Origin of the sequence: Paenibacillus sinopodophylli (assembly GCF_005930355.1) — a bacterium.
Lineage (GTDB): Bacteria > Bacillota > Bacilli > Paenibacillales > Paenibacillaceae > Pristimantibacillus > Pristimantibacillus sinopodophylli.
The window spans coordinates 57,672-173,014 of record NZ_VDBO01000009.1 but is presented as its reverse complement, the minus strand read 5'-3'; the positions used below and the strand labels follow the sequence as shown (position 1 = coordinate 173,014).

The following is a 115,343-nucleotide window of genomic DNA, read 5'->3' as shown; positions in this document are numbered from 1 at the left end:
CGTCAAATGCTGCAGCCGCTCAGGCTCCCAGCCTGGCATTGTAAGGGCGGAGTTGGCGTTAATCTCGTCAACTAACTGGAAGGGATCAGCGTTAGCAATCCGGCTGTTCTCATAGAATAACGCAGTTGCACCGTTGCCCATCGGTTTGTGTAGATCTGTTCGAAGCCAATCGAATATCGGCATGAAGTTGTAGCAGATGACTTTGACTCCGACGCTTCCAAGCTTCTCAATTGATCGTTTGTAATTCTCGATATACATGTCGCGGGAAGGCAGCCCAAGCTTAATATCTTCATGTACGTTAACGCTTTCAACAACGTCGATATGCAGGCCTGCTTGCTCAGCTTGCTGCTTAACCTCCATAATGCGGTCGATGGGCCATTCGTCTCCTGCTGGAACATCATGCAGCGACCAAACAATACCGTCTGTTCCAGGAATCTGTTTAATGTAGCTGAGGGGAACGGTATCATTGCCCTCACCGAACCATCTAAACGTCATTTTCATGCGAGTCGTGCCTCCTAATCGTTATTTGTAATAATTCGGGTATTTCTCCTTCAGAAGCGCTTGATCAGCGATGTTCAGGCTGAGGTGATCAGTTATTAATTGCTGCGCGCCTACGCCGTTCTGTGATTTTATTGCTTCAGCTATCTGGAGATGCTGCTCGTAGAGATGCTTCCAATCATGGTCGTCAACGAGCCTTAGCATGCGGCTTCGATTCAAATGCGCATTCATTTGCTGCATGATCTTCCATATATTCGTTTTGCCGCATCCATCGAACAATATTCGGTGGAAAGCTTCGTCAAGCTCGAACATGCTTTTGTCATCCTTGCTATCCAAGCAAATCTGCTGCTCGTGAAGATTTTGCTCAAGAGCAAGCAGGGAAGGCAATGGGAAATGGCTGCAAGCAAGCAGGATGATGGCTTTCTCGAGCTGCTCTCTCATAAACCGTGCTTCCTCTACAAGAGCGGTGTCGATTAAGGAGACGAAGGTTCCGCGCTGGGGCAGCACCTGCACGAGTCCCTCCTGAGCAAGCCGCAGGAAGCTTTCTCTGACAGGCGTGCGGCTGACCTTGAACAAAAGCGAGGTTTCGTTCTCTGAAAGCGGCGTGCCTGGAGGCAGCGAAAGCTTTAATATTTGTTCTCTGAGCTCCATATAAACAGCATCTCTAGTTGATAATGGCTGTGGACGGTTGTTGAAATTCATGCTCTCATTCCTTTCACATCATAACTACCATACTACCATACAAGTTAAGTCGTTTGAAAGTAGAAAGTGAAAAATGAAAGAAGGACAGCTTTGCAAGTAGATGATCTACTTGCAAAGCTGTCCTTCAATATGGTTCATAATGGTTATTTTGCGCTAATGGGCATGACTCCAAGTTGTTTCATGACCGCTAATAGGACAAGCAGGGAATCTTTCTCCCTCTTGCAGCTTATTTTTCTTGCCTGATTCTGAAAGGTAATACCCAGCATGCTTTACAATTTCTCCCGTTCGATAAGAAGTATCTGTACTACTCTTTGTCTGGCTCATAGTAACCAACACCTCCAGTTATTTGGCGGCGGATACATAATAGGGGGATATCCGCACATGATTATATACCCTTTATAAGTGTTGCTGAAACATCGAAGTAAGTGTGCATTCCTTTATTTCTCTATTGAGTGCTCCTTGTTTCCTTCTTTTCTTGTTTTCTCACGCTCATCCAGCGTCTTCAAATAACTAGACATGACGCGAGCAAGCTGATCGGATATTTCGACAAGGCTCATATGCGCAACATCCTCGAAGGTCGTCTCCAGAATGTGTGGATATTTGTAGGTGGTCTCAGGCTGATCAAGGCTTGTCACTGTAAAGGTATCATCGGGTTTGACGACAGCATCCTCAGCGCCTGCAACAAGCAGTACCGGGTATTTGGCTTCTGCAAGCACATGGCTTCGATCAGGACGCTGCATCATGCCCTCTAAGGTTGCGATAACAGCTTTGGCTTCCATTTCTTGCCCAACGCCAATCAGATCACTCACTTCATTACGCATTTCAGCGAGCTTCTCATCTGTAAACAAATGAGGGATGATGCCATAAAGGTATTTGGAAACACCTTTCTCACGGATGGCTTCGATATCCGCTATACGCTTCTCTTTCGTCGCTTCTGAATCCGGCAGAGCCGTGGAATGGATAAGTCCGAAGCCGCTAAGCCTCTCAGGATATTTTTCGGCAAAAGCAGCCGTTACATAGCCGCCTAATGAGTGACCGAACATGACGACCTTATCGAGATGAAGCGCTGCAAGGAGCGCTGCAATGTCATCGGCCATGAGATCCGTTGTATAGGTCCCGTCGGGAGCTGAAGATCCTCCGTGGCCGCGAAGGTCTGGTGTTATGACGCGATATTGATCGCTAAGCAGCGGACATATCTTTTGCCAATATCCCGATGAGCCGCAAAAGCCGTGGAGCAATACAACTGTTTTCTCATTATTACTTCCACATTCTTCATAGACGATATCGATGCCGTTAACGTGAATACGTTGCTTTTCCATCGACCATCACCAGCCTTTTCTTAAATCGATTTGTTTGGTGTAGTCTCTTAACCTCATACTCGGCATCTGAAACAGAAGAAAATAACACATATTTATTTCTTCATTAATAGCAGGTGTAGAGGAGGGAAAGTCGGAAATCCCTCTGTTTCAAAGGCCTTTGGGCTGGTTAATAACATGACAAGTTAACAAAAACTGAATCTAAAGGGAAGGATGATTCCAATGTTAGGATGGGCATTATTATTTTTCATCTTTGCAATCGTCGCTGGCATTTTCGGCTTTCTCGGAATTGCTTCCGCATTAGCGGGAATCGCCAAAATATTGTTCGTCGTGTTTATCGTACTCTTTATCGTATCTCTTATCGTGGGCCGAAGACGAGTCAGTTAACCCCGTCTCACGCTTGAAGAAGAACTCGTAATTATAACTATAATAATAGGAGGAATGAACATGAATAATCTATCCAATACAAAGGTGCACACTGTCAATAACGTCGTTGAGGTACAGGAACAAGTGTATAAATTCCAGGCCGAAGGTTACCAGAAGGATAAAATCTTTGTTCTGACTCACGACAAGGACAGGACGAAACGAATTGTGGACAATACGGATGCTGAGAAAATCGGTATCGCAGAGGAAGGCTTCGGGTCGGCTATCGCTAATATTTTCCGCTCTAATGGGGATGAGCTTCGTGCCAAGATGAGGTCACTTGGTATATCCGATCAAGAAGCACAACGTCTTGAACGCGAGCTGGATCAAGATAAAATTCTTGTTATCGCTTGGGGCGGTAAGGAATATTCGGGCGAGGAATTCGACCCTGCCGTTTATTACTACCCTCATTATGTGGTTTAAAAGCTAGAGCCGCTGCTTCGATGACGAAGAATAAGACCTACCCTCACGGGTAGGTCTTTATTGGTCATTTTTTCTACTAAAAGTTGACTCTTACTGCCGTTACGCTCAGAATATGAGTAGCAGGTAAGCGAGTTAAAGGAGCATACATATGAGTATTATAATCGTAGATGATAATGCTACAAATCAAATTATTATTAAGGCTATACTAAACAAAGAAGGCTATGAGGATTTAAAAATTGCTTCTTCGGCGATGGAGCTCTACGATATGCTGGATATAGATAGCACCTGTACGGCAGAGACAAGCGTCGATCTGATTCTTATGGACATGATGATGCCTGAAATCGACGGCTTGGAGGCATGTAAACGTATTTTACAGGTCGAGCGCTATAAGGATATTCCCATCATATTTGTTACGGCCCTTGGCGATTCGAACAAAATGGCAGAAGCGCTCGATGCTGGTGCAAGCGATTACGTCATGAAGCCGATCAATAAGATGGAGCTTCTGGCGCGTATTCGCTCGTCGCTGCGATTGAAGCGTGAGATTGATTGGCATAAGGAAAGAGATCGGCAGATCAAGACGAAACTGGAGCTTGCCAAAAAGGTGCAGCGGAATGTATTAAGCCAGCCTATAGATGATGATCAAATAAAAGTAAGCGCGGTCTACCAGCCGTCATCTGAGCTTGCTGGAGATTTCTACGCATGGTACCGAATTGACGAGAGTCGTTATGGCGTTATTTTGCTTGATATGATGGGACATGGGATTTCATCTTCGCTTGTGTGCATGTATATATCTTCGGTTCTCAAGGATACGATTACGCGTATTACCGAGCCAGATCTCGTCATGCATGAGCTTAATCGATATATGAACCAGCTGTATAAGAAGGAAGAGCTGCTTAATTATTATTTCACAGCTATTTATTTGGTTATTGATACCGATAAAAAAGTGATCGAATATGTGAATGCAGGCCACCCACCTGGCAAAGTACTAGTAGGCAGTGAGGTGAAGCTGCTGACAGAGGGCTGCTGTGCGATCGGATTATTTGATAGTATCGATATAACCAAAGGTGTTCTTTCGTACGATAAGTCTATGCAATTATTCCTTTATACAGACGGATTAAGTGAAGCGCTTGGTGCTGATGAAGAGACTAAGCTAGGTTTGCTCATTGAGCGCTTGCGCGGTGAGGAAGCATCAGAGCATACAGCAATCGTAAGCGAATTTATTGCAGAGTATAATAACGAGAGTCAGAAGGATGATATTTGCGTAGTCATGATTGATACGAAATAAAGATTGGTTGACGCAATAATGAATTGTCGTAAAAAATTTTAAAAAGCCTGTTTCAAACGCTCGAGAGTGGTTTATAAATAGATAAGTCAAGCAACAAGGATATTCCCGCATAGGAGGGAGACCATATGAAGAACTTTATTTTAATTGGCTGCTTGATTGGAGGGATTTTCGCTTACTCCGGAGAGCTGGCTCCAACCACTTCGATGCAATTGCGAACGATGGATTCCAGCTGTCTGGAGGCGAAAGCACCTGCTCAAGCAGTGAGCAAAATAGTGACAGCTTCTATGACTCCCATTACCGTAGCACATACGACCTATACCCAAGCACAAACCTTAATCCCTGAAGTGGTCAAGCCAAGCTTCAAGCTTCAAAGCGTAAACGGCATTACCCTCTATGATGACCCAAGCACGTTGGTCAAGAAGCTTGGAGAGCCTAAGAGAATTGCAGTGGACCCTTATTTCAAGGAAATGAGTACGTATGACTATCCGAATATGGCTATTGTGTTTAGCGATGGACTGCTCTATTCGTTAGAAATACCAGAGGGTGCAAGCGTCATTGTGATTGACGGTACTCAGATTGCTGCGACGGTTGAAGCGTTAGAAGAAGCATTGGGTCAACCCGATTATACAACAGAGGACGGAATTGTTTTTGAACGAGGCGAAGCATTGTTGAAGCTGTTTATCGATGTGGATTCGAACAAGCTGACGTCTATTCATTACTTTCATAGCTCCTCGATGTAAGCATTCGCTTGTACATCTTGTACAATGAACAGGAACTTGATAAGCTATTTATTAAACAAACGCGAGCGGAGTGAATGAAATGAAAGCAGAGCAATTTCAAGTGGTGCAGGAAGAGACGTTAGATCAGTTTATTCTACATGTTAGCGGTGAATTGGACTTATCCGTAGTTCCACAGCTTCGAACTGCTTTGGAGCCTGTGATGAATCGAACGGATAAAGCATTAATATTAAACCTCAAACAATTAAAATATATAGACAGTACCGGAATCGGCATTATCGTTTCGGTGCTGAAGCTGCGTGATGAGCTAAAGGCTCCTTTTTTTGTACGTGAAATACCGGCAGCCGTTAAACGGCTTTTTGATCTTACAGGTATTTCCAGATATCTAACAGAAGGGACAGAGGCTCAAGCATGAATGCCATCCGTTTACAAATACCGGCCCATGCAGACTATATCGATTTGGTCAGAATCTGTCTTTTTGGAATTGCATCAAAAATGAATTATGCGTATGAGGACATGGAGGATATGAAGGTCGCTGTCTCAGAAGCCTGCAATAATGCTGTTATTCATGGCTCCTACGATGCTGACGGCAACGTTATTGACATCAGCTTCGAGCCTGTGAATTCAGGCCTTACGATTAAAGTGAAAAACAATGGAACTTCGACACTTGTCGAGGAAGCGATAGAAAAGGCAGCTCCCCTGCCTGAGGTTGAGGTAAGTGGACTGAAGGTAGGAGGGCTCGGCATCTACTTGATGCAGGCACTGATGGACGAGGTAGAGGTGAATACTTCGGATAGCGGTACGGAGGTTGTTCTAACCAAATATTTGAATGTTGCGGCAGGGCATTAGATGATGCTCATTATTGCATGTGTACACAGAAGGGAAATGACGTATGGACGTCATTTCCTTTTTTGCGTACTTCGTCTCAATAGGGCGGAATGGATCGAGAGTGTTAAAGCTTGAGAAGCATTAATTTTTCCTGAATATTCGTTCGGATGCATTTATATCCTCATATTGGGTTTTGTGAGTGGAGATAATGGATTCCATATTGCCTAACGCTAAGAAGCCGTGTGGTGCCAAGCTCTCAAAAAACAAATCATGCACACGATTTTGCAAATGCGGGTCAAAATAAATAAGCACGTTGCGGCACAAAATAACGTGGAATTCATTAAAGGAACGATCCGTTGCCAAATTATGTTGAGCAAACGTCATGTTCTTCTTGATGTCTGAGTGGAACATGGCATGCTCGGAATCAGTTGTATAATAGGAGGAAAATTCCTTATTGCCGCCTGCATGCAAATAGTTTTTTGTAAAGGCCTGCATGCGTTTCAGCGGGAATTTTCCTAGCTTGGCACTATCGATAACATGTTCGTTCATATCCGTTGCATATATTTTGGTTTTATCTAGGAGTCCTTCCTCCAGTAGCAGGATAGCCATAGAATAAACCTCTTCCCCAGTGGCACAGCCAGCATGCCATATTCGAATTTCGGGCAGCCCACGAAGAAGAGGGACAATTTCGCTTCGGAAGGCGGCAAAAAAGCTGGGATCACGAAACATTTCGGTTACTTTGATCGAGAAATCATTCTGAAGCTTATCGATAAATCCAGGCTCATGCAGCACCTTCTCGAGCAGAGACGTAATCGTATTCAGACCTTCAAGGTTCATGCGGTGCTGAATACGCCTGCGGATAGAGGTTCGTAAGTAATTTCTGAAATCACAGCCATAGGCATGATAAATGCCATCTAAGAGCAAATTTATTTCGATTTGCTCAAGCTCGCTATACGATAATTCCTCTATGCTCTCTGAATCCTCACTCCAAGATTGACTCAATGTCCCACCTGCTTCGTCAGCCATACCCGCATCAGGGAGAAGAGCTGGTCCATATTTAGAGGCTTGCTAATGTAATCAGAAGCGCCGGCATCCAAACATTTCTCACGGTCGCTCTTCATAGCTTTGGCAGTCAACGCAATAATAGGAGTATGCTTATGGGTTGGATCCAGACGGATCGCCTTCATCGTTTCATAACCATCCATAATGGGCATCATAATATCCATCAGAATTAAATCAAAGTTTGTTCGCTTCTCGATTATTTCCAAACATTGCTTGCCGTTATTTGCTACGGTGACGTTCATACCTTTGTTCTCAAGCACCTTGACAAGCGCAAATATATTACGCGAATCATCCTCTACGAGCAGGATGTTTTTACCTTTGAACAACGGGCCTTCATAATCAGTGCTGTTCGTTACCGTATAATCGGCAACATCAGGTGCCGAGACAACGGCGGCTGCTTCAAGTGGACGCTCTGCTGTCGCTGCAATCTCTTGATTCAGGAAGACAAGCTGTTCTTTCTCCATGTCAGGGAGGCTTGGGACCAATAGTGTAAAGACGCTCCCTTTATGAAGTGTACTATCAATAATGATATGCCCGCGCAGCAGCTTCGTAAATTCATTGCAAATGGATAAGCCTAGACCTGTACCACCGTATTGACGGTTCGTCTCCCCGTCTACCTGCTGGAAGGCCTCGAATATTAGCTGCTGTTTATCTACAGGGATGCCTATTCCGGTATCAGCAACTGATATGGCTAGTACATGATCGCCGGTATGCTCGGGTATGTGCTTCTGAATGTCTTCAAGACTGGCGTTCTCAATCGTCAAACTTACCGAACCGTTTTTTGTGAATTTGAACGCATTAGAAAGTAGGTTTTTCAATATTTGCTGCAGCCGCTGTCCGTCGGTAAAGAGCAATTGCGGCACATCAGAGTCAAGCTGTATGTGGAATGTCAGGTTTTTAGTCTCAGCTACGGGGCTGAAGAGTAGATTCATATGCTCTGGTATTTCACTGACGTTCACTTCATCCATCGTCAATATAATCTTACCTGCCTCGACCTTGGATAGATCAAGAATATCATCGATTAGTGTTAACAAATCGTTGCCGGAGGTATGAATGACTTTGGCATAAGCGGCTTCTTCTGTGCTTAGCGTTTCATTCTCATTCTCGGCAAGCATCTGAGATAAAATGAGAATACTGTTCAAAGGTGTACGAAGTTCATGCGACATATTGGCAAGGAAGTTTGATTTGTACTGCGAGCTGCGACGGAGCTGCTCCGAGTACGTTTCGAGTTCCTCCTTCGCTTTCTCCAATTCCTTCGTTTTCTGCTCGGCGAACAGATTCTGCTCTTCCAAATGCTCGGTAGTCATACGCATTTCTTCCTGCTGCATCTGCAGCTCCTCGGACTGTGTTTGTAATTCCTCCGTTTGTGTTTGCAACTCTTCAGTCATCACTTGCGATTCGCTGAGCAGCCTCTCGACCTCCATGCGTCCTTGAACGCTGTTAATCGCAACGCCGAAATGGCTTTCAATCTGCTCAAGCAGCTTTAGATGCTGTGAGGTGAAGGATTCTACAGAAGCAAATTCCACCACTGCAGCTACTTTGCCTTCGAATTCGAAAGGAATAATTAGAATGCTTTTTGGTTCCATCTTGCCAAGTCCTGAAGTGAGATTGATCCGATGGCCTGGTGCTGTATTTAACAAAAAGGTCCTTTTCTCAAGTGCAGCTTGACCAATTAAGCCTTCACCAAGACGGAAGCTGCCATGACCTATTTCTTCGTCAGATGCAGCATAGGAGGCGCATTTTACAAGCCTCTGACTGTCTCCGTTACCAGTGCGGATATAGAACACACCGTATACTGCATTAAGTATAGGTGAAAGCTTAGTAAGGAATGAGCCTGCCAATGTTTCAACATCATTAATGCCTTGATTCATAGTGGCAACCTCTGCAACCTTTTCTTGTATCCAATATTGGTCGTTAAGATTTTCAAGCAGGTTGTTGGTTGCATCAGCAAGATCTTTAATCTCATCATGCGTATTAACTGTAATTCTTGTAGATAAGTCTCCTCCGGAGGAGGCTATTTCTGTAATGGTTTTCACAACGTCCTTAATCGTTTTGACGATTGTACCAGATACGAAGGACACGATAATGAACGAAATAATCGATACGATAATGAGCATCAAGTATAAGCTGATTATAAGAATGTCATTTCGGTTTTTTAGTTCGACAATATGATTTTTAGTGGCAGTTACTTCCTTTTGGCGAAGGTTTTCCAATTGAGCTCGGAGGTCATCAATTTGCTGCTTGCCTGTGTCCTCATTAAAGAAGTCTATGATGCCTTGCGTATTATTCGCTTTGCGCATGGCAATCGTCGGTTCTCCTGCTTCCGTAATCCAGTTCTGGATGGTCAGCTTGATTTCTTCCAAGCTTTTGATGGAAGACGGGTCATAAGATAAATACTGATAGAGAGCATTATAATTCGCTTCCCACTCCGATTTCCCGCGATTATAAGGATCCAGATAGTTATCAGTTCCCGTAATGACATAGCCGCGCTGGCTTGTCTCCATGCTTATTGCGTTGTATCTAATCATGGATATTAAATTATGAACTTCAATATCGCGAGTGGTAATTGTTTCAATCTCGCCCTGCAGGGATGATATTCGGCTGCTGACGATCAGAATGGAAACACCGACGAAACATATAATCAAGAAATAGCCGATTAGTATTTTCCAGCGAATATTTAATCGTAGATTGCGCAATTTGCTAGGCTCCTTTTAGATCATTCATTAGTTTTAGAGAGTTCCTATCATTATAACATGAATGACGTAAAGGACAATTTCATTCCGATATGCTCCAATATAGGAAAGTAAATTATTTCGCCGACTTTCTCTATTTTTTTATGCGAAACGTGTAGCTGCCAGAGGACGGCATCAACCGTTTACGCTTGCACCGGCACATTGCTTGTTTCAAACAGCTGGGGAGCGGGTAACTTATGAAAAAAGGAAGTGATGAGAATGGATATGGTTATGCAAATTAGTATTGCAGTGATTGCAATTGCTTTTCTAGTCCTTCTGTACTCTCTCATTCAAACACTGAAGGTATTGCGAGGTGCACTGGATGAGATGCGTCAGACGGTTGGCTCGCTCCGAGCAGAAGTTACACAAATCAGCGTTGAGGTAAAGGAGGCCATCCAAAACACGAATGCGATGACGTTGGATGTGAGAACAAAGCTTAGCTCACTCGACATATTGTTTGCTTCGGTGAACGATTTAGGACATGCGCTGCATTCGTTTACTGGAGCTGCGAAGGAATCAGCTGCAAGCGTCGTGGCTACAATTAAGGGGCATGAAAGGAAGCAGACGGACGAGCCTAGAATACTCAGTTCTATCTATGACGGAGTCATATCTACGATTAGAGTGTGGAATAAGGTTAAAAAAATATGAGCTACAAATAGGAATATACAAGAGAGGATAGAAGACACTATGAACTCATTCATCCATTTGACGATACCTGCAAGAGCAGAGTTTGTTGATATAGCAAGACTTACATTGTTTGGCATTGCGAATAAAGCAGGTTTCTCCTATGAGGAGATCGAAGATATGAAGGTAGCTGTCACGGAAGCGTGTACGAATGTGGTGCTTCATGCTTATAGCAATGCACAGCCCGGCATCATAGAGTTGAGCTTTGAGATTGAAGATAAAGGTATCTCCATTCGTATTAAGGATGAAGGAAGCAGCTTTAACTATGAACCGGCAGATACAAAGTCCGTTACGCTTCATAATAAGGAACTTAGCGATATAACGGCTGGAGGGCTTGGGCTGTTCATGATGCATGCATTAATGGACAAGGTTGAGGTATTCTCCGAGAGAGGTACAGAGGTCATTCTCACCAAGCTAATTGGTAGGAAAGAGGAGATGGCATGAACGCGAATTCATCCTTCCTGAATCCGAAAGAAACGATTGAAAAGATGAAAATATATCAAGAGACAAATTCCAATGATATTGCGACAGAATTGCTTCAGCACTATGAGCCGATCGTTAAGATGGCTGCCTCCAAAATGTCAAGGAGCAGACCAGATCTTTATGAAGACTTGTATCAGGTTGGCCAGCTGTCTATGCTGCGTTTGTTCAGGCAGTTCGACAGCTCGCGGGAAATTCCATTTGAAGGCTATGCGATGAAAAGTATCATCGGCCACCTGAAAAATTATTTGCGTGATAAATCTTGGTATATCCAGGTGCCAAGACGAATTAAAGAGAAGGGCCTGCTGATCCAGCAGGCTATTGACCACTTAACTGTGGAGCTCGGACATTCACCTAAAATGGAAGAAATCGCTGCCTATTTGAGCCTCTCGGTGGAAGAAACAATCGAGGTGCTCTCTTGCCGTGAATCTTATCATTATGTTTCACTTGATACTCCGTTATCAAACGAGGGGGATAGTGCGGCTACAATAGGCGATCTCATCGGCTCAGACAAAGACGATTATCAGAACGTTGATCATCGACTCGATCTGGAGGAAGCACTTGATCAACTGAAAACAGAGGAGAAGACGGTGCTCCTGCTCGCTTATCACAACGGCAAGTCACAGCGGGATATTGCAGACCAGCTAGGCGTGTCCCAAATGAGTGTTTCCCGTATCCAGAAGCGGGCGATTGAGAAGCTCAAGGTACTCCTGTCCGACCACCAGCCGGAATATGGTATGTAATGTTTTTATATCTTTTTTAACACAGAAAACACCCTCTCCACTTGGATGGAGAGGGTGTTTTCAATGTAATTATTGAGCAGGATCGGGAACCAATCCTTTCTCGATAACCTCTGCGTTCGTATCCATGTTCTTCATCTCTTCGCCGAGCTTAATCATTTCTTCCGAAGTAGGGGCCATTGAGTTTGTTGTTGTCTCAAGTTCGGCCTTCATATTATTTCCTCCCAGCGGCGGCAAGCTCTTCTTTTACTTCGTCCTTTTTGGTTGAGAGGTTGTCCATAATCGCTTGATTGGACTGTTTGGCATGATCGATCAAATCGCCAGCTTCGTCTTTAATCGTAACGGCCAAATCTTTCGTATTCTGTCCCACTGTAGCTGCCAAATCTTTTGTTGTATGGCCGACAGTCGTTGCAATATCCTTCGTTTTGTCACTGATCGCTTTGAACTTGTCCGCCAAATCCTCTCGAAGATCTGTGCCCGATTTCGGTGCGAACAGCAGAGCCGTAATAGCACCAATGGCACCTCCTACAATTGCTCCTACCAATACACCATTACTAGCGTTTTCTCGTGACATTTGTCATCTCTCCTCGATTTTTATTTGTCGATCAGGATGATCAACTTGTATGGATTTCTTAGTTATATATAAACGAAAGGATGACTTTTGAAACAAATAGAATAGGAAAGTATTGACAATAATCGATTATAGATGCTACGATTTGTTTCAAATTCATACTTATTTACTAGGAATAACGAGGTCTGGATACACATAACGCGCACAGAGCAGAAGAGAAATAATATGTATACCATACGGATAAAGGAGTTTTTTTATCGATTAATAAGAGAACCTAGCAAGTTCCTAAGCTGCAGATTGTATTCTTCTATCTATTATTTATGTAAAACTGTTAAATATTTGAGTCAAATAAACCGATAAAAAGGTTGCCTGCATATTTCTGACTTCGTAGAAACCTTCGAGAAATTAGAGAGATAGGGAGAGATATCATGTTTAAACGAGTGGAGAACGAGCTGGAGATGGCTATGTTTAACGGTATCTGGACGACAGTTTGGATGGAGAAAGGCTTTGAACTTGAGTTTTCTAACCATACTCTTGAGAGATTCATCGTAGTTACGGAAGAAGGGCATTATGTAGGAACGTCTGAAATTAAGCCATATTGCTTACATTCGAGCGTCATCAACGAAGTTTGGCCTTTTCAAACGAATCAAAAGGTTATTGAAGCAGGCAATGCGGTTGCAGAAATAGACAAAATGGCGCTGCTAAGCCCGTATCGAGGCCGTTATCTTTCAGATTTGCTCTCGTCGGCCGTTTATATTGCAGAGAAGTTGCAGCTGAAATATTTCGTTTCGCTGCTTGAACCGATATTTATGCGTGCGCTTCGCATTTCGTACCGAGTTCCTCTGGAAAAGGTGGGCGAGAAAATATTTTACAAGGGCGATGACGTTGTTCCCGTTCTATTCGATATGGAGCAGATGTACCGCAACAAAGAGCGCTATGATTGGCTTGTTTATCCCGGGGACAAACGGCTTGTCGCAAGTGCTACGGGAGGGGCAGGAAATAGCTAAACAGCTATGTCCCTGCAGCAAATAGTTTAATCAGAAAAGGCGGAAATGTCGTGAAAAAAGAACTAACAGAACTAGACAAGCGTAATCGATTGCTAATAAAAATCCTGTGGAGTCTGCTGGCTCTTGGGATCGCAACTGATCTTGCTATCGGGCTTGGGGCAAATATGGTTCTCTTGCTTACTGGAGTCGGTACATTTCTGTGCGGGGCAGCTACTGTTATGACATATCGAGGAATTTTGACTGCCTATATTAAGTACTTCGTTCCGTTTATTCTAACGATTATTGTAAGCTTGTTAATTCTATCTGATCCGAATCCCATTGTAAGTACTTATTTCCTGGTTTACGTGAATCTTGCCATTATTACGTTGTATGCCGACCATAAGCCTATCATTTTTACAGGGGTACTTGGAGCCGTATTAAGCACCTACTTATTTCTGGATCCGGAGCTTCAGCCTAAGCTATTCCCGAATGAATCTCTCGTGTATTTGTATTTGTACTTAATCTTTGCAACGGTTGCGCTCGCCTTCTCTGCCGGATTCAGCGGCAAGCTCCAGCGGCAAGTGACGGACCGGCAGCGTGAGGCATTGGCCTCCAAAGATATGGCAGAAGCACTGCTTGCCAAGCTTAATTCCTCCATTAAGGTATTATCGGAATTCAGCAGCAGTCAGCAGACTACAGTGCGCTCGACAGGGGAAATCTCCAAGGAGGTAACGGTAACGTTCTCCGAAATGTCGGCTGCGATAGAGAAGCAGACCGGAACCATTCTGACAATTAGCGAATCGTCACAGGTGATTGACGATTCAGTCAAGCAGCTTCTTACGGGTACGGAGCAATTGCAGCAATACTCGGCAGATAATGCATTACTGACCGTCCAAAACCGTGAGCAAATGGCTGCGTTGTCCAAAGAAGTAGAGAGCGTGCGCTTGATTATAACAGACACGGTCGAAATGATGACGAAGCTTAATGAGCAGAATGATCGGGTCAGCACGATTGTCAGCACGATTAGTGATATTGCCGAGCAGACGAATCTGCTTGCACTGAACGCTGCGATCGAAGCGGCTCGTGCAGGCGAGCATGGCCGCGGCTTCGCGGTCGTTTCCGGTGAGGTTAGAAAGCTTGCGGACAATTCGAGAATCGCAACGAAAGAAATAACAGATATTTTATCCGATATTCGGAATCAAATTAGCGCCGTGCATGAGCAGGTAGAGAGCGGACAAGCAGCAGTTACGACTAGCCGCGATGTATCGAAGCAGGTAGAGCAGCTTATTGACCGTATTAATGACAATACGGAGCTTGTGAAACGCCACTCCGATGTGGTGGGCAGCTCTGCTAATGAGCTTCATAGCCGTTACTCGAGCATGGCGGATGAAATGGTTAATATCGCTGCTACAACGGAGCAGAACATGGCTTCTGTGGAAGAGGTTCATGCGAGCATGGAGACGCAGGATATAAAAATCAATGCAATGGTCGAGGAATATGCACAGCTTGATCAATTACTGGTTGAGCTCAAGCAGCTTGCGGATAATAAAGCAGTGTAAACAGGAGGAGGAGTGCCAAGCAAAAGCGGGACTGCAGCAAGATCAAGCAGTCTTGCTTGTAACGCTGGCACTTTTTTTATTTGATTCTAAAAAAATGCTGCATAATTCGTTGGATAAGTGTTGACGAATGAAAAGCAACATGTTAAATTAAATTTATCCTATTGAATTAGTCGGAAATAAATATTGTTGCTTGTATGAGCCTTTATGGCATGATAACCGCTATAGGCTGTGCAAGTTGCGCCCACTAGATAACTGGAGGCGCATGCCAATCGAAGCTTCTTTCGTTTGACGTGCGTCTCCTTTATTTTCTACAGATTCAAAACAATACTTTGGAGAGGATGACTATTATGTCCCGAACGGTTGAGGTTGCAGATGAATGGTTGAATCGAATTAAGGAGCAGTTGGCAGGTGTACAGTATGGCGTGGTTCAAATCACGATTCATAATGGCCAAATCGTACAAATCGATCGGACCGAACGCAGCCGCTTTGATACAGAGAAATCCCCTTCTTCCGCAAAGCGACAAAGATCGTAAATAGCTATCAACCGGATAACCGGAGACATGCTTGGAGAGATGTCTCTTTTTTTTTGCCCAAAAACGATACTAAAATAGATATCAACCAGTAAAGTACGACTATTTACTGGTTTTTGTCATGGAGAAATAAAAGCATACATCATTATATCGACAGCTTTTCATGCGAAAACGGGATGTTAGTCATGTCGTTATTGCAAGTTAACGATATATCGTTTAGAATCTTATTCAATACGATATATCGTTAACGAAGGAGAGTATGTCATGCGAGATGAATGGCAGCTAGAGGAAAGATTGTTTTTACAACATGAGCATGGAAGAGACGCAAACGGCTCCGGGAGACGTTTTTTTAGCCGAGGCGGCGTGAAATATGCCTTGCTTGAGCTGTTGGAGCAAGAAAGCATGCATGGCTATCAAATGATGAAGGCGCTCGAGGAGCAATCCGGAGGCACCTATAAGCCGAGCGCCGGTTCAATCTACCCAACGCTTCAAATGCTGCGGGATCAAGGCTTGGTAGATTCCTCCAAACTGGAAGGAAAGAAAATTTTTGAAATTACAGATAGTGGACGTGTTTATTTGCAGGAGGAGAAGGAGAGCCCAACTGCACAGCCAGATCGGCACGAACGGCACTCTCGAAAGGATAACGGAGGTTCATGCGAGCATCATAAAGAATGTTCTCATAATCACCATAAAGGAGATTCATGCGGCCACCAAAAGCCGAATCGACGGCTAACGCCTGCAGGCAAGGAGCTGCTGCATTTGCTGAAGGCGGCGGAGCGGGCCGCTGTTAGTGACAGCAGAAAGGCATCTCAGCTGCGAAATATTCTTGATCAGCTGCGCTTGTCGCTTCGTCAAATTGCAGCTGATTCAGAGGATGACGGCTTATGAGCGATCATCACAGCCCTGCGTCAACCTTTAGACCGAATGCAGGCGTAAGAAAATTCGGAACGGGTGAGAAGGCGAAGCCTGCCAGCATTCTCAATATGTTCGTGAGGATCTACACGCACGCGCGGACACAACTCCCTTTGCTGATCGGTGCGGTTCTATGTGTCATAGCCATTTCGCTGCTTGAGTTTATTGTCCCGCAGCTAACGCGCTATACGATTGATCACATTATTCCTAATCACTTGTTCAATAAGCTTCTGCTCATCGGTGGCGGAGTGTTGGGTGCAGCTGTTGCGCTTGGCGCACTCCGTTATGCAAGCACATCGCTTATGGCCTCAGTTGGCCAAAGAGTGCTCTATAATCTTCGCAATGATTTATACCGTCATATGCAAAGCATGGATGTAGCCTTCTTTGACCGGAACCGAACTGGAGACCTAATGTCGCGCGTAACGAATGACGTGAGTATCCTTCAGCAGATGGTCTCCTCAAGTATGATGCAGTTATTTACCGACTTCTTCACGTTTACGGCAATTGCTGTTTATATGCTATGGATCGATTGGAAGCTAACACTAATGTTGCTTGCAACTTTTCCGTTCATGCTGCTCACAACTAAAATTTTTGGCAAAAGAATGCGTTCCTCGTTCCGCACCGTTCAAGAATCGGTAGCTGATGTCAGTGACCATCTTCAGAACACGTTGACCGGCATTCGGTTGATCAAAGCATTTACTACGGAGGAGTTCGAGTCGGAGCGTTTCGCTCAGCGAACTCAGAAAAACAGGGATGCGAATATTCAAGTAACCCGTATACGAGCTGCTTATGAGCCTATTATTGATTTTTTAAACTTTCTTGGTCTTGCAATTGTGCTTGTATTCGGAGCGTGGCTGGCGATGAAGGAGCAAATGACAGTCGGTACAATCGTTGCATTCATCGCGTATTTGCGCTTACTCCAAAATCCGATCCGACATTTCAGCCGCATTATGAATACGGTTCAGCAATCGGCAGCCGCATACGAGCGAATTATGGAGGTCATGAACACGAAAGCGGAAATTATCGAGAAACAATACGCGGCTGTTCTTCCTCCAGTGAGCGGTCATATTGTTTTCGATCATATTAGCTTTGCTTATTCCAGCGATTCAACACTGCTTGAAGACTTTCACTTGGAGCTCGAAGCCGGAAAAGTGACTGCGCTTGTCGGCTCATCGGGTTCGGGGAAAACAACAATTGCAAATCTTATTGCTAGATTCTATGATCCGCAGATTGGGGAAATAACGATTGACGGTTATTCAATCAAGGATATTACGTTAGCCTCGTTAAGGCAGCAAATCGGAATCGTATCGCAGGATATCATATTGTTCAACGGTACAATTGCTGAGAATATTCGCTATGGAAATTTGCATGCGACGGACCTTGAAGTGATGGCTGCGGCGGAAGCGGCGAATGCAGCAGGTTTCATTGATAGCTTCTCACATGGCTATGTTACGCAGATTGGAGAGAGGGGTGTAAAGCTGTCCGGCGGTCAGAAGCAGCGGCTTTCGATAGCGAGAGCCATTCTGAAAAATCCTCAGATTATCATTTTGGATGAAGCGACCGCCTCGCTCGATACGGAATCAGAGCAGCATATTCAAGATGCGTTGGCACAGCTATTGAAGGGGCGAACTTGCCTCGTTATTGCCCATCGGCTGTCCACTATTCAGAAAGCTGATTGTATTTATGTTCTGGAGAAAGGCCAAATCGTCGAGCATGGTACGCATGATGAGCTGCTTCGACTCGAAGGGCGCTACAATCAGCTGTATGAGCTTCAGTTTCCACAAACGGACAAAACGTAACACAAATCCTTCAATGTAGGAAGTGATTGTTTTTTGAAACCAAAACGAATACTGGCAGATTTTTTTCGGAAAACATGGCCGTTATACCTGTTCTCCTTAATCTTTCATTTCGTCTCTAATTTAATTAACGTTTTTTTCCCTAAGGTGTTGGGTCAGTTCACGGATAAGCTGCAAGGGAACGGGCTAACAAGCAATCTGATTGTTGATTACAGCTTAATGCTCCTGCTGATCGGGATTGGCCATGTGCTATTCAACGGAATAGCACTGTATCTGGTGATGTACGTGGGCAGAAAATTTGAATATCTAGTTCGCCAGGGTTTATTCAAGCATTTCACGGAAATGGGCGAGCGCTTCTACTCCAAGAACGGAGTCGGCAAGCTGCTTAGCTATTTCATGAATGATGTTACAGCTGTTCGCGAATCGATCTCCATGGGATTCAATGCAACGGCGAATGCGACAATGCTGCTGATCGCTTCGATTGTGATGATGATTCTGAGCGACATCCCATATTACTTAATCGTGGCGTCGGTATTGCCACTGCTGCTCATTCCAATCATCGTCGTGTATCTTGGCCCGATCATTCGAAGAAGATCAATGGCTGTGCAGGAAGCGCTAGGCACGATGACCGAGACAGCGGAAGAGCAATTCGGAGGCATACGGGTAACGAAGAAATTCGCAGTAGAATCGATTATGAATGAACGGTTCGGTAAAACAGTGGATCAAATTAAGCATTACCAGCTGAGACTGGTGCGAGTTTCTTCCTTCTTTCAAGCGCTGATTCCGTTTCTTGGCGCGATAGCGCTAGTCGTAGCACTTGCTTTCGGCGGTTATTTAACGATTACGAAGCAAATTTCACTTGGTAATTTCGTCGCTTTGACTCTTTATATACGAATGCTGATGAATCCTCTGCAGCAGATCGGCAATGTGATCAACACGATTCAGCGCTCGCGGGCTTCTCTAGAGCGATTGAACGGGCTGCTCTCGCAGCAGCCGGATATTGCCGAGCTTGAGAATGCCAAGGAAATGGATTTGACTGAAGCCAGCATTGCGATTCAAGGTCTGACGTTCGCCTATGAACAAGGCTCGAATCCCGTACTGAAGGATATTGATCTGAACGTCAAAGCTGGTACTACACTTGGTATTATTGGCCGCACGGGCAGCGGGAAATCAACTTTGATGAAGCTTCTGCTCCGGATGCTAGATCCGCCTCCAGGAGCCATTCGATATGGGCAGACCGACGTGAGAGAGCTGACACTGTCGAGCTTGCGCAGCCAACTTGCCTACGTCCCGCAGGACGGTTTCCTGTTCAGTACGACGATTAAAGAAAATATTGCTTTCTCGAATCGTGATCTGCCGCTTGAAGCAGTTGAGACTGCCGCGAGGCATGCTCAGATCTATGATAATATCGCGGATTTGCCGAATCGCTTCGACACGCGGCTCGGCGAACGTGGCTTGACCTTGTCAGGCGGACAGCGTCAGCGAACGAGTCTTGCAAGGGGCATGATTAAGGATGCCGAGATAATGATCTTGGATGACAGCGTCAGTGCGGTGGATGCCGTGACGGAGAAGGATATTATTGAAGCGATTCAAAGGCAGCGGCATGGGAAAACGACGATCATCATCGCGCATCGTATAAGCGCAATTAAGCATGCCGATGAAATTGTTGTGCTGGATGGCGGCGTTATCGTACAGCGGGGAACGCATGCCGAGTTGCTCGCGCAGCAAGGACTCTATGCAACGCTTCATGCGATACAGGAGGAGGGAAGCCAGCATGCGACCGGCACAAGCTATTCATAATTGGCAGTCAGATCAGAAGGGTGGTCCTAAGCTGCCGGAACAGAAGCCAGAATACGTATCGGCATTTCGGACATTATTCGGCTATGCTAAACCACATTTATGGGGATTTATCGCTGTAATCTGCTGTACGCTAATTGCCATTCTTTCAGATTTACTACAGCCTTTCTTGATGAAAATCGCGATTGACGACAATTTAATGTCCGGTAAAAATGACTATAAAGGTCTGCTCACGATCTGTGCCGTTTACTTAGGGCTATCGTTATCGAGTTTGCTCTTCACGTATTTGCAAGGAAATATATTGCAAAGTATTGGTCAAAGCATTGTATCGCGCATTCGCAAGCAGCTCTTCGGACATATTCTGAAGCAATCGATGCGTTATTTCGACCGAATGTCGAGCGGGAGTCTCATAATCCATGTGTCAAGCGATACCGAGGCACTCAACCAGTTTTTCAGTCAAGTACTGCTCAGCCTGTTTCGCGATGGCTTGACGCTGGTATTCATTATCGTGATGATGTTCCATTTGGATACCAAGCTTGCGCTGTACTGCTTGATCCTGCTTCCAATCATATGGGCAATTGCAATTGCATTCCGTTCCTTCATACGTACGACTTATCAGCTTGCAAGAACGAGATTGTCGCGAATGGTCGCTTTCGTAGCGGAAAACCTGTCAGGCATGAACTTGGTGCAGGTATTCCATCAGCAGAAGGAACAGGAGAAGCAGTTCAATGAACGCAACAGTCAGTACTTTCAGGCGAACCTTAGAGAAATTCGTACGAATGTCGTGTTTGGCCGGACGTTCGATATTTTGAGCAATTTATCGATTGCGCTCGTGACATGGATTGGCGGGAATGCCGTGCTGGGACATCAGTTGGAGTTCGGAGTGCTGTATGCATTCATTACGTACATCAGGCAGTTTTTCCAACCTATTAATACGATTACACAGCAATGGAATACTTTGCAGTCCGCGACAGTAGCCATTTCGAGAATTTGGAGCGTCTTCGCGAATAAGCCAGATGTAACGGATCGCGAGCTGGCGCATGTCGATCTTCGCAAAGAAGAGCAGGACGAAGATGAGAATGAGCGCCAAGCCTCTTTGTCCAATTTCAGCTTAGAGCAAGTAAAGGGCCGGATCGACTTCAACCGTATTTCCTTCTCTTACGAGGAGGGAATACCGATTATTCGCGATTTGGACCTGCATATTAATTCTGGTGAGCTTATTGGCGTGGTGGGGACGACAGGAGCAGGCAAAAGCTCGCTGATTAGTCTTCTATGCCGCTTCTACGATGTGAAGGAAGGCAGCATTCTAATTGATGAGACGGATGTGAGAGACATTCCGCAAGCAACGCTGCACAGGCTGGTTGGTTTGGTGCAGCAGGAGCCGTATCTCTATTCGGGCAGCATTATCGACAATATTAGAATGTTCGATCAATCGATATCCAGAGAAGAAGTAATAAAGGCCTGCAAATTTGTCGGAGCGGATACGATTATCAATAAGTTGAAGGAAGGCTATGACACGAGGCTGTCTGAACGTGGCAGCGGACTTTCGGCAGGTGAGCGTCAGCTCATATCCTTTGCGCGTATTATTGTGTTTAAGCCCAAGGTACTTATATTGGATGAGGCGAGCGCAAATTTGGACTCGCATACTGAGCAGTTGATCCAGCATGCGCTGCAGATCGTATCGCAGAATCGGACGACGATTGTCATCGCACATCGTCTGTCTACCATTATGCAGGCTGACCGCATTATCGTCATGAGCCATGGTGAAATTGTAGAGCAGGGCAACCATCAGGAGCTGCTTGAGCATGATGGGCATTACAAAGAGCTGTATGACCATTCGCAGGGCAATGTCGCGGTGTAGGCTGTTAAATTGAGTGAAGAGGGCGCTGGGTCGAACTGACGGTTCTTCACTCCTACTATTTAATAGAAGGAAGCAGATGAAGCAATGAATATTTTCTTTCATATCTTAATGACAAATGTGCTCCCGATGGTCATTATGATTGGCCTGGGCATTATGATACAGAGGGCGTTCAAGCTTGATATCAAAACGTTGTCCAAGCTTAATTTTTATTTGTTCTCTCCGGCCATTATGTTCGATTTGCTATATAAAACGGATATTTCCGTTTCGTTAATCGGCAAAATCATGTTCTTTTTTCTACTGTTTATGGTTGCTCAATATTTAATCGTTGAAGCGGTTATTCGGATGAGAGGTTACGCTCCAAGCATGAAGAGTGCAATGCGCAACAGCGTGCTTTTCTACAATAGCGCAAATTATGGCATTCCGTTGAATCAGCTTGCTTTTGCCGGAAACGAGAAGACGCTTGCCATCCAAGTGTTGATTATGATGGTGCAATCGCTCGTGCCCAATACGTACGGCATATACAACGTCAACGCGCATAAAGCAGATATGAGGGCGATATGGCGGACGATACTATCTATGCCGATCATTTATGTTATTCCGCTGGCCTTTATGTTAAGAGGCTTTGGGATTGAAATACCGCAGCCGCTGGCTACGCCGATCAGTTATCTCTCCTCTGCCTTTATCGGAACAGCACTTATTACATTAGGTGTCCAGCTTGGCAATATGGAGTGGAAGATCAAGAGATCATTACTTATTGATGTCAGTCTATCAGGTATGCTTCGGTTGATTGCCGGCCCATTGCTCGCTTGGCTGATCGTATGGTTAATGGGCTATGCGATGCCGATTGACAGGCTGACCGCAGCAGCGCTCATCGTTTCCTCCGCCGTACCTACCTCGCTAAGCAGCGTCCTGCTTGCAGTAGAGTTTGACAATGAGGCTGAATTCGCCTCGCAATCGGTATTTGTGTCTACAATTTTGAGTATTATTACGGTTACAGCGGTCATCTTCTTTCTGCAGCTGGATGTGGGCTGAATGCGAAGCCTATCTGACTAGTAAATCTAATCGGATAGGCTTATTTTTTATACTTGTACATCAACTAGAGCGAGAGTAAAATGGAAGAATATATAACTGTAAGCGGTTAATATGGAAATGTTTGATTGGAAACGGAGGGTTTCGCCGCTATGCTGCCTGTCACGCGTGATATGATTCATGCAAGCGCTTTAAAAAGAACGTTCGGGCGGGGAAATGCCGCGGTAACCGTATTGAAGGGCGTTGATTTAGCGATTCCAAGCGGCAGGCTGATCGCCTTCAAAGGAAGGTCAGGCTCCGGAAAAACGACACTTATTAACTTATTGAGCGCGCTGGATCGACCGACCGAAGGACAAATTAAGTTCGATGGCCGTGATTTGACGGCGATGTCGAATCAAGAGAGGGACACGGTGCGGCGCATGGAGATGGGACTTATTTTTCAATCCTTCGCACTGATTCCGCTTATGTCCGCTTATGAGAATGTAGAATTTATATTAAGAGTTTCCGGTATGCCGGCAAGCGGACGGAAGGAAGCGGCTATACAAGCACTGGAGCAGGTCGGCTTGAAATCACGCATGCATCATCGTCCCTTCGAGCTCTCTGGAGGTGAGCAGCAACGAACGGCAATAGCGAGAGCGATTGCCCATAAACCTAAGCTGCTGCTTGCCGATGAGCCGACAGCTGAGCTGGATACACGAACTGGACTGCAAATCATGAAAGTATTTCGTGATTTGGTAGAAACGGCAGGTATGACCATCATTATGACGACACATGATCCCGCCATTATGGAAATCGTTGACCATGTTTATGAATTGGAGGATGGACAAATTGTCGCAAAGGCTTAAACCGCTTTTAGGCTGGACCTTCGCGCTGCTTCTTGGCGCTTCTCTTACAGGCTGCTCACTGCTTCCTGCTGAGGAGGAGGCATTGAAACCTCCGCTCGTCAAACCTGCACAAGAAAATTACCGAACGGTAACGATAGAGAAGGGAACCATCACGCAAGAGATTAAAGGAAATGGAAGCCTCGAATCGACGAGCTCCGAAATTGCGCAATTTACAGGCCAAGGCGGGCGAATCGCAAAGATGATGGTTACTTCAGGTACGGAGGTGAGGAAGGGTGATGTGCTCGTTCAACTGAATGTAGATGGATTGGATATTCAGTTGAAGGAGCAGCAGCTATCTGTTGCAAGGGCGAAGCTCGCTTATAAGCAAGCTAAATTAGGTGAGGACAGCGATGCGATAGACATTGCTCAGCTCCAGATGGAGATTGAGGCTTTGAAGCTTGAACGGCTTATGGAAGCCTTCAACAGCAAGCAGCTGGTTGCGGGCATAGATGGGCAAGTTACCTTTGTAGAGGAGCTGAAGGAAGGTGATTTCGTAGAGGCTTATCAGACGCTTGTCATCGTTTCGGACCCTTCGAAGCTTCGTGTTGCGTTAAGGGTCGAATCAGCGGCGGAGATTACCGGCATAGATATCGGTTATCCGGCATTCGTCACCTTTGGCTCGCAAGAGGTACAGGGGAAAGTCGTGCAGACTCCTTCATCAGCACCTGCGACCATGAACGAGCAGTTGAAGGAGCGCTATTCCAAGACGTTGTTTATCGAGTTGGATGAAGTACCCAGCGATGCGCGAATTGGAGCGTTTACCGATGTCAAAATCATTTTGCAGCAGCGTGATGATGTATTAATTATTCCACGCAGCGGAGTGCGCAGCTTCCTTGGCAGAACATTCGTCAGAACGCTGGAGGATGGCAATAAAATTCGTGAAATTGACATTGAGACGGGCATTAAAGGCTCGACTGAAATGGAAGTTACGAAAGGTCTTGAGGAAGGCGCAATCGTTGTGCTGCAATAATGAAGCGAGTGCTACTGCTTGCGTATGTTCAAATATAAGATTTTATAAGTTTGTTAGCGTATAAAGGGCTTATACTTCACCGTCAAAGCTACTTCCGCGTCTTAATGGACGCCGAAGGCGTTTTTGCTTGAGCTGTTTAAGTGTGGGAGGTTTTGGAGTGGCTTTGTTTGTCATGATTATCCGTAAGATGGTGCAAAACAAGTGGCTGGTAGCAAGCTTGTTTCTCGGATTGCTCCTTTCTGTCGCACTCGTTAGCAGCATGCCAATTTATTCAGAAGCTATTCTATCGCGAATGCTGGTTAAGGACCTAGAGACCATGCAGACCAAGAGGAACATCTATCCAGGCAGCCATTATAGCAAATTGTTTTATACGAAAGAAACGCCTGAGCGTATGAATGAGATATACACAAAGGTAGATCGTTATATTCACGAGCAGGCGCAAGCTAGCTTCCAAATTCCAGTACAAGAGCTCGTTGTTGATATACAATCGAAGTCGATGAAAATTAGGCCGGAGAATGATCCAGATTCGGGTTCGAAAAAATCGCTTAAAACGATGACGCTTCGTTCCTTCTCCGGTCTTGATGAGCATATCAAGCTGATTGACGGTAGAATGCCTGCCGAGCAGCAGCCTGTTGACGGTGTTTATGAAGTACTCGTTACAGAGCGCGGGCTTATTCAGTTCAAAACGGTGCTGAATTCAGCATTTTTTGTCGATGACGATAAAATTGCCGGGGAAATAAAATTCAAGCCGGTTGGCGTGTTCCAAAAGACGCTGGATGATGATCCTTATTTCAGGGATACGGATTTGAGCGAGCTTAGCGGCAGCTTTATATTAAGCGACAAGGTCGCGAAGCAGCAGCTTATGGGAGAGGCGCGTCTGCCTGTTGCATCCGTGGGCTGGTTTTTCGTAATGGACTACTCGAAAATGGAGCTCTGGTTCGTTGATGATTTTGTTGGGACGACAAACAAAATTCGCAACGTATTGTTGAACAACGTGTCACTGTATCAAACGGTAACCGAAACGCCGGCACTAGATACGATTGCCAAGTATTTGGAACGTGCCGAGCAGTTGCGTACGCTCATGTGGTCGCTTAATGTTCCGGTGCTCATAATGCTTGGATTCTATATGTTCATGGTTTCCAATCTGATCGCCGATAGGCAGAAGAACGAAATTGCTGTGCTGCGCAGCAGAGGGGCGGCTCGCTGGCAGGTTGTTACCTCTTATGCGGTGGAAGGCTTGATTCTATGTAGTATCGCCTTCGCTATCGGACCGCTGCTAGGAGCTGCTTTGACCGAAATGCTTGGCGCATCTAACGGCTTTCTTGCATTCGTACAGCGTGTACGCCTGCCAATCAGATTGACGGAGGAAGCCTATCGTTATGGTGCTGTTTCATCTGCTGCATGCTTTGTTATTATGCTTATTCCGATCATTATGGCGACCCGAGTATCCATCGTTGGCCATAAGCAGCAGATGGCGAGAGTGTTGAAATCACCGCTGTGGCACAAAATGTTTCTAGACGTCATCGCGCTTGCGCTTGCGATTTATGGCTTGTACACATTCAAGAAAAGATTGGCCGATCTGCAGAGCTTGGGGCTGAATGCGGGGGACCTTAACATCGATCCGCTGCAGTTCGTTGTACCAGCACTGTTTATTATGGGGGCCGGCTTATTGCTGCTGCGCTTGTATCCATGGGTGCTTAGGCTCATCTATTGGTTAGGGAAGAAATGGTGGCCACCCTCTGTATATGCGACATTGATACAAGTAGGACGCTCGAGCACGCAATATCAGTTCCTAATGATCTTTCTAATTATGACGATTGCGACAGGCGTATTCAGCGCCTCTGCTGCAAGAACAATCAACAACAATACAGAGGACCGTATTCGTTATGGTAATGGAGCAGAGGTTATATTGACGTCACAGTGGGCGAACGACGCTCCGCCGCCTTCATCAATGGGCCAGCCGCAAGCAGAGACGCCTGCTGCGCAAGGACCAGTACATTACTTGGAGCCGGCGTTCGAGCCGTTCCGATTGATTAAAGGTGTAGAGCATGCTGCCAAAGTATTCAGGAAGGAGTCCGTCTTCAGCGTCAACGAAAGCACGGGATCTGCCATGCTTATCGGTATTGATACCGATGAATTCGGTGAGACGGCTTGGTTCCGCGACAGCTTGCTCGATTACCCGATTAACGATTATTTGAACTTGATTGCTTCTGATTCGCAAGCTGTGCTCATATCCAAGACGCTGGCAGAGCAGAAAGCGGTTAAGCCGGGGGATACGATCTGGGTAGGCTGGAGCGATGTGCCGCAGCAGCCGTTCAAAGTATACGGCATCATCGATTATTTTCCGACCTTTAACCCGAATCCAGCTATAGGCAGTGTGGATGTCAGCGATGCTGCAGCAAAGAACGAAGCACCGATGCTCATAGTCGGCCATTTGCCGCGTATTCAGGTACAGCTGGCGCTCGAGCCTTATGACGTTTGGCTCAAGCTGAATCCGGAGACGACTACCGCTGAATTCTATCAATCGCTTGAACAATCGAAGCTGCCGATTATGAACATCGTGAATACGAGAGAAGCGCTTGTGGCAGCTAAGAACGATCCGTTCTTGATGGCGCTTAACGGTATTTTGACACTCGGTTTTGTGCTCTCGATCCTTGTTAGCTTTATCGGGTTCTTATTGTACTGGGTACTATCTTTGCGAGGTAGAACGCTTCAGAATGGGATATTGAGAGCCATTGGATTATCGCTTAAACAGCTGATCGGCATGCTTGCAGTTGAACAATTGCTTACCTCTGGCGTTGCTGTTCTGATTGGCATTGCCGTAGGCAATATTGCAAGCCGATTGTATGTGCCGAACTTTCAGATTGCCTTCAATCCGAGCAGTCTCGTTCCGCCATTCAAGGTTATGTTCGACGCTGCGGATCTTATGCGCATTTATGTGCTCGTTGGCTTTATGCTGGTTGTGGGCCTTGGCATACTTGCTTACATGCTGTCGCGCCTGCGCATCCATCAAGCGATAAAGCTAGGGGAGGATTGACAGATGATTCATTGCGAAGGGCTTGTAAAAATTTATAAAACAGCCGATCTTGAGGTATTTGCTCTTCAAGGCCTTGACCTTCATATTGAGAATGGTGAGCTGATGGCGATTATAGGAAACAGTGGAAGCGGCAAATCCACACTATTGAACATGCTGGGCGGACTTGACCGCCCAACGGCGGGCAAGCTGATGGTTGACGGCAGGGACATGCTGAAGTTTAAGGAACGTGATTTCGTTCGTTACAAGCGCGAGAGCGTAGGATTCGTATGGCAAAATAATGCGAGAAATCTTATTCCCTATTTGACGGCGCTAGAGAATGTCGAGCTTCCAATTCTGCTCACAGGCAGTCGCAAACGATGGCGTGCTAAGGAGTTGCTCGATGCTGTTGGGCTTAGCCACCGGGCATCGAATAAGCTCTATGAGCTGTCGGGAGGTGAGCAGCAGCGAGTCGCAATCGCGATAGCGCTCGCGAATCACCCGAAGCTGCTGCTTGCCGATGAGCCAACGGGCTCTGTAGATTCGCGGATGGCTAATCAGATACTCGACTTGTTCCGCGAGCTCAACCGTACGATCGGTATTACCGTTGTTATCGTTACGCATGACCCAGAACTCGCGAAGAAGGTAGACCGGGTAGCTGCGATCAGGGATGGTAAAATTTCATCAGAGATGCTGCGTAAACGTTCATATGCCGAAGAGCTTGCGGCGCTGGAGGACGAGAGCACAGAAGAAGGGACGCATGTGGAATACGCTGTGCTGGACAAAGCAGGCCGCTTGCAGGTGCCAGCGAATTATTTGGAATCCATTGGCGTAAAAAACTCGAATAAATTACGAGTGGAGCTTGGAGATGGGAGAATCGTGCTGCTGCCTCCAGAGGAGAAAGCCGATTAAAGCTTAGAAGTGCTGGTTTAAGGTAATCATGACTTTGAATCAGCCTTTTTATATTTTTGAAGGGAATACAATATATTTGATTAAAGGACTGGGAATAGACGGAAATAAGTGGTATGATAAACAAGCATGTAACTGTAACAATAATATATACCGAATATAGAGGAGGAGTCCATATGTCGAGTGCAAAAAGCGAAGCATCGGTTGAATCGTTATTCAAGCCCTTTAAATCCCAAAATCTAGAGGTGGCTAATCGCATTGTGATGGCTCCAATGACAAGAGGTTACTCCCCAAACGGTGTGCCGACAGAGGATGTTGCCGCTTATTATCGCCGCAGAGCGGAAAATGGAGTCGGTCTTATCGTCACCGAAGGTACACTGATTAATCACCCTGCTGCAGGAGGAAATCCCAATTGGCCGAATTTTCATGGAGAGTCTGCGCTCAAAGGATGGTCAAATGTGGTAAATGCTGTCCATGAGGCAGGTGGGAAGATCATTCCGCAGCTTTGGCATATTGGACTAACCCGCAAAATAGGTGATTTGCCTAATCCAGAGGCGTTGCCGATTGGTCCCTCGGGCTTGAATACTTCCGGCGAGAAAATAACGGAGCCATTAACGGAGAACGAAATCGCTGATGTCATTGCCGCTTATGCACAGGCAGCGGCGGACGCCGTCAAAGCAGGATTTGATGGTATTGAACTGCATGGTGCACATGGTTATTTAATTGACCAGTTCTTCTGGGATAGAACGAATAAGCGTACGGATCGCTATGGCGGTGATCTAGTTGCGCGTACGCGTTTTGCTGCTGAGGTTGTGGAGGCATCCCGCCGAGCGGTCGGAGCGGATTTCCCGATTGTATTCAGGTTCTCGCAGTGGAAAGGCGGCCATTACGATGCAAGACTGACGGAGACGCCACAGGAGCTGGAGCAATTTTTGACGCCGCTAGTGAACGCAGGAGTAGATGTGTTCCATAGCTCGACTCGCCGTTACTGGGATGCTGAGTTTGCGGATTCCAATTTGAATTTGGCGGGCTGGACGAAGAAGCTGACTGGCAAACCTACGATAACGGTAGGCTCAGTTGGCCTTGATAATGAATTCAGAAGCAGCAAAGGTGATACGGCTCAGCCTGCATCCCTTGCTGCACTGCTAGAGAGATTGGACAATGGAGAATTCGATCTCGTAGCTGTCGGACGTGCGCTGCTGGCTGATCCCGAATGGGCTGCCATAATACGCGATCATCGGGTCGATCAGCTTCAAGACTATGGGACGGATGCGTTGAAGACGTTATATTAATAGAAGAGGGGCAATTCCAGCGTCATTACAATGACGGAGGAATTGCCCCTGTTTTATAAATAAGGTAACAGAATGAGAGCTATTCGGATCTAGGTAGTAAAGCAACAACCTCGGTATGCTCATCATTGCCCCACTCTTCCCAAGACCCTTCATACGGACGGATATCGGGATAGCCGAGTAAGCGTAATATGAAGTAGCTATGCGCACCGCGTTGATTCGATTGGCAATAAGGAACGATTGTTTGGGAGGGAAGTATGCCTAAGGCTTGAAACTCACGCTCAAGCGTGAGAGCATCCTTGAACAGGATCACCCCGTCTTGATTAGCCGCCTCAAGCGAATCGCTCCATTCCTTATGAACAGCGCCGGGAATATGGCCGCCTTTTCGGTTGGAGCGCAAATCTTCTCCCGTATACTCCAGGGAAGTACGAGTATCGAGCAGAAGGCGATTGCTTTGCTCCGCTTGAATACTTTCTTTGGTAGTAATAAGTAATGGATGAGCCGTTAAGTTTAGCTTACTGTTAGTTCGAGCTGACGGGTGCTCGCGGGTAACTTCAAAGCCTTCTGCAAGCCATGCTGCGTAGCCGCCATTAAGCAGCTTTACTTGATCTCGGAACCCGTAATATTCAAGAACGTAGAATGCTCGTGTTGCCTGCACACTGCTGCCATCGTCGTAGACGATGATGGTCGAGCTGTTAGAGATACCGAAGCTATTCAGCAAATCTTTCAACGTATCTAGAGGAGCAATTGTTTTACTTGCTTGATCCTTTAATGTTCTGACATCCAGCCAGTATGCGCCCGGAATATGGGAGTCCTCGTAGTCTTTCGCCCTTGCATCCAGCAAGACAATATCTTGCTCATGTCTATGCTCTGCGAGCCATCCCTTGTCCACCAGCAAATGATTGTTCGTATAAGAGGCATGCTCTCGTTTCGTCATCTCATACTCTCCTCTCTAACCTCATTGTTATAATAACAGGTCGAAGCCTAGGTTTTCTCTTAACGTCGTTCCGGCATAGCTGGTTGGAAATAATCCTCGGCGCTGTAACTCAGGAACAACTAAATCAAGAAAGGCTTCCGTTCCTCTGAAGCCCAGCTGCGGCATGACACTAAAGCCGTCTGCAGCCCCATTCAAGAACCAATCCTCCATAAGATCGGCCACCTGTACAGGTGTACCCGCTATGCGAAGCTGACCGTTGCCGATCCAATGCTTCTCGAGCAGCTCCCTTAACGTAAGGCTCTTATTCTCTACGATCTTCTGTACCATTTGATAGAACGATTGATACGCATTGATTTCTTTATGATCTGGAAGCGGAGGAAAGGGATCATCGAGCGCATAGGTGGAGAAATCGATGCCGAGCAGGTTAGAGAGCGACATGACCGCCCGCTCGATGGAGCCGAGCTGCTGCAGATCGCTTGCTTTCTCCAGCGCCTCGGCTTCGGTTTCAGCAACGATGACATGCAATCCCGGCAGCACTTTGATGTCATTCGGGGATCGACCAGCTTGGGAGGTTCTCATTTTAATATCGTTGTAGAAGAGCTGAGCATCCTCGAAGGAATGCTGAACGGTAAATATCAGCTCCGCATATTGAGCTGCGAGACTTCGCCCTGCCTCGGACGCGCCTGCTTGTATAAGCAGCGGCCTGCCCTGCGGCGAGCGCATCATGTTTAAAGCCCCGCGTACCGAATAATAGGTTCCCTCATGATGGATATCATGGACTTTTTGGGCATCCGCATACACACCTGACGCTTTGTCCTGCACAAGTGCGTCTGCATCCCAGCTGTTCCACAATTTCAGCGCTACTTCCGTAAATTCCTTCGCACGCGCATAACGCTCCGCATGGGGAGGCAGTTGAGGCAAGCCAAAGTTGAACGCTGTTCGCTCTACGCCTGTCGTTACAATGTTCCAGCCGGCACGGCCGCCGCTAATATGGTCGAGAGAAGAGAAAATACGAGCTGCATTATACGGTTCGTTGAAGCTGGTAGATACGGTGGCGATCAAGCCGATCCGCTCCGTGACAGCAGCGATGGATGCGAGCAGTGTCAATGGCTCGAAGCTGAGTATGGGCCCATGCTGCACTGCTTTAGCTTCAATCGACAGGCCGTCTGCAATAAAAAGCGTGTCGATCCGGGCGGCTTCAGCTTTCTGGGCAATGCGCTGGAAATGTTTAACATCGTGGATTTCATCAAGCTGTGTACTCTCATGGCGCCAGGCTCCCTTATGGGAGCCTGCATTTTGGAGAAATAAATTTAATATCATTCTGCGTTTGGGATCGCTCATTGTCATCACCTTTACCTGAAATCATATAGACCTGCTTGGAGTGGAAATCGCATGTACGAAGTGGAGCATCACTTCATCCCGCTAAGTGCAATGCCGCGAATAATTTGCTTCTGAAAGATGAGAAACAAGGCAATAAGCGGAGCAATTGAGATGGTTGTTCCCGACATGATGAGTATCCAGTTGCTCGTGTCCTTGAGCTCGCTGGAGAAATAGACGATGCCGACGGGCAATGTGAACTTCGATTCGGTCTGCAGCACAATAAGCGGCCAAATGAACTGGTTCCAGTTTCCGATAAACGTAAGAATAATCAAGGTTACAATGGCAGGCTTTACTAGCGGAATGGCGATATGCAATAGAATGCGCCATTCGTTAAGTCCGTCAATTCGCGCCGCATCAAGCAAGTCTGAGGGGATCGAGTCCATGAACTGGCGCATCAGAAAAATACCGAAGGCCGTAATAATACCGGGAAACAGAACGCCCCAATACGTGTCAGACCACCCGAAGTCATTCGCAATTAAATACCAGGGAATGATGAGCATTTCTGTTGGCACCATCAACGTGCTGATAATAATCAGAAAAATAACCTGCTTGCCATAAAAGGAAAACTTCGCGAGCACGTAGCCGGCAGCCGTATCAAATACGACAACGGTAGCAGTCGCAATGAGCGAGATAATGAGCGTATTTTTGATCCAGTCACCGAAGGGAGCCTTCTTGAAAATCGCTGTGTAGTTATCAAATGTTATCGTCTCGGGAATGAGGCGAAGATTATAGACGTCCTGCGGCAGCTTGAAGGAGGTAGCGACCATCCATAGAAACGGGAATAGCATGATGCCGACGCCGATGGCGAGCAGCAAATAGATTAGCGACGTGCGCAGTTTATCTGAAGGTGATTTGCCGCTCGTTCGAGTTGCTCTTGATGAGCTCATTGTACCCGCCTCCCATCAATATTCTACTTTTCTGTTCAACACTTTTAGTTGCAGCAGTGTAAGAACCAAAATAACGGCAAACAGGACAACCGTTGCTGCCGCGGCACTACCCATTTTAAACTGCTGGAACGCCAAATTATAAATATGCAGCACCATGGTCGTTGTTGAGTTTAATGGCCCCCCGTTGGTCATGCTCAGCACTTGGCCGAATGACTGCAAGTAGGAGATTACGCCAATGACAGCCGAAAATACGAGCACAGGATTTAGCAAAGGCAGTGTGATATGTCTGAATTTCCGCCATGCGCTTGCCCCGTCGATCGCGGCCGCTTCATAGTACATACGAGGTATCGCCTCGAGGCCAGTCATGAAAATCAGCATTTGGAATCCCGTGCTCTGCCAGATCATAGTCAGTGTGATGAGCAGCAGCGCTTGACGCGGTGATTGTAAAAACAACTGCGGCTCGAGCCCTAAATTCAGCAGCATCTCGTTCAGCCAGCCGTTGCGCATGAGAATCCAGCGGAATACCCAGCTGACGGCGATAATACTCGTAACGTAAGGGATGAAGTATACGGTTCGGAAGAAACCGCGGAACCTGTACACGTTATGCAGCAGCAATGCAACCGCCAATCCGACGATTAGCTGACCAGGGACGCCGATAATTACAAATTTGAAGGTATTTACAATCGATTTCCGGAAAATTTCGTCTGCGAACAACGTGCTGAAGTTCGCTAGTCCGACGTAAGGCTTGTCGCTGGACAATAGATCCCATTCACGAACGCTTACGTTGAACGCATACAGGATCGGAGCCATACGCGTGCTGAGAAAATACAGCAAGGGTATGCCAAGTGCAATATAAATAAATAGGTAGCGCTGCGCACGATAGCTAAGTCTCGTGTGAAGAAGCTCCCGGCTTTTGCGGGCTGTTAGCCGCAGGGCATGTTCGAGCATCGTGAATTTCGCCTCCCTCTCATAAAGGATAGGGCGCGAGCCTTAGGCTGCGCGCCCTGTTCCTGCAACAGGTTATTTTTTGTCAACAGCAGCCCAATAGTCGTCATAGAGCTTTTGTGTTTTGGCTACAAGATCGGTGAAGGCTTTCTCCACAGGCACATTGTTCAGCAGAACTTCATTGGTCGCATCAACAAACAGCGTTTTTTCCTGCGTTTCGTCGATGAAGAAATGTGCGCGGCTGTCATCAAGCTGATTGATAAATGGCCCAAGCTTCTCATCATTCACGTATTTATCTTGGGTAGCTACCGCTTTCTGCGCGGGAAGCTCGCCAATCTGGTCGACCCATTTCTCCTGTACTTCTTTGCTTGTCAGAAATTTGAGGAATTCGGAGGCAGCCTTCAGCTTGTCGCCTTCTACGTTTTTGGGAATGGCGTTCGCCCAGAAGGAGGAAGGCGCCGACTTGCTCTTGTAGGAAGGTAGCGGTGCAACGCCAAAGTTTAAATCAGCGAAGTCTTTCTTGATTGAACCAAGACGGAAGGACCCGTCAATATTGAGCGCTGCATGGCCGGTCATGAACGCATTGCTGTCATTCTCATAGAATCCATTGATACCGACTTTATGCTTGATTGCGAAGTCCAGCAGGTATTGGAAGGCTTCCAAGCCGGCTGGCGTCTCCGCCCATAAAATTTTGCGGCGATCTTCACTTAGATCCTGTCCGCCTGCTTGATGAACGAGACCGTCGCGGTACCAGTGGTGAAGCTGTGCGCCGGGCTCCCATGCTAGACCTTCGATTACAAACTGGCCTTTGGCGTCGACTTCAGTCAGCTTCTTAGATGTCTCTACTAGCTGATCCCAAGTTGTTGGCAGCTCTGTAATCTGAGCTTTGCTCAGCAGATCCTTGTTGTAGAACAAAGCGAGCGTGCGCACTGCAGTAGGTATGGCGTAGTAAGAGCCGTCGATCTTAGCGGCATCGACTAGCGGGTAGTAATTGCTCTCAATGTCTGCCGCATTGAAGTTGTCTTCTGGAAGTGGCTGCAGATAGCCAGAGGAAACGTATTTGGGCAGCCAGCCATAATACAGATTAATAATATCAGGACCTTTTCCGGCAGGAACAAGCGTTGCAACCTTCTGATTATATTGGTCATAAGGGAAGTTGGTCTGTTTTACCGTTATATGTGGATGAAGCGTTTGGAATTCAGTGATCAGCTCATTAATCAGCTCAACCTTGGCTGGGAACTCATATTGCCAATATTCAATCGTTACGTCCTTTTCGGTATCCGCCGTTTCTGCAGCTTTGGGAGCATCCGTCGCAGCAGGCTGCTTCGTGCTCTCTGTCTGATTATTGCTGCTGTTGTTGCTGCCGCATCCGGTAATCGCCAGGGTCAAAATAATCAAGCCTGACAGTGTAGAGGTCCATTTGTTCGTTTTCATCTGTATCCACTCCTATTTTTATCTATTTAATATAAAAAGGTACGCTGCTGCTCGTTATGCTTGCTCTGTGATGCTGGATTTCAAGTCATGATCAGCAGGATACCATTGTTCAAGGCCTAGCAGTCGACGTGCGTTGTTGCCGAATATTTTCTCGATATCGGCCTCCGGGAAGCGAAGCTCGCGGGCAGCCCGAACCTGATCCTGCAAATAACGGTAAGGGTAGCCTCTCGGGAAACCGCTCGCATCCGTGCCGAATATAATGCGGTCGGGCCCGATCAGCTCGTAAGTTTTTCGAAGCAGAGACTCCAAGGTGAGCTCATAGGGCATCCAGCGCATCCATTGGTTGGAGCCGGAGGTATCGACGTATACATTCGGACAGCTCCAGCATAGATGCAGCAGCTCTTGGAAATATCCTGCACCAAAGTGCGGGATAATGAACGGAATGTCCGGGTATTCGCGAGCGGTATTGAATATAGCCAGCGGGCTAATATTGGGGTGGTGGGCTATGCCTCCGGCATGACCCAGCAAGCCGAAATGAATGAGCGCAGGCAGCTTCTTTTCCGCAAGGAAGGTCCAGATCGGTGTGAATGAAGGGTCATCAAACGGCTTTGACGTTAACGGTCCAAATAATTTGTAGCCCTTCAGCCCAAGCTCATTGACCGCTCGGCGCAGCTCTGCCTCAGCCCCTTCTTCCTCAATAGAATGATAGGCAAAGCCGGTAAAGCGGTCAGGATGCCGAGCGAGCTGGTCTGCCATATTGTCATTATTCAACGCGGTCAAAAAGTTAAGCCCGCCTATGCCGAATTTGTCCAGCTCTTGAACCCAGCGATCGATTAATGGCACAGTATCGCTCTCCTGCGCAGGAGGCGATTCAGGAAAATCCCATGTCAGCCGCATCCGTTCGCTGCGCTCCGCTCCATAGCTAGACACTAAGGCATGCCTCGCTTTATTGCCGAATAGCATTCGGTAGGGCAAATGCCCATGAATATCAAACACTTTAAATGATTTGCGGAACATAACGCTCACTCCATTTCTGTTTACTTGATCTGCCAATCTAATAGGCTGGTATTCAGCTGTTCCGAGGCGGAAGCGAGCTGTGCTTCTTTGTCACTCAGCCATTTCTCTAAGGTGGTGAGCCTGTGAAGCTGCCCTTTTAATGCTCGCTTCATTTCGCCTGGACTTGGTCCGCCGCAAAGCTTGCGAACGTTGACGAAATGCTGGGGATCCAGCGCCAGCTTAAATTGCTTCTCACTTAGCCTTAGTGGAAGCCCAATCGTATGAATAGCGGCTTCATTAAGTGACTGCAGGCTCAAGTCGTTGATCAAATCATTTTGCTGTATGGCTTGTGACACGAGATGGCTTACGATCTTGTGCGCATTGCGAAAGGACAGCCCTTCTTCCCTGACTAACGTATCCGCGAGCTCCGTAACAGTCGCGAAGCTTGCCGCGGCGCGCTGACGCAGCACTTCTTCATTGATCTGCAAGGAAGCGATGACCTTAGCGAGCAGTCGGTAGACGACTTCAAGTGTATCGAGGCTTCGCCAGGCATAAGGCTGCATATCATCCTCCGTGTCCACAATATCGCCAAACGGCGTATTATGAAGCATGGTGAGTACCGTTTGCGCATTGCCGGAAATGCTTGATAGCAGGGATCGGATATGCTCGATAGAAACGGGATTTCGCTTCTGCGGCATGATGGAGCTGATCTGCACATAGGGAGCAGCTACCTTGGCAACCGCAAACTCCTGTGTGCACCATAGCAGCAGCTCCTGTGTGAAGCGTCCGAGATTGATAGCCGCCAGCTGAACGCCGGCTGCAATTTCTGCAACGTAATCTGCTCCGCTTACAGCGTCATAAGCGTTCTCGATTAGGCCATCGAAGGCCAGGAGCTCAGCTACACGCTTACGGTTGATTGCAAAGCCAGAGGTAGTCAAGGCAGCGGCACCCATGCTGCTTAAGTTGCAATTCGCATAAGCAGCCTGCAGTCTGCGAATATCTCTTGCCAATGAGTCGCTTACTGCCGCGATATAATGTGCAAGCGTCGTAGGCTGTGCTTGCTGGGTATGCGTATGCGCGATAATAATCGTGCCGGTATGTTTATTCGCAAAGTCGAGCAGGCTCGCTTGAAGCGCTAGAGCAGATCCGATCGTCCTAAGCAGTTTTTTCCGTAAGGTGATGCGGTAGATTGCTATTCCCATATCATTGCGACTGCGTCCCAAGTGCAAGCTGCCGGATGTTTCATTGGATAGCTCAAGCAGCTTGTGCTCCACTTCAAAAAACAAATCCTCAAATTGACCATTGTAAGTTCCTTGGCTTAACAGCACGAGATCAATTGATAATAGTGCTTTAGCAATGTGAGTGGCTTCTTCTTGGGTTAGCAGTTCTTGTTCAAGCAGCATGACAAGATGCGCTTTATGCACCTCGATCATCGGCAGGAGCAGCTCCTGCTTCGCCTGATCGTAGGCTGGCTTAAGTACGGCTTCCACGTAGGTTTTGCCGGGGAAGCTGTTTCCCTCAGGTTGTTCATGCCTTCTGATTGCCAACGTAGGGCCTCCTCTCTTGATAACTACTTGATGAGCAGCGAAAATAGAAACAGCCGGAGCTATCGCATAGGCGATTTCTCCGGCTGTCCGGTCGACAATAGTATTCCTACTGGAATTGTATGATTAGGATGATAGCATGGTTCCCAATTATATACAACTACTTTTCTACGAAAACTTTTCTTACAGGCAGGTTACGGATTTTTGTGAATACGCTTTATAAAATGTTGTTTTTTTGGTAGCATAATTATTATCAAATGAAATAACAAATCTCTATAAATAGAAGGGTGAATCGGAATATGCAAATCGATCTTGCGAATAAAACGGCTTTAATTACGGGTTCAACTGGAGATTTAGGACGGGTTATGGCTCGTACGCTGGCTGGCTGCGGTGCTAACATCGTATTGCATTACAACAATAACGAAGCGAAGGCGAATGAGCTGCTTCAGGAAATAACAGATCTCGGACGACGTGCTATGATCGTTCAAGCAGATGTCACAAACGAGCAACACATCTACGCTATGCATAAGAAAATTGCAGCGGAGCTTGGTCATGTGGACATCGTAGTTGCGAATGCGGTCATTCAATATCAATGGACGAGCATTCTGGAGCAGCCAATCGCAGATTATGTAAGCCAATTCGAATCCTGCGTACTCCAAAGCGTATTTTTGGCCAAAGCGTTCGTGCCTGCGATGATAGAACGCAAAGCGGGACGTGTTATCGGTATTAATACGGAATGTGCGATGCAAAATTTTCCGAACCAATCTGCTTACACGGCAGGCAAGCGCGGGATGGATGGCGTGTATCGCGTGCTTGCGAAGGAAGCGGGCGAGCATCAAATTACAGTAAACCAGGTTGCGCCTGGATGGACAATCAGCGACCGCGACCGGGCGAGCGGAATAGATGAGAACAATGGCTACGCGCAGACTGTACCGCTGAAACGCAGAGGCACCGATCAGGAAATTGCGAATACGGTCGCTTTCCTGGCCTCGGATCTTGCAAGCTTTATAACAGGGGCATATATTCCGGTAAACGGCGGAAACGTGATGCCTGCCATCTAGATTAAGGGAGTATGAGGATGAGTCCAAAAAAACGATTGTGGCGCATAGCGGCAGCTTTTGGCGGAATGAGAATGGAACGCAAGCTGTTTATCGTATTTCTGCTTCTCATTACGCTGCCGTTATCGTTTATCGGCTACATCTCCTATAGCAATTATTCGCGCTCGATTGAAGAGAAAACGATCGTTTATTCGACAAAGATGCTTGAGAATATGATGGTTCGCGTGGACGATTATATCGAGGATATGGTTCGTATTTCTTCCATTCCTGCTTATCAAGACGATATCAAACAAAATCTGATGCGCTCAAACGTTTATTATGAACAGAGACAGCAAACAGCGGGTGAGAATGGCAGTAAAGTGCCGGACGATTTCGACCAAGTACTCGTCATTCAGCGGGGCATTGAAGGCAATATCTCGTTCATCAATACGATCAAGCGAGGCGCCAATTCGGTTTATATTTTTGACCAGTACGGAAACGGCTATTTTTCCACGAGAGGCGGCGGCATACGGCAGAACGTCAAGGAAAGCTATGAGAACTGGCGCGAGAGCGTTCAAAGCTCAGGCGGCGAGGCGCTGCTGTTCAGTACGCAGAAGTACACAAACAATCTGCAGAGTACCAAATATGCCTTCACAGTTGTAAGGAAAATCATCGATAATACGCTGAAGCCATTAGGCATGATTGCCGTGGATGCGAACATTAGCGTCATTGAAGATCAGATGAGCGAGCTCGATAAGGTAACGAATGGGGATTCGGTCATTATTGATGAGCTGGGAAATGTCGTTTACGATAGTGATAAGTCGCTGATGGCGACGAATATTGCGAACGACCCAACTGTTAAGCTCGCCGTAGGAGACAAAGGCAGCTTTTATTATGAGCGCGATGGGATGAAACGATTATACATATATACGACATCACCGAATACGAAGTGGAAGGCAATGACTTCCATCTCGAACAGCGAACTTACGAAGGATGCAGTCGTCATTCGCAGTGTAACGTGGATCGCTACGTTGATTACGATTATCGTGGCGCTGTTCATTTCGTTTATTTTCTCGTTTGCGCTCACGAATCCGCTTCGCAAGATGATGCGTTTGATGCGAAACGTGCAGGAAGGCGATTTCAACGTCCAGTTTCAGGTGAAGTATCAAGACGAAGTCGGTCAACTAGGCACCCAGTTTAATCGTATGATTGTGCGGATCGACCATTTGATTCAAGACATCTATGTCATCGAGAAGAAGAAGAAGGAAGCGGAGCTGAATGCGCTGCAGAGCCAGATTAATCCGCATTTCATGTACAATACGCTCGAATCGATTCGAATGGCAGCGGAGCTTAATGATGATCAAATTGCGGCGGATATGATCGCGATACTAGGGAAGTTGCTGCGGTACAGCATTAGTGATTTGCATGAAGAGGTTACCCTAGAGAACGAACTGCTGCATATGAGAAATTATGTGGAAATGCTTAATTACCGTTATCCGAACCGATTTCGTTTAGAAATTCGGGTTTCGGAAGAGTGGTTGAATTATCCGATTATCAAGCTGGTGCTGCAGCCCATCGTTGAGAACGCGATCTATCATGGTATGGATGACAACAAACCGTCTATGCGAATTGAAATAAGCAGTGAGCAAACTTCCCAGATCCTTTGGCTCCGCATTAAGGATGATGGTCTCGGCATGAATGAGGAAACCTTGGAGCGGTTAAATCGATCCTTAGCAGGGTTGGAAGAAGCTGAAGTGAAGCGCAAGTCCAGCGGCATTGGATTAAAAAATGTAAATGAGCGGATTAAGCTGCATTATGGAAGTGCATACGGTTTGAAGGTAATTAGTGAACGAGGAACAGGTACTGAGGTGATTTTACAGCTTCCAATTGAATTAGGGAGAGAAGCAGAATGAATAAATCCAAGTTCTATTTTATGCTTTTTGCTCTGATTAGCGTCTTGTTCATGGCAGGCTGCGAGAGTAAAGAAGCGGAGAGCGAGCTTGTGGACATAACAAGCCAGACCGAGAGGGCTGTAATACTGACGGTACTAACCAATCGAATTGACCTTGTGGAGAACGGCGTATTCCAAACATATGCAGATCGATTCTCAGAGATCTATCCCGGTGTGACGGTCAAATTCGAGAGTGTAGCTAACTATACAAGTGAAATTATGATGCGATTGTCTACTCGAAATATAGACGATGTGCTATTGCTGCCGAACAATATCAAAAACGAAGATTTGCCTAGCTATTTCGAGCCGCTCAGTGATACGTTGTTTGAGAATATGCGCTTTGCCGATTTCAAAGCTTTCGCGGGCTCGCGTTACGGCATTGCTACGGGCGCTACGACGACGGGTATTGTCTATAATAAAGAAGCATTTGCCAAGGCTGGTATTAAGGAAATCCCGACCACGCTTGAAGCGTTCTATGCCGCCTGTGAGAAGCTCAAGGTGGCGGGAATCGTACCGGTTTATTTGAATTATGGAGCCCAGTGGCCGCTCATGACTTGGGGGGAGGATTTGGTCAGCTACATAACTGGGGATGCTGATTATATGAACAATATGGTGAATGAGGACCGTCCGTGGCAAATCGAAAATGCTTGGGGACAAGCCATCTCCATTGTCAAAACGTTAATTGATCGTGAATATGTGGAGAAGCAATTGCTTACGAATCAGTGGGAAACCTCTAAGATTGAGCTGGCGAGCGGCAGAGCAGGCATGTATTTGATGGGAAATTGGGTTATTAATCAGGTGATAGCTGTTGGAGCAAAATCGGAGGATATCGGATTTTTCCCTTTCCCCTATGACAATAGCGAGAAGCGATACGCTCCTATAAGCCCGGATTGGTTCATTGGCGTGAGCAAGTTCAGTGACAACAAGCAGTTTGCTGAGGCTTGGGTGAAGTTTTTTGTCAATGATTCCGGATATGTCGATGATTCAGGGTTTCTGCCAGTTAGTGAGGAGCAGTCGCCCTCCTTGCCGCAGTTCCAGCAGTTTCTATCCTTCAACAGCGAGTTTTTAGAGCGCCGTGTGCCGAGTGATAAGCTGCTCGAAATTTCGAATACAGCGCAAATCGCATTCTGGTCGGGTGATTTCATCCAAGAGTGGATTGCTGCTCCCGACTTGCAGGAAGCGTTCGACCAATATAACGAGCGATGGAAAGCAGCACGAACTATTACCAAAAGTTAAGGTGGAGTATTCCCATGTCAAAGAAGGTCACCATGCAGCAGATTGCTGATCATATAGGCGTTTCCAAGTTTGTTGTCTCTAAGGCATTATCGGGCAAAGGCGGGGTAAGTGAAGCAACGCAGGAGCGCGTTATTCAAGCAGCGTCACAACTAGGCTATTTCTCGCAAAAAAACGCATATGTCAAAACGATGAAGCTCGAGCAGCTCCCCAAAACTCCTGCTGCAGGCAAACAATCGGTGCTCGTGCTCATGCCGAATATTCGGTTCCAGACGAAGGAGTCGCTTTATTGGGGTCGTATTCTAGATGGGATTGCGGCAAGGCTGGAAGAAGGCGGCTATGGCATGGTCATCGTGTCGGAGCAAAGCGTCGATCATTTCCTGCATTTCTTGAATCCTAACGGCATACTTGGACTCATCGGAGTTGGTGAAATATCAACACCGCTGCTGCTTGAGGTGCATCGTATCGGATTGCCGATGGTATTAGTTGATCACGAGGATATGCTTATTCCAAGTGATACGGTATTTACGAACAACTATGAATCGATGTACCGCCTAACGAAGCATTTGATCGGAAAGGGTCACACTCAGCTGTGCTTTGTTGGCGATATTCATTATTCTCGGAGCTTTAAGGATCGTTTTCTTGGCTTCAGAAGTGCGCTTGAGGAACATATGGAGGACACACTTCGCTTATCAATAAGCAGTGAATGCTACTTGTCTGTTGAAGGCTTCGATCATGAGCAATTTCATGAGCTGATTAAGCAGTGGGCCATTAAACGGATCAAGGCGAAAACCTTGCCTACCGCGCTGCTCTGTGCCAATGATATGATCGGAATTGGTGCAGTCAAAGCGCTTCAGGAGCTTGGGGTAGCCGTACCTGAAGAGGTATCTGTTACGGGCTACGATAATATTGAAGATTCGTTCAGAATGTCGCCTGCGCTTACGACCGTGCACGTGCCTAAGGAGGCGCTTGGCAAGCGTGCTGTCGATCGTCTAATTGCCCGAATTGAGAGCAAGGAGGAACCGATGGAGAAGCTGCTGGTTGCAGGAGAACTGATGTACCGGGAATCGACGGGTCCGGTGACAACAACGATTAAGGGAGTATAAGGGAATCATAGTCGTGTTTGATTAAGCAGGATCGTTTGCAAATTCTTGTTGGTAAATGCTTTCGACCTTAGAGAGCACTTTTTTCGCTTGTTCACTGAACAGAATAGGGGTATCCTTGCCTTTGTTCAGAAAAATGCCTGTTTTGTTCTTTGCCTCGCCGAATGCTGCATCATATAATCGTGAAGCTCCTTTGCGAGGATGAGAGAAAAATAAATGACGAATAGGCATGAGATAGCCAGGCATGCCATCGTTATTCGTCATTGGCGTTTTATTTCCGCCTGGGCATACGCTTCGAAGATTTATTCCCTCAGCACTTGCGGCAATTGCAGCTTCCATCGTCCATAGAGACAGGGCAAGCTTACTGTCTGCATAAGGGCCGACAAGCTTTTTGAAAGTAACAGGTTTGTCCAAGGTATCTGGATTAAACCTTCTAACATGCAGAGAGGCATTGGATGAGGTGTTTATGACTGTCTTCAATGCTCCTTTCAATAGCAGCCCTTTGAGCTGGGCGTAGATGATATAGGGGACAGCTGTATTGATCTCGAAATGCATCTCTCGTAATTGCTTGGAGTATTTCATTTCCCCGAATGAGACACCTGCATTATTAAAGATAACATCAACGTGGCTTTCATTTTGCTTAATTTGATGTAGTGCTGCTTTCAGTGATTCGAAATCAGCCAGATCCGCTTTATATGTTCGGAGCTGTTTTGCTCGTTCAGCATTTATGATAATAGGATCATCAGTTGGAAAGCTTGAGCGAATCAGCGCAATGATCTGCCAGCCCTCGGATAACATCCGCTTGGTCAATTCAAAACCTACGCCTGAGCTTGCTCCTGTAATAAGTGCAATGTTAGTTACAGCTGTTGTCATCATGACATCATCCCCTGTTTTTGCTGTTATTTATGGTTTTAATTGTGCTGAAAATAGATTTGTTCTCGCGATGCTTCTCATCCATAACTAGCAATATTTTTTGAAGCTCACTAATTTGGTCGAGTACCTTTTTCCTATACTTGTAATAAACGGCATCCAGCTCCGAATCATTCTCGTTTGAGTAGTGAACGTAAGCCGTTATTTCTTCTAATGACATGCCTGCTTTCTTCAAGCAGGTAATGACTGTCATCACTTCAGTATCTTCGGTCAAGTAATAGCGATGACCGTTTGGTTTGCGTTTGGCTGGGGGAAGCAGACCGATTTTTTCGTAATATCTTAGAGCATCTTCTGTCAATCCAGTTTGAGTTGATATTTGTTTGATGGAGTAACTCATTTCCACGCGGCCACCTACTTCCTTCTTACTGATTGTTATGATACAACTTGGTGTTCACACCAAGTCAAGTATTCGTATGAAAAATTCGAAAGGTTAGGAAGGTGGATGAAATTGCGAAAATTCGGGATCGTTGTTTCACTAGCATGGATCATAATTGTATTTACATCTGCTGGTACTGTTCAAGCAGACTGGGCAAGTCGTTTCGTTGTCTACGAGGGGAACACTTATAGCATATCTGATCAACCAGTTGAACCTTCATCTATTGGCAGCAGGCTTGGCAAAGTAACCTCTTATTCGGATAAAGAGGGCATCTATTCAGGGCATTTCTCGAATTATTACCCTGTAGGCACGGAATATTACACGATTAATAGAACTGCGATTCTTAATGCCATAGCGGTTAAAGTAAGCGATGAACTGTTCATTCAAGCGAATTATGAAGGTGAGTATGGGGGCAGCGTGATTAATTGGAATAAAACGTGGGGATATTTGGCTTGCTCATTTGTTGTTGCAATGGCAGGTTTGTTTGTATGGAACAACTGGAAGCAGTCAGGTTCTCATCATAATAAAAACAACTAATTTAGCGGTTCAACCTAATAATCAGTAATTGATAACTTAAATGAGCTTGAGCGGAGAGAAAGAGGGGGGAGCTGGAGAAGCGGGGCATTCGCCTTTGTTCCCAGATTTCACCCCCGTAGGAGGATGAATAAAGGAAGTCTGGGAACAACAGCGATAGGAAGCCCACGCTTTCTCGCAGCGAGATTTCAACTTCATCTGTCAACTTCATCTGTCAAGTGCTGTCTGTTACATTAACCTTGAAGCTGCAAATTACGGTCAATCAAGGCGATACGCTGTTCGACGCATGCATGCGAGCGTAGTGGATCCTCCGGCGTATTCAAGCAATAGTCGAGCAATTGGTCGATAGATGTTGCGGCTACATGGCAGCGTGTATCCGAGGAAGCATAGTAAATATAGACCTCGCCATTGTCACCCGCAATAACGCCATTGCAGAAGGCAACGTTAGATACATCGCCTACACGCTCGATACCTTCCGGTGCAAGCAAATGGCCGCCTGGACGATGGGTTACTTTGCTTGGCTCCTGCAGATCGGAGAGGAAAGCATATAGAACATAGCGCAAACCTGCCGCTGTATTGCGAACACCGTGAGCAATATGAATCCAGCCTTTATCTGTCTTAATTGGTGCTGGACCCTGACCGTTCTTTACTTCTTTAATCGTATGGTAGTGACGCTCATCTATAATGATTTCACGTTCTACAACTGCATTCTCGATCGTATCCGATAGTCCCCAACCGATGCCGCCGCCTGAACCTGTATCGATGAAGCCATCTTGAGGGCGTGTATAGAAAGCGTATTTGCCCTCTACAAACTCTGGGTGCAGTACGACATTACGCTGCTGATTCGATGCGGTTTTGAGATCGGCAAGACGTTCCCATTGCTTCAGGTCCTTCGTTCTTGCAATACCACATTGTGCGATTGCGCTTGAGAGATCGCCCTTTGGAGCAGCTGGGTCTTTCCTCTCTGTGCAGAACAAGCCATAAATCCAGCCATCCTCATGCTGAACAAGACGCATATCGTACGCGTTTATGTCCGGATCACTCGTTTCTGGCAGCAGAATCGGATGATCCCAGAAGCGGAAGCCGTCAACTGGACTGTCACTTTCGGCAATTGCAAAAAACGATTTGCGATCATTTCCCTCAACGCGGGCAACAAGATGGTATTTGCCATTTAAGAAGATTGCGCCAGGATTAAAAACACAATGGATGCCCAGACGCTCCATGAAGAAAGGATTCGTCTCTGGATTGAAGTCATATTTCCAAGTGAGCGGAGCATGTGCAGCCGTAAGAACAGGATGGACATAACGGTCGAATATACCGTTGCCAAGCTCCTCAGCCTTATTCTTCTGACGCACTAGCGCTTCATACTGATCAGTAAGCAATTGCTTGCGATTATGAAATATACTCATTCGAACAACCTCCGTTAATAGGATATTAGTGAGATGTAGCTGCACCGCTTAGGCGCTCAATCATTTCGAAACAGGCGCGGCCATTATGATAAGGACATTTCCATGGGCTGACCTTCTGAACATTGTCGCTCGGCGAACCGTCGCGGCTCACGCTCCAATACCACTCGCCATGCTCTTTGTCCACGATAAACCGCTCAATGAATGTCCATGAGCCTATAGCAGCGTCTCGGTATTTCTCTTCACCAGTCAGTTGATAAGCATTATAGAAGCCTACGACCGCTTCGGCCTGCGGCCACCAATCCTTATGGTCATCAATCAGGCCATCTGGACCAGCCTCGTTCAACAATCCACCGTCAACGTCTACACCTTCATTCAGCGTAGCATCAGCCATTCGGATCGCAATGGCCTTCGCCTCAGCCAGCAAAGCCTCATCGCCGAGCACTTCAGCGGCTTCAACCAACAGCCAACTGCCTTCGATATCATGGCCATAGGAGATGTGCTCAGATTTGTAATTCCACTGTTCGTCGAAAAATAAAATAAAGTGCGCGTTGCCGGGATGAATGATGTGCTTAATTGTAACTTCAATAAGCTCCTTCAGCTTGGCACGCAGCTCGTCTGATTGCCATACGCGATATAGGTTCGTATAGGCTTCCATGATATGAAGATGCGTGTTCATTGATTTCTTCTCATTCAAATCTTTTTCGCTTAAGCTGTTATCCTTTGTTTCCTGCCATTCTTGTGTAAATGCCTCGAAGTATCCTTTATACTGCGTATCGTAGCTGTAGCGCTCAAGCGTGTGAAACAGCTCGGTGGCAAGCTTAAGTGCGGTATCATTCCCGGTAGCACGGTAATATTCGGAGTACGCATATATGGCAAAAGCTTGACCGTATACCTGTTTCTTTGTATCGAGCGGCTGACCGGCCGCTTCGATCATCCAATATAAACCTCCGTATTCACGATCTACAAAATGGTCGTTTACATAGTCGAAGGCGCGATCTGCCAGCTGCAAATAGTCTTTGTTGCCCGTCAAACGGTACGCAGAAGCAAAGGTCCACAAAATACGGGTATTCAGCACCAAACTTTTTACAGCTTCTGGGTTAATCGTCAGATCACGGCTGATGTAGCCGTAGAAGCCGCCGTAGAGGTCATCAATTGTATGATTCTTCCAAAAGCCGAGAATATTGGAATCGAGCTCCTGCTTAATGCTCTCTAACCACTGCTCGTTGTTTATGCTCATGACACAGAGCCTCCCACTGCGGTTTCAGCTATTTTTCTAGCATAATAATCATGAACGGTTTTTTCAGCTTGTTTGCCGTACATACAGTAATCGTCGTTCGAGGCTGCTGCACTTTCTTCATAAAGCCGAGCAGGCCAATCCCAGAGCATAAAGCCGCCAACCCAGTCACGCTTGTCTGACTCGCTGAACATCGTTTCGTAAAACTTCCGCTGAACCTCTTCGCTTGGCGCCCCTTGAAGACCCCAATCATTCGGAATATACTGAGATCCCTCACGGCTCGGACAGCCTGCCTCCATAAAGAAGAAAGGTTTGTTGTAAGCGGCTACAATCTTCTCAATTCGATTAAGCTGCTCGGCCCAGTCACCGATAGGGTAGTAGCCGCTGGAGGAGATTACGTCTACCGCGTCCCACCATTTCACCTGACCCTCTTGGTATTTGTCACAGTTATAAGTCACGATTCCGGAATAAACCTTACGTACCTCAGCGATCAACTGACGCCATTCTGCTTCCCTGCGATCGGTTTGCACCATTTCACAGCCGATGCAAAACATTTCGCAGCCCGTTTCTTCTGCAATCCGTGCATAGTGGAGAATGAATGTCGTGTAGGATGCGAACCAATCGGACCATTTGGGCTCACAAGGCACGTCGAGATCAAAGAAATTAATATGCGCGCGCCAAGTACCATCCGCACAATTAACGACTGGTTTGAGGCAAACCTTTAGATTAAGCTCTTTCGCTTTGCGAATCGCGTGCAACACCTCATCATCAGTGACAGTAGGGGCATCACCGAACTTGATTTCAGTAGACTGCGCATGATCCTGAAGGGCACCAAGCGCAATTGCTGTCCAATTTACATTTAATCTCTCGGCCATTAGCGTTATTGATCGATCGGCTTCTGGTCCAGTCCAAGTGCCGCGTATGCCGGTCCAGCCCCAAGTCATGCCGCCGATGTAAGCTGCGTTGATTGTCATAGGAGTCGCCTCGCTTTGTACATTTTTTTGTTATTGCTAATTAACGTTTTTGTTATATAACAAGTAAACATGATTTGCGCTATGTTTGCAATACCTTTCTTATTGCTATTGGCATACGGAGCTTTTGCTTCATTTAATAACGTCATATGGGTGAAATGAAATTCAGAAAACAAGCTATACAGCTAAAGATAACGTTTTCATACAATGACAGTTGAAGACTATAAATAATATTTTAAACCATTTTAGAACGGCTTTGTATACGGTATTATCAGTTTGTAAGCGGAAACAAAACGATCTGAGGGGGAGTTTTAAAATGAAAAAAAAGATTTCGTTAGCACTTACATCTGTAGTTATGCTAACAATATTAGCTGCCTGTGGTGGGAACAACACAAACACGAATGCAAATACAACGACTAACAAGCCAGCCACAAACGAGACGGCTACAAACAAACCGGAAAACGGAGGTACAGAGGAAGCAGCTAAAATTACGGGAGAAGTCATATTCTTAACGAATCGTACAGACATGATTGATAAGCAATACGTGGACTACGAAAAACGTTTTGAAGATAAATACCCGGGTGTTGATCTGAAGTTCGAAGCTATTACCGACTACGACAAAACGTTGAAAATTCGCATAGCATCCGGCGACTTCCCTGATGTTGTGTTTACACCAACCATTCCGAACGCTGAGCTACCTAATTATTTCGCACCGCTTGATGACATCGCGTTCTCAGGCGACATCCACTTCAAAGATCTGAAAGCACAGGAAGGAAAAATGTACGGTATTTCTTCCGGCGGTTCAACAGTAGGTATCGTTTATAACAAAAAAGCGTTTGAAAAAGCAGGCATTACTGCATTGCCGAAAACGTACGATGAGTTTATTGCAGCGTCCCAGAAGCTGAAGGATGCAGGTATCGTGCCACTCGCGTCCAACTTCAAAGACAAATGGCCGCTTGACGTGTGGACCTACGATATTCCAACTTTGATTGCTGGCGCATCTGACCACCAGAATAAACGTGCTGAAACCGATACACCTTACACGCTGGATAATGAGTACGGCAAATCATGGAGCATCATTCGTGAGCTTCACACCAAAGGCTTCCTTGAAGCAGATGTGAACTCGACGAACTGGGAGCAATCCAAAAAAGACGTAGCATCCGGTAAGTTCGGTATGTACCTGCTTGGTAACTGGGTAATCAACCAAGTTATCGAGAATGGCGCTACTTCTGAAGATGTAGGCTTCTTCCCATTCCCTGTCGACAACTCAGGCGAGGCAAAAGCACCGCTTAACCCAGATTTCTTCTACGCAGTCAACAAGAACGGAAATGTTGAAGCAGCGAAAGCATTCGTTCATTGGATGATTGAAGAATCAGGCTATGATGACTTTGCAGGCTTTATCCCAACGCTGAAAGCGAAAGAACCTAAGCTTCCGCAGCTTGCTGAATTTAATACGTTTAACCCTAAATTTTTCGAGCCGGCAGCACCAGTTGATGCTGCGACAGAAATTCAAAACAAAGCGCAGCTTGACCAAGCGGCTGTTGTTCAAGAGTTCGTATTAGCGAAAGATCCGCAAAAAGTGCTCGATAAAGTAAACACAGCCTGGGCAAAAGCGAAAAAAGATCTAGGTCTGTAATGGGGCATGCAGGATGGATAACTCGGAATCCGGTTATCCATCCTGCGCATTCCGATTAGAAAGAAGCAGGGAGGATGGGGTTGTCTCATGTTTAGCAGATTGTCATTCAAAACACAGAAGAACTACGTAATCATCGGATTTGTCGCATTGCCGCTGCTGCTGCTGCTGACATTCGCCTATTATCCGGCACTCGAGCTTATACGGTTAAGCTTTACAAGTTGGGACGGACTAAGTCCGAATAAACCTTGGATCGGATGGTCCAATTATAAAGAAGTTTTTGAGAATCCTGCAATTTTCGGCGTATTCAAACATAACTTTGCCTATTTCGCTGTCGGAATCGTACAAAACATCGCGGCTATTTATTTCGCAGTCGTGCTCAACAGCAAGCTTAAAGGGAAAAACTTTTTCAGATTGCTGCTGTTTTTACCGTACATCCTAAACGGCGTTGCTGTAGCATATTTATTCGGTTACGTATTCGATACGACAAACGGATCATTGAACTATCTACTTGGGCAGCTAGGTTTCGATGCATTGTCCAAGACGAGCTGGCTCGGAAATGGTACTTTTGTCAATTACACGCTTGCCTCTATTGGCTTCTGGCGGTTTATGGGCTTTAACATGGTTATTTATCTTGCGGCGCTTCAGTCTATCCCGAATGATATTTATGAAGCGGCTTCGATTGATGGAGCAAATGGCTGGCAGAAATTTATCAGCATCACGCTTCCTAACATTTACAAAATCATTGAGCTGAATTTGTTTCTCACCGTTACCGGCGCATTGGAGGTATTCGATCTCCCGTACATCTTAACCAAAGGCGGACCGGCAGGTGGCAGTGAAACATTCGTTATGAAAATTGTCGAGACAGCGTTCCAGTTTAACAATTATGGTCTTGCTTCTGCGATGAGCGTGGTCTTGTTGCTCTTTGTTGTTATCGTCTTGTCGATTCAGCGGTTTTTGTTGAAAGGAAAGGGGGAATAATCGATGGATAAATCCAATAAGCTTTGGGACACAGCGAAATATATCAGCCTGTTATTGGCGGCATTTGCGATTTTATTCCCGCCTTATATTATCGTGGTCAATGCCTTCAAAACGAAGGATGAATTCCATACCAAATCAACGATCGCCATGCCTGACAGCTTTCTTTACTTGAAAAACTTTGCGCAAGCGTTCAAGCAAGCGGATATGCTGCATGCATTCGGAAATACGCTGTTCATTATTGGAGTCACCCTCATATTAAATATTGTGATCGGCTCAGCCTTCTGTTACGCAGTTGGACGCTTCGATTTCAAGTTTAAGGGCGTGATCGTCGGCCTGTTTCTGTTCGCAACTATCATTCCAGCGATTACGACGCAGGTCGTCAATTACAAAACGATTCAAATGCTTGGATTGACGAACAATCTGATGGGGCCAGTCCTCATCTATGTAGGGGCGGATATTCTTCAAATCTACATTTATCTGCAATTCATTCGCAATATTCCGAACGAGCTGGATGAGAGCGCCATGCTGGAGGGTGCTTCGTTAATTAAAATTTTCCGCTCCATCATCTTCCCGCTGCTAGCCCCGGCAACAGCGACGATCATTATTCTGAAGACGATCAGCATCTATAATGATATGTTTATCCCGCTGCTATACCTGCCGAGAGCTGAGCATGTTGTCGTCTCTACCTCGCTCATGCGATTCTTCGGCGTGAACAGTGGAGATTGGCAGATGATATCCTCAGCCATTCTAATTATTATGATTCCAACGGCGATTCTTTATCTCTTCTTGCAGAAGTATATATTCGCGGGTGTTACAAGCGGAGCGGTGAAATAAACCGCCCGCTTTCTTTCCGTTGCAGTCTTGTGAATTATAGCGCACACTAGAGTAGGCAAACGCGAAGGGAGCGTACATAAGTGAACATTATAATCGCGGATGATGAAGAGTTTATACGACTTGGGCTGCAAAAGATATTAACCAAAATGGATTTGGATATCCATGTTATTGGGTCATACAGCAATGGGATGGATGCTTGGGCGCATATCTCGAAGCTAGGTGACGGCGAGCTTGATGTGCTGATTACAGATATTAAAATGCCGATGATGGACGGTTTAAAACTGATAGAGCATCTGCGTGATAAATCCATCGCAACGATTGTGCTCAGCGGATTCAGCGAATTCGAGTATGCACGCAAGGCGCTTAGATTTGGAGTACGGGATTATTTGCTGAAACCGGTCGATAAGGCTAATTTATATGAGCTGCTTATCCAAATTAAGCAAGAGCTCGGTGAGCAAAAGCAGGCTGCAATTGAAGCAGCAGACGGTGCGCTGCCGACTGAGGTGATCTCGAAGGAAAAGGAACACTATGTCATCGAACAGATGAAAAACATTCTGGAACAGGAATACGGCAAAAACTTCGAGATGGAGCGTATGGCTGAGACTGTCGGCATGAGCGCCAATTATTTGAGCCGCTTGTTTAAGCAGGAAACAGGCATGACACTTACGGATTATTTGATCGATATTCGGATCGATAAGGCGAAGCAATTTCTGACGGATCATCCCAATTTGAAAAACTACGAGATATCGCAGCTGGTCGGCTATAGCGACCCCGTTTATTTCAATAAGCTGTTTAAGAAAATGACTGGCGATACGCCTAAGGACTATAAAGGAAAGCATAGATAAATATTTAGCCAAAAAGAATACAAAAAGTGCAACATACTATATTTACTACGGCACAATATGAGCGTAATATGGTGCCGTAGTGTTCAAAATAAACACGCGTTCATAAGCGAGCATAGCTACAGAGGGATGGGTAGAGCAATGTCAGAGAAAGTTGAGAAGGCAAGGTTAAGCGCAGCTGCAAAAGGGCTCGCCAGCACGTTTGAGAACGCATCGCTCGAGCAGGATGCGAGTCCGTTAAAGTTTTTGTTTTCATTGTACAAGGGAAATTTTGCTAATCTGTTTGTTTCGTTATTTTTCCTGTTGATTAAGAGCGCACCAATCTACGTGCTGCCGATCGTTACTGCGAACATCATCAACATCGCGACAAACCCGGCCAAGTATCCGATCAGCGGGATTTGGATTAATTTCTTCGTCATACTGATCGTCATCTTGCAAAATATACCGACGCATGCGGCTTACATCTCCTTCCTAAGCCGTGCGGTGAGATATGTGGAAGCGGGACTGCGCAGTGCGCTTGTTCGGAAGCTTCAGCAGCTATCGATCAATCAGCATCGCGAGCTTCCTGCAGGCAAGCTTCAATCGAAGGTGCTGCGCGATGTGGAAGCAGTCGAGATGATGTCGAAGCAATTCATGATCGCACTCGCTCCTGCCGTCGTGAACATCATCGTCTCATTTGTCATTACGCTGAACAGCAGCTGGATCGTCTCGTTGTTCTTTATTCTGACGATTCCGATGTCGATCTCGATTGTGACGATATTCCGCCGCAAAATCAGAAAGTCGAACAAGGAATTCCGCAAGGAAATCGAGCAAATGTCTTCGCGCGTGTCTGAGATGGTAGAGATGATTCCGATAACGCGGGCGCATGGTTTGGAGAAGGTGGAAATTGCGAAGATTGACTCGACGCTGCGCAATATTCAGGGCAAGGGCTATCGGCTAGATTTGGTAGAAGCGTACTTTGGCTCTACCAACTGGGTGACGTTTCAAATATTTCAAGTGCTTTGTTTAATATTTACTGCTTATCTCGCTTACAATGGTCAAATCCAAGTCGGCGATGTTGTTATGTATCAAGGCTTTTTCGCTATGATCTTAGCTTCAGTTACCGGTCTAATTAATATTTATCCGCAAATTGCGAAAGGGCTTGAGTCCATTCATTCCATTAAGGAAATATTGGTATCGACGGATATTGAGAACAACAGCGGCAAGAGAAAGCTGGATAATGTGCGCGGTGAATTCTCATTCCGAAGTGTTGAGCTCTCCTATCCAGGAAGCGAGCATCATGTGCTTGAGGACGTGACACTGGATGTAGAGGCGGGAGAATGCATCGCATTCGTCGGGGCTTCTGGAGCAGGCAAATCGACTGTGCTTAATCTCGTTATCGGCTTCTTACAGCCGACAGGAGGGAAAGTGCTGATGGATGGCATTGATCTCGCAGATATCGACCTTCGCAGCTACCGGAAGCATCTCGCTGTCGTGCCGCAGACAAATATTTTGTTCTCAGGAACGATCCGCGACAACATCACGTACGGGCTTCGTGATATTACGGATGAGCAGGTAAAGCGTGTTGTTGAGATGGCTAATCTATCCGAATTTATCGGACAGCTGCCTGACGGGCTTGAGACGATGGTCGGCGAGCATGGCGGCAAGCTGTCCGGCGGCCAGCGCCAGCGTATTGCAATCGCGCGCGCGCTGGTGCGTCAGCCGAGCATTATTATTCTCGATGAGGCGACATCGGCGCTCGACAATGAGTCCGAATTCCACGTTCAGAAGGCGATGCAGGAGCTGATCAAAGGCAGAACAACTTTCATCGTTGCCCACCGCCTATCAACGATTCGCGATGCTGACCGTATTGTTGTTATGAAGCACGGACGAATTGTTGAGGTCGGCAGCTTTGAAGAGCTGATGGCGAGCAAGGGAGAATTTTATAACCTCAAGCAGCTGCAATTGTAAGGGGAGAACAAAAAGGTCGATCTGGCGTTTACGCCTGATCGACCTTTTTGTATTCATGCAAGCTTATAATGACCACCATCTGAGCCTCAGATAGGGATTAATGGTCTGCTTCTTTATTTTAATTGAGTAAGCGCTTTAAATTTAGCTGTAAATGATGGATAAAATCGCCGAAAACGATGGTGATTTATATGAAAATCATATTCATATATTTATATAATATATGAAAATTCTATTATTAAACGTGAAATCCTAATCGCTTATAATGTGAATATCATTTAATAAAAAAATAATGAGGTGCTTGGATTCATGAGAAAGAAGCTCGTATACTCACCGCCTGCAAACGGTTACCCAGAATGGAATAACAACCCTGAAATTTATCGGATCAACCGACTGGATGCCCATACTTCGTTAATGCCGTTCGATACAATTGAGGAAGCACTTGAAGGAAATCATAGCAAGTCGACAAACTATTTGACGCTGAATGGCAAGTGGAAATTTGCATTTGCAACCAATGCTGATGCAAGGATTGCAAACTTCTATGAAACGGACTTCGACCATAGCAATTGGGACAGCATTAAAGTTCCTGCCCATTGGCAGCTTCAAGGCTATGATTACCCGCAATATACGAATATTAAATATCCATGGGATGGCAACGAGGATATTAAATCGCCGTTCGCTCCAACAGCCTACAACCCGGTTGGCTCATACGCGCGCACCTTCACCGTGCCTGCAGGCTGGAGCGGGAAGCCAGTGTTCATTAGCTTTCAAGGCGTAGAATCCGCGTTCTACGTATGGCTGAATGGAGAACTAGTCGGCTTCAGTCAGGATAGTTTTACACCGTCTGAATTCGATCTGACGCCATACCTTGCTGAGGGTGAGAATAAGCTTGCCGTAGAGGTATATCGCTGGAGTGATGCGAGCTGGCTGGAGGATCAAGATTTCTGGCGGATGAGCGGTATCTTCCGCGATGTATATTTGTATACAACACCAGAAGCTCATATTTACGATTATTTTGTCAAAACAGAATTGGACGATCAGTTCCTAAATGCGGAGCTTATCATTGATGCTAAGCTGCTCAATTATTTCGTTAAGCCGCTCGGAAGCTTGACAGTAGAGGCTATCCTGTATGATGCGAATGGGGCATCCATCTTTACGACTCCATTAACAGCTCAGACATCCGTTGAAGGTGAAGCTTTGACGGAGATTCAACTGAGCAGAATCGTTGAGAATCCGCTGAAGTGGAGCGCCGAGCATCCGAATCTTTACACGCTGGTGCTTAGCTTGAAATCATCAGATGGAACGTTGTACGAGGCGATCAGCTGCAAAGTCGGTTTCCGGAAGTTTGAAATCAAAGACGGGCTCATGCAAATCAATGGACGGCGTATTATGTTCAAAGGGGTTAACCGTCATGAATTTTCCTGCGATACGGGCAGAGCGATTAATGAAGAGGACATGCTTAAAGATGTTTTGCTCATGAAGCAATACAATATCAATGCTGTGCGCACCTCCCATTATCCGAACAATTCGCTTTGGTATAGGCTTTGCGATGAGTACGGCCTATACGTTATTGACGAGTCGAATCTAGAGACGCATGGCGCATGGTCGTATGATCAGAAGGAGCTGGGAGCGGCTGTGCCTGGAAGCTTGCCGGAGTGGACAGGAGCTGTATTGGATCGCTGCAACTCGATGTTCCAGCGCGACAAGAACCATGCCTCGATTGTCATCTGGTCGCTTGGGAACGAGTCCTTTGGCGGGGATAACTTTATCCAAATGCACGACTTCCTTCGCGATGCAGACCCGTCTCGTGTCGTTCATTACGAGGGTGTCTTCCACTGGCGCGCATCGGAAGAAGCGTCAGATATTGAGAGTCATATGTACACGAGTCCGCAGGGTGTGGAGCAATATGCACGCAATAATCCTAAGAAACCGTTTATTCTTTGCGAATACAGCCATGCAATGGGCAACTCCTGCGGCGGCCTGCACGTTTATTGGGAAGTGTTCGAGAAGTATCCGATTCTGCAAGGCGGTTTCATATGGGATTGGATTGATCAAGCGATCCGGGTGACGGATGAGAACGGGCAGTCGAAAATGCTGTATGGAGGAGATTTCGGCGAGTCGCCGAATGATGGCAACTTCTGCGGAAATGGCGTTATTTTCGCTGACCGAACAGTATCGCCTAAGCTTCAAGAGGTTAAAAAGGTTTACCAGAACGTGAAGTTTGAAGCGATTGATCTGAAGAACGGTTCGATCAAAATATCCAATCGCCACTTGTTCAGCTCGCTTGATGAATTTACGCTTGCATGGCAGGTTGCTGTTAATGGCAAGGTTGTGGAATCAGGTATTGGCTCAGCAGGCGCTGCGCCTGAGGAATCTGAGCTGCTTGAGCTCCCGTACAAGCTGCCTGAGCTTGCTAGCTCGGCTGATGAGGCTGTGCTGACTGTTCAGCTGCTCTTGAAAGAACAGACGCTTTGGGCTGAAGAGGGCCATGAAATTGCGTTTGAACAGTTTGTGCTGCCAGCGCCTGTTAAACTGCTGATTGGTGCGGCTGCAGCTAAGCCAGCCATTCAAGTGGAACAGACAGCTGAAGCGTTGATTGTAAGCGGAGAGGAATTCCAAGCACAGTTCGAGCTGGCAAGCGGGAGTTTGAGTTCTTATCAGTGGAGAGGTGCGGAGCGTCTGTCCAAAGCGCTTGCGCCGAACTTCTGGCGTGCCTACACGGACAATGACCGCGGCAACCAACAGCATGAGCGCTGTGCAACGTGGAGAGAAGCGGGAGCAGAGCGCGAGCTGCGCGCGATAACATGGGATGCTGGTGCTAGCAATGTTTCTATCCGCGTGCAGTACAGCTTGCCGACGACAGCTGTATCCTTGTTAACTTTCATCTATTCGGTAAGCGGAGACGGTGAAATCAGCGTGTTTGAAGAACTGCAGCCGGGAGCGAATTTGCCGGAAATTCCAGAGGTTGGTGTTCTGTTCCAGATGCCTGCTGCGTTTAACCAAATTAGCTGGTATGGCAAAGGTCCGGACGAAACCTATTGGGATCGTCAGACGGGCGGCAAGCTCGGATTATACAGCGGCAGCGTTCAAGATCAGTTCGTGCCTTATATCAGGCCCCAAGAATGTGGGAATAAGATGGAGGTACGCCATGCAGCGATTACGAATGCGGCAGGCGAAGGACTTATCTTGAAAGGTGCACCGCACTTTGAGCTTAACGTGCTCCCATTCACGCCTTCTGAGCTGGAAGCACATGATCATATTCATCTGCTGCCAGAGAGCGACAAAACGGTCGTTCGCGTCAATCATAAGCAAATGGGCGTAGGCGGACATGACAGCTGGGGTCAGCGGCCGGAGAAAGAATATACATTATACGCGAATCAAACGTACGCACATCGGTTCACGCTGCAAGGCGTTTAAACGAAATAGAGGCTGTCCTTCCGTTATTTGACGGAGGGGCTGCCTCTATTTTTAACTTATAGAGAAAGCATATGAATATTCACATGCTTTCTCTATACGTTTGGCTGAAACGATGGAGTTTATAGAACGGACACCGTCAGGCGTTTCTTCTTATTTGATATAGATGCCGCCGAAAGGCAGTACCTCGCGAAGGATTCTTCGAATAAAGCCGCCGTTCTGAAGCTGCTCCTCCAGCTCGGTATCACGTGAACCGGTTTGAATAAGCACGGGACCGGAGCCGCGAATTTCCCACTGAACGTTCATATGCTGGCTCGCCAGCTTATTCCCGTAGACGGAAAGCTGAATAGAAGCATTCTCAGGGTAAGCGACAAGAGCGCCTGTCTCCACATATAGAGGACGATCAGGCTGCAGCTGAATCGATTTCACATCACCTGCCGTTATAAGGCCTAACTGGCCGGGACCGGAGAACCGCATGCGGACGAACTCTTTCGTAATCCATGCATTCTTGAGCTTCTGAACTACAGATTTGAGCTTCATCCCGTCGGAGAAAAAAATAACGTGACGGAAGTCGAACAGCAGATCGCTTTTCTCCTCAATATAAACCGTTTCAAGCGAGCAGCCTGCCGGCAAGCCAATAATGAACTCGGATGGGCCGGATAATATGGAGCGAATCCAGCGCTTCTTGCGGTACATGCCTGCGAGATCCATGAAACGATCCTCACGGCTCTGCGGATCGCCTTGATAAGCGATAATGGACTTAGGATGAAGGACATGCAGCTTGTCCAATTCTGCGAGCCTAATATGCACATGGCCGATCTGTGCAGGAACCGTTATGTTCATCCGCTAATCCCTCTGCCTCTGCCGCGCGTACTCCGCTGTTTGCGCCATACAAGGTAGCGCCAGACCCGGATGGATACAATATAAGCAGCAAATACGGCTGCGATGATAATAAAGGTATAGATCAGCTTGCTCACAAAGGATTGTTTCTCCTGTTTCATACGTACCATCTCGGCTTGCATGTCAGCATTCTGAGCAATGAGCTGCTCGTTTTGTTTCTGTAATTGTTCATTTTGTTGACGAAATTTCTCATTCTGTTCGAAGAGCTCTTGCTGTTTCAGAGCGTATTCCTCTGCGGCCTTAGCAGACTCTTCAAGCTTCTGCTGCTGAGCTCCAAGCTCTTCCTTGGCCTCAATGTAATGCTGTTCGAGCTCGTTGATTTTCTCAGGAGCCTTGAATATATCTCTAATCTGGCTAAAGAAGCCTGCATGGACAGCAGGTTGAGGAGCAGCAATAAGTATCATAGATATGAGACATGTAAATATGAGAATTTTCCATATGGATGAGCGCATCATGGTCTCCCTTCAAATTTCGACATAGAGGGGCTGATATTTACATTTTACAATCTTTCACGACAATAGTCACTCTCGTCCTTCAGCATAAAAAAAGGATAGCAGCGAGATTCGCTGCTATCCTTAACATTTGGTTTATGATTTGACGTACAAGCGGCTCGTTTCTTCCCAAATGCCGCCCGGCTCAAGTGATACAAGGCCGATTTGCTCCGCTGGGAGATCAACGTTCGGAGCGTTCACCAGATTAAGCTGTGGTTCTGGGCAGAAGAAGCCCGGTGTGCAGTTATTGTTCCAGATCATCCACTGCTTATAGGCAGTGCCGATATCATAGACGAGCTTTACACCTGTGCGAGTATCCGTCAGCTCCATCAGGTTGCGTCCGTTCTGTGGCTCCGTTGTGTAGTGATTGTCCATGGCTGCCCAGAATGGGGAAATGCCAGTCGTCTTCATCGCTTCCTCATCTGCAAGCAGAGGCTGATAGCTGCCAGTTGGAAGCATACGCTCATTCAGCTCCCAACGGTTGCCTGTAGTGAGTGTGAAGCGGTAGTCGTCAGACGTGCTGATTGGATCAAATGGTGCATTAATCGTCGTATGGAAGCCGATCAAGCATGGCATAGCTTCCGTGCCCTCGTTATGTACCGAAACATGTTGAAGCAGTCCTCTATCATTTAACGAATAGCGCAGTCTCACTGTGAAACGGTGTGGCAGGTAAGTGAAGATCGGATGGGATTCGTCGATCGTAATTTTGAGCGATACATAGCTTTCCGTCTTGTTTGTGCCGAAATCCTCAACACTCCATGCAGCGGTATGCAGAAATCCATGCAAGTGATTACCGGTTGATTGTTCATTAACGGGGAAGGAGTAGGTTCTTCCGTTCCAAGTAAACGTACCATCTTCGTAACGATTCGGCGGGAATAAGACTGGAATACCGTGAACGCCCGGCTTATCGCGGAAGCTATCCATTTCTTCAAGAGAAGGCTCGCGCAGGAAGGTATAGTTGTTTACTTTATCACGGAAAGCGATGAGATTGGCGCCGACAGCCGGCAATACCGCAGCCTCATAAGCCCCCCATTGCAGCCAAACGGCTTGCTCGTCTTGAAATAATTGTTCGAAAGCTTGTCCTTGCGTAGACATGGAAATCCTCCTAGAACGTATTGGTTTAAAAGCGTCATACATCAAAGCATGAGTTCAAAAATCATATCCAACCTTAGAATAGCAGGACGGAGCCAAACAAACAACCGCCCCATACCGCTTACTGCGGAATAGGACGGCTGCTTAGCATCATGCTATTGAGTAATGCGTAGGTCTTTGCTCGTTGCTCGCTGCGAGAACAACTGCTGGATGACGAACTGCTTGCGGCGGTTGACGGGCAGTTGTTTGGAATCTGTAATCTCTGAGTCGAAGAAGATGGAGCCGCCTTCGATCATTTTGATCTTGCCAATATTAATGTAGCAAGTGGAGCTGACCGGATAGAAGCTGCGCTCATTCGTTAGCTGTGAAATCTGCTCGGCAGTCATTCTTCTCTTTATATTGTAGTTTCTGCCGTGAAAGCTCACGAGTCCCTGCATTCCAAGCTTGAAGTAAAGCACATCCGACTCCAGCTCGAAATCTTCATACACGTTCCGTTCGCTCAGTACAACATTCATCATCTCAATTCCCCCTTTAGAAATGTGAACAACTGATTGTTAGCGCTTACATTGTAACATGTCACAATAGGATTTGTGAAGTCTTTTATAAAAAAAAGACATTGTTTGCTGAACGGGCATGTGCTATGGTCACTGTAATGCCAAAAATCTGAAAGGTTGGGTATGCATGAGTAATGATAAAGAACAATTAACAAGCCTGAAAACACTATATATTGGTTCGTATGGAGCAGTGTCCGAGCCGACGGTGCACGTATGCACATTCGACGAGAAAACAGGCGAGCTAACCGTCATTCAGCAGTTAAGCGGTGTGGAAAATGCATCGTTTCTGACGCTTCATCCGAATGGTAAACAATTGTATGCGGCAAGTGAAACGGAGTCGACTGCTGATGCAGAAGGAGGCTCAGCGGCTACCTTCGAGATTGACGCAGCAGCAGGGACCCTTACTTTAACGAGCAATAGTGTCCTTACTTATGGAGCACATCCTTGCTACATTAGTACAGATCCAGCGGGAAAGGTTTTGTACGCAGCTAACTACACGGGCGGCAATGTCGCTTTAATTCCAATTGCGGCTGACGGCAAGCTGGAAGCAGCGGCCGCGGTTCAGCAGCATGCTGGAGAGCTTGGACCTAACGCAGCCAGACAGGACGCTCCACATGCACATTGCATCGTACCGCTTGCCGGATCTCCTTATGTCTGTGCGGTTGACCTAGGTATTGATTCGATCGTTATTTACCGTTTCGACGAGGAGAAGCGCTCGCTTGCTCCGCACGGAATCAGCAAGGTTCATCGCGGTGCAGGTCCGCGTCACTTGATCTTCCATCCCTCACTGCTAATAGGCTACGTGATGAATGAGCTTGACTCTACGATTACATTACTAAAGGTTGATGCGGATAAGGGCTTATTGACGGCGGGTAAAGCTATTTCTGCGCTTCCTGAAGGTTTTGCCGGATATAACGATGCAGCAGATATACACTTGGGGGCTTCTGGACGTTATTTGTACAGCTCGAACCGCGGACATAACAGCATCGCTGTATTTTCTGTCGATCAAGAAACAGGCGAGCTATCGTTGATTCAGCATGTGGATTGCGGTGGAGATGCACCTAGAAACTTTGCCATTACGCCTGAAGGCGGACACTTATTAGTAGCGAATCAGAAGACTGGTAATGTTGTCGTGTTTAGCGTGGATGAAGGGACTGGGCTGCTGACGCGTACGACAGCATCGCTTCAATTGCAAAGTCCGGTTTGTATCCAATTTGCCATATAGGATTGGCCAGCGTGATCCGAACACGGAAATGAGGGCTTTTCGAGAAGAAAGGAAGGTCCTGCGATAATGTCAGCATCACGTACTACAACAGCTAGCAGTATGGAGACAGTTAAATCCGCAACGGTTTATGCCATTTTGATTTGTATCAGCTCCGTCCATCTGATGAACGATATGATGCAATCGGTCGTTTCTGCTTTATTCCCAGTGCTTGAGGAATCGCTCAAGCTAAGCTTGACGCAAATCGGCTGGATAGCGTTCACCCTTAATATGACCTCTTCAGTCATGCAGCCTGTGGTTGGACTACTGTCAGATAAAAAGCCAAGTCCCTGGATGCTGCCGATCGGTATGCTCTCTAGTATGGCTGGAATGGTTGGATTGGCCTTTGCCCCAAACTTTTACTTCGTGCTGCTCGCCGTTGTATTCGTAGGACTTGGCTCAGCTGTATTCCATCCGGAGGGCTCGCGTGTTGTGCACTTAGCGGCAGGGGCACGCAGAGCCTTCTCGCAATCGATCTATCAGGTCGGAGGCAATTTCGGTCAAATGCTGGGTCCGTTAATGACTCTCTGGATTTTCATCCCACTTGGTCAAAAGGGTGCGATATGGGGAACACTGCTCGCTGCTGCTGCCATCATTATATTGATGAAGGTCGTACCCTGGTACAGGTCACAGCTTGCTGTGCAGGCAGGCAAGAGAGAGCAGCGGAAGGCAAGCGGCATTTCTTCAAGAGCTGTTCTGGCGCCTAAAGTTGTTGGATTCGCTCTTGCTATTTTGTTTTTTATCGTATTCGCGCGTTCATGGTATGCCGCAGCGATCGGCAACTTCTATCAGTTCTATCTAGTTGAATCGTATGGAATCACAATCAAGCAAGCACAGATTCCGTTATTTTTATTTATGGCGGCGGGGGTAGCAGGAACTTTCCTTGGCGGAATTCTGGCAGATCGTATTGGGCGTAAAAAAATGATGCTGCTTTCGATTCTCGGTGCTGCTCCGTTTGCTCTGGCGCTTCCCCACTTGCCCTTGCTGCTCGTATATCCATTGATCGTACTGCTTGGCTTTATTCTGCAATCTGGATTTTCTGTTAGCGTCGTCTACGCACAGGAGTTAATGCCTGGCAAAGTAGGAACGGCATCCGGTCTCATTACCGGACTTGCATTCGGTATGGGCGGGCTCGGCGCTGTCGTACTGGGACATTTGGCAGACAGTCACTCACTTAGTTTTGTCATGTTCGCATGCAGCGCACTTCCGTTAATCGGAATGCTGGCGATGCTGCTGCCTAAGGATAGGAAGGAAGCTTAGTAACCGAACGTTGTATTAAAAATTGCAGCAGCCAGGGATGATCTCTAATGATCCCCGGCTGCTGTATTTAAAATGGAGGGAGCGAGAAGTAGATGAAGCCATCACTATAAGTGATCAGGCAGACCACGAAGATACATCGTTTTGCAGTCGTTATTTTGCCGTAAAGCTTCGATTGTCTTCGGGTTTGGCGATCTGAAAATAGTAGGATAATCTACCTCAGCATATTCTGCTCGAATTGAAAATGCGAGTTGCTCCCCTTCTAACAAAAACTCGGCATGTACCCCTTTTTTATTACCTCTTGCGTCCAAACGAATCCATTTATCGTACTTGGCAATATAGACACCGTTTAAAGCATGAATGCAATAACCGCTCTCCGGAGTGTCCCCTAATGTCAGTCGCTGATAACAAAAGCCCGAGGGTATGCCTGATTTTCTTAACAGTGCAGTCAGCAAGTTCGCTTTTGCATAGCAGATGCCTTCTCCAAAATACAATGCCTCTGAGGCTGTGCAAGTAACTCTTGCACTTTGAATATCCCAAGAATGATTTATTTCATCACGAACATATTCAAAGGACCTCTTAATCAAATCTACTTGATCTGCTGCCGACTCGTTCAGTCTAGCTGTTAGATTAACGAGCAATGGATGATTATAGTCTACTTCGCTTGTTTCGATTAGGTAGTCGTCTAAAACTTCGGATTCACATAGAAGCTTCATTGGCCTCCACCATCGTGTCCCTGTTTAATGTATTTCTTTGTCATGCATGAATCCCCCTTAATAGCTATTTATGAATTATTATGCACCACAATGCAATAATATTCAATAACCGTGGATTTGATTTGATGATGGTTGTCAAACGAGCATCTTTATTAAGCCTATAAGAGTTTTATGGGTGTTATTGAAAAAAACCAAACAAAGTAGTATATTATCTATAAAATAAACAAACGTTTTAAAGGAGTGTTTGTATATGTGGTCAGAAGATCGGTTTTGGACATCTTCGGTAGAGGAATTAAAGCAAGGTTATGTATTTGATGAATTGGATAGTTGTTATCATTGCCTCATATGCGGAGAAGGCTTCGAGGATGGCGAGATATTCAGAGAGGATTCATCAGGAAGATGGTTTGAAGCTCGCAAATATGCTAGTCATCATGTCGGTCAGGCACACGGGTCGATGCTCAATTATTTGTTGGAGCTCGATAAGCGGCAAACAGGCTTGACGGATTTACAGAAGGAGCTGATCCGAGGATTTGCCGATCAACTGTCGGATCAAGAGCTGATGGGACTGACCGGTGCAGGCAGTGCCTCAACGATCCGCAACCATCGCTTTGTGCTGAAGGAGAAGGCGAAGCAAGCGAAGTTGCTGCTAGCTATTATGGAAATGATGGAGCAAGGTGCGACGGCGTCTCCGCGCTTCATGCCCGTTCACCGAACAGCTACGCAGGTGGATGAGCGCTATGCGATGACAGAGGACGAAGACGCGGCAGTGTTGAAGCAGTATTTGCCTAAGGGACTGAACGGTCCTCTGGCATCCTTCCCACGCAAGGAAAAGCGGAAGATCGCAGTATTGCGCCATATCGCTGCTTTTTTCAAAGGCGAAAATCGCTATTCGGAGAAGGAGGTTAACGAGCTGCTGAGTCAGTTCTGGGAATCGGATTATGTGACGCTGCGCCGTTATTTGATCGAGTACGGTTTCCTTGACCGGAGTGATGATGGGCGTGCCTATTGGGTGAAAGGGACGGAGAAAGGTCTTGCGGAAGCCGCTCATCCTAAGAAGGAAGTTTCTAGTGAGCAAGGTACTGCCTTGGAGCAGAGCGAGAAAGGAAAGAAAGGAAAATCTGGAAAGCAGAAGCAGCAGGATGCAAGGCGAGGGGATGAAGCGAGAATGGATAAAGCAAAGCGAAAGCAACTAACGGCTGAGTATCAAGAGCGTGAACGGATGATGGGCGTATTTCAGATTAAAAACAATGTTAATGGCAAGCTGTATATCGGAGGCTCGACAAACCTTGATGCGTTTTGGGGGAAAGAGCAGTTTGTCCTGAATATGGATACACATGCGAATAAGGAACTGCAGAAGGAATGGAAGCAATTCGGCAGCGAAAGTTTTTCTTATCTCGTTCTAGAGACCGTTAAATTGGATCAAAAGATTCATTATGATTATAAAGACGTGCTGGATCCGGAAGGTCGTCAGCCCGTTGATTTGGTACGCCAGTATAATCGCGAAGTCGGTGAATTGAAGGAGCAGTGGCTTGAAAAGCTGCAGCCATTCGGCGAGAAAGGCTATCATATCGAAAAAGAAAACGGGAATAAGGAATAATTCGGAATGATCTGGAATGATTAAGGGAGTGTGGGTGGAACGATGTCTGCAAAAGGAGTTACAGGAGCTGGAGACAGCTTGCTCCGCAATACATTTTTTCAAACGATTTTGCTGTCTAACGTGCTGCTGCAAATCGGGATTTGGGTAAGAAACTTTGCTATTCTTATGTTTGTGACAGACAAAACGAATGGTGATCCATTTTCGATTAGTTTAATGGGATTTTTGGAATTTTTACCGATATTCGTGTTTTCGTTTATTGGCGGCACGTTTGCAGATCGTTGGCGGCCGCGTTTGACAATGATCTGGTGTGATTTCTTATCCGCCCTATCCGTATTAGTCGTACTTATTACGCTGCTCTACGGATCCTGGCATATGGTCTATTTTGCAACCTTTGTTTCTGCTATATTCTCACAGTTCTCACAGCCATCGGCCATGAAGCTGTTCAAGCAGCACATCCCAGCTGAGCAGTTGCAGTCGGCTATGGCCATGTTCCAATCGCTGATCGCAATTTTCATGGTGCTTGGTCCGTCACTTGGGGTGATGTCGTATCAAAAATTCGGCATAGAGGTTTCAATCGGAGTGATGGGCGTGGCTTTCTTGCTGTCAGCAGTCGTTTTGTTCCGCATTCCGCGTGACCGTGAGATTGAACGATCAGAGGGTATGGTGGAGAGTGTGTTCTGGCAAGAATTGAAGGACGGCTTTGCTTATGTGTGGCGCAGTCCTGTATTGAAGGCGCTTGGAGGTACATTCGCGCTCGCTGGAATTGCTGTCGGCATCGCTAATACGCTTGGCCTATTCATTGTGCTAGAGCGTCTTGGTCAGCCAAAAGAATTTTTGCAATACATGCTAATGGTTAACGGAATAGCGATGCTTGTCGGCGGCGGTGTTGTCATGGTGATTGCGAAAAAGGTCGCACCGCAGAAGCTGCTTGCACTTGGTATGTTAATGAGCTCGCTGACAATGTTAGGTATAGGCTGGTCAACAAGCATTCCGCTTACATTGGTACTGCAGTTTATTGGGGGCTTGGGTTTCCCTATGATTCAAATCGGGATAAGCACAATGATATTGCAATGGTCAGAGGAATCTTATACCGGAAGAGTAAACGGTGTGCTTACACCAATGTTTATGGGCATGATGGTTATCATGACATTAGTTGCTGGACAGCTGAAGCTTGTTTTTCCGCTTGTTGGAATATACACAGTGGCCGGAACAGCAATGTTTTTGGGGATGCTGCTCTTGGTTCCAGTGTTCAAGCATAAGCCTTTGGTTGCGCAAACGAACACGTAATAGGCTGGGGGATATTGACAGATTATGTGACCTGGAGTACATTTGTTGTAGTTGATACAAGGTATAGCGAAGCACGCTTATACCCTCGTTAGAGGGAGAGGCGTGCTTTTTTTGTGTTGATTCGGCTATGTTCTTGGGAGAGGGACATACCGAACGGGGGAGGATTGGAGAAGGGAGAGAGGGGAAAAGGAGGAAAATGATGGTTGATCAAGAATTGGTAAACGACCAATGTAAATAATTGTATGATTTTAGCGAAAAAGATAACGGCAGAAAAGTATAAAAAAACAGAATGAGAAGTGGTTGAATATGCAAAAATTCAAAAAAATGATAGTAGCTGCTACAGTGGCGGCAATACTGCTTACAGGAATGAATACGGTAAATGCAGCTGCTGCCTTTACAGATACGAAGACACATTGGGCGAAATCACAAATTGATTCTGCGGTAGGTCAGGGTTGGATTAATGGATATGATGACCAGACTTTTAAGCCAAATGCCAATATGACGCGTGCGGAGTTTTTGAAGTCCTTGGTCGCTGCGCTGAAATTAAAAGTGGAGGACACCGATACACCTTTTGCTGATGATAAAGGTTGGTTTCGTTCATATATTGCAACTGGCTTGAAGCAATCCATTATTAAGGTTGGGGACTACAAAGAGAGTAATTTCGAACCGAATAAAATGATTACGCGTGAAGAGATCGCTCGTATGACGATCCGTTCGCTAGGTAAGGATGCCGAAGGTGTGAAATCTGGATACCTAGCGATAGCGAAGAAATTAGAAATCATGAAGGGTTATCCGGACGGATCGATGGGTGGAGAGAAAAATGCTACTCGTGCGGAGTCGGTCGTTATGATTACGAATACGTTGACGGCGAAAAATCCTGCGGTGGCGGTGGTTGCTTATCCGAAAACGAAGGAGCAATTGAATGCACTTATTCAGTCACTTCCTAACTTTAAGGGAACGACCACATATGGTCATAACGGTGTCATTCTAATAAACACAAAAGGCTCTGATGATTTTTTTGATAATACTCTTGTTGTCGAATATAATACTGATCTCAAACAAACGAACATAGTAATCGCTGATCCGACGGCTGACAATAAAGCAATTGTAAAAGATTTGCTGAATAAATACTATCCCAAGGCCTTTGAAAAGGCATACGCAAGTTATATCAAAGTAAATGATATGAAATTTGTTGAAGGAAACAATTCTGTTATCACAAAATATGACGGAAGATCGTTTGGCGCTTATAAAGCCAATAATAATAAAAAGGTAACTATAGAAATCGGGGTGTAATATGGGACCTTTATTACTTAGAAGAAATATATTACTCCTAATCCTTATTGTCATTATGATTTTAAATATATTTCAAAATCAATCCGTATCTGCTGCTAGCAAGTCTTGTCCTATACCAACTGAATATGATTCAAAATCTAAAACACTAATTTCTCAAAATAATATACCTACTTCTTTAAATACTGCAAAAGGTGTAATGAAATTAAACGGAAATTATCTATCTAATGCTTGTGGAATTGGAAAAAATCTAGTAGTTTATGGAACACCAGAAGATGTAACTGGTAACGAGTACGATCAAAGTCAGTGGCGTTATCTAGGATATGATATTAATGGTACTGTCTATAGAAACTGGCTCTTCCGTAGCGATTCAAGAGCAACATTACACGTTGCTAAAAACTGGGTGAAGTCCCCTTGGTCTGATACAACAATTAAGAATAAAGGTGTTCAATCAACAGTTGAGTTAACATCTCACCCGGATGCTAAGAAATGGCTAGAAGCAATAGTCGATCCCTATAATGAATTCCCGACCTTCATACAAAGCTATAACAAACGAACCAACAATGGATGGACAGGTGACACACTAAAGGATTATGTAGTAATACAACAAATTCCCACAAAGTTTACTCCTGGTGTAATTCAAATGTGGAACATTTGGCAACCAGACGGATCTTATTGGTACGAAATGTTTTATATTCCTCCATTAGATCCTTTGGAAGTAAAAGAACTACCCGATCTTGTTATTACGGATATTAAAACAGATCCAGTCGAAGCAGCTGCTTCATCATGGGTAGGCGATAATATCACCGTTAAAATAACTTCGAAAAATGAAGGTAATGTTAATTCAGGATCTTTTACCGTTGGCATCGTGGGTACAAATATTAAATCAGAAGTCATATCAAACATCCCACCTGGTCAAATCAAAACAGTGTCAGTTAAAGTCTCCTCAGCTAGTGCGGGAATTATAAAGTATACGGCAATGACTGATTTTGGAAAAGCCGTTACTGAATCAAATGAGTCCAATAACACGATGCCATTCCAAATCGTGTACAGCAAAAAGAATGAACCAACCTCTCCCATCGCCATCATCAGCCACAAGGATGGCGACCATCGAACGGAACCCGAAATAACCATCAAACCCATTGACGATCCCAAGCTAGACGATACCCTCTCCTATTCTCCTGGAAAAGAAGCCATAACCGTTCGCGAATGGAAGTATAAAACACCATCAGGGACAACCATTCAGAAAAAGCCTGTAGCCAATGATTTTGCGCTAGAAGGCAAATACCTCATTGAGCTGCGCGTAACCAATAGCGCTAATAAGGTGTCAGAGTGGGCGCATTTAACCATTAATGTCGGTGACAAGGCAACCCCAACTCCAAGCACTGAGCCTACTCCCAAGCCAAGGCCTGAGCTGAAAGCCTCAATTCGATTCCAGCCTAACTATATCATTGCAGGTGAGAAATCATCTCTGCTAAATAGTTCAAATGAATTCGAAAGTATGGAATGGAGTTTTTCACCAAACTTAGATCCTATATTTCCAGATAAAACACAATATGATTATCATGATCAAACCTTTACAGCGTCTGGTACGTATCGTGCGAATATTACGGTAAGAGATAGCAGTGGGTCAGCAACAGATGATGCAACATTAACGGTCATTGATCCAAGGCCAGTAGCAATAGTAGCTGGAGCGTCTAAAGTAATCGAGGGACGGCCGTTTCCGTTTCCCTATCATCTAAATAATTCTTATACGCCGCTCGCAGATCGTGGTGCTACGATTGATCATAGTCGATCTGAAAAAAAATACAGTAAAGTGGGTGTAGCTGGTTCTTCAACGGGCTTTCCTACGGTTAACAATCTAGCATTAGGTGAGTATCTGCTCGAAGGAAAGGTATATGACACGACAGGCAGGGTGAGTGATTGGGCTGAGCTGCTTATGGAAGTTGTACCCGATCTGCCACCAACAGTTGAAGTTATTGCACCTGAAGAAGCCTATCGTAGCAGCGGATTCATGCTCTTTATTGAGGCGGAGAGTCCTGACGCGGATCAGATCGTACATTTGCTGCTAGAAGAGCGATATGACGATAACAATGACGGAAATTTTGAGGACGAGCCTTGGACGAGACTTTATGACGGCTCTTATAAAACAACACATTCACTTAATTACACGACCGTTGGTAAAAGGCAATATCGCGCTACCGTTACGGAGGATTATGGGAAATCTGGCGTTTCTGAACGGGTCACAACCGATATTTTGAACTATACACCAGCGGTTAACTTCAACGTATTCGGCATAACACAGCAACCAGGGCAAGGCGAGAATAGCGGGCCGCCTGTGACGAATTATACAACTCAATCGATTTTTCGCTCATGGGTAGCGAAGCGTCCTTATGCTGGGGGAGATATGGGCAAGGTAGTGTGGAAGACAGACAGCTCATCCATTAGCACAAAAATAGGTGAAATGGTAAGTTTTAATGTGAAGTATCCAAATGCAGGTATGGGACTTAATTCTCGGAATAAGTATTCGCTTGCAACTGATCTAGTTGCCAAGCCGATGTGGGAAGTACAGAAATTTGCTAACGGGTATTATGATATATCCACTAGCTTAACTGCAGAGCTTATATTTAACAATAATCGCTTATACACATCCTATAGGAGTAACGAGAGTCATGAGCAGATTGATGAGGCTTGTAATTGTAGGAATCAAAAATATTATTTTACAGAAACAGATGCAGTTACGGGTGAAGCATTAAGTCCTCAATTCTCATTTCCCTTAGCGAATTACTTGACCATGCTAAAGGAAGATGAAAACTTCTATAATTTCAACATTATTAATCAGTCCTCTGTCAGAATTATTAGAGTAATGAATCATGGACAGACGATAGAAACCCATACGTTTAATATTAGCGGCATTGAGAGCGGTGCTACCATTACGGCTAGAACCTTAGAACTAACGCCTGATTTCAAGTCAGCAATCCTTGCTGTGGAACATTCGAAATCGAGTGGAGTCAGAACAGACTATTATAAATACAATTTTGAGTTACGCTCTGTGGTTTGGCTTGCAACAGGATCAGAATACGGCAATTGGGGAGGACAATCTTCTTACCCTAAGACGGTATTTGCACCAAATGGGACGATATTCATAGCAGGGAATATCCTCACAAAAATATTACCAAACGGAACTCGAATAGATTCAGCGCCAGTCAAAGGTTTTACGAATGCTATATCTACCTTTTCAGGTGTAACCCAAAGCGATGACGGGCAATATCTCTATTTGAATAGCTATTATTCAGTAAACGGTTCTCCCTATAAAATGATGTTTACCACCTATAACGCCAACGATTTAAGTATAGTAAGCGATTATAAATTTACGGATGATTATCCCCCTTATAGTCCTGTTGTTAGACCTGATGGCAACGTCATGATAACTACTGGAGTTGAGTATTATTTATTTTCAAAAACAGGCGGATTATTATTGTCATCCCGCATGTACACGGATGGTATGTCAAGATTAACGCAACCAGGATTATTATCAAATGGCGATTTTTTCGGTTTTCAATGGATACGAACCTTAAATAGGGATTTATACGGCTTATACAATGTTTCAAAAGATATGACCATGATATCGGAGAAAGTTGAAGACAAGCCGGTTAATTTTAATAACGAAAATCCTTTCTTTAAGGTAACTCCCATTCTGCCCAATGGATCTGTTTTTTTCTTTGGTCCTAGGCCCAATAGTATTACGCCAATGGTGTCAGCGTCAGGAAATACAAGTCCTCAAGATATTGATGCGAATACCGTAGGGATATTCAATGATAATTGGGGCGGATTGCTCTATGATGCAGGCAGCGTAATGAAAAATTATGCGCTCGAATTTAATGTCAGTGTCAACGATATTAAGAACGATAAGGTCATTGGTGCAGGCTTCCACATTCAAAATGAGAAGAATCTTTATACCGTGGAGTGGAGCAAGAGCGATTTGACGTTGTACAAGTCAGTGAACGGCGTAAAGACAACGCTGCAGACCATTGCATTAACCCGTTCGCCTTATACCACTTATCCGTTTAAGGTCGAGGCCATCAATGGTACTTTAACGGTATCTGTCAATTATGAGAAGAAGTTAGAAGTTACAGACGGCACCTATACAAAAGGAGCAGCTGGGATCATGTCACTTGGCCAATCATCAGCAAGCTTCTCGCAAGTGAAGAAAACAAACTACGGAGATACGTATACGCAAGAAACGTATGATTCTGTACTCGTTAATGATCCAATTTCTTATGAAAAATTATTCAATGATATTGAGAATGACAAGGTAGCAGCTGAAGAGTGGAGTTATAGCCAAAACCCGAATTTCTTTGAGAATCCTGAAGGTACAAGTATCCATCATGGACAAAGCTATGCTGCAACAATTAACACATTGGAAAAGCCAGGTGTATATGAAATTACATTCCGAGCGCAGGACAATCCTGGACTACCTGGATATAGAAAATGGTCAGAACCAGTAAAAAAGCTGCTGTATGTCCATCGCAGGCCAGTAGCGCAGCCAGACGTTCGTTTCACTGGTAAGGTGTTCACAGAGGGCGAGGCACTCGATTATGAGACTTTCGATAAATCGTATGATCCTGATATTTCTCATATCCTATCAGACAAAGTATTCCGCACACGTTGGGCCGATCAAACCACATGGATCACAGGTAAGCGCGAGTATTATAACCGCCCTGGTGTAGAGTTAATCATTCAGGAGCAAGTAAGAGATATACACGGAGCTTGGTCATATTGGGGTCAGACAGTAGTCTATAAAGATGCGATCCCACCGGTTAATCAAACCAAGCCAGTTATGACGATTACTGTACCAGCTGGAACGACAGCTGCTACGCCAACTGTTCTGATAAAAGAGCCTACCATTCGTTGGACATATTTTGATGCTGAGAATGATCCGCAAGAGCAATATCGTTTAACGTTAACCTATGTTGATACAAACGAAACGGCCTTGTATATCGAGCATGAAGGCAATGCTCGTTCATATTCGATAGTGGAGGAGACAATAGAGCCAGGGCGTGTCGTTAAGGTTCAAGGACAGGTTAGCTCGGCTGGTGTTTGGTCGAACATAAGCAATAGCAGATATTTTGTCCTTGATCTTCCGCCGCAAACCTATTTACTCTCTTTCAATGGACAGGATGCCAACCAACCGATTTATACACGGAGCAGTCGTCCATTGCTGCAGGTGTTTACGGTTGATCCAGAAAATCATCCGATCCAGACCATTGATTATGAAGTGTTCCACGCGGGATCGGGAGCGAGAGTGGTAGATACCGAGCTAGCAATAGCTGCTGCTTCTTATACGCCGCCGGCTCTAGCCGAAGGATTGCATTATTGGAGGGCAAGGTCCAATGACAGTTATTTATGGGGACCTTATTCGAGCAATGGCTTTTTCTTCGTCGACACCGTTAAACCAGCAGATGTGAATGAACAATTAGAGATTGAGCCGACAGCAGTAACGGTTAGCTTCCAGGCATTCAAGGATGCCGAGCCGTCATCCGGACATGCATCGCGCATGTTTTATTTGCAGAAGGTGAATGCAGGCGGGAGTGTGACCAGCATTGATTTGAACGGCGATGGCCAAGTTGAATACAGCTTGCCATTGACGCTTGAACGCACGAAGTATCGCGTTGCCGGATTAGAAGCGGGGCAAGAATACCGTCTAACCGTTATTGATTATGATATTGCTGGTAATGAAGGTGTCTTTGCTTATATCCATTTCGTGACCAACCGTCCCCCTATTGGTAATTTCGATTGGAAACCTAAGCCTGTATACGAGGGGGATTTGACCACGTTTATGTCGCTAGCTAGTGATCCTGATAGTGATACGCTTTCTATTCTTTATGAGTTAACGAGTCCTTCTGGCAAGAAAAGCAGCTATTCCTATTCGTCAGCTGGCCCAGATTATCAGGGAATAGGGCCAGCATTGAAGCTAGATATAGCAGGCACATGGAGAATGACCATGACAGTGAGTGATGGAATCGCGGAGCCGATAGCTGTGTCGAAAACGGTTCAGGTGCTTCCACTTCATGTCAAAGGATTCGTGACACATACTGAGCTGTGGGAGCAGCATCGCAAAGCGTACAATCTGAAAGCCTCAGGCAGCGAAAATGCGCCGCGCGGTCTATCTGTTTTCTGGGCTGGAGAAAAATTTATTATTGAGGCGGATACAACGCTGACGGGAACCGCGACGAAAGCAGATAAAGTGGTAGTGAAGCTGGATAAGTATGAAGCGGTATTGACGCCTATAAATGCTGTAACCCGCGATAGGTGGAAGGGTGAGTTATGGAATGAACAATTTTCAAAGCTGCCTAATGGTAATCTCCGTTTTCAATTTACCGCTTATTACAATAACGATATCATGAAGTCCGACTGGGTTGAAGTTGCAATTCAGGGGCAATCGCTGCAAATCATAGGCGTACATCGTGTGCAGTAGCTCGCATTATTCTAAACTAAGAAAAGACCGAAGCAATGATGCTTCTGGTCTTTTCTTGATTTTGCGATAAGTTTGTATGTTCTGTGAGGTATTTAGAAGAAGGATGATCAGCTTTTTATTTTTGAGAAAAACGTACTGATCGCATAGTATGCAGCACCGCGGACGGCAGATTGGTCTTGAAGCTCAGCGAACAATATTCGCATCCGCTCGCGGTGATAGGGCAGCGTACGCTGGTCAACGGCTGCTTGCACAGCAGGTTCAAGCCACTGAGCAGCACGACTCATACGATTGCCGATGATGACCACATCGGGATTAAAGACGTTGACAATATTCGCGATGCCAGCACCCAAATAGTCGCCAATGGAGCTCATTAGCTCCACAACGCGCGCATCGCCTTCCGCCGCGGCGCTAATGAGCTCTTCGAGGCTTTCGTAGCCTAGCAGTGATGCTCGCTCAAGCAGCGCATTCTCGGATGCGTATAGCTCCCAGCAGCCTCGGTTGCCGCAGCTGCACGGCTTGCCGTCATACTCAATCGAGAGATGTCCAAGCTCTCCAGAGAATCCTGATGTTCCCTTGTATAGCACCTTGTTTAATATGATGCCCGTACCAATCCCGATGCCTACACTGACGTAGATTTGATTCGATATACCGCGGCCAGCTCCATATTTCTGTTCACCCTGTGCGCCTGCATTTGCTTCATTGTCGATGGTGACAGGCAGGCCGAATCGCTCTTCAAGCTGCTTCTGCAGCTCGACCTGACGCCACTTTAGGTTCGGTGCGAACAGGATCGTCCCATTATCGTCAACGATACCCGGCACGCCAACTCCGATGCCCACAATGCCGTAAGGACTCTCGGGTGCTTCGTTCATCAAAAGCTCGATGCATATTGTCAGCTGTGAGATTGCCTGCTCTGCATCTTGCTTCTTGAGCCCGCGTTGATGCTCGGCGATCACATTTCCTTCCATATCAACAAGCAATCCGCGGATATAGTTTACGCCAAGATCGATGCCAACCGCGTAACCGGCTGTTCCATTGAACAGGAGCATGACGGGTTTGCGTCCTCCGCTTGATTCACCTGGCCCGTTCTCGAGAACAAGGTGGCTGTCGATTAGGTCCTGCACGAGATTGGAAACAGTAGCTTTATTAAGCCCTGTGCGTTCTGATATTTGGGCTCGTGAGAGTGGGGCATGTTTCAGTACGGCTTCAAGCACGATAGCCGTATTTATTTTTTTGATGAGCGCTAAGTCTCCAGTTGGTTTGAGTTTCAAAAAAGTAAGCCTCCGTCCAAGTCACAATATCTATCATTGTATCACGAAATGTCGAATATACCCTGTGCTTGCTTCACATACTGATATACGGCGAGCAGGTGAATGCTAGGCAAACTCAGTTTAACACAAAAACTTAGTTTGTTTAATAGACAAACTAAGTTAAGTCGTGTTATTCTGAATGTAAGCACTAACAAAAATATTGAATTCCGTGAAGGAGGATTCATTTTTTATGAGTTATTTCAAAGAAATCAACACGATCCAGTTTGAAGGTAAAGGTTCCGACAATCCACTGGCATTCAAACATTATGATCCTAAACAAGTTATTCTAGGCAAAACGATGGAAGAGCATCTTCGTTTTGCGGTTGCTTACTGGCATACATTTAACGCTAACGGAACAGATCCGTTCGGCGCTCCTACAATGATCCGCGGCTGGGATCAATATAACGGACTTGATCGTGCGAAAGCGCGCGTTGAAGCCAACTTTGAATTTTTGAATAAATTGAACGTTCCTTACTTCGCGTTCCACGATGTGGACATCGCTCCGGAAGGTGCAACGCTGCAAGAATCGAACAAAAACATTGATGTTATCGTTGATCTAATGAAGGACAATATGAGATCCTCCGGCAAGAAATTGCTGTGGAACACAGCTAACATGTTCTCAAATCCACGTTTCGTTCATGGCGCGGGTACATCTGTTAACGCTGACGTATATGCGTATGCAGCAGCACAAGTTAAAAAAGGTCTTGAAGTTGGTAAAGAGCTAGGCGCTGAAAACTACGTATTCTGGGGCGGCCGCGAAGGATACGATACACTGCTTAACACGGATATGGGCTTCGAGCTGGACAATTTGGCACGTCTTTACCATATGGCTGTCGCTTACGCGAAGGAAATTGGTTTCGATGCACAATTCCTGATCGAGCCTAAACCGAAAGAGCCGACGAAGCATCAATATGATTTCGATGCTGCGACAACGATTGCATTCCTGCACAAATACGGCTTGAAAGATCACTTCAAGCTTAACCTTGAAGCGAACCACGCTACACTTGCTGGTCATACGTTCGAGCATGAGATTCGTACGGCAGCAATCAACGGCGTGCTTGGATCGCTTGATGCGAACCAAGGCGACTTGCTTCTTGGCTGGGATACAGATGAGTTCCCGGTTGATCTATATTCCACAACTTTGACGATGTACGAAGTACTAAAAGCAGGCGGCATTGGCCGCGGCGGTATCAACTTCGACGCGAAGGTTCGTCGTGGCTCGTTCGAGGTGGAAGATTTGTTCCTAGGCCATATTGCAGGTATGGACAGCTTCGCTTGGGGTCTTAAAGCGGCTGCGAAATTGACTGAGGAGAAAATTCTCGACAATATCGTAGACAACCGTTACCGCAGCTTCAAAGAAGGCATCGGCGCGGAAATCGTGTCCGGCAAAGCAACGCTTGCGTCGCTTGAGCAATATGCGCTTCAAAACAACCCGATCAAGAATGAATCAGGCCGTCAAGAGCGCATCAGCCTAATCTTGAGCGAAGTTATTTTCAGCGTTTAAGTCGGGAGGCTCCTTAACCATATGAGTTACGTAATCGGGATAGATTTGGGAACAAGCGCCGTAAAGGTGCTGCTGGTTGACAAGAACGGTACGGTAGCTGGGGAAGCATCCCGCAGCTATCCGCTGTTCCACGAGCACACGGGCTGGAGCGAGCAACGGGCGGATGATTGGGTGGATGGTACGGTAGAGGCATTGCGTGAGCTTACGTCTGCTGCCGGTATCCATGCTGCTGCCATTGAAGGAATCAGCTTCTCCGGTCAAATGCACGGACTTGTGCTGCTGGACAGTGAAGGGAATCCTATCCGTAATGCGATTCTTTGGAACGATACACGCACGACAAGACAATGCCGCGAAATCGAGAGCAAGCTTGGAGACAAGCTGCTCAGCGTAACGCGCAACCCAGCTTTGGAAGGCTTTACGCTGCCTAAAATTTTATGGGTTCGCGAGAATGAGCCGGAAGCGTTCGCGAATGCGGAGTTATTCCTGCTGCCTAAAGATTACTTGCGCTACCGGTTAACGGGCGAGCTGCATATGGATTATTCCGATGCGGCAGGCACGCTGCTGCTCGACGTAGCTGGCAAGGTGTGGAGCAGTGACGTGCTGGAAACGTTCGAGCTGCCGATAAGCTTCTGTCCTCCGCTTGTTGAATCACATGGGCTTGTCGGCACACTGCTGCCGCAGTTTGCTGCAAGCTCAGGACTTCCTGAATCGACGAAGGTATTCGCCGGCGGCGCTGACAACGCATGTGGAGCAATCGGCTCAGGTATTCTGTCCGAAGGCTTGACGCTTTGCAGCATCGGAACTTCTGGTGTCATTCTGTCGTACGAGAACGACAAGTCGAAGGACTTCGAGGGCAAGGTTCACTTCTTCAATCATGGCAAAGAGGATTCATTCTACGTCATGGGTGTTACACTTGCTGCTGGCTATAGTTTAAGCTGGTTTAAGAAAACGTTCGCGCCAAACGAATCCTTCGATCAATTGCTTGACGGTGTAGGCGATATATTGCCAGGAGCAGGAGGATTGCTGTTTACGCCATATCTGGTCGGTGAGCGCACTCCACATCCGGACTCCATTATTCGCGCAAGCTTTATCGGTGTGGATGGCTCGCATGAGCGTATTCATTTTGCCCGTGCGGTTATGGAAGGCATCACGTTCTCGCTGAATGAGTCGGTTGATATGTTCCGGAAAGCTGGCAAAAAAGTCGATACCATTATATCGATCGGCGGCGGAGCTCAGAATCCCGTGTGGCTGCAAATGCAAGCTGATATTTTCAATGCTAAGGTTGTTGCGCTTGAGAATGAGCAAGGACCTGGACTTGGCGCGGCAATGCTTGCTGCATACGGTGCAGGCTGGTTCGACAGTCTTGAAGCATGCGCAGACAAATTTGTGAAGCATGCGAATGCATATACGCCTAATGCTGAGGCAGTAGAGTCTTATGCAGGTCTCTTCAACATCTACCAGCAGGTATATGCGCAAACCAAAGCTTTGAACGAAGCATTGGCGCCATATCGTGGATAGCAGTCAGTCACAAAAAGGAACGATTTGTCTCGCTTAGGAGGCAATCCGTTCCTTTTTTTGTGGGAGAATCTACATTGCGTCATAAGCACCTATTAACGCTTAAAGCTGCTCCAAATCGTTTCAGGCCTAACCCCAAGCTCGCCAGCAATTAGTTCTGCGGTAAGACGCTGGGGCTTTTTTATTTTACCATTCCGAATTTTTGAAATCGTTGTTAAGGAAATCAGCGTGGACTGGGCAAGCGAGGTGACGGATATATTTTTGCTCAGCATGAGCATACGGAGCTTGTAGGAAGGGTCCTCGTCTTGATTGTTTACATGCAGCGACGTAAGGATAACGACAAAGTTTTTGAAGCTTCTGTTTCCATTGTAGAAAGGCTGAATAACCGCCTCAGAGCTGTAATGGCGGTCACCTAACTGCAACTGAAAGTCGACTGCCTCCTCTGTTCGGTTGTTTTTGGCGTACTCAAGCGCTCGTTTGAGCTTACTTTGATCATGGTCTGCGACAAGTTCGAATATAGATTTGTTTACATAAGAGGAGGAAGGCTGCTGAACAGGCGCATAATAATGTTTTAGGCTCATAATACTGTACCGCTCATTAATGATGGAGGAGACCATTATTTTTTTATGTGTTATATATTCATCAACCCATTTGGCTTCACGCATATCTTTGCAAATCAGCACGTAAACGGTACGTTCGCCAATTTGCAGCTTGCGGCAGGTCATGCGTATATCAGCGGGAACCGAAGCTTTGGTTATGAGCTTGCATTCAAGCGTTGGAGAGCATGCGGATTCGTCAGAAAGCAGATGAATGACCCGGTCGAAGGATAGGGTATGCTCATCGGTGGAAATAATTAAGGAAGGATCAAGCAGCATGAGATCGGATTTTTTAAAGCCTGAAAAAACCACAAAAGCTTGATTCACATCGCTAATTGACCAACGGGATTCGTCGCACTCGACGATTAGCATAGGATCTGAAAGTAAGTAAAATAAATGATTCATCGGTGACACCCTCCCATTGGTTTTCGTATACAGTATACGCTATGTAATGATTATGTCATAAAACCTAACATTTTTATATAGGTATTTGTGAATAAATCTTGTCTTGTATCTTTCTATCCTTTTTTACATTAATTTTCATTTGCAGGACATGCTATAAAAAAGTTGGAGAGGATGATCGTTCATGTCAGCGAATTCCGCATTATTATTTGATTTCAATGATGGGCAGAGCGCAGCACTTGCTTGTGAGACATTGAGGGAGCTAGGCTATGAAACGGTTCTGCATGACGGAAGCCGTATGCATGTCCATACAGCGGGGAGTGACTTAACCTCTGCACTAGAGATTGCTCAGTCACATGGCGGGCAGCTTGTCGAGCAAGCACAGATCAACGCTGATGCCCTGACAGGCAGCGCTTACGCCTTGGATGCAATTGCGATTCCAGCCCACCTCGTCAATGAGGACTGGGCAGATGAAGAACAAGTGACTGACACGCAATGGAACCGAGATGATGATGGGGATGTTAGTGACGAGTTTTTACCTGACCCGGGCACTTATGATCATTTCTCGGGAGATGTTAGAATATAAGCAAGCCAATCTCTTCAGCAAGATATGAGCACACCAAAAAAGGCTGTCCTATGTCGGATGACATATGAGACAGCCTTTTGCATATTGAAATCTATAATACTGCGTGTAGACCTGCTGTATATCCAGTAGAGAAAGCAGCAGTAATGTTGTAGCCGCCAGTGTACCCGTGAATGTCGAGTATTTCCCCACAAAAATAGAGTCCGCTCATCAGCTTCGACTGCATCGTCTTAGGATCGATTTCTTTGAGGTTGACACCTCCTCCTGTAACAAACGCGTCTTCGATCGACAGAGAGCCGTATACCCTAATTGGAAAATGCTTGATTAGTTGAGACAGGACTAGCCAATCCTGCTTTGGAATATGGTCATAGGTAAGGCTTTCAGGCAAGCCTGCCTTTTGAAGTAGAAGTGGGATCATCTTCTCGGGTAAAATGCTTTTAAATACGTTTTTAATTGTTTTTTTGGATTCATTCTCGGCAAGCTTCAGTGTTTCTTGATATACCTCATCCTTGCTTTTGTCTGGCATAAGATCGATAGCCACCTCGATATTGCCAGTGCCGAATTGCTTCAGCGCTTTGACGACAAACTGACTGCACCGCAGCACGATGGGGCCAGAAATGCCGAAATGCGTAAACAGCATATCACCGTGATGCTTAATAAGCTGTTTCCCCTTAGGACTCCAAACGGATAAGCCCACATCTCGAAGAGAAAGGCCCTGCAGCTCCTTGCTGACGATAAAAGGCTCATTCGACGTGAGCGGAACCTCGGTTGGAAATAGCTCCGTTATCGTATGCCCCGCTTGCTGTGCCCAGGCATATCCATCTCCGGTAGAACCGGTTTGCGGCACGGATTTCCCGCCAGCAGCTACGATTACGCTTTTGCTGCGGAACGTTTCTCCTGATTTTATACGGACGCCTGTCACGCTTCCGTCCCCATACATGATATGATCGACAGGAGCATTTAATATGATTTTAACACCTTGCTTGCGGACCTGATTAATTAAAGTATCAACGACGGTTTTGGCCTTGTCCGAAACGGGGAACATTCGCCCATTGTCTTCTTCCTTGAGTGCAATGCCAAGGTTCTCGAAAAAAGCGATAATATCCTTGTTGTTGAAATTCGAAAAGGCGCTGTGCAGAAACCGTCCATTTCCCGGTATATGTTTGATCAACTCATCCAACTCTTTATTATTCGTTACATTGCATCTTCCACCGCCGGAGATGCCGAGCTTACGGCCGAGCTTCTCTCCTTTGTCGAGAAGCAGTACCTTAGCTCCATCTTTGCTAGCCGCAATGCTGGCCATAAGCCCGGCAGAGCCGCCGCCGATTACTATTGCATCATATTGCATCATTTCCACCCGCTATATTATTAGTAAATCTATCATACCACAAAAGAAAGGCGGCGTTCGGATGCTGCGTAAGGAATGGGATATAACAGGTGCCAATGGGGCGTCATTATTCGTAAGAGAGTGGACACCTGATACAGCTGCTGTGAGAGCAGTCGTATGCCTGATTCATGGTATGGGGGAGCATGGCGATCGCTACGGGCATGTTGCGGCTCATTTCACTTCAGCGGGCATGGCAGTGATTGCGCATGATCAGCATGGTCATGGCCGTTCCTCGGGGAAAAGAGGCCATTTGCACTCACTCGGTGCGGCAGCCAGCGATGCTGCTTTAATGATTGAGGCTGCTGCTGAGCGGCATCCAGGCGTTCCCGTGTTCTTGTATGGCCACAGTATGGGCGGGAATGTGGCACTGAACTGTGCAATCCGTCTGCATCCGCACATACAAGGTCTTATTCTAACCAGCCCTTGGCTGAGGCTGGCATTCAAGCCGAATGCCGCGGTGGAATGGGTCGGTCGCAGGCTTGCAGCCGTATGGCCGACACTTCAGCAGTCGACAGGGCTCAAGCACTCGGATCTCTATAGAGTTGGTTATGAGCAGGCGGCGGATATTGTGAATGACCCGCTTTGCCATACCCGAATTACGCTTCATACGTTTAAGGAAATTAGTGATGGCGGTGATTGGGCACTCACGAATGCTGCAAGCCTTCAAGTGCCCGTGCTGCTGCTTCATGGGTCGTCCGATCGTGTCACTTCTATAGAAGCAAGTGAGCAGCTAGCAAAGGTGCTTGAGCAGCAATGCAGCTATAGACGCTGGGAGGATGGTTATCATGAATTACATAACGATTTGGAAGGCGAAAAGACCATAAATTTGCTTGTAAATTGGACTGAAGGGCAATTGTAAATACATGTATTTTGTGTTTTAATCGGAATAATAGGTTTAAATAAATGATAACGTTTTATAATTGTGGTGAAAAATAAATATGTGGCATGCATTCAAGGCGCGGCAGGGGGAACCGAACGTTGTGTTAAAAGAATTGCTGTTACAGTTCATTGTGTCCTTAATACCTATTTTTGCTTTTCAGCTTTTTTATGACAAAGCGGGTAGCTGGAAGAGAATACCTGTTTTTATGTGTTTTTTTTGCGGTCTGTCGATGCTGTTATGCATGCTGACGGCTTCAAACGTGCTTGGCTATGAAGCTGATTTCAGGCTAATTCCCTATTTGATAGGTGCTCTCTACGGGGGCTGGCCAACGCTCGCTTTCTTATCTGGTCTTTACATAGTCCTTCGGATACCCATGCTCGATAGCGTATGGGAGATGGTAAGCTTCGGCTTGTTTTTAGCCATTTTTATTCCACTTATTCTACTTGCTGTCCGTCAATTTCAACGAGACTCTGCTGAGCATAAGAGAAAGAAAGCGCTATTGATTATGACGGGTATGATGCTTTATTATCTTATATCGATGAAAGGCTATATTACGGTAAATGGAGAACAGTGGACATCGGAGCTGTTTCTCACACTGTTCCTTTCAACAATTGTCACATTAATGGCGATATGGCTGTCCATTTTCAAGATCGAGAGCGTGCAGGAGAAAATGCTGCTTTATGATGAAGTGAAGCGAATATCGATTAACTATCGCAATGAGGTAGAGAAGCTGCAGCAATTTATCGATGAAACCTCATTTGGGGTAATCTTTGTGGATGGGGAAGGAAAGATTACACATTTCAACGAGATAGCCAAATCACTGCTTAGCCTGCAACCCAAATACAAGGAGGCTAAGGAGCTGCTGGGCACTCCATTCCCCCTCGTTTTTGTGAACGAAGAAGGCGATACTTGCGTTAATATGCTCTATCAAGCGCTTAATGGGGAGAGATCTTCTCATTTGCCTTTGGTAAACGGGGAAAAGATGCTGCTGCTTACTTCTTTTTCGCTTCGGATGTCGCTGAGCGAGCAGAATTCAGGAGCCGCTCTAATTGCTCAGGATGTGACAGAGCTTCGCCATCTACAGGATGAAGTAGGCCGAATGGAACGGTTAAGCTTGGTAGGCCAGATGGCGGCTAGCATTACGCATGAGATTCGCAATCCGATGGCTGTCATTCGAGGCTTTGTTCAGCTCATCCAGGAGCGCAGCCCAGAGAACCAAGAGGAGTATTTCCGTATTGTCATTGAAGAGCTGGATCGGGCGAATATGATCATTAGCGATTTCTTATCACTTGCTCAGAATAGGGTGCTCGTGATGGAGCTGTCTTCCCTGCACGAGGTCATTCACGAGCTTGTGCCGCTGCTTCATGCAGATGCGAATTTGCGTGGTCAGCAGCTCGAGGTCAGCTTATGTGAGCAAATGCCGCTTATTATGATGAACGATAGGGAGATTAAGCAATTGTTTCTGAATATTGCTCGGAATGGGATGGAGGCAATGGGCAACAAAGGCTCGCTTCATATCAGTACCCGCCATGCAGGGAGCAAAGTCGAGCTTCGTATTGCTGATGAAGGTATAGGCATACCTCCTGAGCAGATGAAACATTTGTTCGAGCCCTTCTTCTCAACGAAGACGCAAGGCACGGGGCTCGGCCTGCCATTATGCCTGAGCATTGCTGAGCGTCATAACGGGCGAATTGACGTAGAATCACAAGAAGGTAATGGAACGGTCTTCATCGTGACCTTCTTCTTGCCGGAGGATCAGGCAAGCTAGGCGGAATGAGTCTCTGATAAGAAAGCTTTTACTGCGCATACTACCTTTGAAAGATAACCGTTTAAAGCGGTTAGATTCACATAGGAAGGAGGCGCTCGCGTTGACACAGCATGAGGAAGTAAAGGGACGTTCGGCTGAACAAGCTAAGCAGGACGCACAGAACACGTCTGGCACAAACACGCAGCCGGAGGCTGCTGAGTTCGACAAGAAGCTGGATGGACCTAATCGTCCTTCCGTATAAGGCGGTGACGGATAAATGACTGATCGCGAGCAAGAAAAGAGCTTGCATACAGATGATCCGGCGCTAGATCCGTTCGAAATTGCATTTCTTCCAGCGTTTCGTGAAGGCCGCGGCAGCCGTGCGCCATTCGTGAATCAGCATGGCATCGTCATAGGTGATCATCAATATGAATCTCCTGACTCGCCTTTGTCGCAATGGACCGTAGATACCGACCCTGCCGTTATGGCAGGTGATGAATGGGTTCATCCTTTCAAGGATATTGGTTTCACAACGACCGAGAACCGTGAGATATTCGAGGAAGGCTTGCCGCCGCAGGAGGGCAACTGGTCTCACCCAGACAAGAATGCAGCATACGGCATGGATGAGCCTCATGATTAATCAGAAAAAGTACAGCCGAAGCGAACGCGCTTCGGTTGCTTTATTTTGACTACGGAAGGTATAATAGTAGCTAAAATAAAGTAATTAAAGGAGTGTGTTTCGATGTCGATGTCATTCGAGCGATACATGTTAGATATGGTGCAACCTATGCGGGACGATCTTACTCGCATTGGTATTCAGGAGCTGCGCACACCTGAAGAGGTAGAAGAGAAATTGCCAAACGCGAAAGGCACGGCACTCGTGGTTATCAACTCGGTTTGCGGCTGTGCAGCTGGTCAATGCCGTCCAGGAGTTGCCGACGCGCTTCAGCATGATATTACACCGGATCATTTGTTCACGGTATTCGCAGGGCAAGATAAAGAAGCAACGGCAAAGGCTCGTGAGTATTTCGCGCCGTACCCGCCTTCTTCCCCATCGATTGCTTTGTTCAAAGACGGAGAGCTAGTACACTTTATTGAGCGCCACCAGATCGAGAACCGTTCTGCAGCTGACATTTCAGCTGATCTATCGGACGCTTTCGATCGGTTCTGCCGCTAATCTAGGACGGTGACTATGAGCTTACAACAAGAAATTATTAAGAGACTGGGCGTTAAGCCGGAAATTGATCCCGTCGTTGAAATTCGTTCACGCGTTGATTTCTTGAAGCAATATGTGACGCAGTCCGGAACAACTGGTTTGTTGATCGCGATTAGCGGAGGAATTGACAGCGCGGTAGCCGCGGGTCTGTGCAAGCAGGCAACGGATGAGCTCAGCGCCGAAACGGGACGCGAATTTATGACACTCGGCGTATTCCAGCCTTACGGCGACCAATCCGATATTGCTGACAGCTACGCTGTTGCAGAAGCATTTCAGTTGAAGCACCGTGCAGAGACGAATATCGCGGAAGCGGTGGATGAGATTGCGATCGAAGTGGAACATAGCTTCAAGTCGCTCGGTATTCCTCGTCATTTGAGCCGGGGCGGCAAAGGGAATGTGAAAGCAAGAACACGTATGGTTATGCAATACGCGCTTGCGTTCGACCTCAATCTGCTTGTGGTCGGCACGGATCATGCTTCTGAAGCTGTTACAGGCTTCTACACCAAATGGGGCGATGGCGCTGTGGATGTGACGCCGCTTAGCACGCTTAATAAGCGTCAGGTTCGTCAATTGGCTTCGCATATTGGCGTACCGCAAAGCGTGCTCGACAAAGCTCCGACGGCTGGCCTGTGGGATGGACAAACCGACGAGGATGAGCTTGGCATCACTTATGGCGACAATAGTGATTATCTCGAAGGCAAAGAAATCAGCGTGGAAGCACGTGAGAAGCTTGAGAAACAATATTTGAAAACCGAGCACAAGCGCTCACCGATTCCAGGCATTTAATGTTTCTGGTTTGACGTATTGTGCCAAATAGACTGTCCAGCGACCGAGCCATCGGAGCGGGACAGTTTTTTTATTGCTGGTTAAATCGATTGAAGAGCTGCCTGCAAGGAGGTTTTATATGACGTGAATGCAAAAATAAAGTATCTGATAGCTACACTGTCCGCGATGCTGCTAGGTTATAGCTCGAGGCATTACGCCGAGCGGCTTCCTGAATTCGTTGCAGTGCAGATGGGTGATACGCTTTGGGCGAGCATGGTTTATTTCGGCATTCGCATGCTTGGGGCTTCAGTAAGGCTGCGAGTTTCTGTGCTGCTCAGCTTCCTCTTTTGTTTCGGTATTGAGTTCAGCCAGCTATATCAAGCTGAGTGGATACAGGTGATTCGTGGAACGACATGGGGTGCTTTAGTACTCGGCAGCGGTTTTTTGACGGTTGATTTGATTCGTTATACAGTTGGGATCGGCATTGCGTATGGGATAGACGGATTGCTGCTGCATAAACGGAGAATATGAATAGAGAGGGTGAGTAAGGGAGCGCAACAAGTTTGTCATCATATATTAATGCGATAGTTTCGCTTAACTCCTTACGGTCTCGTTTAATTACGCTGCTGCTCGTCGTTGTTGCGGCATCTAATAGAAATAGCAGCTATTCGCCAAAACATGTTTGATCCTTCCCTTGAAAGGGTAAAATAGACCGACACCATATGTACCATACAAGGAGGAAGCTATATGTCAGAAATCAACCATGTTGTGGATAAAGATGGAGAGCTTAAGATCGGGAGAATCGATCAAGCATTGGATCGGCTAGACTCGGATCAAAAGGAAGAGATATTGCAAAACTTTGAACAATTCAAAGGCTATCTCGCCAAACGAATTGAGCTAGCCGAGAATATCGGCTTAAATGAGGAACAACTGGCTTTGGTCGCGCAGAAGGTTGCAGGATATCTCGCGAAGCATGAGGAGCCGCGTAACCGAGAAGAGAAGCTGCTACAAGAGCTTTGGAAGGTCGGGAATGAGGCGGAGCAGCATAAGCTGTCCCATCTGCTCGTGAAGCTGGCGCAAGCAGAGGGGTAAGCTATCAAATAAAGAAGGCTGTCTCCGAGGGTTTACCACCTGAGAGAGACAGCCTTCTTGTCTATTGAAGCGCGTGCTGTGCGTATATGTTCTAGTTTGAAGTGCCGAGTTGACTACTCTGGTTCTTGTACCAGGCTAGAAAAGCATCAGCAACAGCAATACCCGCCAGCCCGTTCGGATGAGGATCATTGTTCGGGCTCATATAGTCGATTTGCAGCAGCTGGTCATTGGGTTGTGGTTGGCCAAGAACCTGTGCAATATCGAATACCCCCGCTACTTTAACTGCTGCGGTACTGCGAATCCAGGCGTTGACGGTGCGCCAGACTGTCTCTTGTACGCCTTGGAAATTGAAAGCAGGAAGTGTACATAGCCAAATTATTCTGCCCGGTCTGCTGTCATGCAATTGGTCGATAACTGAGGTGAGATCGGCGATTAATTGCTCTGCGCTGCGATTGGCAGTTCCGACATCGTTCACGCCGAGGCAAATGACGACTTCATCGCCCTGCTTAGCCTTATATAGCCAAGCGCTCTCATTAACCAAATCATACGTACGAGCCCAGCCGCTGCCGATATTCCATACACCGATATCCGTCCCTAAGCCCGCTGCGATTTTGGCAGCCCAGAACGTATATTCATCTTTCTCCGTGCGAACTCCCTGCGTGATAGAGTCTCCGAGAAACACGAGCTGCTTCGACACGGCCTTCTTATACACGATTAGCGAGGGAAGAACCTGACGGTTAGCTGCTGGGGTGAAGCTCGTTCCCTCAGATTGAGCTGCGAAGCTGCCTTCCGCTTCATAGGCGCTGGCAAGCAAGGTCTCCGTATTGTAAGGCAGTCCATTCGCGGGACCTTCTATTGTAATTGTCCAGCTAAATGCCACGAAATGCGCTTCTGGTATCGATATCGTAACGCTGTCGCTCCAGAACTGCTCTCCAGGCTCCACGTTTCGGGAAGCGGCTCCGCCAAACGTAACAGGACGCTCACTCCCCTCAGTTGTACGACCATCAGGCAGCAATCCGCCGTCCGCGACGAAGCATTGTTCAATCCTCCATTGGCCGCCCTGATCGTTAGCCTTGGATTCAGAGCCGTCAGCCCATGTTGAATCGACCGTATTGCTGTGCCATAGCTTAATGGAAAGCGGCCCGTATTCCCGCGGCCGAATATACGTACGGAAGGTTATTGTCGTTTTGTTCTCCGGCCTCCACATAAAGTTAGCTGCACTGGACAATACGGTTAAGGGTGCATAATCCTTTAGCAAAATCTTCAGCTCCTATGCATTCATTCTTCCTTTGGAAGAGGAAACGTTTCCTACAAGCTATCATGATTTTAATCTGAAAACAATGAGAGGTTTCCCTATCGAATGATATTAGATATGATAAGTAGAAAAATAGACGATGCAGGGAGATTTGTATAATGAGCTTTAGTGCTAGGCAAAATGAAATCGTTCTCAATATTGCTATTGCTGCGCAGAAGCTGCCTCTGCTTGAAAGCGGCCTGTGGTTTCACCATGATATCCGTGATAATTTTTATTATGCCTCTTACCTGTTCGCGGCTGCTGCGGATCAGACTGAGCCATTGCCATTCGACGCGGAGGATGCGAAGGAAGCAGCGGAAGCTGTGCTGCTTGCAGTACTCGAACTTCAGGATCAGAAGCCAGACAGCGCCACCTTCGGCCATTGGCCGCTAAACCTAGGCAAGCAGCCCCGCGAGGCTGCTCCGAACCCGCTGCCCGTTGAGCTGATGGGAAGCCTGATGGTATATTTTGCAGACAGGTACCGCTCAAAGCTGAGCACGTCGCTTTTGCAAGCATTCGATACTGCGTTAACCTGTGCTTACCAAAGCGGATTCTATAAGCAGACTAATGTATTCGGCCATCATGATGCCAAATATACGTCAGCTAAGTTGATATTCGGGCAGCGGTTCGATGATAGCGCGCTTCTGGAGGATGGCCGCCAAAATCTCAAGCTTACACTGGCTCATGTGCGCCAGCAAGGCATGGCTGAATACAATAGCTTGCCTTGGTTCTGGCATTGGGTGCAAGCCTTTACATGCGCTTGGCAGCTCATAAAGGATGTTGGCGTTAAGAAAGAGCTTGCAGACATGCTTGATTTTCTATGGCAGGAGCGGTCAACCTTTTACTTAAAAGGAGCTTTCGTCGGTGCTCACTGCCGAGCGCAGCGACATGATATTCCACTTGATAGCAATGTTCTGCACGACTATGTGCAGTTCGGTGATTTCGAACTTCCTAAGACGATGCCGCGTACCGAATATGCAGGTTTCCTATTGTATGAAGCTTCATTGGACACACGCAATCATGCAAGGAACCGGAACGAGCCGACAGAAGTCCGAAAGCTTATAACGAAGCAATCTGACGAAGCTGCTGCTGAGCTGCACAGTTATGTGTATGTAACAAAGGATTTCGCAGCAGGGGGAATGTGGGAGCGGCATGCCGAGTTTGATAATGAGCAGCATCGCTGGGATGTTTCGCTGCCGCTTGATCATCAAGCAGGCGTGAATCAAGCCTATTTCTTTCATCCTTCCGATACGAATGCAGGCGAGGATCCAAGGCATCATACGGAGCATTCAGAAGTGTTGTTCCACAAGAATACGATCGTTGCCCTGTACGCTATACCGGAAGGCGCCAAGGATTCTATAATTGGAATATTGCCGGCAAACGAATGGCTGCAAGAGCCCCGGCTGCTGCTTGGTAAGTCTAAGCATGTGTATTTCGCTGTTCATCTCCTTCAGTCTTTCGAGACTGAACAGCTGCCCGACCGACTGTGCGCGATAAGCAGAGGAGTACGCAACGGCGTTATTATGGAGGTGATCAGTACGGAGGATGCGCAGCGATACGGACTAGCAGACTTCGAAGCATTTGCTGCAGCGGCTAGGAGCAGAAAGCCTGAATGGGCGACTGATGAGAAGCTGGGCGTGCGGTATATAACTAGTGACGAGGCAGAGCTCAAGCTATATGTCGATCACAACGGCGTTATCGAAAGAAAAATTAATGACGAAGAAGTTGATTTTTCGCATTATTCGCGTTAATAAGGGATTAACTTACAAATAATGAGCAGCTTTCTTCTACATATTTCGATTAGATGGTATCGCTTTCATTGTCGAAATGATATGATTCGAATACAATCCTTCGAATACATAAGGGAGCTGTTTCCTATGCAACGTAAACCAACAATTGGCTTACTAACGCCCTTCTTGGGCGGCAACTACCTTGGTGATATTATAAACGGAATCCAAAAGGCTGCTCATCAATTCGATACCCGCCTCATTGCAATACGAACGGCTGGAAAGCCCTTCAATAGTCCGATTGCGCTAGACCATGTCGATGGTTGGATTATTCTTAACAACGCTGTACCGGACGATTATATCAAGCAGCTTAGCAGTAAATGGAAGAAACCTATCATAACCATCGCCAAGGATATGACCTCGCTGGAGGTTAACGGGCAGATGGTTGTTTGCAATAATGAAGGCGGCATAATGGATGCCATGAAACATTTATACGAGCATGGACATGTTGAAATTGGTTTTGTCGGGAATATGGGACTTGATGATATGAAGCGCCGTTATGAGGGCTATATCAAAGGACTGGAGCAGCTAGGCTTACCCTTTCATGCGGAATTTGTTATTAATCCTGGCGACTTCAGCGTGCTGGGCGGCAGGAGCGCAGCTCAAAATATCGCTGATGCGGGTTTTCCGTTCAAAGCAGCAGTTGTATGCACGGATATGACAGCAATCGGCATGCTTGAGCGGTTAACGGAGCTGGGCTGCCGTGTCCCAGAGGACTTCGCGCTAATTGGCTTCGACAATACCGATTCGGCAAGAACGAGTTCACCGAGCATGACCAGCATCGATCAGCATATCCCGCAGGCTGCCGCAAGAGTAGTTGAATTGTTGCTTGGGCAAATCAAACAACCAGTTGCAGGAATCGACTCGCATATGATTGATTGTACGCTGGTGCGCCGGGAATCCTGCGGCTGCACGAATAAGGATGAAGTGGACCTGAAGCTCCAGCGTCTGACGGACTGTGAGAAGGATAGCATACAGATGACGCAGCTTAACGTCCATTATGAGTTTAACAAATTTATTCAGAATTACAGTATCGATCGACTCAAAGATTTGTCTTGGGTTCTTGCCCCGCATTTCCAGTGGGCGAGTCAAGGATTGTGGCAGCAGTCGGACAATCCTGGAAGCAATCTGCAGATCAGCCAGTGGCATCACTTTCACCGTGATGTTGATCTGTTAGAGGCTAATGCTGCAGGTGAGCTTGCGCATATCGACATCACACAGTTTCCGATGTTTGAGCAGACAGACGGTTCGGGTCCGCATGAGGATAGTGAGATGACCTATGTTATTCCATACCGTACGGTTGCAGACAACTGGAGTGTGCTCGCTTTCGGTACGACGATGACGAGTACGCTTGAACATTGGAATGATTATATGTCAATCGTTCATTACTTGGATTTAATCGCGAATACGCTCGACCGGCAGGCACTCATCGGGGAAGTAAGCAAGCAAAGCCTACAATACCGCCAAATTGCAGAGCAATTGGAAATTGTTTCGCGTACTTCGAACGACGGTATTTGGGAACTGGATTTGCGAAGCGGAGGTATCGCTTGGAATCAGCGCTTCTATGATCTGCTGCAGAGCACGGAGGCTTGCCGCTTCGAGGCGCTGCTGCATGCAGATGATTTGGCTGGCTATCTAGCCGCGCTTAAAGCACATCTGGAGCTGGGGAAGGCTTTCATGGTCGATGCTAGACTTCGCAAGCAGTCTGGGCAATATGTATGGGTAGTCGTGTCTGGAGAAGCGGTTCGTGACGAGAGCGGTGTCGCGCTTCGAATGGTGGGCTCGGTCAGAGACATCACGGAGCGCAAGCAAGCAGAAGATAGAATGCGCTATTTGGCTTATCATGACACGCTCACAGGCCTTACGAACAGGCGCCGCTTCTATGAGGAAATTGCACTTGCATCGACGGCCTACGAGCAGTCGTTTGCGGTCATCGTGATGGATCTGGATCATTTCAAAAAAATAAATGACAGCTTCGGCCATCAAATGGGGGATCGTCTGCTGCAGCTTGTAGCAGACGGATTGAAAGCACTTGTTAAGCACAATGACCATATCGCTCGTTTCGGCGGCGATGAATTCGTTATCTTATACCAGTTCAAGGTGCTTGAAGAAGTAGAAGGGTTCGCCAAATCGATATCGAAGCATTTATCCACGCTGCTGTTCGGAGAAGGTGTCAATCTGACGATCACGATGAGCGCAGGCATCAGTATCTTTCCAATTGATGGAGCGGACCCCGATACGCTGATCAAAAAAGCCGACATTGCCATGTACAAGGTGAAGCAAAGCGGGAAAAATGATTATGAAATTTTCTCTCCGCTGATGATAGAACAGACGATGTGGCGCATTAATACGGAGAACGAACTAAAGGAAGCGATCGCGAAGGAGCAGTTTACGCTGTATTATCAGCCTCAGATTGACCTAGCGACAGGTGAGCTGTTCGGCGTTGAAGCTTTGCTACGATGGGATTCACCAGAACATGGTATCGTTTCTCCGCTGACCTTTATTCCTCTCGCAGAAGAGACAGGGCTTATTATACCGATTGGGGAATGGGTGATCTCCGAGGCGTGCAGGCAAAGCGTGAAGTGGCGCGAGAATGGATGTCAACCCTTTGAAATATCTGTAAATATTTCTGGAAGGCAGCTGAAGCAGCCAGGCTTTGTTGATATGGTGCGGACAATTATAGAGCAGACTGGGATGGACCCTCAGTATCTTTGTTTCGAAATTACGGAGAGCACAGTCATAGACGATCTGGACACAACGATTGCAATGTTTAGGGAGCTTGCTTCATGCGGCATTCAAATGTCGATGGATGACTTCGGCACAGGGTATTCTTCGTTGTCCGTATTAAGGAAGCTGCCGCTAAACATGCTCAAGATTGATAAATCTTTTATTAGTGAAATGACTTGCGAGCATCAGGATATCGACATTGTCAAAGCAATCATATTCATATCAAATAGCTTGAATCTGAGAATCATTGCAGAAGGCGTCGAGCAGGAAGAGCAGCAGCGTTTGCTGAAGGAGCTGGGCTGTCATTGTGTACAGGGCTACTATATCAGCAAGCCGCTGACTGCTGAGCAATTCGAGTTACTGCCGATTTTCACTTGGAAGCAGAAAGGTCTTCACACATCGTTCACACCTCAGTAGCTCTAACGAGTCATGTGTAATTAAACCCCCATTGATACAATTTGGACATCTAATCCAAAACGATGGGGGTTTATTATTATGTTGTTAAAGAAAAAATTAGTAGGTGCAGCACTAGCTGCTGTATTAACGCTGAGTGCAGCGGTTCCTGCGTTCGCGCATGACGGCTGGTCACAGACGAGCGCTCCGATTGTAGCGCAAAACCAGGTATCCTATGTGGAACTGATGTACGGAAATCACTCCAATGAGCATAAAAGCTATCGGTTGGACGGCCAATGGGGCAGCAGCTCCAAGGTGTTCGTAACGACGCCAGCTGGTGTGAAATCCGACATTACAGGCACGCGCTTCTACACGGGCGAGCCAGCTACGGAGGAAACGCCTGCGCTTAACAATTACTTTGTTGCATCCTTCAAGTCGAATATTCCAGGTGCGTATATTATTTCTACTGAGGCAGATAGCGTGTACAAAGGGGCAGATGCCTCGAGCAGGACGCTCCGCAGCGCGAAATCGTTCGTAGCTGTCAGCGACATTCCGGTGCTTGAGCGCGTTAGCGCACTTAAAGGTTTCGCTAAGCAAGTGAGCCCTGACCGCGCAGAGCTTATTCCGCAATTCAACCCGGCTGCTGTAACGCCTGATGAGACAGTGTCCGTCCAACTGCTTTTGAAAGGAAAACCGCTTGGGAGCACGGCAGTGGACGTCATTCGCCGCAGCAACTCGGAGGCGACAGAGCTGAAGACGGATGCGAATGGAGTCCTTACTTTCAAAACCGGTGCTGCCGATTATTATTTGGTTCGTGCGAAGCCTAGTACGAGTGAAGCTGTGGAAGGCGAGTACAGTACGACCAATTACGAGGCGACAATGACGTTCACGGTTCAGAATAAGTCAGTCAAACTTCCCGGCACGGTGATATCTGCTAAGCCGCATATTTATGTCAATGGAAGTTTGGTTGCTGCAAGCAGTCTGACGATTGCTCAAGGTACAACGAAGGTAGATGCGGCTTTCATTAAACAACATGTAGATACAGCCTACCAAGGCAAGGGGTTAGTAACCCTCCGTTCCGCAGCAGAAGCGGCAGGTGCAAGCGTTGAGTATTTCCCAGCGGTGGGCGGAAATCAAGCAGCGGTTGCGATCTACACGAAATAAGGCTGATTAATGAAAAAATCATTGAAATGCATGATGGTAATGCTGTTGATATGGGCATGCATGCCGAGCTTAGTCTCGGCGCATGCCTATATTGCGCAATCGACGCCATATTCGGATGCGGAGCTGACCGCGGCTCCGCCAGCTATTCGTCTCACCTTCACAGAAAAGATAGACACGAAGCTGAGTAACCTCTCGCTGAAACGAATCGATAATGGGTCGGAGATTAACGGAGTATTGAGCGGAGAGGATGATCTGACGCTTAAATATAAGATCCCTAAGCTGGCTGATGGCATTTATGAAGTTAATTGGCAAGTGCTCTCCTTGGATTCGCACTTCACAGATGGCTCCTTTCAATTTGCTGTTGGTGTGAAGCTTGCGCATGTGCAGCCTGATGATACGGCTTCATTGGATGGAGGCGGCAATACGGGGGCGGGGTTAGGTAGTGGTGATACGGTGACTGAGAAACCTACAGCTACCGAGAAGCCTAAGCCGATAGACAAGCCCGCCAGCTCGCCTAAACCAACAGCCGCGATCATACCGATCGTAAAGCCGACGCCCGCCAGCGAGAGCGAGGCAAGTGCTCTGCCGAGCCCGCCAGCTTCTTTGGCAGAGAGCTCTGAATCAAGCCCTTCACCGACTGTACCAGTCATCGAAGACAGTGCAAGCGGTGGTGATACGAAGATAGGTTCTGTGACTGAGCCAGATAAAGCGGAGACTGCTGAAGTTTCTGATGCAGCTGATGCAGTAGAGAGTACTCCTCAGGAGGAAGCGGCGAGCGAGAATGAACATAGTACTCATGCTGGGCAGGGAACCAGCAGCCATGCCGAAGCAGGGGAGCATGAGCACGCGGGCGGCCATGGCAGTATGGTTGCACTGCGTGTTCTTGATCTGATTACGAGCGTCTTTCTGCTAGGCATTTTGTTTTTTAGATACATTTTATGGCGATCGGAAGAGGAGAAGGCTCCCTACGGCTTCTCGCTTCATGCAGAGCGAATCGTAATTGCTGTCGCTGTTTTCATATGGGTTATTTCTGGTTTCACACGTTTATCCATGCTCTCAGAGCAATTAGGCGGCATATCCATATTTACGATCGCCAGCAGCTCGATGCTTGGCAAAATCGCTGTGATGAGACCCGTACTCGCTTTGCTCCTGTTGCTGCTCGCATTTGCGCCAAGCAAGGAGCGACACTGGGCGAATCCTGTTAAATTTGTGGTGGCAGTTGCGTTAATTGTCAGCTTCCCGTTAACAGGTCATGCCTATGCCGCTTTAGAGGCTGCAGTGGCAGCAGTTGTGGCACATGCCTTTCATATGACGGCGGCGGCTGTATGGTTCGGAGGGCTTGCCGGTTTATTCGCGATGACCTTCGAGAAGTCGGCGAGCGAGCGTCTGAACCAAGCGGCTGCGAGCTTCTCAGCATGGGCGCTGCCGAGCATGCTGCTCATTCTGCTTAGCGGAATCTGGCTGGCAGCGGCAAGGTTGTCTGCATGGGGACAGTTGTTTTCAACGGATTACGGTAAGCTGATCGTTGCGAAAACAAGCTTGATGCTGCTCGTTCTAGTTGTTGGGGCTCTTCATATGATTGTGTTCATGCCTCGCATCTCTCAGCATGGTGCAAGACGGGGCTTACTGCTCGGCATACGCGCTGAAGTACTTCTTGCTGCTGCGCTGTTCGTGGCTGCAGGGTGGTTGTCCTCAACCTCGCCGCCTGCAGATGCGGCAATAAAGCTGTCTGAACCGATTTATTGGCATGTAATGGGAGAAGACGCGCATATGAGCATGCGTATTTCAGAGAATAAGCAAGAACAAACGGCCAAACTCGATGTCTGGCTGCCTGAGGGTCTTGAAGCTCCGGTATCAGCCAAGGCGATTATTCGCGTAGAAGGTAATAGCGTGCAGGAGCCGATTCCCTTTGTCCTTCAGCCGCGTGAAGCTCAATTATTCGAGTATCCCGGATTTACGAAGTATACGTATCTTGCAACAGGGGAATTTATCGACGAGAAGGATAGCAGTTTGATTACGATCGATATTCAGGATGAGGAAGGCCATACCTTTCATTATGAAAGATCCTTCTTTGGAGCGGCTGAGCGTCAATAGCGGGTTGGTGTGTACGACATAAGCTTGACTTCAATAACTGCATCTGCTAATGTCACCTTCAGGGAAAAGGCGGGTGTTAGCATGATCATCGGCATCGGACATGATTTATCGGAAATTGAGAGAGTAGCGAAAGTATTGGAGGGGCGCACAGGCCAGCGATTCATGGAGCGCGTGCTTGCAGAAGGGGAACGTCTGCTTGCTTCCAGTTATTCGGGTGAGCGCCTCCACCAATTTACGGCGGGCCGCTTCGCAGCCAAGGAAGCTATCGTGAAAGCATTCGGCTGCGGAATTGGACCGATTATCGGATTTACAGATATTGAAGTATTGCGCGGGAGCTGCGGCAAGCCCGAGTGTCAGCTGTCTGCTGGTGCTTGGGAGCGTCTTGGCCTTGCGCCGGAGAACATTCGGATTCATGTGACGATTACGCATGAGCGCAAGCTAGCCTCGGCTTTCGCAGTTGTGGAGCGGATATCGGAGTAACCTTTTGCCTATACTTGGAATGTAATATACCAGGTCAGCTAGTCGAAAGGGGTCACCGGGTATGATGGAGCATCGACAGCAGAAGAATCAGAAGACGAAGCGCCGTTACAAGACGGGACAATGGGTCGAATACGAAGGTTTGTATACGGACGATTGGGGCGGGGATTTGGTGCTGGTGCAGGGCGATTTATTTCCAGCGCATCCGCAAATGGGAGATACGCACTGGACGTATGCAGGCCAGTCGGCCCTTTATTTCATCCAATCTTCCAAAATTAACGGACATCATATGGGCTATTAAGCGAAACAAATCAAATAGGATAGTGGAAGCAGACTGCTGCTTTCACTATCCTATTTTTATTTCTTGCTCGCAAGCCAATCAGCTAGACCCGTGATCTCTTCAGCAGTTAGCCGATCCTGAAAGGCTGGCATAGAGCCTTCTCCTTCTTCAATCTGCTTTGTAATATCGGCAGCGCTCATCCGCGCACCGACCTTCCGAAGATCAGTCGCAGGCCCTACCCGCCCCTGCAAGCCTGTACCATGACAGCTTACGCAGTTCGCTTTGTATACGGAGACGATCTCTTGAGGCCCTTCAACTGGACTGACAGACGGCTTATCGCCACTTCCGCTTCCGCAGCCTGCTAACACCAGCAGCAGGATAGAGGCTGCGCAGCAAGTAATTACAGTTATGGTTTTACGACTTAACATAAATAACAACATTCCTCTCAAAAATTCATAATTTTGGTATTTTTGGGCTTTTAAAGTTTCGTTCATAAGACGGGCATATGCATTTGCATTATTAATTCGTATAATGGAAGAGACAGTTAACGAGAACATTAACGATTCTTTCATTATATCGAAGTTTTACTTACAGGAGAATTCATGAAACCGACAATAGATAGTATTTTACAAAATCAACTTCACCAGCTTCAAGCCGTCGTTATAATGAGTGCATATACGGATAGCGCACCTGGCTGGCTGGAACAGAAACAAGAGCCTGATTTTTACCGCTTCTGTTATACGGAGAAAGGCAAAGGCTGGCTTGAAATAGAAGGTGAGAAATATAGTATTCAGCCGGAAACACTTTATTTCATGCCTGCGGGTACGCTACAATCATTTGGTACGGATGGCGATGAGCCGTTTGGTCGCTATTGGTGCCATTTCCGGCTTGAGCTTAGCGATGTGCAGGTCATAAGCTCCCTGCAGCTGCCACGCTACATTTATGTCAAGGAAAAGCACAAAATTAAAGCCTTGTTTCACAAAATGGTTGAGTGCCAGCAGTTGCATTCTATCACGAAAGATCTTAGGCTGAAAGCTGTATTGCTAGAGCTGCTGGCTATTTATTTGGATGAGAGCAAGGCTCAGCGGGAAACGGTGAATGAGCCCAGCTCTGAGGTCAAGTGGAACGAAGTGCTTGCTCATATTGAAGCAAATTTGCATGCGAATATTCAAGTGGAGGAGCTTGCGAGAATCGCTTTTCTGCATCCGAACTATTTCATCACTTCTTTCAAAAGCATGATGGGATGCTCTCCGATCCAATACGTTACGAATCGGCGTATCGCGCTTGCTAAGCAATTGCTGATGGAAACCGACCTGCCTGTAGCAACGGTCGCAACACAGGTAGGGATGCAGAATCATTACCTGTCCAGATTGTTCAAACGTTATACGGGCATTACGCCCTTACAATACCGCCGAATTGGCAAGCATAACGGAAGCTTAAGGCTACAGCCTGCCAAAGCCATCATTAAGGAGGAAGAAAGCTAGTGGAACAGGAAGCGATAAAAACGTTTTTCAGTACGGAGCTGCTCGGCTGGTACCGTCTGATTAAGCGCGATTTGCCATGGCGCAAGAACCGGGATCCTTATCGTGTATGGGTATCCGAAATTATGCTGCAGCAGACGAGAGTAGATACGGTCATTCCTTACTATAATCAGTTCATGGACAAATTTCCGTCAGTGACAGCACTCGCTAATGCGCCTGAGACGGAGGTGCTTAAGAGCTGGGAAGGTCTTGGCTACTATTCGCGCGCACGAAACCTGCAAGCAGGTGCCAAGGAGGTTGCGCAGCGCTACGGGGGTATCGTACCTGACGATAAAGCGGCTGTTGCTGGCTTGAAGGGTGTAGGACCATATACGAGCGGTGCCATTATGAGTATTGCGTTTAATCGCCCAGAGCCTGCTGTGGACGGCAACGTTATGCGGGTTCTCTCACGCTATTTTTGCTTGGAGGACGATATTGCCAAACCGTCTACGCGGATTGGCATCGAGAAGCTGGCAGCTTCACTTATTCCTGAGGGCGCAGCGGGGGACTTTAATCAGGCTCTAATGGAGCTCGGCGCTCTTGTATGTACGCCAAAGTCGCCAAGCTGTCTGCCGTGCCCGGTGATGGAGCACTGCGCAGCAAGGCTCTCGGGCAGGGAGACGGAATTGCCGATTAAGACGAAGGCCAAGCCGCCTCGAGCGGAATTTCGTGCAGCAGCAATCGTAGCAGGCAGCGGTGAGCATGCAGACAAAGTGCTTGTACGCCAGCGTCCGGCAACGGGGCTGCTTGCTCAGATGTGGGAGCTGCCTCATCTAGAGCTGCCGAAGGACAAAGCGGAGTGGCTGTCTGAGGCATCGCCTAAGGAGCAGGGGGAGCTGGCTGAAATGATCAGCAGAATGGTAGAGACGGATACGGGACTACTCATCCGCCCGCGCAGCTGGTTTACGGACGCAGATCATATATTCAGCCATATTCACTGGAAAATGCGTTTTTATTTGGCTGATTTGGGTGAAGAACGATCAGCATCTGAGGATGTTGCTGCAGCAGCTTCTTCCTTGATCGGACTGACAGCTGCAGAAGCGGCATCCGCATACAAGGTGGATTCTCAAGCAGAAGAAGCTGAAGTGATAGGCACTTACCGATGGATTAGCAAGTCAGACATGGAAACATTGCCGTTTCCTAATTTGTTTTTGCGCATTTTGAAGCAATATTGGGAATAAAGAATAGATGGAGCGGAGGATCTGCAAATGAGCCAAATGCTTGAGCTGCTGTTGCAGCATAAAATTGTAGCTATAGTAAGAGGGATCGAGGATCGCCATGCGGATGCGGCGGCGCAGGCTTTGATTGATGGCGGTATCCATATGATGGAGATTACGATGAATACAGAAGGCGCGGCGGCTATGATCGAACGGTGGCGCACCAAATTTGACAGCAAGGCTGCAATCGGAGCAGGCACAGTAACGGATGTTACTTTGGCCGAGCAAGCGGTTGCCGCTGGCGCGCAATATTTGATCTCGCCTAATTTGGATGAAGATGTAATCGCATATGGACATGAGCACGGTATCTCTGTATGGCCCGGGGTCATGACGCCGACTGAAATCGTCAAAGCGTGTAAGGCCGGGGCAGAAGCGGTGAAAATCTTCCCGATGGGAACGCTAGGCATAAGCTATTTGAAGGAGATTAGAGGTCCTTTAGCTGACATTCCAATGATGGCTACCGGAGGGGTGGATTTGCATAATATTGCTGAATATTTCCAAGCAGGAGCAAATGCCGTAGGGATGGGCAGCAAGCTTGTTAATCTGGAGTGGGTACGCGAAGGTAAATTCGAGCAAGTAACGGAGAGGGCAAGACAGTTCGTTGATGCCGTTCGGGACTTGTAGAATAGTGGAGGAGACTGCTTAGTGGACACTGTTTGGCTAATCATGCTTGTGCTCTTGGTTCTTATTTTACTCCTGTCAGCACTTATCTGGCGCATAGGTGCAAGGAGTCAAACGCCGCGTAAGCTTGCGAATGGTTATCCACCTGAAGTTGAGACTAAATGGGAGAAGCTGTCATTCATTAGCAATGGCTCCAAGCTTGCGAGCTGGCTGCTTCAACCGGCCTCTGATAGGATGCGCGGCAAGTCGGGGCTGGCCCCGCTTGTCATAATTGCACATGGATGGGGGTCGAATCGATCCCGTGTGCTTCGGTATGCTAGACCGATCTATGAAGCGGGATTTGCCATATTTATGTATGATGCGCGCAGCCACGGCGACAGCGAGTCGATAGCTGCACCATCGGCACTTATGTTTCGTGATGACATGCTGGCTGCTGTGAGTTCTGCTAAACGTTTGCCTGGTATCGATGCTGAGCGGATCATTGTTGTTGGACATTCACTTGGCGGCTTCGGCGCCATTCTCGCGCTTGATCATGGCTTGCAGGTCAGTGGGATTGTAACCGACTCTATGCCTGTGCATTTCGACACGATGATGAAATCAGAGCTTAAACGCAAGCGCATACCGATCTTTCCGCTAGCCTATCTCATTCCGAGAATATGGCTTATTCGTGCAAAAATCTCGCATGCGCAGTTTAAAGAGGCGAATATTCCAAAGATTCTCTCGCGCCATGCCGGCAGCAGTGAAGCTGGGCGTACGCCTGTCCTAATGATCCACGCGGAGGGTGATCCTTTCATCAGTGCGGATGGGCTAAAGCAGTTACAGCTCGAATTGCCTGAGAATAGAGTAAGCACGCTGTTTGTTACCGGAGATGGTCATAGCCAATCGGAGCAGGACCCAGCATTCTGGCAGCGGGTACTGCCTTTCCTGCAGGAGAGGGCATTACAGGCAGTAGACAAAAAGGAAGCCCGCGGCACGAGGCTGCAGGCTTCAAGAGAGAATATATAATAAAGGGGGGTCATAGGCTTATTATATAAGCCTTAGATGAAACCAAGCTGAGGTGAATATTACAGTTTCATTACATGGCTATTAAGTTGTTATTTGTGGACGAGGTGTCGCACTTAGTATGACAAATGGTATTACGATTAAGGCGTACCAAGTTGCCACTGCAGGTTGGTACTGGTATCGCTGCTCCACAACTTCAAGTCGGAGCCGTTTGTAGTACTGCCGCCGCTATCCAAATAAAGACCGGAGGCTACATTTTTGATCCTGTAATTACTCCCGTACGCTTCTAATACCCACCGTTGGTTGCTGCTGGTGCTGTTGCTCCACTGTCCGACAATGGAGCCGCTAGTGGTAAGGCCCATCCCATCCATATACAAACCTGTAGCCACATTTTTTATTTTGTAATAGCTTCCGTAGGATTCAATTGTCCATCGTTGGTTGCTGCTGGTACTGGTGCTCCATTGACCAACATTTGAGCCATTTGTGGTACGTCCTATACCGTCGATATACAAGCCTGTGGCAGCGTTCTTTATTTTGTAAGTACCGCTAATTGTAGAAGTCCCCATGCCACTCATTATTGCATCTATAATACCTTGCTGAGTTACAGCAAGGGTAGATCTGTTGAACAATCCAAAACCGTATTGTCCGTTATATCCATTATCCCAATAAACAGGTATAGAACCATATTTCTTGGCAGCCGAGCTAACGGCTTTTGCAAATGCAGCACGATAAGTATGATTTGTGGAATCGAATGCTGTTTTATCTATGGAGCCGTACTCGCCTATGACCACAGGGTATCCTTGCGTTACGAATTTGTCATAGGTTGACTTAAGCTGAGATTCTAAATAATCCTCCTGCCCCCAGGTTGATTTTTTAGAATTATTGGTAGCTGTTGCTCCCCATTGGGTTATTGTACTGGATTCCTCACCAGCGAAATCCCAAGGTGAGTAATAGTGAACGGATATCATAATTCTTTTCTCAGAACTTGGAATGGTAGATGATCTATAATTGTCTGTAGGAAGCACAAAACCATAATTACCTACTGTATAATCAATGTTAGTATTCCAGCCAGGAACAAGAAGCCATCTTGCACTGTTGTTTCCGCCGGTTTGTCTTACGGTATCTACAAAGATTTGATTATAAGTATTAAGATTCGAATAGTATGTGGTGTTGGGTGTACCATAAGTACCATCGAATGTTTCATTCATGGATTCAAAGATCAAATGCTCATCATAATTCACAAATGTATTTGCGATCTGCTGCCAGACCTTTTGATATTTTGCAGTAATCGTCGTTTGATCGCTTGAATTGACTAGCAGCCAGGAGCCAGCAACTGAATTGTAACCGTCCCCATGCATGTTAACAATGACATACAGGCCTTCGTTGTAGGCATAGTCAACGACTGTTTTCACTCTATTAAGCCATGTGGAGTTAATGGTATAGTTCGGTGCACTGCCAATAGTATTTAAATATGAAACGGGGATACGGATTGTTTTAAAGCCTGCTGCCTTCACCTTCTGAATGAGACTCTGCGTTACTGCAGGATTGCCCCACGCCGTTTCGTTAGGTGTACCGCTGGAATTGGCTTCAAGCTGATTTCCTAGATTCCAGCCCGCGCCCATGTCAAAAACGATTTGTGATGCATTCAATGATGTGAAATCAGTTGTTATTACAGGTGCTGCTGATGCTACCGGACTCCAACCGAAAATAACCGTTACAAACACCAATACCATGGCTAATAAAAAGACTTTGAATGACTTAACTTTTGACAACATGCCAAAAACCTCCGTCTCTTATCTTTCTTCATTATGAAACGATTTCAATGAAAGAACGTTCATCCGAAAACGATTCTATTACTTCCCCCCTTTTTCTTGCTATCGTCTTGGAAATTGTTTCTGAAGCTTGGAGTATGAATATCTCCGGTGCATGTTGATTATACAACTATAAAAGTCTGTATATTACCCCATGAATTGTCACATAAATCATATGGAAAGCACGAAAGGGCTTTCATAATTAGAACATATAAGCATATTTGCTGGAATAATGGTCAATAACGATTTTATTCGTTACAATCGAGGTTTCAAGATTATGTGTTCTAAAAAATTTGATTTTATTGTAAGGTGATTATAGTTAGGTTTGTCATTATGAGATTGTGAAGCTAGCGATACCGATTTGAGAGCTATTAGTGCCTTATATAGGTTAAGGAGGTTCGTATGCAAAGAGTATTATCCAAACTATTAATGGTTGTAATCATAATCGCCGGCGCGTTCTGGCTTGACCTCAAGCTGGATTTGTTTCCCGCAGCAGCGGAGTCGGAAGAGGTGACAGTTATGGACGAGACGGACAAGGCGGAGAAGCTGGAGCTTGCGATCGCTAAGCAATTTCAGGCTCGTTCAGAGCACTTCACGGTCACCTATACGGGGGACAAGCAGGAGTTGTCTGATCAATTGACTGATATTATTCGGTTGGCGCTTAGGCATGATGATTATTCTGCCTATATTCTTGAATCCTATATTTATACGATTCGCAGTTGGGGGAATAAATCGAATATCGCAATCGAAGCAAGATATAGGGAGACGCTGGAGCAGACAGCTGTCGTGGATCGGGAAGTAGCAAGGGCATTGCATGCGATTCTTGAGCCTGGCATGAATGATCATGAGAAGATCAAAGCGATCCATGATTGGATTGTCAGCAACGTGGAATATGATCAATCACTGTCACAATACACCGCGTATCATGCAGTAACCTTGGGCGAGGCTGTGTGTCAAGGCTATTCGCTGCTTGGCTATAAGATGCTGAAAGCAGCGGGACTGAACGTTCTAATTGCCGAGGGCAGTGTGAATACGGGTGAGCATGCATGGAATATGGTGAAGCTCGGCGACGCGTGGTATCATTTGGATTTTACTTGGGATGATCCAGTCGGGGCCAAGCCTGCCGCCAATGACACTCTGGCGCATGAGTCTGACTCGATTCGATACCAGTACTACTTGAGAACGGATGAGGAGCTGAGAGCCGATCATCAATGGACGAAAACCTATCCAGCAGCAAATGTGTCATATGCGGATATGATTAATGAGCTGGTTCGGAATGGACATTCTTCAGAGCGCAGCCGGTTCACCAAGCTGAAGCTGGAACTGGGACTTCATTGGCTTGATCCGGAGTACACAGTCTCAAGTAAGGAGCAGCTCGCTCAGGTCATTCAGTCAGCGCTTGCAGATAGATCGGCAAGTTTGGCATTCCGCTACATGCAGGGCAATCAATTCCCAGCTGCCTTGAAGGACGCATTCAAGGCAGCGAATGTAGCTGTCGGCTACCGAGCGAGCTACGAGCCCTATGCAGGTGATGATTCGCTGCTTGTCCGTTTGCAGCTGGAGTACGGCAAGCAATAGCTCCTGATAGGTAAACAAAAAGAGGCGCAAATTTGCGCCTCTTTTTGTGTTGGCCGATAGCTGCATTAAGGCGCTGCCTCGCACAGGTTTATTGTGCGTTGTTTCTTGCGGCCGTCATTTGTTGCCAGACGGAACCTGCGGCTTCTTCGCCGCGCTCAATCCGCTCTAATGCCATTTGGGCTTGGAGCTGGATTTCGAACTCGGTGTCCTTCGCAGCTATGCGGAGTGCTTCAATAGCCGATTCGTCGCCTGCCTCGTAGAGGAAACGGGCTGCCCGCCAGCGGACAAGCTTGTTCTTGTCACCCAGCGATTCAATCATTGGCTGGATGGCGGCCGGATCGCCGAGGTCCGACAGTGTATCGCCTGCAGTCCGTCTAACGGAAGTAGACGAGTCGCGCAGCGCAATGAACAAATAAGGAAGTGCTTCAGGAGCACGCAAATCACCCAAATAAATGACGCCAAGTCGCCGAATGGAGGTGTTCTCGTCCTCGATTGCTTTGGCAAGTAAAGGCAAGCCTTCAATTGCGGATACATATCGCTCAAGTGCAGCGTAACGTACTTGCCAATCGGGCGAAGAGAATTGCTCCATTGCTTCTTCAAAGGTTAATGGAGCTGGCCTTACTACAGCTGGAGAAGCACCTTCCTCGATACCTGAATGGCCTTGCTCGATGGCGGCGTAAATAAGTGTCTCCAATCGTTCACCTGGGTATGAGGCTTCCAGTTCACGTACGATTTCGGCAGCAATCTCATCGGGTTCGCCGTAACGAACGTCGAATTCCTCCAGCTTGCGTTCGCGAATAATACCAGAGCCAGCAGCGCGGCTTACAGCTTCACCGAACTGTTCTGGGAGCGCGGAGCGAGCCTCTATATCGCCCATCCGCACACGAACTTGCATCGGGATGCCACGGAACATTTGAACGAGTACCTGCGCTTCGCCGAAGCTCGCTGCCAGGCTGCCTGCACCTGCTTGCTCTTCTCCTGCAGCGACCTTGTCCAGTAGTTGTCCAGCAGCAGCTAGAATAGCTGCCCAGTCTGCTCCTGGCTTGCGGTCAAGCGCAATAAAATCAGCGGTGCGGAACAGGCTGCGAACACCGTTAATCTGAAGAAGCTGCTGAAGCACATCGGGAGCTTCTGCTGATTCGCTGGCTTTATACGTATACCTGCGTCCGCGCGGGAGTGTTTCATCTACATTCAGCTTCATGGAATTAGGACTCGGCGTCGGCTCTATAGAAATTAATTTCATTAAGAATCCTCCTCAAAGGGTATTGGTTCTGTCATTCGATTCGAGCAACGGAGTAACAATTGCTGCGTCGAAAGCGTAGTCTTATGTGTAAAACATATATAACCAAGTGTAACTGATTTTAGATTTGGATGCGAACGGTGGACGGCAAGGGAATATGAAAATTTATTGCAAGAGCGGGCTTTACGTATAAATAACATATTTGCATTGTAAGCTGTCAGCTTGGTATCTTATAAAAACAGATGTTTTTGCGAGGAGGGATGAACGGTTGAGGTTAAAACGATTTGCAAACATAGATCCAATTGAACAGCACACATCGTTGAAACAATTCAAAAGATGGCGTCAAGAGCGCATTCGCAGGCTGAGAATGAAAGATTATTCATTCACCGTTCCGAGTGCTGAGCCTGACATCGCATATTTGGAGGATAACCGGAAATGGCCTTCCATCACATGGGTGGGACATTCAACCTTTTTCATACAGCTAGGCGGATTGAATATTATTACAGACCCAGTATGGTCCACGCAGATGGCGTTCCAAAAAAGACTTTCGCCTCCGGGCATTCCCATTGACGACGTACCGCCAGTAGATGTCGTTCTTATTTCACATTCCCATTATGATCATCTGAGTATCGCGTCGCTGCGAAGATTGGTCGGTGGGAGGCAACTGCTCGTACCGGCAGGACTCGGCGCTAAGCTGCGCAAAAAAGGGTTCATTAGGGTCCACGAGCTGCATTGGTGGGAATCCGTTATGATAAGTGGTGTGAAATTTACATTCGTTCCCTCGCAGCACTCGACTCGTCGCAGTCCATGGGACACAAACAGTTCGCATTGGGGAGGCTTTGTTATTGAACGGCCTGTCTCACGGAGTGGGAAACTAGTGAGTCGCCTAAGCAGCGAGGCTACTCCGGCCAATTATGCGATAGATGCACAGACGCATGCTGAGTCGGCAAGCACAGCTGAAGCTGCTTCTGAACGGATTCATCCGTTTTTCAGCGGGGATGTACATGCGAAGAGACCGCATGTGGCGGATTTCCCAACGATATATTTTGCTGGAGACAGCGGATACTTTCAAGGCTTCAAGGAAATCGGGCGGCGATTCGAGGTTGATGTTGCCTTGCTTCCGATAGGTGCCTATGAGCCGGAATGGTTTATGGCTCCGCAGCATATTACACCGGAGCAAGCGCTCCAAGCCTTCGATGATTTGGCTGCCAAATGGTTCGTGCCCATGCATTTCGGCACGTTCAAGCTGGCGGATGATACACCGCGCGAAGCACTGGACCGACTGGAGGCTGAGCGCAGGTGTCGCAGCATCTCGGATGAGCGAATTGTTATTTTGCCGCTGGGCGAGACTTGGCGGTTGTCTGGAAAATAACAAACGCGTACAATTGTGCACCAAATTCGAGCAATGACCGCGCTGCAGGATCGGGTTATACTGAATGAGAGCAAATGAAGGCAATGAATGAAGTAGCTCGGGATTGCATCGGCAGACCTGAGCTTAATCTTACGAAGTTAGGTTTGCATTCGCAAAACTTTGAGGAGGAGCAACAAATGAGTCAAGCTAACATACGTCTGGGCGTTATTGGCGCAGGCGCGATCGGCAGCATTCATATGCAGACTTTCAAAAAGGTAGAGGGCATTGACGTTGTTGCGGTAACGGATGTATATCTCCCGCTTGCCGAGCAGCGTGCTGCTGAGCATGGAATTGAAACGGTGCATGCGAATCCACAAGCGCTGCTTGACGACCCGTCCATTGATGCTGTCGTCATCGGTGTGCCGAACAGCTATCATGCAGCGCTTGCGATTGAAGCATTAAAGCAAGGCAAGCATGTCCTCTTGGAGAAGCCGATGGCAATCCATTCTGATGCTGCACGCGAGATCGTAGAGGAAGTGGAGAAATCCGGCAAAATATTGATGATGTCTCATCAAATGCGCTGGACTGGATTAAGCCGTGCCCTCAAGCAGCGGATCGACAATGGCGATGTCGGACATGTGTATAATGCGAAAGCAGGCTGGATCCGCAAAAAGGGCATACCAGGCTGGGGCTCATGGTTTACACGGAAAGATCAATCCGGCGGAGGCCCGCTTATCGATATCGGCGTTCATATGCTGGATCTATCTCTCTACCTGATGGGCAACCCGAAGCCGATCTCCGTTTACGGCTCGACTTATGCGGAATTTGGTCCAAAACGTGAAGGTGTTGGCAATTGGGGAACGCCGAATTGGGACGGATATTATGATGTTGAGGATCTAGCCTCGGCATTGATTAAGCTGGATAATGGTGCGACGCTGTCGCTTGAGGTAAGCTGGGCAGCGCATGCGGCATTCTTGTCCGAGGATCCCTTTATTCACTTAATGGGAACGCAAGGCGGCTTAGGGATGGTAGGCCAATACGGCAAGTACGTTACTCATGCTGAAACCGGCGTTGCGGAGAGCGACGTAGAGCCGCTTGACGGCGAAGAGGATCGGATTCTGATGAGCCGCCACTTTGTTGAATGCATCCGAGAAGGCAAGCAGCCGATTACTTCTGCACTATCAGGCTACACGAACAATCGGATTCTAGACGCCATATACGAATCCTCCCGTACAGGCAATGAAGTGAAGCTGAACTGGGATTAAGCAAGCTGTGCAGCTATTGTGAATGTAAGTCTTCCCCGAAGCAAGAGCGGCAAACTTCGGGGAAGACTTTTTCTAAATATAGGCAAGGATATGATTTCACCATCCTTTCTTAATATTTCTCGAATTGAAACGCACCGCCCCCCAAAGGACGGCGACAGCCGTTTCACCTTGTATGAGTGCAACTAATATTGTGTATAACCGCAAGCGTAGGCTGTGAAAAGGCGACAATGAAGCCAAAAGAGGGTTCGGTTTCCGAGCATACTGTGGTATAATGGTTCGATATAAACTGATTTTGTAGTGAAGGACGGGATTAAACGAATGATTAGTACAAGTGGCATAACGCTCCGTTATGGGAAGCGGGCGCTTTTTGAAGATGTAAGCATTAAGTTCACACCAGGCAACTGTTACGGCTTGATTGGTGCGAACGGCGCAGGCAAATCGACTTTTCTCAAAATATTATCCGGTGAAGTAGAACAATCGCACGGAGACGTGCATATCACACCGGGCGAGCGGCTTGCCGTTCTGAAGCAGAACCACTATGAGTACGATGAGTCTGTCGTTCTTGAGACGGTTATGATGGGTCATAAGCGTTTGTATGAGGTCATGAAGGAGAAGGATGCCCTTTATGCGAAAGCAGACTTCACCGATGAGGACGGCATGCGCGCAGGCGAGCTCGAAGCTGATTTCGCGGACATGAACGGCTGGGAAGCTGAATCGGAAGCGGCTGAGATGCTGAATGGTCTTGGTATCACACCTGATCTACATGATAAGAAAATGGCAGAGCTTAGCGGCAACGAGAAGGTACGCGTCTTGCTGGCACAAGCTTTGTTCGGCGCACCGAACATTCTTCTGCTCGATGAGCCTACCAACCACTTGGACATTGAGTCCATCCGCTGGCTGGAAGATTTCCTTGCCGACTATCAAGGTACAGTTGTCGTTGTCAGCCATGACAGGCACTTCCTGAACACCGTTTGTACGCACATTGCGGATATTGACTTCGGCAAAATCCAAATGTACGTCGGTAACTACGACTTCTGGTACGAGTCAAGCCAGCTTGCTTTGCAGCTGATGCGCGGCGAGAACAAGAAGAAAGAAGACAAAATCAAAGAGCTTCAAGCGTTTATTCAACGTTTCAGCGCGAACAAATCAAAAGCGAAGCAAGCAACATCAAGACAAAAGCTGCTTGAGAAAATCTCGCTTGATGATATTCGACCATCTAACCGCAAATATCCGTTCATTCTCTTCAAAGGCGAGCGTGAAGCAGGCAAACAGCTTCTGCTGGTTGACGGCTTGAGCAAAACGATCGATGGCGAGAAAGTAATCGACAATCTGACGATTGCTCTTAATAAAGGCGATAAAGTCGCATTCGTTGGCCCGAACAGCTTGCCTAAGACGCTGCTTTTCCAACTTCTTGTTGGCGAAGTTGAAGCGGATGCAGGCAGCTACTCATGGGGCGTAACGACGTCGCAGGCTTATTTCCCGAAAGACAACTCCCCTTATTTCGATGGTATTGATCTGAATTTGGTAGAATGGCTTCGTCAGTATTCGAAGGATCCGGATGAGACGTTCATTCGCGGCTTCCTTGGCCGTATGCTGTTCTCTGGCGACGATGCGATGAAGAAAGCAAGCGTATTGTCCGGGGGCGAGAAGGTTCGCTGTATGTTGTCTAAGATGATGCTGGAAGGCGCTAACGTGTTCATTCTCGATGAGCCTACGAATCACTTGGACCTTGAGTCGATCACTGCGCTTAACAATGGTTTGACGGATACGGATTGTACGATTCTATTCACTTCGCATGACCATCAGTTCGTACAGACGATTGCCAATCGCATTGTAGAAATTACACCTAACGGTGTGATTGATCGAATGATGACGTATGATGAGTATCTTGAAAGTGCGGAAGTAAAAGCACTTCGCGAGCGTATGTACGCAGTTTAATAAATGATTATAGCAAAGAGTTCGGTTGCAGGGTTATTCCTTGCAGTCGAACTCTTTTTTGTTATGGGAAAGCATAGCAAAGCTGCATGCGCATGAAAGACGAACATCAGAAAACCATATGATAGGAGTCTTACGTACGGTTTAATGATGAGAGGCTGGAATAGATTTCAGTCCTATACTCTAACTTGCTGATCGGAATATTGTTATGAATTGTTGCATCTATGCATAAAAGTACGCACAGGGTAAACACTGTTTCTCTAGACCCACATGGGTTCGTTCAGTTATGATACCGATAGGTTATTTGGTGCTTTACAAATACATACGTTTTTACGCTTGGGAGGGTATTGAAACTGAATCAGTATGAAGAGATTAAACAGGGCGAGAAAGGTGCCTGGGTAAGTATCGGTGCCTACTTGGCGTTATCTGCGCTCAAGCTCGGTGCTGGCTACTGGTTTGTGTCGGGAGCTCTCGTTGCAGACGGCTTCAACAATTTAACGGATATCGTGGCATCGGCTGCTGTTTTGATAGGTCTTAAAATTTCGCAGAAGCCGCCTGACAAAGATCACCCTTATGGACATTTCCGTGCAGAGACGATTGCAGCGCTCATTGCATCGTTTATTATGGCAACGGTGGGCATTCAAGTTCTGATCGGCGCTGTCAAGTCACTGTTTAGCTCAGAGCACACGATTCCGAACTTAATGTCAGCATGGGTCGCATTATTCGCTGCTGTCTGTATGGGCGGCGTGTATATCTATAACAAGCGGCTTGCCGTTCGCATCAACAACCAGGCGCTGCTTGCTGCGGCCAAGGATAATTTATCAGATGCGCTTGTCAGTATAGGGGCTGCCATCGGTATTATAGGTGCTCAATTCGGCTTGCCGTGGCTGGACCCCGTTGCAGCTTTGGCGGTAGGCGCTATTATTTGCAAAACGGCTTGGGAAATTTTTTATAGCTCGACGCATGCGCTGACGGATGGATTCGATGAGAATGAGCTCTCCTCGCTGCGCAAAACGATTGCCAAAACAAAGGGAGTCAAGTCAATAAAGGATATTAAAGCAAGGGTTCATGGCAGCCTTGTACTGGTGGATGTCATTGTCCAGGTAGACCCTGAGTTATCGCTCATCGAAAGCCATCAGATCAGTGATGAGATTGAAACGAGGATGGGGCGGAAACATAATATTATGAGTGTACATGTTCATGTGGAGCCGGAGGATGTCGAAGAATCTGAAAATTTGTCGACCGAGAAGCAATAATTCGGAGGTAATTGTTACCAATGGTGATTGTAATATTGCTAAATAGTTCCTTGTGCTCACTTTACCCTTTTAGTCTAAAGACCCAAAATTATGAAAGTTTTATTATATAGCTGCGCTGTAATAGCTTAAAACGAAAAAGGCAATAGGCGAAAAGACGGTTCCTTTATGGAATCGTCTTTTTTGTATTTTTTTACAGTGGTTTTATAAGTCTTGCAGCCCAAGTTCGTATTCCTCTAATTAGGTGTATTGGACGATACTTGTCTCCTGCAATCAACTCTACAATGGAGCAGAAACCGTTACGATTATACTGTTTTCACACCAAGGAGGCGTATCGTATGAATTACACGATGAAACAAAGGATGGCAACAGCAACATTAGCGGCAGCTTTATTATTCAGTTCCATTTCCGTTCCAGCTGTGCTTGCTGCACAAGCAGGCGAGGTACAATCAAGCGTTAATATGCGGACTTCACCATCGACAACAGGATCAATCATTCGTAGCCTGAAGAAAGGCGAGCAGGTCACGGTAGTCGAGAAGGTTAATGCCTATTGGTACAAAATAACCGATTCTTCAGGCAGAACAGGGTACATATCGACTTCATCCCAATATATTGAGCTGCAAAGCTCAGCACCGGAACAAAGCGGCAGTGAGGCAACAGTGAAAGTGTCAGTCTCATTCCGCAAAGCGGCCTCCACGTCCGGTGAGCGCATTCGTTATTTGAAAAAAGGCGAGAAGGTCACAATCCTAGCAAAAACGAACAGCTACTGGTACGAAGTGAAGGATGGGAATGGCGTCCGAGGATTTGTGAGTACACAAAGCTCTTATCTTAATGTGACAGGTACGATACCAGGCAGCGGCACAGGTACGGGGAATAATGGCAGCAATGGCGGTACGGTGACAGTCCCTGATGAATCCAAAGATGAGGCTGTAGAGAAAGTGATTGCTGCTGGAATGAAGTATTTGGGTACACCTTATGAATATGGCTCCGATCGCAACACAACAACGACCTTCGATTGCTCTGATTTCGTTAGACAAGCATTTCTTGACGGGGTAGGGTTGAAGCTTCCCGCCGATTCTCGCCAGCAAGCGCAATATGTGAAGGATAATGGATCAACGACAACGAATTGGAAAGAGCTTGAACGAGGTGATTTGGTATTTTTCATGGATTATAAAGGAACGAGCGCATCCGCTTATAGCGGCATCAACAAGTCTACACAAACGATCTCACATGATGGCATTTATCTGGGTGATGGGAAGGTTCTCCATACGTATTCGAAGGAAAGCGGAGGCGTGACGGTCAGCAGCATAGCGGGCACGCACTGGGAATACCGTTTAGTGTTTGGCGGCAGCGCTCTATAATTAAGAAATATCCAAAAAAAGGGCAACCTATTGTCATCAAGGATGACAGATTAGGCTGCCCTTATTGCTGCTTAAGAGTCGATTTGAATCGTTTTGCCATCGGCTTGTTTCATGGAATCGATTACCTCAGGCTCAGCTTGCTGTTCTTTCAATTCTTTCTTCTTGTTGCGTCTCTTGCGGATGAGTAGATAAATGATGATGAGTGGTACGCCACCAATGAAAATATACAAGGAAACGTCCTTCACCATACCTTTTGCAGATTGTCCGTAGATATAAAATAGGAGACCTACAATATAAAATTTCAAACCACGGCCTATAGCAGCATAACCAACTAATCGCCAAAGTGGGTAGTTCAAGCAACCGGATAGAATTGTAAATACTTTGAATGGAATGGGCGTAAAGGAACCAATGAGAATAGCGGCTTCGCCATTTTTCTGAAACTTGTCAGTGGCGGCATCGATCCATTCTTTCTTGAGAAACCTATATAG

General features: G+C 46.8%; 99 protein-coding genes (2 of these 99 cut by a window edge). 66 read left to right on the top strand and 33 right to left on the bottom strand.

What is annotated here, in order from left to right; translation table 11 throughout:
* The 4 genes from uxuA to FGT79_RS23835 form a co-directional block, all read right to left on the bottom strand.
* Nucleotides 1–501 carry the start of a mannonate dehydratase gene (gene uxuA / locus FGT79_RS23845; protein ID WP_138755345.1) on the bottom strand. 591 nt of this gene lie to the left of the window's left edge, so the window shows 501 of its 1,092 coding nt (coding positions 1–501); it begins with the start codon at nucleotides 499–501; the stop codon falls past the left edge of the window.
* 21 nt (nucleotides 502–522) lie between these two features.
* Nucleotides 523–1,200 (bottom strand): GntR family transcriptional regulator, encoded by a 678-nt coding sequence (locus FGT79_RS23840; protein ID WP_138755344.1) that lies wholly within the window; start codon nucleotides 1,198–1,200, stop codon nucleotides 523–525.
* Nucleotides 1,201–1,353: 153 nt separating this feature from the next.
* Nucleotides 1,354–1,524 carry a hypothetical protein gene (locus FGT79_RS31345; RefSeq protein WP_171056413.1) on the bottom strand — a complete coding sequence of 57 codons (171 nt, stop codon included), beginning with the start codon at nucleotides 1,522–1,524 and terminating at the stop codon, nucleotides 1,354–1,356.
* Between the two features lie 113 nt (nucleotides 1,525–1,637).
* Complete coding sequence (locus FGT79_RS23835; protein WP_138755343.1) at nucleotides 1,638–2,519, bottom strand: alpha/beta fold hydrolase; 882 nt, start codon at nucleotides 2,517–2,519, stop codon at nucleotides 1,638–1,640.
* A gap of 219 nt (nucleotides 2,520–2,738) precedes the next feature.
* Between FGT79_RS23835 and FGT79_RS23830 the strand changes: the two genes are divergently transcribed.
* The 6 genes from FGT79_RS23830 (at nucleotide 2,739) to rsbW (FGT79_RS23805) (ending at nucleotide 6,233) form a co-directional block, all read left to right on the top strand.
* Entirely contained in the window at nucleotides 2,739–2,903 is a 165-nt protein-coding gene (locus FGT79_RS23830) for a DUF1328 domain-containing protein (protein ID WP_138755342.1), read from the top strand.
* 60 nt (nucleotides 2,904–2,963) lie between these two features.
* Complete coding sequence (locus FGT79_RS23825) at nucleotides 2,964–3,362, top strand: YflT domain-containing protein (protein WP_138755341.1); 399 nt, start codon at nucleotides 2,964–2,966, stop codon at nucleotides 3,360–3,362.
* A gap of 148 nt (nucleotides 3,363–3,510) precedes the next feature.
* Nucleotides 3,511–4,647, top strand: a complete 1,137-nt coding sequence (locus FGT79_RS23820; protein WP_138755340.1) for a fused response regulator/phosphatase — start codon at nucleotides 3,511–3,513, stop codon at nucleotides 4,645–4,647.
* A gap of 125 nt (nucleotides 4,648–4,772) precedes the next feature.
* Nucleotides 4,773–5,387, top strand: coding sequence for a hypothetical protein (locus FGT79_RS23815; RefSeq protein ID WP_138755339.1), 615 nt, complete (start codon nucleotides 4,773–4,775; stop codon nucleotides 5,385–5,387).
* Nucleotides 5,388–5,466: 79 nt separating this feature from the next.
* Entirely contained in the window at nucleotides 5,467–5,799 is a 333-nt protein-coding gene (locus tag FGT79_RS23810) for an STAS domain-containing protein (protein WP_138755338.1), read from the top strand.
* Nucleotides 5,796–6,233, top strand: a complete 438-nt coding sequence (gene rsbW / locus FGT79_RS23805; protein ID WP_138755337.1) for an anti-sigma B factor RsbW — start codon at nucleotides 5,796–5,798, stop codon at nucleotides 6,231–6,233. Before FGT79_RS23810 ends, rsbW (FGT79_RS23805) begins: the two co-directional genes overlap by 4 nt.
* 120 nt (nucleotides 6,234–6,353) lie before the next feature.
* Here the strand turns inward: rsbW (FGT79_RS23805) and FGT79_RS23800 are convergent, their stop codons facing one another.
* Both FGT79_RS23800 and FGT79_RS23795 read right to left on the bottom strand, forming a co-directional pair.
* The gene (locus tag FGT79_RS23800; protein ID WP_246096584.1) at nucleotides 6,354–7,214 is read right to left on the bottom strand and encodes a CheR family methyltransferase; all 861 of its coding nucleotides are present in this window, start codon (nucleotides 7,212–7,214) and stop codon (nucleotides 6,354–6,356) included.
* Nucleotides 7,211–9,970 (bottom strand): response regulator, encoded by a 2,760-nt coding sequence (locus tag FGT79_RS23795; RefSeq protein ID WP_138755335.1) that lies wholly within the window; start codon nucleotides 9,968–9,970, stop codon nucleotides 7,211–7,213. Before FGT79_RS23795 ends, FGT79_RS23800 begins: the two co-directional genes overlap by 4 nt.
* A 255-nt stretch (nucleotides 9,971–10,225) precedes the next feature.
* Between FGT79_RS23795 and FGT79_RS23790 the strand changes: the two genes are divergently transcribed.
* From FGT79_RS23790 to FGT79_RS23780, 3 genes are read left to right on the top strand one after another with little or no spacing between them, the layout of a single operon-like run.
* Nucleotides 10,226–10,654 carry a DUF948 domain-containing protein gene (locus FGT79_RS23790; RefSeq protein ID WP_171056412.1) on the top strand — a complete coding sequence of 143 codons (429 nt, stop codon included), beginning with the start codon at nucleotides 10,226–10,228 and terminating at the stop codon, nucleotides 10,652–10,654.
* A 39-nt stretch (nucleotides 10,655–10,693) separates the two neighbouring features.
* Entirely contained in the window at nucleotides 10,694–11,134 is a 441-nt protein-coding gene (gene rsbW / locus FGT79_RS23785) for an anti-sigma B factor RsbW (protein WP_138755333.1), read from the top strand.
* On the top strand, nucleotides 11,131–11,913 hold the full coding sequence (locus FGT79_RS23780; protein ID WP_138755332.1) for a sigma-70 family RNA polymerase sigma factor: 783 nt from the start codon (nucleotides 11,131–11,133) through the stop codon (nucleotides 11,911–11,913). Before rsbW (FGT79_RS23785) ends, FGT79_RS23780 begins: the two co-directional genes overlap by 4 nt.
* Before the next feature lie 69 nt (nucleotides 11,914–11,982).
* Here FGT79_RS23780 and FGT79_RS31340 read toward each other — a convergent pair whose 3' ends face one another.
* Nucleotides 11,983–12,123: a hypothetical protein gene (locus FGT79_RS31340; protein WP_171056411.1), complete on the bottom strand. Its 141-nt coding sequence runs from the start codon at nucleotides 12,121–12,123 to the stop codon at nucleotides 11,983–11,985.
* 1 nt (nucleotide 12,124) lies between these two features.
* Nucleotides 12,125–12,484, bottom strand: coding sequence for a YtxH domain-containing protein (locus tag FGT79_RS23775; protein ID WP_138755331.1), 360 nt, complete (start codon nucleotides 12,482–12,484; stop codon nucleotides 12,125–12,127).
* A gap of 425 nt (nucleotides 12,485–12,909) precedes the next feature.
* On the opposite strand from FGT79_RS23775, the gene FGT79_RS23770 reads away from it, so the two are divergent.
* From FGT79_RS23770 to FGT79_RS23710, 13 genes are all read left to right on the top strand, one after another.
* A complete protein-coding gene (locus FGT79_RS23770) occupies nucleotides 12,910–13,488 on the top strand; it encodes a hypothetical protein (protein ID WP_138755330.1) in 579 nt (192 codons plus the stop codon).
* A gap of 50 nt (nucleotides 13,489–13,538) precedes the next feature.
* Entirely contained in the window at nucleotides 13,539–15,026 is a 1,488-nt protein-coding gene (locus FGT79_RS23765) for a methyl-accepting chemotaxis protein (RefSeq protein WP_138755329.1), read from the top strand.
* 347 nt (nucleotides 15,027–15,373) lie between these two features.
* Nucleotides 15,374–15,559, top strand: a complete 186-nt coding sequence (locus FGT79_RS23760; RefSeq protein WP_138755328.1) for a YezD family protein — start codon at nucleotides 15,374–15,376, stop codon at nucleotides 15,557–15,559.
* A gap of 261 nt (nucleotides 15,560–15,820) precedes the next feature.
* Complete coding sequence (locus FGT79_RS23755; protein ID WP_138755327.1) at nucleotides 15,821–16,444, top strand: PadR family transcriptional regulator; 624 nt, start codon at nucleotides 15,821–15,823, stop codon at nucleotides 16,442–16,444.
* Entirely contained in the window at nucleotides 16,441–18,267 is a 1,827-nt protein-coding gene (locus FGT79_RS23750) for an ABC transporter ATP-binding protein (protein ID WP_138755326.1), read from the top strand. Before FGT79_RS23755 ends, FGT79_RS23750 begins: the two co-directional genes overlap by 4 nt.
* 33 nt (nucleotides 18,268–18,300) lie before the next feature.
* Nucleotides 18,301–20,064, top strand: a complete 1,764-nt coding sequence (locus FGT79_RS23745; protein WP_138755325.1) for an ABC transporter ATP-binding protein — start codon at nucleotides 18,301–18,303, stop codon at nucleotides 20,062–20,064.
* Complete coding sequence (locus tag FGT79_RS23740; protein ID WP_138755324.1) at nucleotides 20,039–21,922, top strand: ABC transporter ATP-binding protein; 1,884 nt, start codon at nucleotides 20,039–20,041, stop codon at nucleotides 21,920–21,922. Before FGT79_RS23745 ends, FGT79_RS23740 begins: the two co-directional genes overlap by 26 nt.
* 84 nt (nucleotides 21,923–22,006) lie before the next feature.
* Nucleotides 22,007–22,954 (top strand): AEC family transporter, encoded by a 948-nt coding sequence (locus tag FGT79_RS23735; protein ID WP_138755323.1) that lies wholly within the window; start codon nucleotides 22,007–22,009, stop codon nucleotides 22,952–22,954.
* Between the two features lie 149 nt (nucleotides 22,955–23,103).
* On the top strand, nucleotides 23,104–23,796 hold the full coding sequence (locus FGT79_RS23730; RefSeq protein WP_138755369.1) for an ABC transporter ATP-binding protein: 693 nt from the start codon (nucleotides 23,104–23,106) through the stop codon (nucleotides 23,794–23,796).
* Complete coding sequence (locus FGT79_RS23725) at nucleotides 23,780–24,805, top strand: efflux RND transporter periplasmic adaptor subunit (protein WP_171056410.1); 1,026 nt, start codon at nucleotides 23,780–23,782, stop codon at nucleotides 24,803–24,805. Before FGT79_RS23730 ends, FGT79_RS23725 begins: the two co-directional genes overlap by 17 nt.
* A 157-nt stretch (nucleotides 24,806–24,962) precedes the next feature.
* On the top strand, nucleotides 24,963–27,842 hold the full coding sequence (locus FGT79_RS23720) for an ABC transporter permease (protein WP_246096582.1): 2,880 nt from the start codon (nucleotides 24,963–24,965) through the stop codon (nucleotides 27,840–27,842).
* Nucleotides 27,843–27,845: 3 nt separating this feature from the next.
* The gene (locus tag FGT79_RS23715; RefSeq protein ID WP_138755321.1) at nucleotides 27,846–28,730 is read left to right on the top strand and encodes an ABC transporter ATP-binding protein; all 885 of its coding nucleotides are present in this window, start codon (nucleotides 27,846–27,848) and stop codon (nucleotides 28,728–28,730) included.
* Nucleotides 28,731–28,903: 173 nt separating this feature from the next.
* Nucleotides 28,904–30,019 (top strand): NADH:flavin oxidoreductase, encoded by a 1,116-nt coding sequence (locus FGT79_RS23710; protein ID WP_138755320.1) that lies wholly within the window; start codon nucleotides 28,904–28,906, stop codon nucleotides 30,017–30,019.
* A 79-nt stretch (nucleotides 30,020–30,098) separates the two neighbouring features.
* Here the strand turns inward: FGT79_RS23710 and FGT79_RS23705 are convergent, their stop codons facing one another.
* The 7 genes from FGT79_RS23705 to argH all read right to left on the bottom strand — a co-directional run bounded on the left by FGT79_RS23705 (nucleotide 30,099) and on the right by argH (nucleotide 38,136).
* Nucleotides 30,099–30,953: a sulfurtransferase gene (locus FGT79_RS23705; protein WP_138755319.1), complete on the bottom strand. Its 855-nt coding sequence runs from the start codon at nucleotides 30,951–30,953 to the stop codon at nucleotides 30,099–30,101.
* 27 nt (nucleotides 30,954–30,980) lie between these two features.
* Nucleotides 30,981–32,294, bottom strand: coding sequence for an LLM class flavin-dependent oxidoreductase (locus FGT79_RS23700; protein ID WP_138755318.1), 1,314 nt, complete (start codon nucleotides 32,292–32,294; stop codon nucleotides 30,981–30,983).
* A 68-nt stretch (nucleotides 32,295–32,362) separates the two neighbouring features.
* Nucleotides 32,363–33,220, bottom strand: coding sequence for a carbohydrate ABC transporter permease (locus tag FGT79_RS23695; RefSeq protein WP_138755317.1), 858 nt, complete (start codon nucleotides 33,218–33,220; stop codon nucleotides 32,363–32,365).
* Between the two features lie 15 nt (nucleotides 33,221–33,235).
* Nucleotides 33,236–34,168, bottom strand: coding sequence for a carbohydrate ABC transporter permease (locus FGT79_RS23690; protein WP_138755316.1), 933 nt, complete (start codon nucleotides 34,166–34,168; stop codon nucleotides 33,236–33,238).
* 72 nt (nucleotides 34,169–34,240) lie between these two features.
* The gene (locus FGT79_RS23685) at nucleotides 34,241–35,599 is read right to left on the bottom strand and encodes an extracellular solute-binding protein (RefSeq protein WP_138755315.1); all 1,359 of its coding nucleotides are present in this window, start codon (nucleotides 35,597–35,599) and stop codon (nucleotides 34,241–34,243) included.
* Nucleotides 35,600–35,653: 54 nt separating this feature from the next.
* Complete coding sequence (locus FGT79_RS23680; RefSeq protein ID WP_138755314.1) at nucleotides 35,654–36,616, bottom strand: amidohydrolase family protein; 963 nt, start codon at nucleotides 36,614–36,616, stop codon at nucleotides 35,654–35,656.
* Nucleotides 36,617–36,636: 20 nt separating this feature from the next.
* On the bottom strand, nucleotides 36,637–38,136 hold the full coding sequence (gene argH, locus FGT79_RS23675; RefSeq protein ID WP_425465043.1) for an argininosuccinate lyase: 1,500 nt from the start codon (nucleotides 38,134–38,136) through the stop codon (nucleotides 36,637–36,639).
* A 302-nt stretch (nucleotides 38,137–38,438) separates the two neighbouring features.
* On the opposite strand from argH, the gene FGT79_RS23670 reads away from it, so the two are divergent.
* From FGT79_RS23670 to FGT79_RS23655, 4 genes are read left to right on the top strand one after another with little or no spacing between them, the layout of a single operon-like run.
* The gene (locus FGT79_RS23670; RefSeq protein ID WP_138755312.1) at nucleotides 38,439–39,200 is read left to right on the top strand and encodes an SDR family NAD(P)-dependent oxidoreductase; all 762 of its coding nucleotides are present in this window, start codon (nucleotides 38,439–38,441) and stop codon (nucleotides 39,198–39,200) included.
* A 17-nt stretch (nucleotides 39,201–39,217) separates the two neighbouring features.
* Nucleotides 39,218–41,089 (top strand): sensor histidine kinase, encoded by a 1,872-nt coding sequence (locus FGT79_RS23665; protein ID WP_138755311.1) that lies wholly within the window; start codon nucleotides 39,218–39,220, stop codon nucleotides 41,087–41,089.
* Nucleotides 41,086–42,363 (top strand): ABC transporter substrate-binding protein, encoded by a 1,278-nt coding sequence (locus tag FGT79_RS23660; RefSeq protein WP_138755310.1) that lies wholly within the window; start codon nucleotides 41,086–41,088, stop codon nucleotides 42,361–42,363. The genes FGT79_RS23665 and FGT79_RS23660 overlap by 4 nt, the downstream gene beginning before the upstream one ends.
* Nucleotides 42,364–42,377: 14 nt before the next feature.
* Entirely contained in the window at nucleotides 42,378–43,466 is a 1,089-nt protein-coding gene (locus tag FGT79_RS23655) for a LacI family DNA-binding transcriptional regulator (protein ID WP_138755309.1), read from the top strand.
* 21 nt (nucleotides 43,467–43,487) lie between these two features.
* Here FGT79_RS23655 and FGT79_RS23650 read toward each other — a convergent pair whose 3' ends face one another.
* Together FGT79_RS23650 and FGT79_RS23645 are read right to left on the bottom strand one after the other, a co-directional pair.
* Nucleotides 43,488–44,339 (bottom strand): SDR family NAD(P)-dependent oxidoreductase, encoded by an 852-nt coding sequence (locus FGT79_RS23650; RefSeq protein ID WP_138755308.1) that lies wholly within the window; start codon nucleotides 44,337–44,339, stop codon nucleotides 43,488–43,490.
* A 4-nt stretch (nucleotides 44,340–44,343) separates the two neighbouring features.
* Nucleotides 44,344–44,730 (bottom strand): MerR family transcriptional regulator, encoded by a 387-nt coding sequence (locus FGT79_RS23645; protein ID WP_246096581.1) that lies wholly within the window; start codon nucleotides 44,728–44,730, stop codon nucleotides 44,344–44,346.
* A 105-nt stretch (nucleotides 44,731–44,835) separates the two neighbouring features.
* Here FGT79_RS23645 and FGT79_RS23640 point away from each other — a divergent pair, with 105 nt between their 5' ends.
* A complete protein-coding gene (locus tag FGT79_RS23640; protein WP_246096580.1) occupies nucleotides 44,836–45,306 on the top strand; it encodes a hypothetical protein in 471 nt (156 codons plus the stop codon).
* A gap of 230 nt (nucleotides 45,307–45,536) precedes the next feature.
* Here the strand turns inward: FGT79_RS23640 and FGT79_RS23635 are convergent, their stop codons facing one another.
* From FGT79_RS23635 to FGT79_RS23625, 3 genes are read right to left on the bottom strand one after another with little or no spacing between them, the layout of a single operon-like run.
* A complete protein-coding gene (locus FGT79_RS23635) occupies nucleotides 45,537–46,712 on the bottom strand; it encodes a glycoside hydrolase family 130 protein (protein WP_138755306.1) in 1,176 nt (391 codons plus the stop codon).
* A gap of 25 nt (nucleotides 46,713–46,737) precedes the next feature.
* Nucleotides 46,738–47,949, bottom strand: coding sequence for an AGE family epimerase/isomerase (locus FGT79_RS23630; protein ID WP_138755305.1), 1,212 nt, complete (start codon nucleotides 47,947–47,949; stop codon nucleotides 46,738–46,740).
* The gene (locus FGT79_RS23625) at nucleotides 47,946–48,920 is read right to left on the bottom strand and encodes a glycoside hydrolase family 113 (RefSeq protein WP_138755304.1); all 975 of its coding nucleotides are present in this window, start codon (nucleotides 48,918–48,920) and stop codon (nucleotides 47,946–47,948) included. The genes FGT79_RS23630 and FGT79_RS23625 overlap by 4 nt, the downstream gene beginning before the upstream one ends.
* 313 nt (nucleotides 48,921–49,233) lie before the next feature.
* Between FGT79_RS23625 and FGT79_RS23620 the strand changes: the two genes are divergently transcribed.
* The 6 genes from FGT79_RS23620 to lacZ all read left to right on the top strand — a co-directional run bounded on the left by FGT79_RS23620 (nucleotide 49,234) and on the right by lacZ (nucleotide 58,571).
* Nucleotides 49,234–50,553: an ABC transporter substrate-binding protein gene (locus tag FGT79_RS23620; protein ID WP_138755303.1), complete on the top strand. Its 1,320-nt coding sequence runs from the start codon at nucleotides 49,234–49,236 to the stop codon at nucleotides 50,551–50,553.
* 87 nt (nucleotides 50,554–50,640) lie between these two features.
* Nucleotides 50,641–51,531, top strand: a complete 891-nt coding sequence (locus tag FGT79_RS23615) for a carbohydrate ABC transporter permease (RefSeq protein WP_138755302.1) — start codon at nucleotides 50,641–50,643, stop codon at nucleotides 51,529–51,531.
* Between the two features lie 3 nt (nucleotides 51,532–51,534).
* Nucleotides 51,535–52,365 (top strand): carbohydrate ABC transporter permease, encoded by an 831-nt coding sequence (locus FGT79_RS23610; RefSeq protein WP_138755301.1) that lies wholly within the window; start codon nucleotides 51,535–51,537, stop codon nucleotides 52,363–52,365.
* Nucleotides 52,366–52,445: 80 nt separating this feature from the next.
* A complete protein-coding gene (locus FGT79_RS23605) occupies nucleotides 52,446–53,210 on the top strand; it encodes a response regulator transcription factor (RefSeq protein ID WP_138755300.1) in 765 nt (254 codons plus the stop codon).
* A gap of 138 nt (nucleotides 53,211–53,348) precedes the next feature.
* Nucleotides 53,349–55,157, top strand: coding sequence for an ABC transporter ATP-binding protein (locus tag FGT79_RS23600; RefSeq protein WP_138755299.1), 1,809 nt, complete (start codon nucleotides 53,349–53,351; stop codon nucleotides 55,155–55,157).
* Nucleotides 55,158–55,463: 306 nt separating this feature from the next.
* Complete coding sequence (lacZ, locus tag FGT79_RS23595) at nucleotides 55,464–58,571, top strand: beta-galactosidase, LacZ type (RefSeq protein ID WP_138755298.1); 3,108 nt, start codon at nucleotides 55,464–55,466, stop codon at nucleotides 58,569–58,571.
* Nucleotides 58,572–58,721: 150 nt separating this feature from the next.
* On the opposite strand, the gene FGT79_RS23590 is transcribed toward lacZ, so the two are convergent.
* The 4 genes from FGT79_RS23590 to FGT79_RS23575 all read right to left on the bottom strand — a co-directional run bounded on the left by FGT79_RS23590 (nucleotide 58,722) and on the right by FGT79_RS23575 (nucleotide 61,569).
* Nucleotides 58,722–59,411 (bottom strand): AIM24 family protein, encoded by a 690-nt coding sequence (locus FGT79_RS23590; protein WP_138755297.1) that lies wholly within the window; start codon nucleotides 59,409–59,411, stop codon nucleotides 58,722–58,724.
* Nucleotides 59,408–59,923 (bottom strand): SH3 domain-containing protein, encoded by a 516-nt coding sequence (locus FGT79_RS23585; protein WP_138755296.1) that lies wholly within the window; start codon nucleotides 59,921–59,923, stop codon nucleotides 59,408–59,410. Before FGT79_RS23585 ends, FGT79_RS23590 begins: the two co-directional genes overlap by 4 nt.
* A 132-nt stretch (nucleotides 59,924–60,055) precedes the next feature.
* Nucleotides 60,056–61,054 (bottom strand): aldose 1-epimerase, encoded by a 999-nt coding sequence (locus FGT79_RS23580; RefSeq protein WP_138755295.1) that lies wholly within the window; start codon nucleotides 61,052–61,054, stop codon nucleotides 60,056–60,058.
* Nucleotides 61,055–61,206: 152 nt separating this feature from the next.
* On the bottom strand, nucleotides 61,207–61,569 hold the full coding sequence (locus FGT79_RS23575; protein WP_138755294.1) for a LytTR family transcriptional regulator DNA-binding domain-containing protein: 363 nt from the start codon (nucleotides 61,567–61,569) through the stop codon (nucleotides 61,207–61,209).
* A 163-nt stretch (nucleotides 61,570–61,732) separates the two neighbouring features.
* Between FGT79_RS23575 and FGT79_RS23570 the strand changes: the two genes are divergently transcribed.
* On the top strand, nucleotides 61,733–62,830 hold the full coding sequence (locus FGT79_RS23570) for a lactonase family protein (protein WP_171056409.1): 1,098 nt from the start codon (nucleotides 61,733–61,735) through the stop codon (nucleotides 62,828–62,830).
* 66 nt (nucleotides 62,831–62,896) lie between these two features.
* On the top strand, nucleotides 62,897–64,126 hold the full coding sequence (locus FGT79_RS23565; RefSeq protein WP_246096579.1) for an MFS transporter: 1,230 nt from the start codon (nucleotides 62,897–62,899) through the stop codon (nucleotides 64,124–64,126).
* Nucleotides 64,127–64,230: 104 nt separating this feature from the next.
* Here the strand turns inward: FGT79_RS23565 and FGT79_RS23560 are convergent, their stop codons facing one another.
* Complete coding sequence (locus tag FGT79_RS23560; protein ID WP_138755292.1) at nucleotides 64,231–64,839, bottom strand: transglutaminase-like domain-containing protein; 609 nt, start codon at nucleotides 64,837–64,839, stop codon at nucleotides 64,231–64,233.
* A 250-nt stretch (nucleotides 64,840–65,089) separates the two neighbouring features.
* On the opposite strand from FGT79_RS23560, the gene FGT79_RS23555 reads away from it, so the two are divergent.
* From FGT79_RS23555 to FGT79_RS23540, 4 genes are all read left to right on the top strand, one after another.
* Nucleotides 65,090–66,436 carry a DUF2087 domain-containing protein gene (locus FGT79_RS23555; protein ID WP_138755291.1) on the top strand — a complete coding sequence of 449 codons (1,347 nt, stop codon included), beginning with the start codon at nucleotides 65,090–65,092 and terminating at the stop codon, nucleotides 66,434–66,436.
* A gap of 42 nt (nucleotides 66,437–66,478) precedes the next feature.
* Nucleotides 66,479–67,723 (top strand): MFS transporter, encoded by a 1,245-nt coding sequence (locus FGT79_RS23550; protein WP_138755290.1) that lies wholly within the window; start codon nucleotides 66,479–66,481, stop codon nucleotides 67,721–67,723.
* A gap of 306 nt (nucleotides 67,724–68,029) precedes the next feature.
* Nucleotides 68,030–69,016 (top strand): S-layer homology domain-containing protein, encoded by a 987-nt coding sequence (locus tag FGT79_RS23545; RefSeq protein WP_138755289.1) that lies wholly within the window; start codon nucleotides 68,030–68,032, stop codon nucleotides 69,014–69,016.
* Nucleotides 69,017–69,212: 196 nt separating this feature from the next.
* Complete coding sequence (locus tag FGT79_RS23540; protein ID WP_171056408.1) at nucleotides 69,213–75,491, top strand: Athe_2463 domain-containing protein; 6,279 nt, start codon at nucleotides 69,213–69,215, stop codon at nucleotides 75,489–75,491.
* A 107-nt stretch (nucleotides 75,492–75,598) separates the two neighbouring features.
* Here the strand turns inward: FGT79_RS23540 and FGT79_RS23535 are convergent, their stop codons facing one another.
* The gene (locus tag FGT79_RS23535; protein ID WP_138755287.1) at nucleotides 75,599–76,759 is read right to left on the bottom strand and encodes an ROK family transcriptional regulator; all 1,161 of its coding nucleotides are present in this window, start codon (nucleotides 76,757–76,759) and stop codon (nucleotides 75,599–75,601) included.
* A 229-nt stretch (nucleotides 76,760–76,988) separates the two neighbouring features.
* Here FGT79_RS23535 and xylA point away from each other — a divergent pair, with 229 nt between their 5' ends.
* The gene (gene xylA / locus FGT79_RS23530; RefSeq protein WP_138755286.1) at nucleotides 76,989–78,302 is read left to right on the top strand and encodes a xylose isomerase; all 1,314 of its coding nucleotides are present in this window, start codon (nucleotides 76,989–76,991) and stop codon (nucleotides 78,300–78,302) included.
* 21 nt (nucleotides 78,303–78,323) lie between these two features.
* Complete coding sequence (xylB, locus tag FGT79_RS23525) at nucleotides 78,324–79,820, top strand: xylulokinase (protein ID WP_138755285.1); 1,497 nt, start codon at nucleotides 78,324–78,326, stop codon at nucleotides 79,818–79,820.
* A 92-nt stretch (nucleotides 79,821–79,912) separates the two neighbouring features.
* On the opposite strand, the gene FGT79_RS23520 is transcribed toward xylB, so the two are convergent.
* A complete protein-coding gene (locus FGT79_RS23520) occupies nucleotides 79,913–80,818 on the bottom strand; it encodes a helix-turn-helix domain-containing protein (protein ID WP_138755284.1) in 906 nt (301 codons plus the stop codon).
* A gap of 181 nt (nucleotides 80,819–80,999) precedes the next feature.
* Between FGT79_RS23520 and FGT79_RS23515 the strand changes: the two genes are divergently transcribed.
* Complete coding sequence (locus tag FGT79_RS23515; RefSeq protein WP_138755283.1) at nucleotides 81,000–81,401, top strand: hypothetical protein; 402 nt, start codon at nucleotides 81,000–81,002, stop codon at nucleotides 81,399–81,401.
* 91 nt (nucleotides 81,402–81,492) lie between these two features.
* Here FGT79_RS23515 and FGT79_RS23510 read toward each other — a convergent pair whose 3' ends face one another.
* Complete coding sequence (locus FGT79_RS23510; RefSeq protein ID WP_138755365.1) at nucleotides 81,493–82,746, bottom strand: BaiN/RdsA family NAD(P)/FAD-dependent oxidoreductase; 1,254 nt, start codon at nucleotides 82,744–82,746, stop codon at nucleotides 81,493–81,495.
* Between the two features lie 61 nt (nucleotides 82,747–82,807).
* Here FGT79_RS23510 and FGT79_RS23505 point away from each other — a divergent pair, with 61 nt between their 5' ends.
* From FGT79_RS23505 to FGT79_RS23475, 8 genes are all read left to right on the top strand, one after another.
* On the top strand, nucleotides 82,808–83,644 hold the full coding sequence (locus tag FGT79_RS23505) for an alpha/beta hydrolase (RefSeq protein ID WP_171056407.1): 837 nt from the start codon (nucleotides 82,808–82,810) through the stop codon (nucleotides 83,642–83,644).
* Nucleotides 83,645–83,894: 250 nt separating this feature from the next.
* Nucleotides 83,895–85,433: a two-component system sensor histidine kinase NtrB gene (locus FGT79_RS23500; RefSeq protein WP_246096578.1), complete on the top strand. Its 1,539-nt coding sequence runs from the start codon at nucleotides 83,895–83,897 to the stop codon at nucleotides 85,431–85,433.
* A 100-nt stretch (nucleotides 85,434–85,533) separates the two neighbouring features.
* Nucleotides 85,534–85,674, top strand: coding sequence for a hypothetical protein (locus tag FGT79_RS31335; protein ID WP_171056406.1), 141 nt, complete (start codon nucleotides 85,534–85,536; stop codon nucleotides 85,672–85,674).
* A 15-nt stretch (nucleotides 85,675–85,689) separates the two neighbouring features.
* On the top strand, nucleotides 85,690–86,052 hold the full coding sequence (locus FGT79_RS23495; RefSeq protein WP_138755281.1) for a DUF3905 domain-containing protein: 363 nt from the start codon (nucleotides 85,690–85,692) through the stop codon (nucleotides 86,050–86,052).
* Between the two features lie 102 nt (nucleotides 86,053–86,154).
* On the top strand, nucleotides 86,155–86,589 hold the full coding sequence (locus FGT79_RS23490) for a BrxA/BrxB family bacilliredoxin (protein ID WP_138755280.1): 435 nt from the start codon (nucleotides 86,155–86,157) through the stop codon (nucleotides 86,587–86,589).
* Nucleotides 86,590–86,604: 15 nt separating this feature from the next.
* Entirely contained in the window at nucleotides 86,605–87,414 is an 810-nt protein-coding gene (gene nadE, locus FGT79_RS23485) for an ammonia-dependent NAD(+) synthetase (protein ID WP_138755279.1), read from the top strand.
* A 123-nt stretch (nucleotides 87,415–87,537) separates the two neighbouring features.
* The gene (locus FGT79_RS23480; protein ID WP_425465042.1) at nucleotides 87,538–87,924 is read left to right on the top strand and encodes a ribosomal maturation YjgA family protein; all 387 of its coding nucleotides are present in this window, start codon (nucleotides 87,538–87,540) and stop codon (nucleotides 87,922–87,924) included.
* Nucleotides 87,925–88,140: 216 nt separating this feature from the next.
* Nucleotides 88,141–88,485, top strand: coding sequence for a DUF3243 domain-containing protein (locus tag FGT79_RS23475; RefSeq protein ID WP_138755278.1), 345 nt, complete (start codon nucleotides 88,141–88,143; stop codon nucleotides 88,483–88,485).
* Between the two features lie 91 nt (nucleotides 88,486–88,576).
* Here the strand turns inward: FGT79_RS23475 and FGT79_RS23470 are convergent, their stop codons facing one another.
* Complete coding sequence (locus FGT79_RS23470) at nucleotides 88,577–89,743, bottom strand: SGNH/GDSL hydrolase family protein (protein WP_138755277.1); 1,167 nt, start codon at nucleotides 89,741–89,743, stop codon at nucleotides 88,577–88,579.
* Between the two features lie 155 nt (nucleotides 89,744–89,898).
* Here FGT79_RS23470 and FGT79_RS23465 point away from each other — a divergent pair, with 155 nt between their 5' ends.
* The 6 genes from FGT79_RS23465 (at nucleotide 89,899) to FGT79_RS23440 (ending at nucleotide 98,722) form a co-directional block, all read left to right on the top strand.
* Nucleotides 89,899–91,530 (top strand): hypothetical protein, encoded by a 1,632-nt coding sequence (locus tag FGT79_RS23465; protein WP_138755276.1) that lies wholly within the window; start codon nucleotides 89,899–89,901, stop codon nucleotides 91,528–91,530.
* A gap of 126 nt (nucleotides 91,531–91,656) precedes the next feature.
* On the top strand, nucleotides 91,657–94,710 hold the full coding sequence (locus FGT79_RS23460; RefSeq protein ID WP_171056405.1) for an EAL domain-containing protein: 3,054 nt from the start codon (nucleotides 91,657–91,659) through the stop codon (nucleotides 94,708–94,710).
* 78 nt (nucleotides 94,711–94,788) lie between these two features.
* Entirely contained in the window at nucleotides 94,789–95,850 is a 1,062-nt protein-coding gene (locus tag FGT79_RS23455) for a DUF4198 domain-containing protein (RefSeq protein WP_138755274.1), read from the top strand.
* Between the two features lie 9 nt (nucleotides 95,851–95,859).
* Nucleotides 95,860–97,944, top strand: coding sequence for a copper resistance protein CopC (locus FGT79_RS23450; protein ID WP_138755273.1), 2,085 nt, complete (start codon nucleotides 95,860–95,862; stop codon nucleotides 97,942–97,944).
* A gap of 81 nt (nucleotides 97,945–98,025) precedes the next feature.
* Nucleotides 98,026–98,424 carry a holo-ACP synthase gene (gene acpS / locus FGT79_RS23445; RefSeq protein WP_138755272.1) on the top strand — a complete coding sequence of 133 codons (399 nt, stop codon included), beginning with the start codon at nucleotides 98,026–98,028 and terminating at the stop codon, nucleotides 98,422–98,424.
* Between the two features lie 61 nt (nucleotides 98,425–98,485).
* Nucleotides 98,486–98,722: a hypothetical protein gene (locus FGT79_RS23440; RefSeq protein ID WP_138755271.1), complete on the top strand. Its 237-nt coding sequence runs from the start codon at nucleotides 98,486–98,488 to the stop codon at nucleotides 98,720–98,722.
* A 56-nt stretch (nucleotides 98,723–98,778) separates the two neighbouring features.
* Here the strand turns inward: FGT79_RS23440 and FGT79_RS23435 are convergent, their stop codons facing one another.
* Nucleotides 98,779–99,129 (bottom strand): c-type cytochrome, encoded by a 351-nt coding sequence (locus tag FGT79_RS23435; protein WP_138755270.1) that lies wholly within the window; start codon nucleotides 99,127–99,129, stop codon nucleotides 98,779–98,781.
* A 174-nt stretch (nucleotides 99,130–99,303) separates the two neighbouring features.
* On the opposite strand from FGT79_RS23435, the gene FGT79_RS23430 reads away from it, so the two are divergent.
* Genes FGT79_RS23430 through FGT79_RS23415 form a run of 4 tightly spaced genes read left to right on the top strand, consistent with a single transcriptional unit; the run spans nucleotide 99,304 to nucleotide 103,064 of the window.
* Nucleotides 99,304–100,185 carry an AraC family transcriptional regulator gene (locus FGT79_RS23430; RefSeq protein WP_138755269.1) on the top strand — a complete coding sequence of 294 codons (882 nt, stop codon included), beginning with the start codon at nucleotides 99,304–99,306 and terminating at the stop codon, nucleotides 100,183–100,185.
* Nucleotides 100,185–101,402 (top strand): A/G-specific adenine glycosylase, encoded by a 1,218-nt coding sequence (gene mutY, locus FGT79_RS23425; RefSeq protein ID WP_138755268.1) that lies wholly within the window; start codon nucleotides 100,185–100,187, stop codon nucleotides 101,400–101,402. The genes FGT79_RS23430 and mutY overlap by 1 nt, the downstream gene beginning before the upstream one ends.
* Nucleotides 101,403–101,429: 27 nt before the next feature.
* Nucleotides 101,430–102,062 (top strand): bifunctional 4-hydroxy-2-oxoglutarate aldolase/2-dehydro-3-deoxy-phosphogluconate aldolase, encoded by a 633-nt coding sequence (locus FGT79_RS23420; RefSeq protein ID WP_138755267.1) that lies wholly within the window; start codon nucleotides 101,430–101,432, stop codon nucleotides 102,060–102,062.
* 21 nt (nucleotides 102,063–102,083) lie between these two features.
* Nucleotides 102,084–103,064, top strand: coding sequence for an alpha/beta hydrolase (locus FGT79_RS23415; protein ID WP_138755266.1), 981 nt, complete (start codon nucleotides 102,084–102,086; stop codon nucleotides 103,062–103,064).
* 137 nt (nucleotides 103,065–103,201) lie between these two features.
* On the opposite strand, the gene FGT79_RS23410 is transcribed toward FGT79_RS23415, so the two are convergent.
* The gene (locus tag FGT79_RS23410) at nucleotides 103,202–104,836 is read right to left on the bottom strand and encodes a cellulase family glycosylhydrolase (protein ID WP_171056404.1); all 1,635 of its coding nucleotides are present in this window, start codon (nucleotides 104,834–104,836) and stop codon (nucleotides 103,202–103,204) included.
* A 438-nt stretch (nucleotides 104,837–105,274) separates the two neighbouring features.
* Between FGT79_RS23410 and FGT79_RS23405 the strand changes: the two genes are divergently transcribed.
* Complete coding sequence (locus FGT79_RS23405; protein ID WP_138755265.1) at nucleotides 105,275–106,450, top strand: transglutaminase domain-containing protein; 1,176 nt, start codon at nucleotides 105,275–105,277, stop codon at nucleotides 106,448–106,450.
* A gap of 88 nt (nucleotides 106,451–106,538) precedes the next feature.
* Here the strand turns inward: FGT79_RS23405 and FGT79_RS23400 are convergent, their stop codons facing one another.
* Entirely contained in the window at nucleotides 106,539–107,693 is a 1,155-nt protein-coding gene (locus tag FGT79_RS23400) for a virulence factor (protein WP_138755264.1), read from the bottom strand.
* Nucleotides 107,694–107,958: 265 nt separating this feature from the next.
* Between FGT79_RS23400 and FGT79_RS23395 the strand changes: the two genes are divergently transcribed.
* The 5 genes from FGT79_RS23395 to FGT79_RS23375 all read left to right on the top strand — a co-directional run bounded on the left by FGT79_RS23395 (nucleotide 107,959) and on the right by FGT79_RS23375 (nucleotide 114,855).
* Nucleotides 107,959–109,062 carry an MBL fold metallo-hydrolase gene (locus FGT79_RS23395; RefSeq protein ID WP_138755263.1) on the top strand — a complete coding sequence of 368 codons (1,104 nt, stop codon included), beginning with the start codon at nucleotides 107,959–107,961 and terminating at the stop codon, nucleotides 109,060–109,062.
* A 176-nt stretch (nucleotides 109,063–109,238) separates the two neighbouring features.
* On the top strand, nucleotides 109,239–110,306 hold the full coding sequence (locus FGT79_RS23390; protein WP_138755262.1) for a Gfo/Idh/MocA family protein: 1,068 nt from the start codon (nucleotides 109,239–109,241) through the stop codon (nucleotides 110,304–110,306).
* A gap of 318 nt (nucleotides 110,307–110,624) precedes the next feature.
* Complete coding sequence (locus tag FGT79_RS23385) at nucleotides 110,625–112,244, top strand: ABC-F family ATP-binding cassette domain-containing protein (RefSeq protein ID WP_138755261.1); 1,620 nt, start codon at nucleotides 110,625–110,627, stop codon at nucleotides 112,242–112,244.
* Between the two features lie 350 nt (nucleotides 112,245–112,594).
* Nucleotides 112,595–113,497, top strand: a complete 903-nt coding sequence (locus FGT79_RS23380; RefSeq protein ID WP_138755361.1) for a cation diffusion facilitator family transporter — start codon at nucleotides 112,595–112,597, stop codon at nucleotides 113,495–113,497.
* Nucleotides 113,498–113,832: 335 nt separating this feature from the next.
* The gene (locus tag FGT79_RS23375; RefSeq protein WP_246096577.1) at nucleotides 113,833–114,855 is read left to right on the top strand and encodes a C40 family peptidase; all 1,023 of its coding nucleotides are present in this window, start codon (nucleotides 113,833–113,835) and stop codon (nucleotides 114,853–114,855) included.
* A 71-nt stretch (nucleotides 114,856–114,926) separates the two neighbouring features.
* Here the strand turns inward: FGT79_RS23375 and FGT79_RS23370 are convergent, their stop codons facing one another.
* Nucleotides 114,927–115,343 carry the 3' portion of a YqaA family protein gene (locus FGT79_RS23370; protein WP_138755260.1) on the bottom strand. It continues 228 nt past the right edge of the window, so 417 of the gene's 645 nt are visible here — the last part of the coding sequence; the start codon falls outside the window, past its right edge — the gene reads right to left on this strand; it ends in the stop codon at nucleotides 114,927–114,929.

Coding starts and splice junctions, on each gene's coding strand:
- FGT79_RS23840 (WP_138755344.1), bottom strand. CDS start 1,200: ATGAATTTCAACAACCGTCCACAGCCATTATCAACTAGAGATGCTGTT.
- FGT79_RS31345 (WP_171056413.1), bottom strand. CDS start 1,524: ATGAGCCAGACAAAGAGTAGTACAGATACTTCTTATCGAACGGGAGAA.
- FGT79_RS23835 (WP_138755343.1), bottom strand. CDS start 2,519: ATGGAAAAGCAACGTATTCACGTTAACGGCATCGATATCGTCTATGAA.
- FGT79_RS23830 (WP_138755342.1), top strand. CDS start 2,739: ATGTTAGGATGGGCATTATTATTTTTCATCTTTGCAATCGTCGCTGGC.
- FGT79_RS23825 (WP_138755341.1), top strand. CDS start 2,964: ATGAATAATCTATCCAATACAAAGGTGCACACTGTCAATAACGTCGTT.
- FGT79_RS23820 (WP_138755340.1), top strand. CDS start 3,511: ATGAGTATTATAATCGTAGATGATAATGCTACAAATCAAATTATTATT.
- FGT79_RS23815 (WP_138755339.1), top strand. CDS start 4,773: ATGAAGAACTTTATTTTAATTGGCTGCTTGATTGGAGGGATTTTCGCT.
- FGT79_RS23810 (WP_138755338.1), top strand. CDS start 5,467: ATGAAAGCAGAGCAATTTCAAGTGGTGCAGGAAGAGACGTTAGATCAG.
- rsbW (WP_138755337.1), top strand. CDS start 5,796: ATGAATGCCATCCGTTTACAAATACCGGCCCATGCAGACTATATCGAT.
- FGT79_RS23790 (WP_171056412.1), top strand. CDS start 10,226: ATGGATATGGTTATGCAAATTAGTATTGCAGTGATTGCAATTGCTTTT.
- rsbW (WP_138755333.1), top strand. CDS start 10,694: ATGAACTCATTCATCCATTTGACGATACCTGCAAGAGCAGAGTTTGTT.
- FGT79_RS23780 (WP_138755332.1), top strand. CDS start 11,131: ATGAACGCGAATTCATCCTTCCTGAATCCGAAAGAAACGATTGAAAAG.
- FGT79_RS31340 (WP_171056411.1), bottom strand. CDS start 12,123: ATGAAGGCCGAACTTGAGACAACAACAAACTCAATGGCCCCTACTTCG.
- FGT79_RS23775 (WP_138755331.1), bottom strand. CDS start 12,484: ATGTCACGAGAAAACGCTAGTAATGGTGTATTGGTAGGAGCAATTGTA.
- FGT79_RS23770 (WP_138755330.1), top strand. CDS start 12,910: ATGTTTAAACGAGTGGAGAACGAGCTGGAGATGGCTATGTTTAACGGT.
- FGT79_RS23760 (WP_138755328.1), top strand. CDS start 15,374: ATGTCCCGAACGGTTGAGGTTGCAGATGAATGGTTGAATCGAATTAAG.
- FGT79_RS23755 (WP_138755327.1), top strand. CDS start 15,821: ATGCGAGATGAATGGCAGCTAGAGGAAAGATTGTTTTTACAACATGAG.
- FGT79_RS23750 (WP_138755326.1), top strand. CDS start 16,441: ATGAGCGATCATCACAGCCCTGCGTCAACCTTTAGACCGAATGCAGGC.
- FGT79_RS23740 (WP_138755324.1), top strand. CDS start 20,039: ATGCGACCGGCACAAGCTATTCATAATTGGCAGTCAGATCAGAAGGGT.
- FGT79_RS23735 (WP_138755323.1), top strand. CDS start 22,007: ATGAATATTTTCTTTCATATCTTAATGACAAATGTGCTCCCGATGGTC.
- FGT79_RS23730 (WP_138755369.1), top strand. CDS start 23,104: ATGCTGCCTGTCACGCGTGATATGATTCATGCAAGCGCTTTAAAAAGA.
- FGT79_RS23715 (WP_138755321.1), top strand. CDS start 27,846: ATGATTCATTGCGAAGGGCTTGTAAAAATTTATAAAACAGCCGATCTT.
- FGT79_RS23710 (WP_138755320.1), top strand. CDS start 28,904: ATGTCGAGTGCAAAAAGCGAAGCATCGGTTGAATCGTTATTCAAGCCC.
- FGT79_RS23705 (WP_138755319.1), bottom strand. CDS start 30,953: ATGACGAAACGAGAGCATGCCTCTTATACGAACAATCATTTGCTGGTG.
- FGT79_RS23700 (WP_138755318.1), bottom strand. CDS start 32,294: ATGAGCGATCCCAAACGCAGAATGATATTAAATTTATTTCTCCAAAAT.
- FGT79_RS23695 (WP_138755317.1), bottom strand. CDS start 33,220: ATGAGCTCATCAAGAGCAACTCGAACGAGCGGCAAATCACCTTCAGAT.
- FGT79_RS23690 (WP_138755316.1), bottom strand. CDS start 34,168: ATGCTCGAACATGCCCTGCGGCTAACAGCCCGCAAAAGCCGGGAGCTT.
- FGT79_RS23685 (WP_138755315.1), bottom strand. CDS start 35,599: ATGAAAACGAACAAATGGACCTCTACACTGTCAGGCTTGATTATTTTG.
- FGT79_RS23680 (WP_138755314.1), bottom strand. CDS start 36,616: ATGTTCCGCAAATCATTTAAAGTGTTTGATATTCATGGGCATTTGCCC.
- FGT79_RS23670 (WP_138755312.1), top strand. CDS start 38,439: ATGCAAATCGATCTTGCGAATAAAACGGCTTTAATTACGGGTTCAACT.
- FGT79_RS23665 (WP_138755311.1), top strand. CDS start 39,218: ATGAGTCCAAAAAAACGATTGTGGCGCATAGCGGCAGCTTTTGGCGGA.
- FGT79_RS23660 (WP_138755310.1), top strand. CDS start 41,086: ATGAATAAATCCAAGTTCTATTTTATGCTTTTTGCTCTGATTAGCGTC.
- FGT79_RS23655 (WP_138755309.1), top strand. CDS start 42,378: ATGTCAAAGAAGGTCACCATGCAGCAGATTGCTGATCATATAGGCGTT.
- FGT79_RS23650 (WP_138755308.1), bottom strand. CDS start 44,339: ATGATGACAACAGCTGTAACTAACATTGCACTTATTACAGGAGCAAGC.
- FGT79_RS23645 (WP_246096581.1), bottom strand. CDS start 44,730: ATGAGTTACTCCATCAAACAAATATCAACTCAAACTGGATTGACAGAA.
- FGT79_RS23640 (WP_246096580.1), top strand. CDS start 44,836: ATGAAATTGCGAAAATTCGGGATCGTTGTTTCACTAGCATGGATCATA.
- FGT79_RS23635 (WP_138755306.1), bottom strand. CDS start 46,712: ATGAGTATATTTCATAATCGCAAGCAATTGCTTACTGATCAGTATGAA.
- FGT79_RS23630 (WP_138755305.1), bottom strand. CDS start 47,949: ATGAGCATAAACAACGAGCAGTGGTTAGAGAGCATTAAGCAGGAGCTC.
- FGT79_RS23625 (WP_138755304.1), bottom strand. CDS start 48,920: ATGACAATCAACGCAGCTTACATCGGCGGCATGACTTGGGGCTGGACC.
- FGT79_RS23620 (WP_138755303.1), top strand. CDS start 49,234: ATGAAAAAAAAGATTTCGTTAGCACTTACATCTGTAGTTATGCTAACA.
- FGT79_RS23615 (WP_138755302.1), top strand. CDS start 50,641: ATGTTTAGCAGATTGTCATTCAAAACACAGAAGAACTACGTAATCATC.
- FGT79_RS23610 (WP_138755301.1), top strand. CDS start 51,535: ATGGATAAATCCAATAAGCTTTGGGACACAGCGAAATATATCAGCCTG.
- FGT79_RS23600 (WP_138755299.1), top strand. CDS start 53,349: ATGTCAGAGAAAGTTGAGAAGGCAAGGTTAAGCGCAGCTGCAAAAGGG.
- lacZ (WP_138755298.1), top strand. CDS start 55,464: ATGAGAAAGAAGCTCGTATACTCACCGCCTGCAAACGGTTACCCAGAA.
- FGT79_RS23590 (WP_138755297.1), bottom strand. CDS start 59,411: ATGAACATAACGGTTCCTGCACAGATCGGCCATGTGCATATTAGGCTC.
- FGT79_RS23585 (WP_138755296.1), bottom strand. CDS start 59,923: ATGATGCGCTCATCCATATGGAAAATTCTCATATTTACATGTCTCATA.
- FGT79_RS23580 (WP_138755295.1), bottom strand. CDS start 61,054: ATGTCTACGCAAGGACAAGCTTTCGAACAATTATTTCAAGACGAGCAA.
- FGT79_RS23575 (WP_138755294.1), bottom strand. CDS start 61,569: ATGATGAATGTTGTACTGAGCGAACGGAACGTGTATGAAGATTTCGAG.
- FGT79_RS23570 (WP_171056409.1), top strand. CDS start 61,733: ATGAGTAATGATAAAGAACAATTAACAAGCCTGAAAACACTATATATT.
- FGT79_RS23565 (WP_246096579.1), top strand. CDS start 62,897: ATGTCAGCATCACGTACTACAACAGCTAGCAGTATGGAGACAGTTAAA.
- FGT79_RS23560 (WP_138755292.1), bottom strand. CDS start 64,839: ATGAAGCTTCTATGTGAATCCGAAGTTTTAGACGACTACCTAATCGAA.
- FGT79_RS23555 (WP_138755291.1), top strand. CDS start 65,090: ATGTGGTCAGAAGATCGGTTTTGGACATCTTCGGTAGAGGAATTAAAG.
- FGT79_RS23550 (WP_138755290.1), top strand. CDS start 66,479: ATGTCTGCAAAAGGAGTTACAGGAGCTGGAGACAGCTTGCTCCGCAAT.
- FGT79_RS23545 (WP_138755289.1), top strand. CDS start 68,030: ATGCAAAAATTCAAAAAAATGATAGTAGCTGCTACAGTGGCGGCAATA.
- FGT79_RS23540 (WP_171056408.1), top strand. CDS start 69,213: ATGAAATTAAACGGAAATTATCTATCTAATGCTTGTGGAATTGGAAAA.
- xylA (WP_138755286.1), top strand. CDS start 76,989: ATGAGTTATTTCAAAGAAATCAACACGATCCAGTTTGAAGGTAAAGGT.
- xylB (WP_138755285.1), top strand. CDS start 78,324: ATGAGTTACGTAATCGGGATAGATTTGGGAACAAGCGCCGTAAAGGTG.
- FGT79_RS23520 (WP_138755284.1), bottom strand. CDS start 80,818: ATGAATCATTTATTTTACTTACTTTCAGATCCTATGCTAATCGTCGAG.
- FGT79_RS23515 (WP_138755283.1), top strand. CDS start 81,000: ATGTCAGCGAATTCCGCATTATTATTTGATTTCAATGATGGGCAGAGC.
- FGT79_RS23510 (WP_138755365.1), bottom strand. CDS start 82,746: ATGCAATATGATGCAATAGTAATCGGCGGCGGCTCTGCCGGGCTTATG.
- FGT79_RS23505 (WP_171056407.1), top strand. CDS start 82,808: ATGCTGCGTAAGGAATGGGATATAACAGGTGCCAATGGGGCGTCATTA.
- FGT79_RS23500 (WP_246096578.1), top strand. CDS start 83,895: ATGCTGTTATGCATGCTGACGGCTTCAAACGTGCTTGGCTATGAAGCT.
- FGT79_RS23495 (WP_138755281.1), top strand. CDS start 85,690: ATGACTGATCGCGAGCAAGAAAAGAGCTTGCATACAGATGATCCGGCG.
- FGT79_RS23490 (WP_138755280.1), top strand. CDS start 86,155: ATGTCGATGTCATTCGAGCGATACATGTTAGATATGGTGCAACCTATG.
- nadE (WP_138755279.1), top strand. CDS start 86,605: ATGAGCTTACAACAAGAAATTATTAAGAGACTGGGCGTTAAGCCGGAA.
- FGT79_RS23475 (WP_138755278.1), top strand. CDS start 88,141: ATGTCAGAAATCAACCATGTTGTGGATAAAGATGGAGAGCTTAAGATC.
- FGT79_RS23465 (WP_138755276.1), top strand. CDS start 89,899: ATGAGCTTTAGTGCTAGGCAAAATGAAATCGTTCTCAATATTGCTATT.
- FGT79_RS23460 (WP_171056405.1), top strand. CDS start 91,657: ATGCAACGTAAACCAACAATTGGCTTACTAACGCCCTTCTTGGGCGGC.
- FGT79_RS23455 (WP_138755274.1), top strand. CDS start 94,789: ATGTTGTTAAAGAAAAAATTAGTAGGTGCAGCACTAGCTGCTGTATTA.
- FGT79_RS23450 (WP_138755273.1), top strand. CDS start 95,860: ATGAAAAAATCATTGAAATGCATGATGGTAATGCTGTTGATATGGGCA.
- acpS (WP_138755272.1), top strand. CDS start 98,026: ATGATCATCGGCATCGGACATGATTTATCGGAAATTGAGAGAGTAGCG.
- FGT79_RS23440 (WP_138755271.1), top strand. CDS start 98,486: ATGATGGAGCATCGACAGCAGAAGAATCAGAAGACGAAGCGCCGTTAC.
- FGT79_RS23435 (WP_138755270.1), bottom strand. CDS start 99,129: ATGTTAAGTCGTAAAACCATAACTGTAATTACTTGCTGCGCAGCCTCT.
- FGT79_RS23430 (WP_138755269.1), top strand. CDS start 99,304: ATGAAACCGACAATAGATAGTATTTTACAAAATCAACTTCACCAGCTT.
- FGT79_RS23420 (WP_138755267.1), top strand. CDS start 101,430: ATGAGCCAAATGCTTGAGCTGCTGTTGCAGCATAAAATTGTAGCTATA.
- FGT79_RS23410 (WP_171056404.1), bottom strand. CDS start 104,836: ATGTTGTCAAAAGTTAAGTCATTCAAAGTCTTTTTATTAGCCATGGTA.
- FGT79_RS23405 (WP_138755265.1), top strand. CDS start 105,275: ATGCAAAGAGTATTATCCAAACTATTAATGGTTGTAATCATAATCGCC.
- FGT79_RS23400 (WP_138755264.1), bottom strand. CDS start 107,693: ATGAAATTAATTTCTATAGAGCCGACGCCGAGTCCTAATTCCATGAAG.
- FGT79_RS23390 (WP_138755262.1), top strand. CDS start 109,239: ATGAGTCAAGCTAACATACGTCTGGGCGTTATTGGCGCAGGCGCGATC.
- FGT79_RS23385 (WP_138755261.1), top strand. CDS start 110,625: ATGATTAGTACAAGTGGCATAACGCTCCGTTATGGGAAGCGGGCGCTT.
- FGT79_RS23375 (WP_246096577.1), top strand. CDS start 113,833: ATGAATTACACGATGAAACAAAGGATGGCAACAGCAACATTAGCGGCA.